Origin of the sequence: Exiguobacterium sp. s122 (assembly GCF_018618475.1) — a bacterium.
GTDB classification, from domain to species: Bacteria; Bacillota; Bacilli; order Exiguobacteriales; family Exiguobacteriaceae; genus Exiguobacterium; species Exiguobacterium himgiriensis.
The window spans coordinates 1-82226 of sequence record NZ_JACSMD010000005.1 but is presented as its reverse complement, the minus strand read 5'-3'; the positions used below and the strand labels follow the sequence as shown (position 1 = coordinate 82226).

At 48.7% G+C, this 82226-nt stretch carries 107 protein-coding genes, 2 tRNA genes, 2 rRNA genes and 1 pseudogene; 37 read left to right on the top strand and 75 right to left on the bottom strand.

Translation table 11 applies throughout. The features are described from left to right. Positions 1 to 590: pseudogene (locus tag KNP92_RS14640) on the bottom strand (glutamine--fructose-6-phosphate transaminase (isomerizing)); the annotation flags it as partial. 411 nt (positions 591 to 1001) lie between these two features. Here KNP92_RS14640 and KNP92_RS14635 point away from each other — a divergent pair. Then, the gene (locus KNP92_RS14635; protein WP_214841786.1) at positions 1002 to 1337 is read left to right on the top strand and encodes a hypothetical protein; all 336 of its coding nucleotides are present in this window, start codon (positions 1002 to 1004) and stop codon (positions 1335 to 1337) included. A 13-nt stretch (positions 1338 to 1350) separates the two neighbouring features. On the opposite strand, the gene KNP92_RS14630 is transcribed toward KNP92_RS14635, so the two are convergent. Genes KNP92_RS14630 through KNP92_RS14620 form a run of 3 tightly spaced genes read right to left on the bottom strand, consistent with a single transcriptional unit; the run spans position 1351 to position 2737 of the window. After that, positions 1351 to 1803, bottom strand: a complete 453-nt coding sequence (locus KNP92_RS14630) for a hypothetical protein (RefSeq protein ID WP_214841784.1) — start codon at positions 1801 to 1803, stop codon at positions 1351 to 1353. A gap of 10 nt (positions 1804 to 1813) precedes the next feature. Next, positions 1814 to 2308, bottom strand: coding sequence for a hypothetical protein (locus tag KNP92_RS14625; RefSeq protein ID WP_214841782.1), 495 nt, complete (start codon positions 2306 to 2308; stop codon positions 1814 to 1816). Continuing rightward, positions 2309 to 2737, bottom strand: coding sequence for a hypothetical protein (locus tag KNP92_RS14620; protein ID WP_214841780.1), 429 nt, complete (start codon positions 2735 to 2737; stop codon positions 2309 to 2311). On the opposite strand from KNP92_RS14620, the gene KNP92_RS14615 reads away from it, so the two are divergent. Together KNP92_RS14615 and KNP92_RS14610 are read left to right on the top strand one after the other, a co-directional pair. Then, entirely contained in the window at positions 2723 to 3328 is a 606-nt protein-coding gene (locus KNP92_RS14615; protein ID WP_251136625.1) for a PTS transporter subunit EIIC, read from the top strand. The genes KNP92_RS14620 and KNP92_RS14615 overlap by 15 nt on opposite strands. 76 nt (positions 3329 to 3404) lie before the next feature. Further along, a complete protein-coding gene (locus KNP92_RS14610) occupies positions 3405 to 3587 on the top strand; it encodes a hypothetical protein (protein WP_214841778.1) in 183 nt (60 codons plus the stop codon). A 29-nt stretch (positions 3588 to 3616) separates the two neighbouring features. Here the strand turns inward: KNP92_RS14610 and KNP92_RS14605 are convergent, their stop codons facing one another. The 9 genes from KNP92_RS14605 to KNP92_RS14565 form a co-directional block, all read right to left on the bottom strand. After that, the gene (locus KNP92_RS14605; RefSeq protein WP_214841771.1) at positions 3617 to 4069 is read right to left on the bottom strand and encodes a WapI family immunity protein; all 453 of its coding nucleotides are present in this window, start codon (positions 4067 to 4069) and stop codon (positions 3617 to 3619) included. 2 nt (positions 4070 to 4071) lie between these two features. Next, positions 4072 to 4314 (bottom strand): hypothetical protein, encoded by a 243-nt coding sequence (locus KNP92_RS14600; RefSeq protein ID WP_214841769.1) that lies wholly within the window; start codon positions 4312 to 4314, stop codon positions 4072 to 4074. 107 nt (positions 4315 to 4421) lie between these two features. Next, on the bottom strand, positions 4422 to 5774 hold the full coding sequence (locus KNP92_RS14595; RefSeq protein WP_214841767.1) for a GH1 family beta-glucosidase: 1353 nt from the start codon (positions 5772 to 5774) through the stop codon (positions 4422 to 4424). 21 nt (positions 5775 to 5795) lie between these two features. After that, a complete protein-coding gene (locus KNP92_RS14590) occupies positions 5796 to 6722 on the bottom strand; it encodes a carbohydrate ABC transporter permease (RefSeq protein WP_214841765.1) in 927 nt (308 codons plus the stop codon). A 3-nt stretch (positions 6723 to 6725) separates the two neighbouring features. Further along, positions 6726 to 7625, bottom strand: a complete 900-nt coding sequence (locus tag KNP92_RS14585; RefSeq protein WP_214841763.1) for a carbohydrate ABC transporter permease — start codon at positions 7623 to 7625, stop codon at positions 6726 to 6728. Between the two features lie 61 nt (positions 7626 to 7686). Beyond that, positions 7687 to 8994 (bottom strand): ABC transporter substrate-binding protein, encoded by a 1308-nt coding sequence (locus tag KNP92_RS14580; protein WP_214841761.1) that lies wholly within the window; start codon positions 8992 to 8994, stop codon positions 7687 to 7689. Between the two features lie 193 nt (positions 8995 to 9187). Next, complete coding sequence (locus KNP92_RS14575; RefSeq protein ID WP_214841759.1) at positions 9188 to 10207, bottom strand: LacI family DNA-binding transcriptional regulator; 1020 nt, start codon at positions 10205 to 10207, stop codon at positions 9188 to 9190. A gap of 191 nt (positions 10208 to 10398) precedes the next feature. Beyond that, entirely contained in the window at positions 10399 to 11505 is a 1107-nt protein-coding gene (locus KNP92_RS14570; protein ID WP_214841757.1) for a hypothetical protein, read from the bottom strand. Between the two features lie 154 nt (positions 11506 to 11659). Next, positions 11660 to 12532 carry a TetR/AcrR family transcriptional regulator gene (locus KNP92_RS14565; RefSeq protein WP_034805420.1) on the bottom strand — a complete coding sequence of 291 codons (873 nt, stop codon included), beginning with the start codon at positions 12530 to 12532 and terminating at the stop codon, positions 11660 to 11662. A gap of 154 nt (positions 12533 to 12686) precedes the next feature. On the opposite strand from KNP92_RS14565, the gene KNP92_RS14560 reads away from it, so the two are divergent. Beyond that, entirely contained in the window at positions 12687 to 14180 is a 1494-nt protein-coding gene (locus KNP92_RS14560; RefSeq protein ID WP_214841755.1) for a DHA2 family efflux MFS transporter permease subunit, read from the top strand. 229 nt (positions 14181 to 14409) lie between these two features. Then, complete coding sequence (locus KNP92_RS14555) at positions 14410 to 15030, top strand: glucosaminidase domain-containing protein (protein ID WP_251136624.1); 621 nt, start codon at positions 14410 to 14412, stop codon at positions 15028 to 15030. 130 nt (positions 15031 to 15160) lie between these two features. Here the strand turns inward: KNP92_RS14555 and KNP92_RS14550 are convergent, their stop codons facing one another. Genes KNP92_RS14550 through KNP92_RS14540 form a run of 3 tightly spaced genes read right to left on the bottom strand, consistent with a single transcriptional unit; the run spans position 15161 to position 17489 of the window. Then, a complete protein-coding gene (locus tag KNP92_RS14550; RefSeq protein WP_214841753.1) occupies positions 15161 to 16234 on the bottom strand; it encodes a HAMP domain-containing sensor histidine kinase in 1074 nt (357 codons plus the stop codon). Further along, positions 16231 to 16923: a response regulator transcription factor gene (locus tag KNP92_RS14545; protein ID WP_214841751.1), complete on the bottom strand. Its 693-nt coding sequence runs from the start codon at positions 16921 to 16923 to the stop codon at positions 16231 to 16233. The genes KNP92_RS14550 and KNP92_RS14545 overlap by 4 nt, the downstream gene beginning before the upstream one ends. Before the next feature lie 11 nt (positions 16924 to 16934). Then, entirely contained in the window at positions 16935 to 17489 is a 555-nt protein-coding gene (locus tag KNP92_RS14540; protein WP_214841749.1) for a class I SAM-dependent methyltransferase, read from the bottom strand. A 149-nt stretch (positions 17490 to 17638) separates the two neighbouring features. Here KNP92_RS14540 and KNP92_RS14535 point away from each other — a divergent pair, with 149 nt between their 5' ends. Then, on the top strand, positions 17639 to 18103 hold the full coding sequence (locus KNP92_RS14535) for a DedA family protein (protein ID WP_214841747.1): 465 nt from the start codon (positions 17639 to 17641) through the stop codon (positions 18101 to 18103). A gap of 1 nt (position 18104) precedes the next feature. Here the strand turns inward: KNP92_RS14535 and KNP92_RS14530 are convergent, their stop codons facing one another. Together KNP92_RS14530 and KNP92_RS14525 are read right to left on the bottom strand one after the other, a co-directional pair. Beyond that, a complete protein-coding gene (locus KNP92_RS14530; RefSeq protein ID WP_214841745.1) occupies positions 18105 to 19118 on the bottom strand; it encodes an ABC transporter permease in 1014 nt (337 codons plus the stop codon). Next, complete coding sequence (locus tag KNP92_RS14525) at positions 19111 to 19839, bottom strand: ABC transporter ATP-binding protein (protein WP_214841743.1); 729 nt, start codon at positions 19837 to 19839, stop codon at positions 19111 to 19113. The genes KNP92_RS14530 and KNP92_RS14525 overlap by 8 nt, the downstream gene beginning before the upstream one ends. A 271-nt stretch (positions 19840 to 20110) precedes the next feature. On the opposite strand from KNP92_RS14525, the gene KNP92_RS14520 reads away from it, so the two are divergent. The 4 genes from KNP92_RS14520 (at position 20111) to KNP92_RS14505 (ending at position 23841) form a co-directional block, all read left to right on the top strand. Further along, entirely contained in the window at positions 20111 to 21613 is a 1503-nt protein-coding gene (locus KNP92_RS14520) for a phytoene desaturase family protein (RefSeq protein ID WP_214841741.1), read from the top strand. 154 nt (positions 21614 to 21767) lie between these two features. After that, positions 21768 to 22466, top strand: a complete 699-nt coding sequence (locus KNP92_RS14515; RefSeq protein ID WP_214841735.1) for a hypothetical protein — start codon at positions 21768 to 21770, stop codon at positions 22464 to 22466. A gap of 9 nt (positions 22467 to 22475) precedes the next feature. Beyond that, positions 22476 to 23204 carry an ATP-binding cassette domain-containing protein gene (locus KNP92_RS14510; protein ID WP_214841733.1) on the top strand — a complete coding sequence of 243 codons (729 nt, stop codon included), beginning with the start codon at positions 22476 to 22478 and terminating at the stop codon, positions 23202 to 23204. Positions 23205 to 23322: 118 nt separating this feature from the next. Next, positions 23323 to 23841: a hypothetical protein gene (locus KNP92_RS14505; RefSeq protein WP_251136622.1), complete on the top strand. Its 519-nt coding sequence runs from the start codon at positions 23323 to 23325 to the stop codon at positions 23839 to 23841. A 217-nt stretch (positions 23842 to 24058) separates the two neighbouring features. On the opposite strand, the gene KNP92_RS14500 is transcribed toward KNP92_RS14505, so the two are convergent. The 3 genes from KNP92_RS14500 to KNP92_RS14490 are packed head-to-tail and all read right to left on the bottom strand — an operon-like array spanning position 24059 to position 25509. Further along, complete coding sequence (locus KNP92_RS14500; protein ID WP_214841731.1) at positions 24059 to 24451, bottom strand: hypothetical protein; 393 nt, start codon at positions 24449 to 24451, stop codon at positions 24059 to 24061. A gap of 24 nt (positions 24452 to 24475) precedes the next feature. Then, positions 24476 to 24961 carry a hypothetical protein gene (locus tag KNP92_RS14495; RefSeq protein ID WP_214841729.1) on the bottom strand — a complete coding sequence of 162 codons (486 nt, stop codon included), beginning with the start codon at positions 24959 to 24961 and terminating at the stop codon, positions 24476 to 24478. Between the two features lie 59 nt (positions 24962 to 25020). After that, positions 25021 to 25509 (bottom strand): hypothetical protein, encoded by a 489-nt coding sequence (locus tag KNP92_RS14490; protein ID WP_214841727.1) that lies wholly within the window; start codon positions 25507 to 25509, stop codon positions 25021 to 25023. Between the two features lie 79 nt (positions 25510 to 25588). On the opposite strand from KNP92_RS14490, the gene KNP92_RS14485 reads away from it, so the two are divergent. Next, a complete protein-coding gene (locus KNP92_RS14485) occupies positions 25589 to 25792 on the top strand; it encodes a hypothetical protein (protein ID WP_214841725.1) in 204 nt (67 codons plus the stop codon). A 2-nt stretch (positions 25793 to 25794) separates the two neighbouring features. Here the strand turns inward: KNP92_RS14485 and KNP92_RS14480 are convergent, their stop codons facing one another. From KNP92_RS14480 to KNP92_RS14435, 10 genes are all read right to left on the bottom strand, one after another. Further along, positions 25795 to 26268, bottom strand: a complete 474-nt coding sequence (locus KNP92_RS14480) for a DMT family transporter (RefSeq protein WP_214841723.1) — start codon at positions 26266 to 26268, stop codon at positions 25795 to 25797. A 12-nt stretch (positions 26269 to 26280) separates the two neighbouring features. Then, positions 26281 to 26940, bottom strand: coding sequence for a Crp/Fnr family transcriptional regulator (locus tag KNP92_RS14475; RefSeq protein WP_214841720.1), 660 nt, complete (start codon positions 26938 to 26940; stop codon positions 26281 to 26283). A 10-nt stretch (positions 26941 to 26950) separates the two neighbouring features. Continuing rightward, positions 26951 to 27376 carry a DMT family transporter gene (locus KNP92_RS14470; protein ID WP_214841718.1) on the bottom strand — a complete coding sequence of 142 codons (426 nt, stop codon included), beginning with the start codon at positions 27374 to 27376 and terminating at the stop codon, positions 26951 to 26953. 13 nt (positions 27377 to 27389) lie between these two features. After that, positions 27390 to 28325, bottom strand: coding sequence for a DMT family transporter (locus KNP92_RS14465; RefSeq protein WP_214841716.1), 936 nt, complete (start codon positions 28323 to 28325; stop codon positions 27390 to 27392). A gap of 102 nt (positions 28326 to 28427) precedes the next feature. Beyond that, complete coding sequence (locus KNP92_RS14460) at positions 28428 to 28910, bottom strand: hypothetical protein (protein WP_214841714.1); 483 nt, start codon at positions 28908 to 28910, stop codon at positions 28428 to 28430. Next, complete coding sequence (locus KNP92_RS14455; RefSeq protein ID WP_214841712.1) at positions 28885 to 29373, bottom strand: hypothetical protein; 489 nt, start codon at positions 29371 to 29373, stop codon at positions 28885 to 28887. The genes KNP92_RS14460 and KNP92_RS14455 overlap by 26 nt, the downstream gene beginning before the upstream one ends. Before the next feature lie 15 nt (positions 29374 to 29388). Then, entirely contained in the window at positions 29389 to 29871 is a 483-nt protein-coding gene (locus tag KNP92_RS14450) for a hypothetical protein (RefSeq protein ID WP_214841711.1), read from the bottom strand. An 11-nt stretch (positions 29872 to 29882) separates the two neighbouring features. Next, positions 29883 to 30344, bottom strand: coding sequence for a hypothetical protein (locus KNP92_RS14445; RefSeq protein ID WP_214841709.1), 462 nt, complete (start codon positions 30342 to 30344; stop codon positions 29883 to 29885). A gap of 9 nt (positions 30345 to 30353) precedes the next feature. Continuing rightward, positions 30354 to 30803 (bottom strand): hypothetical protein, encoded by a 450-nt coding sequence (locus tag KNP92_RS14440; RefSeq protein WP_214841707.1) that lies wholly within the window; start codon positions 30801 to 30803, stop codon positions 30354 to 30356. 39 nt (positions 30804 to 30842) lie between these two features. After that, positions 30843 to 31310 carry a hypothetical protein gene (locus KNP92_RS14435; RefSeq protein WP_214841705.1) on the bottom strand — a complete coding sequence of 156 codons (468 nt, stop codon included), beginning with the start codon at positions 31308 to 31310 and terminating at the stop codon, positions 30843 to 30845. 154 nt (positions 31311 to 31464) lie between these two features. Here KNP92_RS14435 and KNP92_RS14430 point away from each other — a divergent pair, with 154 nt between their 5' ends. Both KNP92_RS14430 and KNP92_RS14425 read left to right on the top strand, forming a co-directional pair. Continuing rightward, positions 31465 to 32670 (top strand): MFS transporter, encoded by a 1206-nt coding sequence (locus KNP92_RS14430; protein WP_214841703.1) that lies wholly within the window; start codon positions 31465 to 31467, stop codon positions 32668 to 32670. A 14-nt stretch (positions 32671 to 32684) separates the two neighbouring features. Then, positions 32685 to 33116 (top strand): MarR family winged helix-turn-helix transcriptional regulator, encoded by a 432-nt coding sequence (locus tag KNP92_RS14425; RefSeq protein WP_251136621.1) that lies wholly within the window; start codon positions 32685 to 32687, stop codon positions 33114 to 33116. A gap of 76 nt (positions 33117 to 33192) precedes the next feature. Here KNP92_RS14425 and KNP92_RS14420 read toward each other — a convergent pair whose 3' ends face one another. Continuing rightward, positions 33193 to 33342: a hypothetical protein gene (locus KNP92_RS14420; RefSeq protein ID WP_214841699.1), complete on the bottom strand. Its 150-nt coding sequence runs from the start codon at positions 33340 to 33342 to the stop codon at positions 33193 to 33195. Between the two features lie 167 nt (positions 33343 to 33509). Between KNP92_RS14420 and KNP92_RS14415 the strand changes: the two genes are divergently transcribed. Further along, a complete protein-coding gene (locus KNP92_RS14415; protein ID WP_214841697.1) occupies positions 33510 to 33707 on the top strand; it encodes a hypothetical protein in 198 nt (65 codons plus the stop codon). A gap of 723 nt (positions 33708 to 34430) precedes the next feature. Here KNP92_RS14415 and KNP92_RS14410 read toward each other — a convergent pair. After that, positions 34431 to 34964 carry a DUF3841 domain-containing protein gene (locus KNP92_RS14410; protein WP_214841695.1) on the bottom strand — a complete coding sequence of 178 codons (534 nt, stop codon included), beginning with the start codon at positions 34962 to 34964 and terminating at the stop codon, positions 34431 to 34433. A 132-nt stretch (positions 34965 to 35096) separates the two neighbouring features. Between KNP92_RS14410 and KNP92_RS14405 the strand changes: the two genes are divergently transcribed. Genes KNP92_RS14405 through KNP92_RS14395 form a run of 3 tightly spaced genes read left to right on the top strand, consistent with a single transcriptional unit; the run spans position 35097 to position 35836 of the window. Beyond that, on the top strand, positions 35097 to 35324 hold the full coding sequence (locus KNP92_RS14405) for a hypothetical protein (protein WP_214841693.1): 228 nt from the start codon (positions 35097 to 35099) through the stop codon (positions 35322 to 35324). Next, entirely contained in the window at positions 35324 to 35539 is a 216-nt protein-coding gene (locus KNP92_RS14400; protein ID WP_024372051.1) for a hypothetical protein, read from the top strand. The genes KNP92_RS14405 and KNP92_RS14400 overlap by 1 nt, the downstream gene beginning before the upstream one ends. 18 nt (positions 35540 to 35557) lie before the next feature. Then, on the top strand, positions 35558 to 35836 hold the full coding sequence (locus tag KNP92_RS14395; RefSeq protein ID WP_214841796.1) for a hypothetical protein: 279 nt from the start codon (positions 35558 to 35560) through the stop codon (positions 35834 to 35836). A gap of 36 nt (positions 35837 to 35872) precedes the next feature. Here KNP92_RS14395 and KNP92_RS14390 read toward each other — a convergent pair whose 3' ends face one another. Continuing rightward, on the bottom strand, positions 35873 to 36343 hold the full coding sequence (locus KNP92_RS14390) for a hypothetical protein (RefSeq protein ID WP_214841691.1): 471 nt from the start codon (positions 36341 to 36343) through the stop codon (positions 35873 to 35875). 72 nt (positions 36344 to 36415) lie between these two features. Between KNP92_RS14390 and KNP92_RS14385 the strand changes: the two genes are divergently transcribed. Continuing rightward, positions 36416 to 36856: a DUF4279 domain-containing protein gene (locus tag KNP92_RS14385; RefSeq protein WP_214841689.1), complete on the top strand. Its 441-nt coding sequence runs from the start codon at positions 36416 to 36418 to the stop codon at positions 36854 to 36856. A 29-nt stretch (positions 36857 to 36885) separates the two neighbouring features. Here the strand turns inward: KNP92_RS14385 and KNP92_RS14380 are convergent, their stop codons facing one another. Continuing rightward, positions 36886 to 37308 carry an Lrp/AsnC family transcriptional regulator gene (locus KNP92_RS14380; protein WP_214841687.1) on the bottom strand — a complete coding sequence of 141 codons (423 nt, stop codon included), beginning with the start codon at positions 37306 to 37308 and terminating at the stop codon, positions 36886 to 36888. A 147-nt stretch (positions 37309 to 37455) separates the two neighbouring features. Between KNP92_RS14380 and KNP92_RS14375 the strand changes: the two genes are divergently transcribed. Continuing rightward, positions 37456 to 38037, top strand: coding sequence for a cysteine hydrolase family protein (locus tag KNP92_RS14375; RefSeq protein WP_214841685.1), 582 nt, complete (start codon positions 37456 to 37458; stop codon positions 38035 to 38037). Positions 38038 to 38097: 60 nt separating this feature from the next. Here the strand turns inward: KNP92_RS14375 and KNP92_RS14370 are convergent, their stop codons facing one another. From KNP92_RS14370 to KNP92_RS14355, 4 genes are read right to left on the bottom strand one after another with little or no spacing between them, the layout of a single operon-like run. Continuing rightward, positions 38098 to 38286, bottom strand: a complete 189-nt coding sequence (locus tag KNP92_RS14370; RefSeq protein ID WP_214841683.1) for a hypothetical protein — start codon at positions 38284 to 38286, stop codon at positions 38098 to 38100. Positions 38287 to 38316: 30 nt separating this feature from the next. After that, positions 38317 to 38523, bottom strand: a complete 207-nt coding sequence (locus tag KNP92_RS14365; RefSeq protein ID WP_214841681.1) for a hypothetical protein — start codon at positions 38521 to 38523, stop codon at positions 38317 to 38319. Continuing rightward, a complete protein-coding gene (locus tag KNP92_RS14360) occupies positions 38520 to 38828 on the bottom strand; it encodes a nucleotide pyrophosphohydrolase (RefSeq protein ID WP_214841679.1) in 309 nt (102 codons plus the stop codon). The genes KNP92_RS14365 and KNP92_RS14360 overlap by 4 nt, the downstream gene beginning before the upstream one ends. Before the next feature lie 2 nt (positions 38829 to 38830). Continuing rightward, positions 38831 to 40474: a DUF2075 domain-containing protein gene (locus KNP92_RS14355; RefSeq protein ID WP_214841790.1), complete on the bottom strand. Its 1644-nt coding sequence runs from the start codon at positions 40472 to 40474 to the stop codon at positions 38831 to 38833. Positions 40475 to 40596: 122 nt separating this feature from the next. Here KNP92_RS14355 and KNP92_RS15900 point away from each other — a divergent pair, with 122 nt between their 5' ends. From KNP92_RS15900 to KNP92_RS14340, 3 genes are all read left to right on the top strand, one after another. Continuing rightward, on the top strand, positions 40597 to 41583 hold the full coding sequence (locus KNP92_RS15900; RefSeq protein ID WP_214841677.1) for a LytTR family transcriptional regulator DNA-binding domain-containing protein: 987 nt from the start codon (positions 40597 to 40599) through the stop codon (positions 41581 to 41583). Between the two features lie 130 nt (positions 41584 to 41713). Beyond that, positions 41714 to 42562, top strand: a complete 849-nt coding sequence (locus KNP92_RS14345; RefSeq protein WP_214841675.1) for an ABC transporter ATP-binding protein — start codon at positions 41714 to 41716, stop codon at positions 42560 to 42562. Beyond that, positions 42559 to 43266, top strand: coding sequence for an ABC transporter permease (locus KNP92_RS14340; protein ID WP_214841673.1), 708 nt, complete (start codon positions 42559 to 42561; stop codon positions 43264 to 43266). The genes KNP92_RS14345 and KNP92_RS14340 overlap by 4 nt, the downstream gene beginning before the upstream one ends. Before the next feature lie 43 nt (positions 43267 to 43309). Here KNP92_RS14340 and KNP92_RS14335 read toward each other — a convergent pair whose 3' ends face one another. After that, a complete protein-coding gene (locus tag KNP92_RS14335; RefSeq protein ID WP_214841671.1) occupies positions 43310 to 43876 on the bottom strand; it encodes a YdeI/OmpD-associated family protein in 567 nt (188 codons plus the stop codon). Between the two features lie 125 nt (positions 43877 to 44001). Next, positions 44002 to 45414 (bottom strand): VanZ family protein, encoded by a 1413-nt coding sequence (locus KNP92_RS14330; protein ID WP_214841669.1) that lies wholly within the window; start codon positions 45412 to 45414, stop codon positions 44002 to 44004. Between the two features lie 133 nt (positions 45415 to 45547). Between KNP92_RS14330 and KNP92_RS14325 the strand changes: the two genes are divergently transcribed. Next, entirely contained in the window at positions 45548 to 45838 is a 291-nt protein-coding gene (locus KNP92_RS14325) for a hypothetical protein (protein WP_214841662.1), read from the top strand. A 50-nt stretch (positions 45839 to 45888) separates the two neighbouring features. Here KNP92_RS14325 and KNP92_RS14320 read toward each other — a convergent pair whose 3' ends face one another. From KNP92_RS14320 to groES, 5 genes are all read right to left on the bottom strand, one after another. Then, positions 45889 to 47100: a hypothetical protein gene (locus KNP92_RS14320; RefSeq protein ID WP_214841660.1), complete on the bottom strand. Its 1212-nt coding sequence runs from the start codon at positions 47098 to 47100 to the stop codon at positions 45889 to 45891. 9 nt (positions 47101 to 47109) lie between these two features. Next, positions 47110 to 47931, bottom strand: coding sequence for a serine/threonine-protein kinase (locus KNP92_RS14315; RefSeq protein ID WP_214841658.1), 822 nt, complete (start codon positions 47929 to 47931; stop codon positions 47110 to 47112). Continuing rightward, positions 47928 to 48581, bottom strand: coding sequence for a hypothetical protein (locus KNP92_RS14310; protein ID WP_214841656.1), 654 nt, complete (start codon positions 48579 to 48581; stop codon positions 47928 to 47930). The genes KNP92_RS14315 and KNP92_RS14310 overlap by 4 nt, the downstream gene beginning before the upstream one ends. A 215-nt stretch (positions 48582 to 48796) precedes the next feature. After that, positions 48797 to 50437, bottom strand: a complete 1641-nt coding sequence (groL, locus tag KNP92_RS14305) for a chaperonin GroEL (protein WP_214841654.1) — start codon at positions 50435 to 50437, stop codon at positions 48797 to 48799. Between the two features lie 39 nt (positions 50438 to 50476). Continuing rightward, entirely contained in the window at positions 50477 to 50761 is a 285-nt protein-coding gene (groES, locus tag KNP92_RS14300) for a co-chaperone GroES (protein ID WP_021065365.1), read from the bottom strand. A gap of 260 nt (positions 50762 to 51021) precedes the next feature. Between groES and KNP92_RS14295 the strand changes: the two genes are divergently transcribed. Further along, positions 51022 to 51672, top strand: a complete 651-nt coding sequence (locus KNP92_RS14295) for a CPBP family intramembrane glutamic endopeptidase (RefSeq protein WP_214841652.1) — start codon at positions 51022 to 51024, stop codon at positions 51670 to 51672. Between the two features lie 16 nt (positions 51673 to 51688). After that, on the top strand, positions 51689 to 51898 hold the full coding sequence (locus KNP92_RS14290; protein WP_214841650.1) for a YdiK family protein: 210 nt from the start codon (positions 51689 to 51691) through the stop codon (positions 51896 to 51898). Positions 51899 to 51929: 31 nt separating this feature from the next. On the opposite strand, the gene KNP92_RS14285 is transcribed toward KNP92_RS14290, so the two are convergent. Both KNP92_RS14285 and KNP92_RS14280 read right to left on the bottom strand, forming a co-directional pair. Then, positions 51930 to 52319 (bottom strand): hypothetical protein, encoded by a 390-nt coding sequence (locus KNP92_RS14285; RefSeq protein WP_214841648.1) that lies wholly within the window; start codon positions 52317 to 52319, stop codon positions 51930 to 51932. A gap of 15 nt (positions 52320 to 52334) precedes the next feature. Continuing rightward, a complete protein-coding gene (locus KNP92_RS14280) occupies positions 52335 to 53960 on the bottom strand; it encodes an ABC transporter substrate-binding protein (protein WP_214841646.1) in 1626 nt (541 codons plus the stop codon). A gap of 103 nt (positions 53961 to 54063) precedes the next feature. Between KNP92_RS14280 and KNP92_RS14275 the strand changes: the two genes are divergently transcribed. Then, complete coding sequence (locus KNP92_RS14275) at positions 54064 to 55299, top strand: MDR family MFS transporter (RefSeq protein ID WP_214841644.1); 1236 nt, start codon at positions 54064 to 54066, stop codon at positions 55297 to 55299. Between the two features lie 51 nt (positions 55300 to 55350). Here KNP92_RS14275 and KNP92_RS14270 read toward each other — a convergent pair whose 3' ends face one another. From KNP92_RS14270 to KNP92_RS14255, 4 genes are all read right to left on the bottom strand, one after another. Next, a complete protein-coding gene (locus KNP92_RS14270; protein WP_214841642.1) occupies positions 55351 to 55707 on the bottom strand; it encodes a hypothetical protein in 357 nt (118 codons plus the stop codon). After that, positions 55700 to 56065, bottom strand: coding sequence for a hypothetical protein (locus tag KNP92_RS14265; protein WP_214841640.1), 366 nt, complete (start codon positions 56063 to 56065; stop codon positions 55700 to 55702). Before KNP92_RS14265 ends, KNP92_RS14270 begins: the two co-directional genes overlap by 8 nt. A 136-nt stretch (positions 56066 to 56201) precedes the next feature. Continuing rightward, entirely contained in the window at positions 56202 to 57176 is a 975-nt protein-coding gene (gene bsh, locus KNP92_RS14260) for a choloylglycine hydrolase (protein WP_214841638.1), read from the bottom strand. A gap of 186 nt (positions 57177 to 57362) precedes the next feature. Further along, the gene (locus KNP92_RS14255) at positions 57363 to 57521 is read right to left on the bottom strand and encodes a hypothetical protein (protein WP_214841636.1); all 159 of its coding nucleotides are present in this window, start codon (positions 57519 to 57521) and stop codon (positions 57363 to 57365) included. A gap of 133 nt (positions 57522 to 57654) precedes the next feature. Here KNP92_RS14255 and KNP92_RS14250 point away from each other — a divergent pair, with 133 nt between their 5' ends. Then, on the top strand, positions 57655 to 57975 hold the full coding sequence (locus tag KNP92_RS14250; protein WP_251136620.1) for a TM2 domain-containing protein: 321 nt from the start codon (positions 57655 to 57657) through the stop codon (positions 57973 to 57975). A gap of 135 nt (positions 57976 to 58110) precedes the next feature. On the opposite strand, the gene KNP92_RS14245 is transcribed toward KNP92_RS14250, so the two are convergent. From KNP92_RS14245 to KNP92_RS14225, 6 genes are all read right to left on the bottom strand, one after another. After that, the gene (locus KNP92_RS14245) at positions 58111 to 58695 is read right to left on the bottom strand and encodes an NADPH-dependent F420 reductase (RefSeq protein WP_214841632.1); all 585 of its coding nucleotides are present in this window, start codon (positions 58693 to 58695) and stop codon (positions 58111 to 58113) included. Positions 58696 to 58708: 13 nt separating this feature from the next. Further along, positions 58709 to 58957 (bottom strand): hypothetical protein, encoded by a 249-nt coding sequence (locus KNP92_RS15815; protein ID WP_251136619.1) that lies wholly within the window; start codon positions 58955 to 58957, stop codon positions 58709 to 58711. A gap of 6 nt (positions 58958 to 58963) precedes the next feature. Beyond that, positions 58964 to 59182: a hypothetical protein gene (locus KNP92_RS15810; protein ID WP_251136618.1), complete on the bottom strand. Its 219-nt coding sequence runs from the start codon at positions 59180 to 59182 to the stop codon at positions 58964 to 58966. 87 nt (positions 59183 to 59269) lie between these two features. Further along, on the bottom strand, positions 59270 to 60082 hold the full coding sequence (locus KNP92_RS14235) for an ABC transporter ATP-binding protein (RefSeq protein WP_214841630.1): 813 nt from the start codon (positions 60080 to 60082) through the stop codon (positions 59270 to 59272). Further along, positions 60079 to 61125 carry a FecCD family ABC transporter permease gene (locus KNP92_RS14230; protein WP_214841628.1) on the bottom strand — a complete coding sequence of 349 codons (1047 nt, stop codon included), beginning with the start codon at positions 61123 to 61125 and terminating at the stop codon, positions 60079 to 60081. The genes KNP92_RS14235 and KNP92_RS14230 overlap by 4 nt, the downstream gene beginning before the upstream one ends. After that, entirely contained in the window at positions 61122 to 62099 is a 978-nt protein-coding gene (locus tag KNP92_RS14225; protein ID WP_251136617.1) for a FecCD family ABC transporter permease, read from the bottom strand. The genes KNP92_RS14230 and KNP92_RS14225 overlap by 4 nt, the downstream gene beginning before the upstream one ends. A 128-nt stretch (positions 62100 to 62227) precedes the next feature. On the opposite strand from KNP92_RS14225, the gene KNP92_RS14220 reads away from it, so the two are divergent. Next, entirely contained in the window at positions 62228 to 63163 is a 936-nt protein-coding gene (locus KNP92_RS14220) for an ABC transporter substrate-binding protein (protein WP_214841626.1), read from the top strand. Positions 63164 to 63221: 58 nt separating this feature from the next. On the opposite strand, the gene KNP92_RS14215 is transcribed toward KNP92_RS14220, so the two are convergent. Then, the gene (locus tag KNP92_RS14215; RefSeq protein ID WP_214841624.1) at positions 63222 to 64427 is read right to left on the bottom strand and encodes a cation:proton antiporter; all 1206 of its coding nucleotides are present in this window, start codon (positions 64425 to 64427) and stop codon (positions 63222 to 63224) included. Positions 64428 to 64552: 125 nt separating this feature from the next. Between KNP92_RS14215 and KNP92_RS14210 the strand changes: the two genes are divergently transcribed. Continuing rightward, positions 64553 to 64735 (top strand): PspC domain-containing protein, encoded by a 183-nt coding sequence (locus tag KNP92_RS14210; protein WP_214841622.1) that lies wholly within the window; start codon positions 64553 to 64555, stop codon positions 64733 to 64735. Positions 64736 to 64765: 30 nt separating this feature from the next. Here KNP92_RS14210 and KNP92_RS14205 read toward each other — a convergent pair whose 3' ends face one another. Both KNP92_RS14205 and KNP92_RS14200 read right to left on the bottom strand, forming a co-directional pair. After that, positions 64766 to 66112: an FAD-dependent oxidoreductase gene (locus KNP92_RS14205; protein ID WP_214841620.1), complete on the bottom strand. Its 1347-nt coding sequence runs from the start codon at positions 66110 to 66112 to the stop codon at positions 64766 to 64768. A 186-nt stretch (positions 66113 to 66298) separates the two neighbouring features. Further along, on the bottom strand, positions 66299 to 66589 hold the full coding sequence (locus KNP92_RS14200; protein WP_214841618.1) for a YesK family protein: 291 nt from the start codon (positions 66587 to 66589) through the stop codon (positions 66299 to 66301). A 440-nt stretch (positions 66590 to 67029) separates the two neighbouring features. Here KNP92_RS14200 and KNP92_RS14195 point away from each other — a divergent pair, with 440 nt between their 5' ends. The 4 genes from KNP92_RS14195 to KNP92_RS14180 are packed head-to-tail and all read left to right on the top strand — an operon-like array spanning position 67030 to position 71009. Then, positions 67030 to 67869, top strand: a complete 840-nt coding sequence (locus KNP92_RS14195) for an SAM hydrolase/SAM-dependent halogenase family protein (protein WP_214841616.1) — start codon at positions 67030 to 67032, stop codon at positions 67867 to 67869. A gap of 14 nt (positions 67870 to 67883) precedes the next feature. After that, a complete protein-coding gene (locus tag KNP92_RS14190; RefSeq protein WP_214841614.1) occupies positions 67884 to 68435 on the top strand; it encodes an ECF-type riboflavin transporter substrate-binding protein in 552 nt (183 codons plus the stop codon). Positions 68436 to 68493: 58 nt separating this feature from the next. After that, the gene (locus tag KNP92_RS14185) at positions 68494 to 70191 is read left to right on the top strand and encodes an ABC transporter ATP-binding protein (protein ID WP_214841612.1); all 1698 of its coding nucleotides are present in this window, start codon (positions 68494 to 68496) and stop codon (positions 70189 to 70191) included. Continuing rightward, the gene (locus KNP92_RS14180) at positions 70182 to 71009 is read left to right on the top strand and encodes an energy-coupling factor transporter transmembrane component T family protein (RefSeq protein ID WP_214841610.1); all 828 of its coding nucleotides are present in this window, start codon (positions 70182 to 70184) and stop codon (positions 71007 to 71009) included. Before KNP92_RS14185 ends, KNP92_RS14180 begins: the two co-directional genes overlap by 10 nt. A 43-nt stretch (positions 71010 to 71052) precedes the next feature. On the opposite strand, the gene tatC is transcribed toward KNP92_RS14180, so the two are convergent. Genes tatC through KNP92_RS14165 form a run of 3 tightly spaced genes read right to left on the bottom strand, consistent with a single transcriptional unit; the run spans position 71053 to position 72718 of the window. Continuing rightward, complete coding sequence (tatC, locus tag KNP92_RS14175) at positions 71053 to 71841, bottom strand: twin-arginine translocase subunit TatC (protein ID WP_214841608.1); 789 nt, start codon at positions 71839 to 71841, stop codon at positions 71053 to 71055. 2 nt (positions 71842 to 71843) lie between these two features. Further along, on the bottom strand, positions 71844 to 72062 hold the full coding sequence (gene tatA, locus KNP92_RS14170; protein WP_251136616.1) for a twin-arginine translocase TatA/TatE family subunit: 219 nt from the start codon (positions 72060 to 72062) through the stop codon (positions 71844 to 71846). Beyond that, positions 72062 to 72718: a redox-sensing transcriptional repressor Rex gene (locus tag KNP92_RS14165; RefSeq protein ID WP_029596207.1), complete on the bottom strand. Its 657-nt coding sequence runs from the start codon at positions 72716 to 72718 to the stop codon at positions 72062 to 72064. The genes tatA and KNP92_RS14165 overlap by 1 nt, the downstream gene beginning before the upstream one ends. 149 nt (positions 72719 to 72867) lie before the next feature. Here KNP92_RS14165 and KNP92_RS14160 point away from each other — a divergent pair, with 149 nt between their 5' ends. Both KNP92_RS14160 and KNP92_RS14155 read left to right on the top strand, forming a co-directional pair. Further along, positions 72868 to 74769: an ABC-F family ATP-binding cassette domain-containing protein gene (locus KNP92_RS14160; protein WP_214841607.1), complete on the top strand. Its 1902-nt coding sequence runs from the start codon at positions 72868 to 72870 to the stop codon at positions 74767 to 74769. Further along, complete coding sequence (locus KNP92_RS14155; RefSeq protein ID WP_214841605.1) at positions 74766 to 75173, top strand: hypothetical protein; 408 nt, start codon at positions 74766 to 74768, stop codon at positions 75171 to 75173. The genes KNP92_RS14160 and KNP92_RS14155 overlap by 4 nt, the downstream gene beginning before the upstream one ends. A gap of 45 nt (positions 75174 to 75218) precedes the next feature. Here the strand turns inward: KNP92_RS14155 and KNP92_RS14150 are convergent, their stop codons facing one another. The 7 genes from KNP92_RS14150 to KNP92_RS14120 all read right to left on the bottom strand — a co-directional run bounded on the left by KNP92_RS14150 (position 75219) and on the right by KNP92_RS14120 (position 78659). Continuing rightward, complete coding sequence (locus KNP92_RS14150; protein ID WP_214841603.1) at positions 75219 to 75785, bottom strand: hypothetical protein; 567 nt, start codon at positions 75783 to 75785, stop codon at positions 75219 to 75221. A 14-nt stretch (positions 75786 to 75799) separates the two neighbouring features. Beyond that, positions 75800 to 76822: a tRNA (adenosine(37)-N6)-threonylcarbamoyltransferase complex transferase subunit TsaD gene (gene tsaD / locus KNP92_RS14145; RefSeq protein ID WP_214841601.1), complete on the bottom strand. Its 1023-nt coding sequence runs from the start codon at positions 76820 to 76822 to the stop codon at positions 75800 to 75802. Further along, on the bottom strand, positions 76819 to 77280 hold the full coding sequence (gene rimI / locus KNP92_RS14140) for a ribosomal protein S18-alanine N-acetyltransferase (RefSeq protein ID WP_211780043.1): 462 nt from the start codon (positions 77278 to 77280) through the stop codon (positions 76819 to 76821). Before rimI ends, tsaD begins: the two co-directional genes overlap by 4 nt. Then, on the bottom strand, positions 77273 to 77929 hold the full coding sequence (tsaB, locus tag KNP92_RS14135; protein ID WP_214841599.1) for a tRNA (adenosine(37)-N6)-threonylcarbamoyltransferase complex dimerization subunit type 1 TsaB: 657 nt from the start codon (positions 77927 to 77929) through the stop codon (positions 77273 to 77275). Before tsaB ends, rimI begins: the two co-directional genes overlap by 8 nt. Continuing rightward, positions 77926 to 78375, bottom strand: coding sequence for a tRNA (adenosine(37)-N6)-threonylcarbamoyltransferase complex ATPase subunit type 1 TsaE (gene tsaE / locus KNP92_RS14130; RefSeq protein WP_214841597.1), 450 nt, complete (start codon positions 78373 to 78375; stop codon positions 77926 to 77928). Before tsaE ends, tsaB begins: the two co-directional genes overlap by 4 nt. Before the next feature lie 105 nt (positions 78376 to 78480). Further along, positions 78481 to 78557, bottom strand: a tRNA-Met gene (locus KNP92_RS14125). Between the two features lie 25 nt (positions 78558 to 78582). Next, a tRNA-Met gene (locus tag KNP92_RS14120) sits at positions 78583 to 78659 on the bottom strand. A gap of 139 nt (positions 78660 to 78798) precedes the next feature. Between KNP92_RS14120 and KNP92_RS14115 the strand changes: the two genes are divergently transcribed. After that, on the top strand, positions 78799 to 79578 hold the full coding sequence (locus tag KNP92_RS14115) for a sporulation protein (RefSeq protein ID WP_214841584.1): 780 nt from the start codon (positions 78799 to 78801) through the stop codon (positions 79576 to 79578). A 215-nt stretch (positions 79579 to 79793) separates the two neighbouring features. Here the strand turns inward: KNP92_RS14115 and KNP92_RS14110 are convergent, their stop codons facing one another. After that, entirely contained in the window at positions 79794 to 80414 is a 621-nt protein-coding gene (locus tag KNP92_RS14110; RefSeq protein ID WP_214841582.1) for a uridine kinase family protein, read from the bottom strand. A gap of 51 nt (positions 80415 to 80465) precedes the next feature. On the opposite strand from KNP92_RS14110, the gene KNP92_RS14105 reads away from it, so the two are divergent. Then, entirely contained in the window at positions 80466 to 80843 is a 378-nt protein-coding gene (locus KNP92_RS14105) for an HIT family protein (RefSeq protein ID WP_214841580.1), read from the top strand. 10 nt (positions 80844 to 80853) lie between these two features. On the opposite strand, the gene KNP92_RS14100 is transcribed toward KNP92_RS14105, so the two are convergent. The 3 genes from KNP92_RS14100 to rrf (KNP92_RS14090) all read right to left on the bottom strand — a co-directional run. Beyond that, positions 80854 to 81792 carry a coiled-coil domain-containing protein gene (locus KNP92_RS14100; RefSeq protein WP_214841578.1) on the bottom strand — a complete coding sequence of 313 codons (939 nt, stop codon included), beginning with the start codon at positions 81790 to 81792 and terminating at the stop codon, positions 80854 to 80856. Positions 81793 to 81926: 134 nt separating this feature from the next. Continuing rightward, a 5S ribosomal RNA gene (gene rrf, locus KNP92_RS14095) occupies positions 81927 to 82042 on the bottom strand. 97 nt (positions 82043 to 82139) lie between these two features. After that, positions 82140 to 82226 (bottom strand): 5S ribosomal RNA (gene rrf, locus KNP92_RS14090); the annotation flags it as partial.

The following is an 82226-nucleotide window of genomic DNA, read 5'->3' as shown; positions in this document are numbered from 1 at the left end:
ACCTGGAGCATCGCCATCGCGTCAGACGCCACGACGTTGAACGTGCCGTCGCCGAGCCCGACGAGGAGCGGCGACTTGTTCTTGCCGATATAGAGGCGCTCACGGTCCTCCGAGTCGATCATCGCGATCGCGTACGAGCCGTGGAGCTCCGACAACGTCTTGCGGAACGCCGCCTCGACGTCGCCGAGTTCGACGAAGTTCTTCTCCATGAGCTGGACGATGACCTCCGTGTCCGTCTCCGACTTGAACGGGGCGTCGAGCGTCGCCTTGAGCTGCTCGTCGTTCTCGATGACGCCGTTATGGACGAGCGTGAAGCGGGCTGTCGTGCTCTGGTGCGGGTGGGCGTTCGGGACGCTCGGCACCCCGTGTGTCGCCCAACGTGTGTGGCCGATTCCAACCGTCCCTTCCGCTTCGAACGGGACGATATCACGTAGCGCGGCAATACGACCGACTTCTTTGAACACGCTCACGTTTTCTCCGACGAGTGCGATTCCAGCTGAATCATAGCCTCGATACTCGAGTTTTTCGAGCCCTTTCAACAAAATCTCTTTCGTATCGACTTGACCAATCATTCCTACAATTCCACACATAAACAGTTCTCCTCTATATTCGATTTCTCGAAAAAGGAAACGGGCTTTTTCAAAGAGCTGTCAATGTGCCCCACTTTGTCCGTCCGGTCACCCGAACGCTTTACTGGAACACTCTTAGTCGTGACAGGCGACTAGAAGGCATCCGCCGAAATCTCGATCACCTTCGTCCTCGTCAACTCCGCAGAGTTCTGGCGCTTCTCGATCATATCTAGCCGTTTCTCCAGATACCCTTTCATGCTAACGGTTCTATGAAAAGTCGGATAGGATTTTTATCACATTGCATTCATCTACTTTTTCGGCGTTCATGCAATCGTCACCACTCTTATAAAAAAGCCTTTTGTTTCATGACTTGTTCCATCCGTTCGGTTCCGTCATGATAGAAGAAACTCGTGAGGAAACGGAGGAACGGCTATGAACATCGGCTTTCTCGTCATCGGCATTATCTTATCGACGCTCTCGAAATGGTTGCAAGTTCAAGGGAACGATGGGCTCGGGGATTTACTCGTGTTCCCCGCCGCCTTTTTCCTCGGTTTGGCACTTGTGACGAGCTTCCCATTTTTTAAGGACTGGTGGCGCGAACCGTCAAGTCGCCCGAGGGCACTTCGCTTCGCAAGTCTCGTTGCCGCCGGAATTTTATCGTTCCAACTATTCGCATGGCTCGTCTTTGGTCAAGGCGAGTGGCTTGGCGCCTTGTTCTTGCTACCGTTTCTCGCCTGTTTGTTTTTCATTATTCGAACGTTCAAATAAAATGGGGTAGCGCTCAAGCGCTCCCCCATTTTCGTTCTTCATTCAATTCCGCTTCGGAGACGTAGTTGTCATCGAGACGAATCATGTGGCGTTCATACCACTTGTCTACTAGGATTGTAACGGCAAAAGACAAGACGCCAATCAAGAAGAATGTCTGCATAGAAATCAAATCGGTCAAAACAGCGTAGACCCAAAGTAACACGAAGGGATACGTCAGTAATCCGCTCATCGAACCGAAGTGGATGAGACGCTTGGCCTCGCGAGAGACTAAGTACTTCTTTTTAATCGTTTCACGTCGCCATGATTTATAGAAATCTGGTAGGCTTGCTACCGCACCAATCAAGAAGACTGAAATTGCAGAGAGCCATTCATATTCGACTAAGAAAAACAAAATCATGAACCCGATAAAAGCTAAGAGAACGACGGACGTTTTTTTCGCCCCGTCGAATGCCATGAGTTCACGCATTTGGCTCCGCTTATTCATTATATTCACGCGCTTCCCGAATCAACTTCAAGTCCTTGTCCGTCAAATAACGATCGTCATGCGTTTGGATGATACGATCAAGCCATTTGCCGATGAACGAGGCGCCCCAGAAAAAGGCTTGCGATAACAGGAACGCTTGGAACGATTGCGGTTGCGGCGTCTGATTGAAGACGACGTACCCGAAGTAACCGATAGCGGCATATCCGATGAACATCGCCGTATAGCGTAGCGATAATAACATGCGGGCTTTTTTGTTCTTCACAAACTTTAGCCATAAGTTAAACTTGGCAACCTCGATGCCTATTAACAAAAAATAAAAGCCAAAAATTGTTGCCATGATTGCACGATCCGAAAGGTCTGCATAAGAAGCGATAGTAAATATAGCGACGATGGCCGTCACCAGGATGATGCCGACCGTCCAACTAGTAAACGTCTGAAAGCGTAACAGAGTATCGATTTGTCGTTTTGAATGCGTGGATAATTCCATTTAACTCATCCTTTCAATCAGTTGGTCAAAGGTTGGTAAATTTGGTTCTACTGCTTTCAATTTATTCGTAATGAACCGAGAACGAATCGAGTTCGTTGATTGTATTACAGCAAATATCATCCCAGTTATAAATCCGATCGTGTAGTCAAATACGAGTGTCGTCATAACAATCGACAATAACAATGCCTCTAACCATGTCGTCACATACTGGATGCGAAGCCACTTGATTGCACGAGCATGTACCGTAAGGCGACGCATGATGCGATATTCTTTATTCCCCATGACGAGGAGAAGGAACGTGAGAAGCAAGGTTAACGGAATAAGCAACATTCGTTCGAAGAAAAGCGCCAATAGAAAGAAGGTTAAATAAACAATCAATATAGTGAAACCGTATTTTCGAAGTGTAATCATTTGTTGAATGTCATTCATCTTTGGCACCTCCTCCTTCCTTCCATTTCTACTTTAGTATACGAAAACCAATTCGCTTTCGTTTCAAATTTACTAAATATTCCCTCAACAATCGTTCGACGTTTTTCAACAAAAGGCGAAGGATTATCCGACAGCATCATCCCGAAAGTATGGACAGGCGGACAAGGTGTCCTCGCTGCCATCGTCGTCGGATTCATCTACTCGCAGTTCATCAAACGCGGCATTCGCATCAAAATGCCTGACGGTGTACCACCAGATGTCTCGAACTCATTCTCGGCGTTGATTCCAGGTCTCGCCATCGTCTCACTTGCGGTCGCGACATTCACTGTCGTCCCAGCGATTGCCTCGTTCATGGTGTACTTCTCAATCCTTTGGGGCTGGGTCGATCCGTTCAACGCACTTCAAGTCCCGTGGACGACACCACCCGTCATTTCTGGTTTCTTGGTCGGCGGATGGCGTGCAGCGCTCTTACAGATTGCAACGATTGCCATGGCCGTCGCCGTCTACCTCCCGTTCGTCCGCATGCAAGATCGCGTGTCGTACGGTGAAGAAGTGAAAGCACAAGAAGACGCAGATAAAGCGTCAGCCTAAGCAAAAAACGACAGCCCTTCTCATCACAGAGAAGGGCTGTTATATTTAGGAAAATGAGTAAGAGAGTTGGGACAATATGAAAAACTACACACCCGCCTTTATGATTTTGTCGAGCGCGGCTCTCATGTTCGGGCTTGGTTTCAAATCTATGTTTCCGCATGCGATGTTGATCGGCATCGGGTTACACATGATTTTCTTACTATGTGCTGCCTACTCGTTAGGAAAGTATCGGGCGCATATCTCTAAGCTAAACACATAACGCCATGACGGTTTTCGTCATGGCGTTTGTCATTCAACCTCTCGAACGGGGAACTCGCGTGCAATCTCCCGTAACCCTTGCAAGAACTGCTCCACTTCCGCAACCGATGTTTCGAATGCAAAGTCGAGCTCTTCGGTCTCCTCCCCGAGTGGGTGTTCAAGATGACCTCGGACATCTACTTCATCCCCAGCGCCACCTCGTCGCGTCAACGTCAAACAGACGTACGGCTCCGTCGGCTCGAATTCGATTCGTTGCACGTTACCCACCAGAAACGATTCGAACACCGGTATGTAGTGCGCGACGAGCAGACTGTCGAGCATGATGTCATCGAACGTAATGCGGTGCTCCGGCGCATGGAAGCCGACCCAGTTTCGATGCCACGCTAAGTCATGGATGTTTTGAGCTTCTTCATACGCGTAGGAATAACTTTCAATCGAGATATCCGTCGCTCCGTCACGTGACGCTAATTTCGCGAGCGCCATCGTCAATCGTCCTTCCGAAGCGAATAGCCGTCAATCTCTAACAGGCGCATGCGTTTCTGATCGATGGCCGCATGGACAATGACCGTCACCCCGGGATTGAGTTGCATCATTTTCTTGATTTTCGTCAAGTCGTCCCCTTTAATCTCGACCGGTAAGACGAACTCGCCTTCTTTTAAATGGACGAACTTGATTTTGCCTTTGTCGTCGTAGCCCGTCACTTCATACGTCGCATACTCGCGTTTCATCCGTTCCTCCCCTTTCGTAGCTTGTCCTCTACTATACGTTCCCCTTACGAAGAAGTTCCACACAAAAACCCATCCCCGTAGCGGCAGGGATGGGTTCGTCATATGTCTTAGGCTTCGACGATATCGCCGTATTTCGCTTTATGGTCGGCGATGACGCCAGCGTACCATTTTGCGCTATCTTTCCACACACGATCTTGCGTTTCGAAGTCGATGTAGAGAATGCCGAAGCGCTTCTCGTAACCGAAGCTCCATTCGAAGTTGTCCATGAGCGACCAGAGGTAGTATCCGGCGATGTTCATGCCTTCATCGTTCAAATCAGACACGGCGGTGAGGTGCTTTTGGACGTAGTCGATGCGTTTCACGTCATGGACTTCGCCGTTCTCGAGCACGTCGTCATACGCCGCGCCGTTCTCTGTAATGATGATCGGTAAGTCTGTGTACTCGTTACGTAAGCGACGGATCAGGTCTTTGAATTCGTTCGGGGCGATATCCCAGCCCATGCCCGTCTTGTCGTAATCGGAGTACGCAGCCACTGTCATGAAGTCGTTCGCCGCACTGAACTCGACGAGTCCGCGGCTATAGAAGTTGATGCCAAAGAAATCACATTCCGTCGAAATCGTCTCCATGTCACCCGGTTTGATGAAGTCGTACGAATGCACGTACTTCGCGAACAAGTTCATCATATCGACCGGATACTGACCTTTGAATACTGGGTCGAGGAACCAGCGATTCGAGTACCCGTCCGAGTTGTTCTGTGCGAGGCGGTCGTTCACCGAGTCTGTTTTCGCATAGACCGGCGACAAGTTGAGCGTGATCCCAATCGGTGTCGTCGACTTCAAGTCTTGTTTCAACAATTCGACCGCTTTCCCATGCGAGAGAAGCATATGGTGTACGGCACGGACCGCTTCGTTCAAGTCACGATGACCCGGCGCGTGGACGCCGAGATGGTAACCGAGAAAGCCGGCACACCATGGTTCGTTATGCGTGATCCATGAGTCGACAACATCATCAAACTCATCGAAGCATACTTTCGCATAGTCGAGGAACCAATCGACCGAGTCGCGGTTCACCCAGCCCCCCTCTTCATGAGCCCACATTGGGAGATCCCAATGATAGAGCGTGACGGCCGGTTTGATGCCTTCCTCACGGAGACGTGTCGCGAGCGTCTTATAGAACGCCATCCCAGCCGGGTTGAACTCACCTTTCACCGGGAAGATGCGCGGCCAAGCGATCGAGAAGCGGTACGTGTCGACCCCTAGCTGTTTGATGTGCTGAATGTCTTCCTCGAAACGATGGTAATGGTCGCAAGCGACGTCCCCGTTATGTTTCTCGAACACGCGGCCATCGATGTCACAAAACATGTCCCAAATCGACGGCGTCCGCCCGTCTTCGTTATGCGCCCCTTCGATCTGATATGACGAAGTCGCCGTTCCGAAGACGAAGTCTTTGTTAAATTGCATCGTGTTTTCCTCTTTTCTCTATTATTCTTTGACCGCACCAGCCGAGATGCTGCTGACGATGTATTTTGACATGAACAAGAAGGCGATCATGATCGGCACGACCGAGATAGCAATCCCGAGATACAAGGCCCCGAGATTCTCGGCAACTTGTGAGCCTTTCAAGAAGCCCATGAGGACCGGAAGCGTATACTTCTCCGGTGAGAACAAGAGCACGAGCGGCATCAAATAGTTGTTCCATGAACCGATAAATGTGAAAATCGACATCGTCGCGACAGCCGGCATCATCATCGGGAGTGCGATCGTATGGAAGATGCGGAGCTCGCTCGCGCCGTCAATCCTAGCCGCTTCAATCATACTGACGTGAAGCGTCGCCTGCGTGTATTGGCGGATGAAGAAGACGACGAACGGACTCGCAATCGATGGGATGATGAGCGGGATGAACGAGTCGAGAATCCCGAGCGTCTTCGAAATCTCGTAGAAGCCGATCAACCCGAGCTGCCCTGGGACCATCATCATAACGAGCATGAAGATGAACATCGCGTTTTTGCCTTTGAAGTCATAGAATGCGAAGCCGAACGCGGTCATCGCCGAGAAGTAACCGGAGAGCAACGTGACGAGCACCGCGATAATCAAGCTGTTCTTAAAGCCGGTCCAAATGTTAATGTAGTCGCTCAAGATCGCGTAGTTATCGAGGAGCGCGGTTCCCGGAAGAAGCGAGAAACCAGACATGATCTCCCCGTTCGTGCGCGTCGCATTGACGAGCATCATGAGGAACGGGATGAAACAGATGATGGTCAAGACGATCAGTCCGGTGTAAATGACGCCGCGGCTAAAGATTTTTTTCTTTTGTTTTGGTTTTGGCGGCTCGAGACGAAGCGGTTTCTCTTCGCGCAGTGGCTGCACTTCGCTGTCGGCGAGCATACGCCGTGTTTCTGCATTTTGTTCCATTGCTTATGCTCCCTTCTGCGTAGCACGCTCTTTACGGAACATGCCTTTGAAGACGACCGCCGAGAAGACGAGCGTGATCAAGAACAAACCGTAAGCGACCGCTGCCGCATAGCCGTAGTTGTTATACTTGAACGCTTGATTGTACAAGTAGAGGACCATCGTATTCAGCGAGCCGTCCGGTGCACCGATTCCGTCCGTCAAGAGGAGCGGAAGGTCGAACAATTGCAGGCCGCCGATGAGCGACGTGATCATGATGTACAAGAGAATCGGTTTAAGTAAAGGTAACGTGACATACGTGAACATTTGCCAACGGTTCGCGCCATCGATATGGGCGGCTTCGAAAAAGTCTTTTGAGATACCCGATACGCCGGCCATGACGATGATAAACGAGTGACCGAACCACATCCATGTCAAGATGAGTGAGACGGACAGTTGTGCCGTCACCGGTTGCGATAGCCAGTTGATTGGGTCTGAGATGATTCCAATTTTGAGCAGAATCATGTTGAGTGAACCGTGCTGCCAGTCAAGCAAGATGCCGAACAAGAGCGCGACGGAACTGATCGTAATCAAGTTCGGTAAATAAAAGAACGAACGGAAGAACGCGAGCCCTTTTAGCTTCAAACGAAGATCGGAGAACAACAAGGCGAGAAGCAAGGCAAGACCGATCTGTAAGGCGAAGTTTACTCCCCAAATCTTAATCGTATTGACGAACGCCTCGATGAAGTACGTGTCTGTCAACAAGCGCGCATAGTTCGCGAAGCCGACGATTTCTTCTCCTGGGCTGCCGGTATAGTTGGTGAAACTGTAGTACAAGGTCAAGAAGACCGGATAGATACTAAATGTCAAAAAGACGACCCAAAACGGGGCAATAAAGGCATAGCCATAACGGTCTAGTTTTTTCACGTCGTGTTACTCCTTCCCTCGCAACCCTTAAGGGGGAAATCCCCCCAAGGATTCGCTGGCTTCAGTCAACTTGGATATCTGGGTAAGCGTTTTTCGCTTGTTTCTTGAATTCGGCAATCGCTTCATCTTTCGTCTTCTTGCCTTCCACGTATTGGAGGACCGAAGCGCCGTAAAGCGTGTCGAGTTGTTGGTCGTACTTCGTGACGATACCTGGTGTGATTTCGTCCGCTTGGTCGAGGAAGAACTCATAGTTGTTCTGCCCGCCGAGGAACTCATCACTGAAGTCGTCTTTGATTTTGTCTGTGACCGGTTTAAACGCAAGGACGTCGCCTGTCTCTTCAGCCCAGTCCGTCAAGAATTCTTCGTCTTGTGTCATGAGTTTGACGAAGTCGTAAGCGGCTTCTTTGTTTTTCGATCCTTCGTACACGCCAAGCCACGTGCCGCCCCAGAAGTACGGGCTTGGTCCGTTCGTGACGGCCCAGTCGCCGGCTGTGTCTTTCGCGCTGTCTTTCAAGACGCTGTGAAGGCCCCATGTCGGAAGGACGTATGAGAAGATTTGCGTTTCTGTCTCTGTGCCGCCTTCTTTCACTTTGATCGGTTTTGACATACCCTCGAACCACGATGGTGACCATTCCGGAGCGAGTGCCGTGTATTGCTTGTCACGAAGCTCTTTCGCGTAGTCCATGTAGTTGATCTTGTCTTCTGTCAACACGAGTTCGTTGTTTCCGTTTACCCATGCTTCTGGGTTTGCACCTTGTGAGAACCAACGGATCGCGCCTTCGTCCGGGAACATCTTGTAACCTTTCTCTTTCATCTTCTCCGCGACTTCAAAGACGCCGTCCATCGAGCTCATCATGTTTCCGATTTCAGTCGGGTCATCCGTACCGAGTACTTCTTTCGCTAAGCTACGCTTGTAGTAGACGCCACCTGGTGTCGTTTGCCACGAGAGGGCGCGCACGTTGCCGTCCTTGTCTTTCCCAAGGTCGAAGACGTATGGGATGTAATCGTCCGCGATGTCGTTGACGTTGTATGGCTCGTCCGAGAGGTTTTCCCAGTAGCCGGCATCGACCCATTGTTTGAGGAAGGCGATTTCTCCTGTGAATACGTCCGGTGCACCGACGCCGCTCTCGAGTGCCGGTTTAAGTTTTGTTGGGTAGTCGGCAATTGGGACGATCGTCAATTCGACTTTGACGCCGTTACGCTCTTCGTATGTTTTGATTGGTTCTTTCAACTCATCAGTGAACGACCAAACTTTGAGGACGTCCTTTGAACCTGAATTCGATCCTGACGCGCCGTCGCTATTTGAGCAACCGCTCAAGACACCGACAGAAAGTGCACCGACAGAAAGTAAACTGACTAATTTACGCATGTGTAAGTCCCATCCTTTTTTAAGGTTTTTAGAAAGCGTTTGCAAGAAGAGGAAAAAGAGATTCGAAAGCGCTTTCGATTTTGTTTAAATAAATAACCGAAAGCGGTTTCGATTTTTAAGGGAATGATGCTTCGAAATCGCTCTCTTCTCTCCATCCCATTGAAGAGAACAGAGCGACTTCGAAAGATCATCGTCAATTCTTCGTTTGTAATGGCGCGCATGACGCCCGTTCGATCAAGTGGACCGGGATGACGCGACGCTCGGTCCGGCGTTCCTTGGCGGTCATTTGCTCAATCAACAGTTCCGCTGCCGCTTCACCGATTTCATCCGTGTCTTGGCGAATCGTTGTCAGCTTCGGCGTAATGTATTGTGCCATTTCGATATCGTCGTATCCGATAACGGAAATGTCTTCCGGTACGCGTAATCCTCGTTCATGGATCGCTTCAATCGCACCAATCGCCATCTGGTCGCCGGCGACAAATACCGCGGTCGGACGTGATTCGAGGTCGAGTAACTTTTCCATCGCCTGTTTGCCTTCTCTAACCGAGAAGAAACCGGCGTTGACCAAGTATCCGGGTTCAATCGAAAGACCGATCGCTTCCATCGCGAGTTCATAGCCTTTCACACGAGCGGCTCCCGCATCAATCGTCTGATCACCAGCGATATGTGCAATCCGGGCGTGGCCGAGATCGTGCAAGTAATTCACCGCGAGGCGAGCCCCTTCGATGTTGTCGGAATAGACGACGCTACAGTTCGCACTGTCCATATCGACGACGACGATTGGGATATCGCTTTGCATAAGCTCTTGGACTTGTTCGTCCATCCGGTCCGAACAGATGACGACGATGCCATCGACGGCCCGATGTTTGAAATGCTCCAAGTAACTCATGTCACGGTTGCGCAGGTTTCGCGAGGCGAAGATTAAATCGTAGCCTTGCTCTTCTGTCGCGTGACGAAAACTTTCGATAATGCCGTTGAAGAACGGGTGTTTCATCCCGACTTCGTTCGCTTCTGAGAACATGACACCGATGGCCCACGACTTCTTCGTCGATAACGACTGTGCGTGTGCGTTCGGTAAGTAGTCCATCTCAGCCGCAGCCTGTAAAATCTTGGCCCTCGTCTTCTCACTCACGTCTTTATAGTTATTTAACGCTTTAGAGACGGTCGTGATCGAGAAGCCTGTTTTTTTCGCTAAATCATAAATCGTACCCATGTCAGTCTCCTCTTCCCGAAAGCGCTTTCGGTAATTTGATTGTAGCGCATGAATTTGTAGGAATCAATTCTTTTTCGTGGAATATTTTGCGATAAATTTTCATACCGTCTTTCTTCTATATTACTGCAAGTCATGATTTTTTGTCGCTAGTGTTCCTCTCATAAACACTGAAACCTTCGACTTCTATTACTTTATTCTTTAACAGTAATCGTCCAATCTCCATCTGCTTTTACAACAAAAACATATACACTAGTATCTTCAAAAGAATATCGCTGAGAACCTTCATAATTTCCAATTTCATTTACTAATAAATCTATTGCATTTACTGTTACGGCAAAATTCGAATCTCCATTATGCGTAAATGCTATTTGATAGCTTCCTTGATTAATTTCAAAAAAGATTACGTCGTCCCCATTCCCCTCTAAAATACCAGGTAAAGTTTCAATCTCTAAAGGACGGTATTGCATAATTTTAATATCCCAATTACCTTGATTACCGTTTATATTCAAATAATAATCTTCAGTTTCTTTAATCCATATGAAACTTTTTCCCTTGTAACTTCCGATTTCATTAACGAGTAAATCTAACATATTTCCCTGCGCATCTTGAAGTACTACTGCAAAGTTACCTGAACCATCATACGTACTCTCCACTACAGCAAAACCTTCTTTAAGTGAAATCGCGTCTGTGCCTGCGTCAGTTGAGCCACTAATTGTAGTCGTTAGCTCATCTTGATATTTTTTAATTTGTTCGTCTTTAAGTTGATTTATATTTTTTTCAGTTTCTACTTCGATGATTAAATTGTTATTATATACAATTACTATATTTCTATTCTCAATTGTAACTTCATCAATTTTTCTATTGTAAACATTGTATCCTCGAGACGTTTTTAATCCATGTTCCTCCATGTAGTCTTTATAACTTGATGTTGGATCCCCAACCTTTACCTCCTGCATAAACTCTTCAATAGAAGCTTTTGTAGCATCGGCTTCTTCCTTTTCATTAACTGATTCATTCTCGATTTCGTCTACTTCAGTATCTTCTTGCTCAGATGCTTCATTTGGCACAGTGATAGCACTTCCTTGATTTGAATCTGTTACAAGTTCTTGATTATTTCTTTCAATAATTCCTAAAAGAAAAACTAACCAAACTCCTACTAGAATAAATGAGCCTCCAAGGATAATGGGAAACGGGGTAACGTCTTTTTTAATGAAATAACGATAAATGGAAATGAAACAGAACAATGCCCCACCTATCATCAAACCGAAACCGCCAAATGACAGTACGATTTCTATCATCGCTAATGCCCCCTCTCTAAAATTTAAATCCGGGTGATTCGTTATAGATATTTACCCATATTTCCCAGACAACTCTTCATTTTTCTAAATTTGATTAACGAAAATAAACCCACTTAAATAGTTTTAAGTAGGTTCAGATCTATACAATTTTAGCCTAGTGCGTCCGCGTATATAACCAGACGAGGTTCGTAAATTTTTGGACTTCTGTCTCGCCCGTCACACCTTTAAAGAGACGTTGGAACGGCTTCAACAGTTGCTCAAGAACGATTTTCCGGAGACGCGGTTGATGCAGCTCGTAAGTAATCGCTTCAAACAAGTCCTCCTGTTCCTCCGTCATATTCACGTGAGCGCCGATTCGTTCGGCCATCTCAATCAATTCTTCTTTCGTGACAAGATTTTTATCCGTCGTCCCGCGCATCTGATCGACGGTTACCGGATTCAATATGTGTTCGTTCGTCTCAATCATACGGGCTGCCATTAACTCCACATAGGTGTATAAGTTTCGGACGAGCTTTTGAATCGAATAGGCCGTGTTCGTAATCCGGAGGGTGAATAAGATGTGCTGCAACATCCCGTTAAAAAGTACCGTCAATTCGACAGAGTACGGCCGAATCTCTTCCCCGATGATTTCGGTCAAGCGCATTGCGAGCCATTCAATCTCATACACACGATGCTGTAAGACGAGTTTCTTTAACTCCGGTTCATTTGCGGACATGATTGACTCGAACAAGGCATGAAGATTACGTTCTTCATTTAATTGGATGAGGATCGAGATTTGTTCGATAAAGACATCCTTGTCACGTTTATCTCGGCCCATCTGCATTTCAATCCGGCGTTGCCCCGCGTCATAGCGCAAGTTTTCAAGGATGTTTGCGACACAGTCTGTCTTCGAGGCGAAATAATTATAAAACGTTCCTTTTGAGATATTGGCTCGTTCAATAATTTCCTGCACTGAAGTCTGTTGGACGCCATTCTCAATGAAGAGATTCATCGCAATATCTGCTACTTTTCGTTTCTTATCTTTCATATCCTACTAGCTCCGTTCTGCTTAGTTTGTAGCTTAAGTATACCATTTTGAACTAACGGTTCAAAATGGTTGATTTATTTGTACAACGGGTATAAAATCATCACATCGACACTTACTAGTATATAACTATTCAGAACATAAAGGAGCAACTCGTATGAAACCAGAATTCCAAAAGAAACCGCCATATCTTATGCTCGCGGTTCTGTTCGCAGGGGCGTTCATCGCCTTCTTGAACAACTCATTACTTAACGTCGCGCTCCCGTCCATCATGGTCGACTTAGAGATCGCTGACTATTCGACCGTGCAATGGCTCGCGACCGGCTTTATGCTCGTGACGGGAGTCCTCGTTCCGGCGTCTGCTTATCTGATCACACGTTTCTCGAACCGGATGCTCTTTATCACCTCGATGGCCATCTTCGCAGCCGGTACAGCCATCGCTGCATTCTCGCCGACGTTCGGCTGGTTGCTCGCAGGACGAATGATTCAAGCGGTCGGCGCCTCGACGATGGGGCCGCTCCTCATGAACGTCATGCTCGTCAGTTTCCCGCGTGAAAAACGTGGGACGGCGATGGGCGTCTTCGGGCTTGTCATGATTTCAGCGCCAGCGATTGGTCCGACACTCTCGGGTTACATCGTCGAGTATTATGATTGGCGCGTCTTGTTCGAAATGATTCTCCCACTCGCCATCATCGGTCTCGCCCTCGCGATTTGGAAAGCAGAGAACGTCATGGTGCAAAACAAAGAACAATCGCTCGACTATTTGTCACTCGTCTTATCCACAATCGGTTTTGGTGGCGTCTTGTATGGTGTCAGTTCGGCAAGTTCTGACGGTTGGGACAACCCAATCGTCTTGACGACCATCATTGTCGGATTGGCAGCTTTAATCGCGTTCGTTATCCGTCAGCTCAACATGGAAAAACCACTCCTTGACCTACGGGCGTATAAATACCCGATGTTCGCACTCGCATCGATTATTGCGATTGTCAACGCCGTCGCCATGTTCTCCGGAATGATTTTGACACCGGCCTACGTCCAAAGCGTCCGTGGCATCTCGCCGCTCGACTCCGGACTCATGCTCCTCCCAGGGGCCATCATCATGGGTATCATGTCGCCAATCACCGGGAAACTGTTCGATAAGTTCGGACCGAAGTTGCTGTCGATTATCGGTCTCACGATTACAGCCGTTTCGACGTATATGCTCGCTCACGTCCAACTCGATTCGACGTACACATATATCGTCATGACATATACGCTCCGCATGTTCGGGATGTCGATGGTCATGATGCCGATCATGACTAATGGTCTCAACCAATTGCCGACGCATCTCAACCCACACGGAACGGCCATCAACAACACGGCCCAACAAGTGTCCGGTGCAATCGGAACAGCGGTTTTGGTGACAATCATGAACTCAGTGACACGAACCGAAGCCGAATCGCTCATGAGCGGCGTCGACCCAGCGACACTCACAGAGAGTGCGATGGGTGCGTTGACACAGCAAGCCCTCCTGTCAGGGATTCAAGTCTCGTTCTATGTCGCTCTCGGAATGAACATCATCGCGCTCGTTCTCGCATTCTTCGTGAAGCGCGTGGATGTGAAAAAACTCGACTTCAAAGAAGAAAATCAAGAACTCAAAAAAGCAAATTGATGCACACAGAAGCCGCCCTCGTCGCACGGGGCGGTTTTTTTTGTTCAGCTCTATCTACGAAGCAACCGTTTATGGGCTTATGCAAACAGAACTCGCTAGCGAACGCAAATAAAACATAACCTTGTACAAATTTGGGTTATTTTCCCTCTTAATCAAAATGAAATAATTCCATCATTTAATTTATGGTATTATTTTCATAGTTTGTTCAATCGTTTAGGAGGAATCAAGGATGATGAAAAAATGGCTCGTCACTTGTTTGACCGTCGCGTTACTCATGCTCTCGTCTTTCCTGTCGCTGCCGTCTGCTGAAGCTTCGTCAAATAAAGAGAATCGTGCTATCATGGGTTCATCCACCGTCACGCCTCAACAAATGGCCGACTTCGTGAAACAAAAGAATCCACACAACGTCCGCCTCCAAGGTGTGACGGTTGAGGAACTTGCGAAACTGTTCATCATCATTGGGGCGAAAGAAGGCGTTCGTGGGGATGTCGCTTTCGCACAAGCGTTGAAAGAGACTGGCTACTTCAGCTACAAAGGTGATGTGCTACCGAAACAACATAACTATTCGGGCATCGGCACAGTTGGGAAAGGAAGAAAAGGTCACTTTTTCCGTTCTCCACACCAAGGTGTAACAGCACAGATTCAACATCTGAAAGCGTACGCCTCAAAAGACGACTTAAACATGACTCGCGTCGACCCACGCTTCCATTACGTGAAACGGGGATCCGCGACGACGTGGCCAGCGCTCCATCGCAAATGGGCGATGCAGCCTAAAGGCAACTATGGCACCGAAATCTTATCTATCTATCGGGAGATGGGCAAGACGCAACTCCGGGTTGCTAAAAAGTGAACGAACGATCATGACGGACAGAGGTGAAAGATAGTGACTTGCAATCAAGTACGGTTGTTTAGCGGACTCGCGCTTCTCGTAGCGGGTGTCGCTCTACTACTCAAAGACAAATAAGCATCCGAGCATTCGCTCAGATGCTTTTTTTGTCGGTCGATGAAAAGTGTGCCGTAAAACAGATTCGGCTCTCGTCTGCCGCACTCACTGTCAACGTCCCTTCGTGAAGAAGCATGATTTGACGCGCAATCGACAAACCGAGGCCGTCCCCTGGCGTCTCTCCTCGTGAAGCGTCTACCCGGTACGTTCGCTCGAATAGATGGTCCATCGCCATAAGCGTCGGTTCGGTCGTCTCGTTACACAACTTCCATAAAACCGAGCCTTCGTCTTGCGTGAGCGTCAACGTGATTGGTCCTTCATGCGTGGCGTATTTTAACGCATTCGATAATAAGTTTTGAAACACGCGGATGAGCTGCTCTTGATCTGCCTCAATATAGACGTCAGGGAGCACATTCACCTCGAGGCGATGTCCCGCTTCTTCAAACAACGGTCCCATCTCATGTGCCAATTGGGTCGTCAACAAACTGAGGTTCATCCGTTGTCTCACTAGCGTCACTTGGGACGAATAGAGACGGTTCACGTCCATCAACTGATCGAGCAACTGTTCAAGTTGCGTCGTCTTCTCGTTTAAAATGTTAAAATGGCTCCGTTCGACGTCCGTCATGACCCGTTCCGCTTCGAGCAGTTGCAGATACCCTCGTATACTGGTGAGCGGCGTCCGTAAATCGTGAGACAAGTTCGAGAACAATTGATTCCGCTCTTCTTCATGCGCACGTTCTTTCTCAAATAACTCCTGCAATTGTCGCGACATGCGGTTCACACTCTCACTAAGCGATGCCAGTTCATCCCGCCCTTTCACCTCGACCGTACGTCCGAGGTCTCCGTTCGCAATCTGCTTAATCTCTTCTGACAGATCCGTAATTTTCCGTAGCGTCTTTCGCATCATAAATGAGAACCCGACAATGAAGATTAAAATCGTAATGAATGTCACGCTTAAGAATACGAGATTCGTTGTCAACGGATTAGGCGTGATCTCATTTTCGATGTAATACAAACTAAACGAATAGCCCATGATTAAAAATGCGATTGTCGCAATCAAGGCATTGATGAGAATGATTCCAATCAATTTGACGAGGAGGCGGTCCTTCATAAGCGATACCCCACGCCCCAGACAGTTTGAATATAGGCAGGCTTTCGCGGGGTGTCTTCTAGTTTCTCGCGAATTTTTGTAATGTGGACCATCACCGTGTTATCGACTTCAAACGCGTCCTCGCCCCACACCGCCTCGTAAATTTGTTCGACCGTGAGCACTTGATTCGGGTGTCGCATGAAGTAGGCCAAAATATCAAACTCTTTTGGCGTCAGCCGAATCGACGTCTCGCCTTTTAAACATTGTCTCGTCTGCATATCGAGCATCAAATCTTTCCACATCAATTTTCCGGATTGCATCGATTGGTCCGCCCCGTAATCCCGATATCGTCGCAGTAGCGATTTCACCCGTAGCGTCACTTCGAGCGGATTGAACGGCTTTTTCATATAGTCGTCCGCCCCGACAGAGATGCCTTGCATCAAGTCCAAATCGCTCGTCTTCGCCGTCAACATGAGGATCGGCATGAACTGCGTCTTTCGTATCTCCATACATGTCGCAATCCCATCCATGACCGGCATCATCCAATCGAGAATGAGCAAATCAATCGGTTCTTTTGCCACAATCTCAATGACGTCCTGTCCCGTCTTAGCAAAACGTAACGTGTAGCCTTCATTTTTTAAATAGATGGCGAGTAACTCGCGAATCGCCTCATCGTCATCCGCAATCAAAATCGTTGGTTGTGTCCGCACGGAATCCCTCCTCACGTTGTGCAATGAAACAAATAAGCAGGTGGCAGATTTCGAAACTCTCGTTCAAATCTCACCCGTTGAAACACATGTTGAAAGTGCCTGTGACGCATTTTCGTATATTGGAACGTTAAAAACAGTTCGCTTGGAGATAAGACCGCCTTTACCTCCTGTAAAATCTGTGCTGTTTGTGCCTCGCCAAGGCTTGTGAACGGAAGCCCAGAGATGATGAGATTAACTTTATCGATGTGTAAACGACGAAGTGTCTCCTTTAACTCGGTAGCACTCGCCTCGACGATGACGATGCGTCTGTCTCCACCATAGCGCTCTCGCAATTCATGGAGAAATGCGCGGTTCGTCTCGATTAAAACTAGCGTAGTATCTTTTTGCATTTTCCGTACAATCTCACTTGTAAAACTACCTGTTCCCGGCCCGAGCTCGATGATCACATCGGCACGGTTCAGTTCGTCTGTCGGCGTCATGCGCTCCGATAAGTAACGGGAACTCGGGACGAGGGATCCGACTTCCCGGGGTCTCTTGAAAAATTGTTTCATAAACGATAACGGCATCTCCATCCATCCTTTTCCTGTATGGTTACTTTGAGTATAGCGAGCGCCTCGCAACACTCTCTGTCGAAGTTCTTAAGAATTCTTAAGGTGACGCTAAAAACTCCTTACGTTTGTCTAGACATACTAGACAACAGAAGGAGTGAATCAGGATGGACTTATTCATGCAATACGTGATGCTCGCCGTCGGCATCATGTTTACCCCACTATCCGATGACGTCTTAATCATGACGCATTTAACGGTAGCCAACCCGGGTTGGTTTCTCTTTTTCTCGACATGGGTCGTCTTTACGCTCGCTTTCAGCTGGTTTTATCTCGTCGGTCGCGGTCTCCACCGGGTGATCCCGTCTTCTACGCGTGACTCTCGATACTTAACCCGTGCGAAGACATTATATGAAACATACGGGGCACGGATTGTCCTCGTCTCCTATTTCATCCCGGGACTCCGTCATCCGCTCCATTACGTCGCCGGTTTTACGTCCCTGACGTTTCGCACGTACTTTCTCTATAACGCGATTTCTGCGTTTCTTTATACAGGTGCCTGGTCCGTCGTGATTCGTCTAGCTGGTCATATCCCAGTGTTTCAACAGTTCCAACATTGGGTGATGTCGCTTTGACTCAATGCCCGCGATACTTCCCGAGCGCGCGCATGTTTAAAAAGTAGAGGACACTCGCATAAATGACGAGTCCTAGAAAATACGGCCAGACCCCCGTGAACCCATTCCCGTATACCATGACTTCTTTGATTGCCGTGGCCCCGTAAAAGATTGGCATGATGTAACTCAAATTGCCGAGACCATACGGGATGAGATCGAGCGGGATGAGTCCTGAGAAGAACACTTGCGGCACGATCGTGAACGGAATCATTTGGACGACCTGCAGTTCGGAACGGGCGAACACGGAAATCGTCGCCCCGAACAGGACGGCTGTCCCAGCCATGAGGAGCATCGTCAGCATGACCCATCCTATATTACCGAGCGAGGACAAACCGAGAACGTACACAGTATAGAGAACAATTAGAATCGATTGCACGACAGCGAAAACGCCGTACCCGAGCGTATAGCCCAAGATGATTTGGCCGCGTTTGATTGGCGTCATCAAAAGACGCTCGAGCGTGCCGCCACTACGCTCTTTGACGAGTGCCATCGCCGACAAGATAAAGACAAAGAAAAAGGAGAATAAGGATAAGAATACGTAACCGAATGAGTCGAACGTCGACTGTCCTTCTTCCCCGAATACATAATTCATCTCGACATCGGGCGTCGGATTCAATATCGACAACGCCGCTTGAATCTCGCGTACCGCCTTTGAGGACTTCGTCGATGGTTCACGGAGCGTGATTGTTGTCCCTGCTTGTGTCACTTCGAACACTGCGTCAACGTCTTTGTGGTCTGCCAAGTAGTCAAACGGATTGGCGACCGCGTCTAACCGAACGTCGAGCGTCTCGGCCTCGAACGCTTCAAGGAGTTGTGACGGAACGTTCTCATCGACCGCGACGACCGGTACGTAATCCGAGTCCCCGAGTAAAAAGTAGACGAGCGTCAAAATGAGGAGCGGGGCAATCAAGATCAAAGCGACGCTCCGCTTGTCATTGAGCGTCTGAAAGATGACGCGCGTTGCTAAGTTACGCATGACTCGTCCCTCCTGCTCGCCCGGCGATGAGGAACAATTCCTCGACGCGGCCGTTGTCTGTCTGACCTAACAGATGCGGGATCGTGTCATAGGCGATCAAACGTCCGTTATAAATGAGTGCGGCCCGGTCGCATTCTTGCACTTCATCCATGACATGAGTCGAGACGATGATCGTTGTTCCGGTCGCTCGAATTGCTTGAAACTGACCCCAAATTTGGCGACGCAACAGTGGGTCGATGCCGACGGTCGGTTCGTCTAGAAACAAGAAGTCGGGCTGATGCAAAATGGCAATTGCGAGTGAGAGCCGTTTTTTCATCCCACCCGAGAAGTGTCGGACGAGCTTTTTCCGGTCGTCCGTCAACTCGACGAGTGCGAGAACGTCTGTGATGCGTGCTTGAAGTTTCGTCTTGCCGAGCTTATAGATGGAACCGAAAAACTCAAGGTTTGCCTCGGCCGACAAGTCGTCGTACAATCCGTCATTTTGTGGCATGAAGCCAATCGTCTGTAGCATCTTCATGTTTGGCATGAACGTCTCGCCAAGTTGAACCGTACCCTCGTCTGCTTTCAACGCACCAATCATGAGCCGGATGAGTGTCGTCTTCCCTGAACCAGACGGACCAAGCAGACAACAAATTTCCCCGGAATGGATCGTGAAACTGACACGGTCGATGGCAATCTGTTTGCCAAATGATTTCGTGACGTCGTGTATATGGATATCCATGGGCCTACTCCTTTTTCACGTCATCCTATATTCCATAGACATTGTGTTGAGTTAGCTTTAGTATAGTCCCCCGATTCAGACACAACAATCGCCATTTTTTTTACGATTATTGTACTTGAACCGTTCGATCAAAAGATGAGGCAACGTATTTTGAAGGCGACAATGTGCTGAAATTGAATGTTCGGAAGTGTGCGTGCAGGGAATAGAGGCAATAGTGGCAAATGAATCAGTACGTGTTTGATAAATCATGTCGGAAAGAGGCGGTACGTGTATGCAGAACGTGAATAAGTCAGTGATTGTCATCGGTGGGGGATTGGGTGGGATTTCGGCTGCCATCTCGCTAAAACAAAAAGGGTATGACGTAGCTTTATATGAAAAGAACGACCACATCGGGGGGAAAGTGAACCGGCTCGAACAGGACGGCTTCGGCTTTGACCTCGGCCCATCGATTTTGACGATGCCCCAAATTTTCGAGAAGTTGTTCACCGGAAGCGGCAAACGGATGGAAGATTATGTGCCCATCAAGCGGCTCGACTTGGAGTGGCGTTCGTTCTTCCCGGACGGCACGGTGCTCGACTTGTATCACGACCTCGAAGTGATGGCGAGCGCGAATCCATCACTGTCGAAAAAAGACATGAATGAGTATCGCAAGCTGTTGAACTATGCTGAACGCATCTACAAGACGACGGAACGCAGTTACTTAAAAGAAGGATTCGAATCGCCGTTCGAGGCGGTCACACAAATCGGTCCCATCGCCACACTGACCGGTTTCGACTTGGCATCGACGATGTACAGTGCCATCTCAAAACGAATTAGCAACCCACACCTGCGCACGATGTTATCGTATTACGTCAAATACGTCGGATCGTCGCCGTATAGCGCCCCAGCCGTCCTCAACATGATGATTTACATGCAGCATGCGCAAGGATGTTGGTACGTCGAGGGTGGGACACATAAGCTCGCCGAAGGCTTGACGACGCTCGCTGAAGAGATTGGCGTCAAGCTACACACCGGGCAAGGCGTCGTTCGGGCGCATACGCTGAACGGGAACATCTCGGCGATCGAGCTCGAGGATGGACGACTCCGTTCCGCCGATTACTACGTCTCGAACATGGAAGTCATCCCGTTCTATCAAAAGATGGTCGATGTCGAAGAGGCGTTCGTCGACAAGCTCGTCGACAAATTCGAACCGGCCAGCTCCGGCTTCGTGCTCCATCTCGGCGTCAAGAAAGAATACCCGGCACTCGCGCACCACAATTTCTTCTTCTCGGAAAACTTACAGGAGCAGATGGAGAAAATCTTCGAGAAACACGAGCTTCCGGACGACCCAACGATTTATTTGGTGAACGTCAATAAGACGGACGCGACCCAAGCACCAGCGGGACATGAGAACATCAAAATTTTGCCGCACATCCCGTATATTCAAGAAAACCCGTTCACCGAAGCCGACTACGCGGCGTTTGAAGAACGGGTGCTCGATAAGCTCGAACGGATGGGCATGGATGGTCTTCGGGACAACATCGTGACGCGGAACGTTTGGACGCCACATGACATCGAGCGTATGTATGGTTCGGACCGCGGTGCGATTTATGGCACCGTCTCAGACAAGAACCAAAACGGCGGGTTCAAACATAAAAAACAAAGTGAGCTGTACGAGAATCTCTACTTCGTCGGTGGCACGGTCAACCCGGGTAGCGGGATGCCGATGGTCACGCTCAGCGGCCAACAAGTAAGCGATAAGATCGCGAAGCGCGATGGTATGGCAACGACATGAAGAGGAACTCCTTTTAAGACGAGATGCACTCGTTCTAAAAGGAGTTCTTTTTTATTAAATAAGAAACTTTTTACATTTAGCATACGTATAGTATGTTAAGATTTGGATAAAAATGAAGGAGTGTCCTATGCATCATATTTCAAGTTACTTTTTTATGTATATCAAAATTGTGCTGACAGATAAAATTCCATTCGTGTTGACGATGGGCATCCCGCTCGGTATCGCCCTCCTCTATAGCCCGCCGGATGTTCGAACGATGGCCGCAGCGGATTATGCCATGTACTTGTCTTATTTTTGGGTGTATATCATCCTCGCGACATATTTAAACGGGATTGCCCTCGAACTCGCTCGAATGCGAGAGTATGGTCTCATGAAGACATACGTGATGATTTCAGGTAACAAGTATACCTATATCCTCGCTATCTTATTGGCCCAGCTCGTGTTCGACGCCGTGAGCCTATCGATTTTCACAACCGTCGTCACCTTGGTCCATGGTCAGTTCACGCTTAGCTACCTGATTGCTCCCCTCCTACTCTTACTTGGGAGTGTCCCGTTTGCGCTCGGTAGTGTCGCGTTTACGCTTCTCCCGATCAAAGTGTCGAGCTTGATGCGTGTCGCGAATCTACTCGCCTTTCCGTTGTTCTATTTAGCGATCAAACAGCCCGACGTCTGGTTCGGCTATGTGAACCCGTTTTATGCCTTACTCCAACTTTCATTTGCCATCGTCCATACTGTCGCTCAGGTTGATGTATCGTTCAATCTCATGCTGACGCTGTTTGCGCTCATCGGCCACGTCTTTGTCGGGCTGTTCGCCATCAATCGGTTCAATCTTGTCTCATCAGCCACACGCTAGGAGGAAATGATGCATATTCAAGAGTTACGCTACACGTATCCAAAAGCAACACGTCCCGTGCTCGACGGCGTCTCGTTCACGCTACACCCAACTAAACTGAACGTCTTGATTGGACTGAACGGAGCCGGGAAGACGACGCTCTTTGACTGCATGACCCGAACGCTCCCAGTCGAGGCGGACTCACTTCAGCTCGTCCCGTCGACAGACATGCTCTATTTGACCCAACACATGATGTATCATAACGAGCTGACAGGGAAAGATTTGACGTACTTCATCGGTCGACTTACGAAACGACCAGATTTCAAACGGATGGAGACTTACATAAATGGGCTCTCGAGCGCTCGTGAACAGGAGCTGTTCGAACACTTGTGGAAGATGAAGCTCGGAAAGATGTCGGTCGGTGAACGCAAATGGCTATTCGTCACGCTCTTGTCGTCGGTGAAGCGTGCGCTGTACCTATTTGACGAACCGACGAGTGGGGTCGATCCGGCGTCTCGTATTCATATCATGCGCCGGATTCAACGGCTCGTCCAAGACGGTCGGACATGTCTCATCTCTACCCATCAGTTGCATGACCTCGCCCAGCTCGATGCCCACGTCATCTTCTTACATAAAGGACGGGTTCTGTATGAAGGCGGGTACGACGACTGGCTCAAGGCGTCAGGGACGACCGATCCGGACGAGGCGTTCCTCCAAATGGTCGAGGGCGGTCATCTCGAAGCTGCAGTGACGCAATGAACGAATCGCTTTGGGAGCGACACCGCTTCACGTTCTACACAGCCGGCATGGTGATCTGTGGGTGCTTGATTGCGATGTTTTCGTAAGACAGCCGCAAATGACTAAAGGAGACAAATCTATGAGTATACCCATCTATATCATTGCAACATGTATTGTTGTATTCATCTTTGTGTTAACTGTCGTACTCTATTTTCAAGTCTACAAGCGGCAAATCAATCGAGAGCTCGACGGAAATACAAGAACACGTTTTCCAATCGCTCCACCTCATAAAGTCACAGTTATCCTGTTGTTCGTTTTGTTATCTATCAGTATCGTCATCAGTTATTTCGCGGGATATGCGAACGCGTACAAGGCCTATGAAACCGACGCTTGGGTCCTCGCTCCGTCTGATGTTCAAACCTTTTATGCCGAGATTGAAAGCATTGACGGCAATCGATTGACGGTTACCCCGCAGTCGTTCAACGGTGAAACGAATCAAAAGATGATGACGTACGATATTTATGACGAACAAGTATCCATCTATAAGCAAGATACCGTCCTTTCCCTCTCAGACTTATCAGCGGGCGATTTGATTTTAATCACCTTCTTGACCAACCGTTCCGGTACCGACGTGTTCAAAATTCAGGTAGAAGAATAGCTCTAGTCTCGTTTTTTCGGTCAGTCCCGAATCTGCGCAAACGAAAAACAGCCATGACAATCGAATGTCATGGCTGTTTTATTCGCTTCAGTTCGCTTTGCGCATTTTTAAACTCATCCGCTGTAGTACAAATAAAAAACCCGCAACGATGACCGCAATATGTCCAATCGACCATAACATGTCCAACGCTTGCAACCCCATCGTACCCTCCACTCATTTAGAAAGTATTCATGTTTAGGATGTTGTTTATGTCTTCGGTGTACATCGAATCAATTTGAAACACCTCAGTTCCTTCCATCCCACGAGTGAAAAGCATCTGTTCGTTTTCTAAAACCCAAACATTCACCATCGCTTCCATTGTCGACTCAGACCGATTGTTCACCGTGATCACATAGTCGGGCAAGCCGGTAACTTGGGCTTCAGATAGGGTGCTCGTCTCAATCAACTCAAGGAATCGTGTAATTTCCAACTCGTTTGTGAGCGTATCACCTGAGTAGACGATGGTACTCTCGTCTGTATAAGTCCCGACGACAAGTTCACGACCACTTTCATTACATGCATGCAAAAACAGCAATCCAACAATTAGAAAAAAGACTAACTTTCGACTCATGAGTCTTTACGCCCCTTTGGCTGTTTAGTTGAAGCGATTTGTCGCCGCTTCCCGATGTGCCATCCGGAGCTCGTGATTCGTAACATGATTCGAATCAATTAGCTCCAGCTTCCGGTTCACCCATACCGATAAGAAGATGAACGGGATGAACAGGGCGAGGAGCATGACCGCAAACACGATAAGTGACCCTTCAATCGACCAGGCGATGGCGATAAAGACACCGAGCAAGATGACGTTCGCGAGCACGATCCCGAACTCGAGACGAACAAACTTTTGATAGCGCGCCTCATCATTGAATGTAATCAGTAACTTCATTCGGTGCCAGGCCCGATACAAGCTCGGCAACTGGGTCGCCATAATGATCACGGCGAACGTCACGACCGAGATTTCTTGCGTAAAGATGAAGTAAAAGGCGATTCCTAGAATCATGAACGTGAGCAAGAGCGCTGTTTTGTTCACGTGGCGGTCGTTCTCGACCATTTGTTTTAGCCGTTCGTTCTTTTCAATCATATCTTTCCTCCTAGCTAAATCTCATTTCCTTCTTTTACGAATCAATCGTGCAAAAAGTTTCACTCTTCTTCCCAATGCCGTTTCATTCGCTCCCGCTTCGTCAATCCGAGCAGGCTGTCGACGACGTGCTCATCATCGATTTGAAGCAAGCGGCGATCAATCACCATCTCGATGAACAAATAACCGATGGCCAAACTCACGACCGTCCCCGTGAACAGCGACAATGGGACGAATCCTGATGCAAAGAGCGACATCATCCCCATCATGCCGAACAGTAGGACGAGATTTAGTAACCCTTTGAAGCGAATCCAGCGGCGATAACGCTGATCCTCATTGAACGTCAACAGCGTCCGCGTCTTCCGCCAAGCGACGAAGCTAAGTGGCAACGTGACGACGAAAAAGAAGACGAATGCAGCAATCTGTCCATAGGTTCCCCCAGTAAAAAACCATAGTCCACCAGTAAGTCCAATCATAAATGTACTAATCAACATTACGAGCCCGGTTCGATTTCGTACGTATAATTGCTCGACTCGTTCCTCACGTGTCATCTCTTCATTCCCCCTTGAAACCTAATCCGTATGCGTTGCGTATATAGGATTAGCATACCAATAATTAGGAGGTTTTCATATGGATATCGTGATTCTTATCATTTTACTCGCTGTCGTTGTCTTTATCCTTTTCAACTGGAAACCGCATTACCGCTCCCCGTTCGAGCATCGTTCGACGTTTTATCCGCAAGAGTCACAAACGACAACATGCCCGCATTGCCAAACCTCTGTCAGAAGGCAGGAACACGGGCAGACTTGTCATAGTTGCGGGAAATCATTTTAACGTCAGCCGACGCGGCGGACACGCTCGTTCACTACTTTTTCATTCCCGCTCAATTGAAACAGCAATACCCCACCGACAATGAAGACGATGCCGACGCCGGTCTTCCATGTGAACGGAATCGCCTCGAGCCCGAACCAACCGAGTGTGTCCCAAAGGAGTGCGAACAGGATTTGCGACACCATGACGATGGAGATGGCATAACTCGGGCCGAGCCGCTCGACGCTTTGCGTCACGCTGAAAACAACACCGACGCCGATGATCCCGCTGAACCAATACCACGTCTCCATCCCAGTTACGGCAAACAAAGCCGGTCCGTTACTCATCAACCCCGCGATAAGCGAGGCGAGAAACCCGAGCCCAAGAACGAGCGTCGTCGTGGACCACGCGCCGACCTTTTGTTTCACGTTCGCATTGAACGTATTTTGAACGCAGACGAGCATCCCGCCGAACACGGCTAACAGCATTCCAATCGCCATCGGTCATCCTCCTCACTCATAGATACTTTCTCCTGCCACCTCAATCAAACGATTACGATTGATGACCGTGATCGAACGTCTGTCCCGCTCAATGAGTCCTTGTTCAACAAAGCGTTTGAGCGTCCGATTGACGTGCCGATAGCTCGTCCCAATCAAATCGGCGATGTCGGTCAACTCGTCGACCGTCGAACCGAGCGTCGTCGTCTCGGGTGTCATCGACAGCAAATAACTAGCGAGCCGGACCTCGACCGGATAAAACAAATTAAAGCTCATCGATTGCGACTTCATCTCGAACTTACGGGTAATTTCCGCCAATAGATAGTTGAGCCATGTGACGTCATCGGTGGCATGATGTGCTAACGCGTCGAACGAAATGACGAGCATCTCGACGGCTGTGACCGCCTCGACCGTATTCAAGTATGGCGTCCGTCGTACATATTCGATGTCACCAATCAAGTCGAGTGGCTGCTTGAACGACAAGACGAGCCGTTTCCCAGCAACCGACGTATGGGAGACGCGAAGCTTCCCACTGACGAGAAAATAAAGCGATTGAGCCGGATCGCCTTGGGAACAAATCGTTGACCCTGGCACGTAGCGAACGAGTCTCAAATCGTTCCGTGCCGCCAGAGGTAACACGTCATCGAGACCATACTGTTGAATGAACTGCTCCATGTCGTCCCTCCTACCATTTTAATAAAATGACGCCAGCCACCATCATCGCCACACCGAGAAGCTGGGTGACGTTTAAGCGTCGTCGCACCATGCCGAACCAGCCGCGGCCATCGATTACGAGGGCGAGCGCGAGCTGGGCGATTAAAAATAAGGAAATCGTGAGCGTCACGCCGAGCGTATGCACAGCCGTCATATTGCTAAACAAGATGAGCGCCGCGAAGGCGCCACCTGACAAATAGAGCGGCTTCACTTGCCGCATCTCACGATAAGTACGGTCCCGAATGACGAGCGTGACGAGGAGCGCCACGAGAAAACCGGTCATCTGGGTGAGCGTTGCGGCTTGCCACGTTCCGATATTCGAACTGATATTGGCATTGGCGACACTTTGTAGCGTTAAAAAGAAGCCCCCACTTATCGCAAACAATACACCTCGCATGTCTTTTCCCCCTTTACGCTAACCGAATGAGTAATATGCCGATGACCATGATTGCCAGACTGACGAGTTGGATGCCGGTCACCGGATGTTTCGCCGCGCCAAACCAACCGAACCGGTCAATCAGGAGACTTCCGCATAATAAGCCGATAATCACGATCACGACCGCAACACCCGTCCCGACCAGTGGCACGATGAAGACGTTCCCACCTATAAACAACGCCCCGATGATGCCGCCGAACCAAATCCAAGCCGGCTGTCCGGCGAGCCCACGCCATTGGACGGTCGGTCGCATAAGAATCACAATGAGTAGAAGGGCCATCGTCCCGACGACAAACGAAACGAATGCGCCTTTTAACGCGGATTCAAGCACCGCCCCTAAATGACCGTTGATGGCCGTTTGCGTCGCACTCATCATGCCCGTTCCAATCCCAAACAGCCGCCAGCCGTTCTTCGATGGATCAGTGCCTTGCATCGCGCTCAGTTTACCGCGTCGACGGTTCAACCAATCGGCGAACGCGACCGTTCCGACCACACCAATCAACACGAGGACCGCCCCGACGAGACGCGTCGATGTAAGTGCGTTGACCGTAGAATGAAACCAACCGAAATGATCGATGAGCAATCCCATGAGAATTTGACCAAATATCGGCATGATGACCGTCTGGACACTCCCAAGACGAGGGAACAAGAGGATGTTTCCCGTTAAAAAAACAACGCCGAGCAATCCGCCCGTCCAAATCCAAGCCGGCTGCGTTTGAAACAAACTACTATCGATTCGAACCGTCTGACCAGTTAGGAGTAAAACGATTGTTAAAAACGACGTTCCAATCGCAAACGATAACAGTGATGCGACGAACGGAGACCCGACAATCATACGGAGCCTCGCATTCATACTTGTCTGCATCGGCAATAAAATGCCAATCACTAATCCAATCCCAATCGCTAACATGTTGATTCCTCGATTCTATAAATTACGTGATTAGCTTACGTCCATTCGCCTTAACAATAAAGGACAGATGTCCTGAGACGCAAAAAAGCAGACCTTGTGAAGTCAAGAGTCTGCCCGATATGCTGCTAGTCGTGCCTCTTTTGCGGCCGACATCTCTTTTTCAGTGACGTGTGCCAGGTCAATCGTACAAAGTTTCGTCTGAAGCCAGCGGGAACTACCAAACGTGACGATGAACATGCCTAGGCAGACACTGATCAACAGTTGAATCGACGTGCTACCCGTGATGTATCTGATCACAAGATAGAGGTATACGACGAACTGAAGCCATTGCCCGATAAAGTTTAAATAGATGAGACGAATGTATCGAGCATCCTCATTGAATGTCAATAACAGTTTTGTCTTGCGCCATTCCAAACAGAGATGCGGAAAACAAAAGACGAGTGTACTAAATGGAATCCATCTCGGTGAGAGGCCGCTGACCACCATCGTCACGACAATCCCGACAAGCCAAACGCCCCAGCGCCAACGCCAATGGACGTCATCTTGCTCCAGTAACTGTTCAATCCGTGCTTCTTTCGTTAGCATATGTACTCCTCTCATAAGATCGATGATGCATGGTGATTTCATTTCGAGTCGGCTGATTCGGGTCAACTCGCTTGAGCTGTCGACGTGTCGTGTAATGGTGCCATGCTAGCATCGCCGAACAGACACTATAAAGCATCCACCCGATAGTCGGGACGCCCAAACGACTGAAAATCATCGCCGCCGTGACCCATACAATCCAAAGCGGATACATCTGATACAAGCGCCTCGTGAGCACCTCGCCTCGTCCGGTCGTAAACGTCATCGCAATCTTCCCCTCACGAAGCATAATACGCACTAGACCGATTGATACGAGTAGAGATCCGATCCCCCATACCCACCAAAAGTCCTCAAACCCTAACGTGAACGAGTTGAAGAAGATGAGTGCGATCGCCAGCCAAAGACTACTGCGTTGATGTTGTTCTCGATTCTTGCCTAACACTTGAATTCGTTCTTGTTTCGTCATAGTCATATCGTCCTTTTATTCTTGTATTTCATTAAGTTGATCCTTCGACTTCGCACGGCTCGCTTTCGCCAACATGCCAGACGTCACGTGCTCCGGATCGATTTCGAGCAACTTCCGGTCCAGCCAAAACGGCAGTAGGACAGACGGCGGGGCCCCGAGAATGATCGTCCACATGAGTGCATCCCGGTGGATATTGCCGGTTAAAAGCAAGGTGACTAGGCTAAACAGTAAGATAAAAGTAAAACAGAGAATTGCAAAATTCAGCTGAATGAGACGCCGATATGAACGGTCGCGATTGAACGTGAGGTAAGTGCGTGTCTGCCTCCACTCGACCCACATCATCGGGACGAGACTGAGGACCGCAAGTGCACCGGAATACACAAGGTCCATCATGAAGTAGAGCGATGCGCCCCAAATAAAGAGCGTGCTCGCAATGACGAAGCGATGAGATCGCTTCTTGATGTTCACGAGTTTAGATAGTCTGGCTTCTCGTTCCATCCGAACCCCTCCTAATCTTTCACATGATCGAGCCGAACCTCAAAAAGGTTCGGATGCTCCGGGTCGATAGCAGACAATCGCTCGTCTTGTCGTCGAATCCATCGGTACCCAACGTAGAGAACGCCACCGGTCACAATCAAAATCCACACATATGCCCACCCGAGCTTGAGCGTCAATGCGACTGCGAGAATAGACAGGACGAATACCCCGAATAGGAAGCCGTTTCGTCGTGTGATGATTCGCTGGGCACCTTCGTGCTCAGTCATATTCGTCTCGATTTGATTGGCTTTAAAGAAGGAAGCCCCAAACAACAACAAGCAGACAGCGATACCGAGCACGTACCATCCGTTCCATGAATCTGAACGAATTACTCCGACCGTAAAAAACATCATCGGAAACGTGATGAACCCTTGTAGGACTGCCATCTTCATATTTGATTTATAGATGGCATTGATGCGTTCTTGTTTTGTCATCTGCCTCACTCACCACCCTCTCACTTCACGACGTGTTGGTTGCTCAGGATCAATCAGCTTTACTTTCTCATCAAGGAGACGATCAACGAACAACATGGCTAGAGCCGTGAAGGAGAACATCAAAAACGGAATCCAACTGATTGTGCTTAGCCTCATGAGCAGCGGGAAAAAGAAGCAGATAAACACAACCATCACGTAGTCGAACAGATACTGTGCATGTATAATCCGTTTCGCCCGCACACGCTCGGTAAAACTGCTCATAAATCGACTTTCGCGAATCACCGTAAGTCCATATGCAAACAATCCCCTAATGATCAAACCACCATACAAGAGCGATTGTGTGCCCGATTGTAAAAAGAAGAAGAGTAAAATCCCAACCGGAATCGCAAAACCAAGTCGTACGAGAAGGGCTTTTCGATTGCCTATAACCATTTTCTTTAAGCGCTCATGTTTATTCATATAGAGCCCTCCTTTAGTCGATATCAATCCGAACATCGATTATGTTCTAAACCTAAACCGTGTCCGTTGTATCTCTTGAAAGGTCGGTTGTTCTGAGTCGATCCATCGTAATTGTCGGTCAAGTTGCCGTTGCGCATATCCAATCAAAACCAGTCCGCCTATAAATAAAATAAATGTACTGGCATGAATCAAATTCAATTTCAAGATGATTGGCAACACGACACCTACCATTATCAGAAGTGCATAACTAAACCTGTGCTGGAGATCGATGATTTGTTTCACGTCTTCGTTCGATGATAATTTTTTGATCATGCGACTGTCATAAAGAAATAAGTTTGCAGCCATCGCGATGCCTCCTATTAGTAATCCGCCATATAAGAGCTCAAACTGTTCACTTTGCATGAACAAATACCAGCACACCCCAATAGGGATTGCGAACACCAAGCGAAGCACCAACCACTTCTTCTGCATCATTTTTATCGTATGTAGTCGTTCTTTCTTCGTCATCTCATTCACCTCTTATGTAATTATACGTATAATCGTTCAATAAAGTTCCGTTATTTTACAATTTAACAATTGATGCTAGTTGATTGACTAAAGTCGAATCTCGCTTTAAAGTTTAGTTAACTTAACTTTATTAAAGAAAGCATGAGGGTTTATCATGAACTTGCTTCAAAATTCACGATTCGTTTTCACTTGGCTATCCGGGATGACATTGACGCTCGGCTTCTCCATTTTCTTTCTGAGCGTGTCGTGGCTCACAATCGATGTGTTACAACAACCGGCTTTGCTCGGGATCATTTTGACCGCCGTCTCGCTTCCACGTGTCGTGCTAATGGTGTTCGGCGGTGTCTTCGCCGACCGCTTCCAAAAGAGCCGACTCCTCTTTTTGACGAACCTCGGTCAGGCGGCACTCATGTTGGCTGTGTTGAGCCTCCATTTGCTCGACTTGTATTCGGTCGCGGCACTCATCGGGATTTCTGTCGTCTTCGGAATTTTGGACGGCATGTCGTACCCGGCCCTCTCGTCCCTCATCCCGTCCCTCGTCAAACAGCACGAGTTACAACGGGCCAACTCCTTGTTCCAAGGCTCGCTCGAGCTCATGTTTGTCATCGGTCCCTTCTTAGCAGGATTACTGTTGACATGGGGCGGGTTCGGACTCAGTTTCGGGACGGCGGCCGGACTCATCTTCCTCGCCGCTTTGTTAATCATGCCACGTCTGATTCAAGACCGAATCCCGGCGGCGCATGTCATGTCCTTGGCTCACGTCATCGTCGACTTAAAAGAAGGGATTCGCTACGTCTCGCATACCCCGATTTTACGGAGCGGGACGCTCTCCATCGCCATCGTCAACCTGTTCGTCATGGGACCGCTCATCATGAGTATCCCAATCCTCGTCGGCGAACGTGGCGGTACGGCGTTTGACTTGAGCGTCATCGAGGGCGGTCTTGCCGTCGGGACGTTCGTCGCGAGCTTCACCGTCTTGCTGATGCGTTCGGTCCATCGCGGTCGGTTCGTCTTCCGCGCCTTGTTGCTGACGATCGCCGCTTTTCTCCTCTATACGCAAGCACAATCGATTCCGATGCTCGCGTTGACGGCGGCATTGAGCGGCTTCATGTTGATGCTCGTCTACTTGCCGGCGGTCACACTCATGCAAGAACACAGTGACGAAGACAAGATTGGACGTGTCATGAGTATCATGGCGCTCGCTGCCTCCGGACTTGAACCGGTCGCCTTCGCCGTCTTGTCCGTACTCGTCGCGCTCGCCGTACCGATTCAAACACTGCTCATCACATTTGGTATAATCGGGTTAGTATTCAGTATCGTGTTATCCACACGGAGCCAAATATTCCGTCACACTCGATGAAAGGAGAACGACCATTGAACGAGAGACGCAAACAACAAGTCGTCGAGATGTATCGCCAAATCGACGAGATCAACTTGTTGTTCACCAAATACTTTACCGATTTGAACGAGTTCCAACTCAGCTATCAGCAAGAACAGATGTTGCTCCTCTTCAAACGACAAGAAACATGGACGACGACGGAGATTGCGACGAAGATGAATATCTCGAAAAGTGCCGTCAGCCAAGTGCTCAAAGTGCTTGAGCAGCGTGAGTTCGTCCAGAAAGAGAAGAACCCGGACAACTTGCGTGAAAGCTTCATCCGCCTCGGACCGATGGGCCATGCATACTCGAAGCAAATCGACGCCATCGAGGAACGCCTTGCCGAAGAGATGTTCTCTGTCCTTGAGGACGAGGAGATGAAGATGATCAACCGCTCGCTCGCGTTGATGATTCAGAAGTTTAAATAAAAAATAGGGATTCCTAGAGGAGTCCCTGTTTCTTTGTTTATTTTTGCAGAAATGATAGGTTAAAGGATTCGTTTCATCAATCACAACGCACCGTCAATCTGTCCACCTCACTCTTAACCGATGAGATGAATCCGGTCATGTAACCCAATTTGGCCATCCCGAATGCCAGCCGTGTTGCCGTATATAGACTGCTGATTCCGGCTCCGATGATTGCAATGGATTTCATGACATTTCTCCTTCGTTGGATGTCTCTCCTCGATTATACTGAGAAGGATAAGTTTACCTGTTCCAGAAAGAAGGTATCACGTAAAAACTATATTCTATTATGTATTCTTTCCCCATATCGCATTGATGCGCATACTCTACCGCTTCATTAAGAACGAAATGCGCATGATGATCACTTTGAGTCTCATCTCGCAAGCGTTATTGTTACCGTTTCGAGTCAATCTGATTCAATGGCCAATTCCAATCGAGATTGCCATCTATCTTTATTTTTCAATCGCGATGTCCCTGCCTATATTTTATTTTGAAACGGATGTAAAGCGGAGACGATTGAACGGATATATTCCGATTGAAGAGCGGCATCATTAAGGTGTGCAGGTCATGTCTATGAATGAGACGAAAACAGCGTCAAGACTTACATATACGCAAGGGGGATAGTATCTCTCAACATTTCAAATTGTACTGGAAATAGGACTTCAGCCAATTGCTTAAGAAAGGGCGTGACGAGATAAAACAGTTCTTTTATTATTTTTTATTCCCATACATCTTGTTCATGCGAGGGTTATCTCGAGTTATTAAAACGGAAGCTGCCATGTCCAATATCTTTTTACTGTGTTTTGTCCCTGTCCATATTCTTATCATTGGATATGGCATTTCAGAATCACTCTTCCTAGAGGTTGTCAGTGCACTTTATCTATTTGCAGGATTGTTTGCCCCGATGCTTTATTTCGATTCGGATGTCCGGCGAGCGCACGCAAAACCAGACGATATCCCACACAAGGCACGATAACGTGTTTAGAAAGGATTAACCAACATGCTCAATACAGTGAAGACGCTACTTTATCCGTTTCTTTTTGGTGTTCGTCTGTTTTCCACATTTCGAAGAGGTAAGATTTTCATGTACTGCCTCGCCTATCTGTTTATGTTCTCGTTTGAGGGATTGCTGTTCTTTGAGGTTCTGTCCGTACCAGGATTGCTTCGTACGTTGATCATCTTGTATGTCATATTCGGAATGCTTTATATCGAATTTTATATCGAGGATGAGATAGCCCGAACGAGAACCCCTTGATTGCAATGAATGGTTTCCCTGCTTCAACCTATAGCCTCAGTAAACGTCACCACGTCGAGCACGTGCCCGACATCAATCCGGTCGACGAGATAGTGATACTTCGTGTTCGTCCCCGGATACGCCTCGACAATCGACTCGCACCAGTCTCGGTCGAACATCTTCTCCCAAGATTTCGTTAATTCTTCCTCGCTCTCAGGCTTTCTATCCTCAAACGTCAGAAACCAACGATTCATTGCAAAGTTCCAATAACCTGCCTCGAGTTCGAGTACGTGTGAATCGAGCAACTCAACCGTCAACACAACACCCGGCTCTTCAGGTTCCAAGTAACCACCTCGGGCGACGTCAGGACGTGTGTCACTCAACCAGACGGGATCATTCCCATGAAGGGAGATCCCAGTTCGCTGTTCATATTGACCCGTGAGCCAGTCGTAGGCGGGCCGATGATATGCGTAGTCCTCGTCTTGAAAGATGCCAAAGTTCGGGTCGCCGAATAAATAGCCTATTTCGTTCGCTGCTTCCCAAGCGCCTGCATGTTGATAGGTGTAGTAGATTGCCATAAGTAAGCCTCTTTTCTTATAGATATAATAAGCATAACGAAATTATAAGCGTCGCATCCACTATTGCCCTTCCTTTTTGTATGATTTTGGAAGTATACTGGTTTAGGAAGACTTCTACTAGGAGGGAAACAAATGGATGTATTGTTCGTCTCATTATTTAGTTTGATCGCGATGGTTTTACCTATCGTGTTAATTATCGCGGTTATTGTTTTAATCGTTCGTTTCATTGGTCGCTACGAGAAGCGGGCCGACGCGCGACTCGAACTAGAGCGTCAAATCGCGGCGCATCAGCAACAACAATTCGATGTCTTGGTAGAACGCCTCAATCGCATCGAAGAAAAGATGGAGGTACGTCCTTAATGTCGCAACCACTCACGATTTGGACGAAACGTCTCGTCCTCACAACGATCCTCGGCGGTGTGCTACTCGTCGCGACGTTCGCCACGCAACGCGCCTTCCACATGTCTGAGATCAATCTACTCGTCGACAAGGCCGATGAACAACAGCTCAGCTATGAGTTAATCATCCACAACCCGCTCACAAACGCATATAGCTTTACCATTGTTCGAAACTAGAGTAAAAGGAGGTTTTTTATGGATTGGAGCGTCATTCTCTTAATTGTCTCTCTGCTTCTGAATGGTTTTTTACTTAATATTGTCATCGAACAAGCAAAGGTTATAAGTACACTTCGCCGAAACCTAATCCGTACCGAACCAATAGTTCCGGACGATGCTTTAACCGCGTCCATAAAAGAAAAAATAGATACGGATGGAGTCATAACGGCTATCAAATTTTTACGGGAGACTCAAGACATGTCTCTCGTTGAAGCGAAACGACTAGTCGACCGCATTACTGGTCGATCTAGTTTATAAAAGGGAGTAGCCCCTGCTACTCCCTTTTGATTGACTTTACTTTGGAAAAAAGCCAACTTTTCCGCGCTCATACACTTGACTCGTGACATGTTCCGGGTCAATCTTCGCAAGCTGTTGATCAAGTCTCGAAGACGCGATCCAGGCAAACAGATTGAGCGCCACCACGAGCATCAAAACATTCGCTTGTCCCGGACGGAGCAGCAACGATACAATCAACAGACAAAAGATTACGATGACCGCCATCCCACTCCAATACTCATACCAGACAAGCCGCCGATAGTCAGACGCATCATTGAACGTGAGCAACGTCTTCGTCCGTGCCCATAGCTTGACGAACCCGATGGCTGGGATGAAGAGGACGAACCAAACCAGTTCGGCGAGTCGGCGCTCGCCCGAGAACCAAAAGATGGCGCCGAGTAGGATGATAAATGCTCCAAGAAGAAGGGCTTGGCGGGTGGAACGTTTCCCCGCCTCGTATAAGTGATCAAATCGTTTGCGTTGGGTCATATCAGTCTTCCTTTCCTTGAATCGTATCGTTTGTTTTCAAACAAATTGCCATATAAAGAAATGAGGGTGTACATGAATCCAGCACAAACCGAAGTCTTAGTCTACTTCCAACTGCTAGCCGACGATTTTTTAATCGAAGACGTGACGCACCGTCTCGGACTCATGCCTACCGAAACGTACAAACGCGGGGACAAAAGTAGCTACTCGTCCCGTCCCCGTGAATATACATCGTGGTCACTTAGTACAGGCTATCAGCCTTCATTTGATGTGAATGATCAGCTGCAACCCATCATTTCGCAACTTCGCGGTAAAGAAACGATTTTAGATGACATCTATGACATATATGACGACATGCAAGCGCGGTTCGTCATCGTGATTGTGATGGAAGGCGGTCAAACACCATCGCTTCTGTTTGATTTGAAGACGATTCAATTCGCCAATCGAATCCGTGCCGAGTTTGACATCGATTTATATGCGAATCCGTATGAAGAGGACGCCGACTTTAACGATTGAATACATGATCGAATTCTATCCACATGCTCTTACTCCACTGCCTTAAACGGAACCGGCGACGACAAGTTGATGAGCGACGACGGCTGGCCGTATGCCATTGACTCATCGATGAACGTCTCGAGCGTGCGCACGTTTTCCGTCACCACTTTAACCAAATAGCTGTACTGGCCGGCGAGACGATGACATTCCATCACGCTCGGTTGTTGTCGGCAAAACTCACGGAACGCCTCACACCGTGTCGTGTCATACAAAATGAAGGCCGTCACATGCTTCCCTAACATTTCCGGATTGATCACGGCACGATATCCTGTGATGACGCTACGTTCTTCGAGTCGCTTCAACCGTTCATTCGCAGCCGGTGTCGATAAACCAATCCGCTTTCCAAGCTCCGTGACAGAAATCCGAGCGTTCTCCTGCATCAAGCTGACGATATGTCGATCAATTTCGTCCATTCGAGTCCCCACTTTCAAATTGTAAGTTGAATCTCCAAACTTCCGTTCATTTTAAGGAATTACATCCACAACTCCGTTTATATCTTATGTAATCAAACCGTACTCCCCGCTTACACTTAAGATAACGTTGAAGAGGGGGAAACAATCATGAAGCAAAATACAGTTGTACCATTATTGATTATCGACGTCCAACAAGCGTTCCACGACCCAAGTTGGGGCAACCGGAATAATCCGATGTGTGAAGACAACATCGCTCGACTCATCACGACTTGGGAGACAGCCGATCAGCCGATTATCTACGTCCAACACGTCTCACAAGTGCCTGAATCGTTATTTTACTTCAAGAAGGACGGTCATTTGTTCCAAGACTTCATTCGTCCACGCGAACAAGACACAATCCTCACCAAGCAAGTCAACAGCGCCTTCATCGGCACGAATCTGCAAGAGCTTTTAGAGGCGTATCAAGCTCAATCTATCATCGTCACGGGACTAATCACGAACCACTGTGTCGAGACAACCGCCCGCATGGCCGGGAATCTCGGATTCGGACCGATCATTGTGTCCGATGCGACGGCGACGTTCGACCGTCGCTCATTGAGCGGTTCGTTGATTCCGGCGGATGTCATCCATGACGTGTCCCTCGCCAATTTGAACGAGGAGTTCGCGACCATCCAAACGACGGATGAAGTCATCGCAATGATTCAGATGAAAGCAGTACAGGCCCAGTAACGGGCTGTACTTTTTTTTCTTGGTGTTAATACCGCTCTTATCAAACTAGTTCCTGTAACGTCATTCAGCAATCTCTTCTTTGTAGCCACTAATTAAAAATGGAATCTTTAAGTTCGCAAGTTTCATTAAGAAATCTGGTTCAAACTCTAGTTTTACATCAAGATGATAGACGACACCTAAATCGATATAGATATCATCGGCCCCACAAGAACGAAGGGTATCGATATGTATTTTAAGGGTGTCTACCATCCAGAAGAGTCCGATATACGGATTATCCATTTATTGAAATTCAAGTGGTGGTTCAAATGACGCATGGCCGTACGTAGCAATCCGTTTTCCTACGCGCTCAATCTCCCCGACTTCCGTTTGTTTATAAAATTGAATGCCTGTTTTTTCTGATGCAACGCGAGGTGAGAAATTCTTTCCGCTTAAATGGCAAGGAATCATAAATTGATCTGGAGGATACCTTTCGAGCGTTTCACTCATGATTGCGGACTCGGATACTTCACCGCATTTTTCTCAAGCTTCTCTTCAATCGCTTGCGACACATCGATCCCTGCCGCATGGGCGAACGTGAGCGCGTAGATGAGGACATCCGCGAGTTCTTCTTTCATCTCGACGCGTTTCGTCTCGAGCGCTTCTTCGCTCGACACCCATTGGAACAACTCCAACAATTCGCTCGCCTCGAGCGATAACGATAACGCCAAGTCTTTCGGGTTATGGTGGAACGCCCAATCGCGCTCATCACGGAATTCAATCACTTTGTCCATCAATCGTTGTACTTCGTTCATATCTATACCTTCTCTCTTTGAATGTGTAATAACTTATCTCGTAACGCTTGATTGCTCGCATACAAATAAAGTCCTCGGACGCCTCGCTTCATCAACACATTAATCGAGTTCAAGACAATCTGTTCTTTCGCCAGCTCGACATCCTTAACACCGTCAATCCCAGCATAAGCTCCTGTATCTTTATAAAGATCCGTGTCAATCACCAAGCAACCCTTTGTCTCATCGTACGTTACCGAAGGACCGAGCACGACGCCGACGTAGTTCAAATCAAAACCTTGGATCGTATAGATCGACCCGGCCTCAGCAATCGTCTCTGACTTCTCGGCCCACGTCGTCTTGCCGCCCGTCGTATTCCACGGCATCTTATACTCCCCGTTCGACTCATAGACGTAATACGTTTCTCCATCCTTTTTATGAAGATAATCAAACGTCGACACGACTCGGCTCAGCCCATGTTTCTTGTCTTGTTCGATAATCATTAGATGCATCTCTTCCAACGTTTCAAAAATGCGTAGATCATAGTCTGGAGACTCCGGAAAAGCTTGTATACGCTTAGCTTTAAAGGCGTTGATCCAATCGATGACATCCTCATCCGCCTGCATCCGAAACTGATTCGTCAGTTTATATGTTTTCAAACATTTCGCTTTTTCTTTAAACTCATCCAACTTGCTTTGGTCCCATCGACTCTTCAGCTTTAACACTTGGTCTTGATCGAATATGACAATGACAACCTTGGCGATCTTCATCAATTCTTCGAGATGATTATCTGCCCGAAAGTTGTTGTATGCATCTGACTTCGTCAATAGAAGGTGCGCCTCGTCGACCAAAATGATATCGACCTTCTTATCTTTTAACTTGTTAAGAAGCGGCGTCGGTTTGACGAAATTTACAGCCTTCAAGTGTTTGACTTGTTTGGCAATCCCTTTATACGTCTTCAGCATCTCCTCGTGATTGACGACCAGATAGTTCTCCGTCTGATGCAGATTCGAACCCGCCTCGTTCGTCCGCGCTTGAATGGTATTGAAGATAGAACTGAGCACGACACTCTTGCCGACACCGGCCTCACCTTCAATGACATACAAGTCTCCATACGTGTCTTCGGGCTTGGCCTTCGCAATCCGTGTCTCACAAAATTCAAGCACACGCTCTTTTAAATCCATCTGTTCCACAGATAGCTCTTTGAACGGCGACAATTTGAAGATGTCTTTGTTCTCGATAGCGTGCAGGTCGTTTTCGACGAGCCCATTCTTATGTAGCACACCCCATAACTCAGGAAACAACTCATTGTCGTAGAACGATTTATTGTAATAATTGTGTGTGAAGTCGCTTGCAGTCTTGCTTTTGTTTTGTAAGGTGTACTTCTCATCGCCCAAGAAGTAGTTAATCAACTTCGTCTCCAGATGGAACGTCGCCGACCGATTGAACGTCTCATGCTTCACGAGATTAATTTGGTCCACATTCTTCCGGTCTGCTTGTTTCAATTTCAAATGCTGTTTCATCCGTTTTTGGAAATGGACGGTCTCCCCGATATACGCTTCCTTCTGTCCGTTCAAAATATAAATCACCGGATAGTTCAAGTAATCAGCTGTCCGATCAATCTCATCTATACTCGTTTTATCAAAATCTAAAGGAATGACCTCAATCATCTTCACAGACACACCCTCATCTAATTTCAAATTATCTCCAGTTTAGCATAGTCTGATTCCAATTCATTACTCAAGTCTTTCTTCAATCAATGGTATACTCCAACTAAAAAGGGAGGGATTCGGTGCTTACTTTCGACAACGTCTCTGTTCGCCAACAGGACACGCTCATCCTTGAAAATATCTCGTTCACCATCCAACCGGGTGAAATCGCAGCCATCCACTGTGGCGTCACTTCCCGGGAAATATTGTTCGCCTTATTGACTGACGCACACGCAAACTACTCCGGAAACATCGATACAGCGAATCGCACGCTCTCAGTCTTCTCCATCCGTGATGGATTGTATGACCGGCTGACGGTCGAGGAATATTTGCGTTTCACGCACACGCTCTACGAATCGACGGAATCGCTGGATGCCATCTTGCAAACCGTTCAACTCACCACATACCGGAACAAACGATTAAACCGGCTCAACTTGTCGCTCGTCCGACGCGTGCAATACGCGGCGCTGCTTCTACATAATCGAGACATCTACGTTCTTGAAGAACCCGATCAAAACGTCGACCAAGAGACACGGCACTTGTTCGCGACCGTCTTGATGCAACTGAAACAGCAACAAAAAGCCATCCTGCTTCTCACGAGTAATATGGAGAGTGCCCTCTACGTCACATCGACCGTCTACCGCATCGACCACCGGCACTTACGTTTACTCGACGTGGAACCAGATGAACCGAATGCGGACGAAGATGTCACCCCTGACGTGATGCACGTTCGCTTCGAGAAGATTCCAACGAAAGTAAACGAGAAAATCGTCTTGCTCGACCCTCCGGAAATCGACTACATCGAGAGTCAGGACGGACAATCCGTATTGCACAGTCAGTCCGAGCAGTTCCCGAGCGTCTTCACGATGAACGAGCTCGAGACGCGTCTGACTCCGTACGGCTTCTTCCGTTGCCATCGGTCGTACATCGTCAACCTTCAACGCGTGCGGGAAGTCATCACGTATACGAAGAACAGTTTCAGTCTTGTGCTCGATGATTCGGCGAAGACGACCATCCCGCTCTCGAAGACGAAAATGGCCGAATTGAAGACGATGATCGGGTTGAAATAGGCTCCATTCACCGTTGTATTTGCTCCACTCGCTCCTCGAAAAGCGCCATTTATGGCCATTTTAATGCGACCGCCTCTTCCTCTCGATATGATGTAAGCAAGCAAGACGACATCAACAAGGAGGAACGAGAATGGACTCAATCATTCAAGTGAACGGATTAAAAAAGCTATTCGGCAATGAAGAGGCGTTACGCGACGTGACGTTTTCTGTCGGCAAGGGAGAAGTGTTCGGCTTCCTTGGACCGAGTGGATCTGGGAAGACGACGACCATCAAAATCTTGACGTCGCAACTCGCCCAGACGTCAGGTAACGCGACCGTATTTGGCGTCCCAGTCTCAGAATTGAAACAAGAACAGTATCGGAAGCGGATTGGTGTATTGACCGATAACAGCGGACTGTACACCCGTCTCTCGATTGAAGAGAACTTACAACTCTATTGCGACCTATACGATGAACCACGCACCCGAATCGATGATGTGCTGCAAACGGTGAACTTGGCCGGGGAACGCAAAAAACGCATCTCCGCTTTATCACGCGGGATGCTGCAACGGGTGACACTGGCCCGGGCGTTGTTACATGAACCGGAGCTATTGTTTTTAGATGAGCCGACGTCCGCACTCGATCCGGTCAATTCGCGCCACATCTATAAAGGCATCGAACGGTTGAAGGCAAAAGGAACGACCATCTTCTTGACGACGCATGATATGAATGAAGCTGAGGAACTGTGCGACCGTGTCGCCTTCTTACATCAAGGGGAAATTCAATTGCTCGACGCCCCGAAAAAATTGCGCCGGAAATATGCGAACGGCTCGATGCGCGTCGAACTGCATGACGGGAAGTCCGTGGAGGTGAATCAAGGAAAAGAAGGAGCCGATTGGCTCCACGAACAAATGCGCGACCAGAATATCGCGGCGATTCATTCGAACGAGCCGACGCTCGGGGACATCTTTATCGAAGTGACGGGGAGGAAACTATCATGACATTTTCAATGAAACGGGCGCTCGCCATTTTCCAAAAAGACTACAAAGACTTGTCGCGGAACTTATTCGTCTCCTCGACATTGATCATGCCGCTGTTCTTCGCCGTCTTTTATGCACAGCTCGGTGGCGGAGGCATCGACGTGACGTACTTCGTCATCAACATCACGTTCAGTCTCGTTGCGACATTCGTGCAGTGTGCCTTGATTGCCGAAGAAAAAGAGAAGAATACACTCCGCGGATTGATGTTGTCACCGGCGAGCACGCTCGATATCTTGCTCGGGAAAAGTGCGCTCACGTTCGTGACGACGCTCATCCTCATAGCGGCATGTGCCTTAATCATGGGCTACAACCCTGCGAACCTGCTCGTCATCGCACTCGCCTTGATCGTCTCGACGTTCTTTTATATCGGGATTGGGACGATTCTCGGGTTGATGACGAAGACGGTCATGGAAGCCTCGCTCATCGTCATGCCGGCATTCTTCTTCTTCTCGTTCTCGCCAATGTTGTTGGCGTACGAGGACCGTTTTTCCATCATCGGTTTGCTCGAGTACTTGCCGAACATCGTCTTAATCGATCTTGCGCATCAAATCGAGACGGGAGCTGGACTGGGCTCTACTTGGATGGAACTCGGGATTCTATCCGCTTGGGCGCTTGGTGTGTTCGTCGGAAGTATTGTGATGTATAACCGGAAACAGACGGATTAATTGAAACTAGGTGTCGCGTTGACTTGAATGGCGGCACCTTTTTTTATTCTATCAAACGACCCCCATCATTCCATTGCCCATACATCTCGTTCGCTTTCGTTTTTTCAATGAATTTATTCAACCGTTTCGTATACAGATCTCGGTCTTGACGGACACTTTGGATGGTATCGATCCGAATGCGGCGATATAACTCAGGAAAGTTACTGAAGTTTTGATAGAGTTCTCGGTCTCCTTGCAAACGCATTATGATTTCTTCATCAATCCGGAACGACTCGTTTCGCATATCAGGAAGAACCCGTTCACCGTTCTCTGTTATCAAACCAAGTCGCTGTAATCGACGGACACGTTCTTTGTTCAGTTCGGTCCAGTTACTGTTTTTACGTCTCGGTGAAAAACGCTGTGCGAGTTCGCCTTCTGTCGTCTTTTTTGTAATGCCATCAATCCATCCGAAACAAAGCGCCTCCTCTACAGCATCTAAGTAAAGTAATCCTTTTCCTTCACGCTTTCGGCTTAGAATGACCCAACAAAAAGACTGTTCAGTTGCGTTTTCTTCAAGCCACTTCCGAAAATCTTGTCGCCCCTCAAATCGTAGCAAATTCTCGATTTCCATCTGATCGCTCCTCCCTTAAACGTTTTCTTCATTGTCTTATAGACGAGACATGATGGTAAACAAAAAACAGTGCTCGTTTGAACACTGTTGACCGGTTCTTTCCGTGAACCCATACTTCAAATGCATCATTTCATGGCCGTCACACGTAATGACCACTCTTCTCCATTTAGTGTTCCAGAGAAGGAATAGATGGGCTGATAGAAACCTTTCGAGTCATACATGTAGTCTAATTGACAGTCCGTCACGACTAACTGGTCGCCTTTTTGAAGTGGGTTGTATTGATCGAAATCGCCATTCTCAATTTTCGCATACGCTTCTTTTGGAGACAGAATCTCAACATCACGAATGAATTCGTTGATCGTATTGCTATAAAACAGCGAACCGACACTCCCATCTTTTTTGAGATCCATCATGATGACGCCATCCTCAATTTCTGAACTTGAATAAGTAGACGGTTGAATCATCCAATGAAACGTCCCGGTCTCGGAAATCGTCAAGTCAGCCTGCTTCGGAAGTAAATCTAAACGAGCAAGCATCTCTGTCGCATATGCCTTCATTTCTTCACTGTTTTCATACGTCACGTCTTCTTGCAGAAACTCGTGATCCATCAATGACCATGCCCCATCACGCATATAATAACTCATTTGATAATTGGTTCCCTGTTTTTTTTCGAACGTGAACATCCGGTTGTCGCCTTCTCGTCCTTCTTCAGCGAGCTTTGGCAAACGTAACGTCTTTTGAAGCTTCTCTACAACGTCTCGTCCATGTTCTTCGTCATTGCTGTATTTGTTTTTGTAAACGGGTGCATAAGCTTTTTCTGAATTTAACTCCATCGTAGTACTTAATGTCACCTTCTCCATGTCGGTTCCGTAGGTTGGATTAATGCTCATGTTCCCAAATTCTTTGAAATGATAAAAAGAGAACCAACCTGCAACTGCAAAAAGTAAAACCACGGGAAGCGCAAGTCGTTTCGTGAGCTGTTTCAATGAAATGCTTTTGTTTCGAACGATTTCATGGGTGAGCATGAAGAGTTGATATCCTAAGACACCACCCAACGTATTATGGAAAATGTCATCTAATTCAAAGATCCCTCTCCCCGTCACGACTTGAAAAATTTCAATGACTAACGTGGCAAGGAGCGTTGCAGCGAACGTCCATTTAAATTGCATAAATCGACGACCATATAACGGCAAGAGGATACCGAGTGGCACAAACATCAAGACGTTAAAAACAATCAATTGAAAGGCGATTAGTGAAAATGAGTTCCATGCATCAATGTATCCACTAAATATATTTAGGTTCACTTGCCCAGAGAAAGATTCGCCTCGGCTTAAATTCGTAATTCCAATCACAATAAAATAATATGCTACAAGAAGTGAGCCGATTATCGCCTTTTTCTTGCCACCACTTGAGGGATTCATGCCTCTTTTTTTCCTCATTTTAATCACAATAAAAGATAATACTAAAACGCCAATCGCAAGAATAGCGGCAGGTACAAAAAATGCACTTAACCGAATGACAATTTCCTTAATATCCATAATACGCCTCCGTTTGTTTAGTTATTCGTAGAGGTCATCCTCTTCCATAACTAGCGTAACAAGGCAAAGTGACTGCCAAATGACTTTAAAGTGATGATTTAGTCACTTAAGCGATAATGGATGCTGCCTCTGCATGTTGCGTATTTGCATTGATTCATCCACGGTTATGGAAACTTCGCTCATCGTCATGCCCGCATTCTTTTTCTTCTCGTTCTCACCGATGTTGTTGGCGTACCAGGACCGGTTCTCTATCATCGGTCTTCTCGATTATTTGCCGAACGTCGTCTTGATCGACCTCGCCCACCAAATCGAGGCGGGTGCTGGACTGGGCTCTACTTGGATGGAACTTATGATTCTATCCGCGTGGGCGCTTGTCGTGTTCGTTGGAAGTATTGGGATGTATAACCGGAAACATACAGACTAATAGAAAAATGGTGTCGCTCCGACTTGAAAAGCGACACCACTTGATAAATTTTATAAGTCTTTAAGATCTTCTATATCATCTTGACGATCATGCTTTATCGCATCTAACGCACTAATAGTTGACTCAAAAATCTCTATATCAAAACCTTTATTACCTAATCTGAATCGTTTTTCTACCAGTTCTTCATTAATAGATTTTGAACTCTCTAATATAGAAATTACAGAGTCTATTCTTTGACTCGGTTGTGAGCTTTTAAGTATCTTCCATTTCTCATTCATAACATGTAAATAATGATTAAAAGCTAATTTTTCCGTCCATGGTATATTGGCTGGATCAGGACTTTCAAGTAAAGAACGACTATATTCAGTAACAGGACCGAAAAAGTCTTTTAAATTTCTTTTAAATGCCAAGCTTAATTGTTGTTGATTGTATTCTCCTAAAGTATTTCCATCAAAATACCATGTTCCCTTTCTTTTAAATTCATCTTCATCACTTTCAAAGAAAATACTAGGATCAAAAGATCTAACATTTCTATAATTCCCCGTTGCAATGCCCGATACTCCAACTCCACCAAAAATTAAACTTTGTTGATTGGAATATCCCATAATAACTTTTTTTCCTGCGATATTTAAGCTTATCAAGGCGTCGAGGAGACTGTATAAATAACTTTCGTTTTTTATCAAATAGCTATCAGGACTTTTCAAAACTATATAATAACCATCAACCGGATATTGTACACATCTATTAATTAATTCACTGAATTGTTTTTCATTTTTTACTACATCGGGACCTATTGCTAAGGTTTGATATGTAACTTTTTTTTCAGGGTATGTCATACCACCCTTCATCATATTTTCGTGAGCATCAAACCACTCTTCAGTAATACTATTTGTATACATCCCAGGAATAATATATTCATCTACACTAAGATATTCATGTTGATATTTAATAACATTCTCACCAAAAATCTGAGCTGTTTGTTTATCAAATTCAAGAGTAGAGTAATTTAGGCCATCAAAATAGGGAAACTTTAAGATTTTATCCATATTAGTTTTTGGTTCATAAAATTGTGGATCAAATAATATTTTTTTATCTTTTCGCTGTAATTTAGAACCATGTTGTGCAATTTTAACTATCGATGACTGTCTTTGAAGTGACCTCGGAGACAAAATAAAAGCTACATCATCGGGCTTGTCTGCAAATTCTTCATTTAATTTCATCATCCCATATCCTTGTTGTAGATAAAACGTCATTTCACTCATCCTCTCTATTTAATTCAGTTTTTCAATTATTTTGGTGACACTTATTGGTCTACGATGTAATTCTTTACTCATGCTTCTAAAAACTAAATTATTAAATGCCTCATTTGAAGTTTCTAATTTAGGAACTTTCAATTTCAAAGTATTTTCAATGACTTCCATATTGGACATACCATCTTTTCGAAACGGATGAGTACCTGTACTTAACTCGTACATTAACACTCCCCAAGAAAAAACATCGGTTCTGTCACAAATTATTTTTTTTTGATTCAATATTTGTTCTGGCGCAGCATATCCTATTGTCATTGGCCCCCAAAAAGCAACGTCTGCGGTGAGAGACTCTTTAGTTAAATCCCTAGCAATACCAAAATCTAGTAAAGTGATTTTATTATTATGTATAATTATATTCTCAGGCTTAATATCACGATGAACCAATTTTTTAGAATGAACTAATTCAAGTGCTTTCAATAGATTGATGCCTATATTTAAAACATCTTTAAACTCATAATCCTGTTTTAATATGTAATTTCTTAAGCTTTCTCCTTCAACAAATTCTTCAATTACATATAAGTAACTATCTGTCCCAATCTCAATTTCACCATGATCATATACTTCAGGAAAGTAAGAAGATTTTAGAGTCTCTGCTATATCTAACTCTCTATTGGCTCGAAGTAAGGAATTAGCTTCATTAATTTTTATTAACTTCATAACATGAAAAAAATTTCCGTTTTCAAATTTAAAAACTATTTTTTGACCCCCTTCTCCTATTTTTTCCAAAAGTTTTATTCCTTCAAACTCAGATAAGATTTTCTGTCGCAATATTGCCTCATTCATTTTTCTAACTCCTTTATAAGTCGTTCGTTAATTTCCCATAACAGAGGGGTGTTAATTAGTTTTTTGTTATTAGTGTATACTTTTGTAGTTATTTCCTTGTTACCAGAAACAATCAAATTTACCCCCGTTTTTTTACATAACTCTTCACATTTAAACAAAATATCTTCAGATAATATAGGAAGTAATACTAATGATTCATTGGTAAACCATAGATGTCTTTCCGCTTGTTCAATAACATACTTCCAGTTCGTTAACTTTGCTTCGACGCACTTAATACTCTTTACAGCTAAAATATCTTCATTCTTTTTTATCTTAATTAAATGACTTCTTTTTTCAATTAATCCTCTACTTTCTAAATTAATTACAATTTTAGATATTTGATTATCATTAACATTCAAAAAATCTCTAAGTTTTTCCGTTCGTATCCATCTCTTATTATACAAAAAAGTTAAAGCGTAACTATGAATTCTTGAAAATGGACTATCATATTTTTTTTCAATTCGTTTTTCTATTATATGTGGATGATATTTAACTACTACAATATCTGGACGTCCATAATTTGTTTCTAATTCTACAAAAATCTTAGTATTCTTCTTTTTACTTTCATGCAACACAAAACTATCTACTAATTCTTTCTCAGTATTAAACATGTGCTTACTCCCTTTGAATTACTAAAAAAATAAATGTATTAAAAAATTTGTTCTATTCATTTTACTTAATTCAAATACTGATAACTAGGAAAGCCTTTATCAGAAATTTTACCATATTTTTGATAAAGGCATTTCTGATATTCCTCCATCTATAGTTAATTTGCTCCAAAAAAAACGCTGAACCCATTTTCACAGGTTCAACGTCAATTATAAACTTACATCATGCCGCCCATTCCACCCATGCCGCCCATGTCAGGCATGCCGCCGCCAGCGCCTGCTGGTTCTGGCTTGTCTGCGATGACTGCTTCTGTCGTGAGGAACATGGCTGATACGGACGCTGCGTTTTGAAGCGCTGAGCGCGTCACTTTCGCCGGGTCGACGATACCTTGCGCGATCATGTCGACGTACTCGCCCGTCGCGGCGTTGTAGCCGATGCCGACCGATTCGTTCTTGAGCTTCTCGACGATGACCGAACCTTCTTCACCCGCGTTTTCCGCGATTTGACGGACCGGTGCTTCGAGGGCACGGAGGACGAGTTTCACACCTGTCGCTTCATCCGCTGTTACTTCTCCGAGCAACGCACGAACGGCTGGGATGACGTTGATGAACGCCGTACCACCACCTGCGACGATGCCTTCTTCGACGGCTGCACGTGTCGCGTTGAGTGCGTCTTCGATGCGGAGCTTGCGTTCTTTGAGCTCTGTCTCTGTCGCTGCACCAACTTTGACGACGGCTACGCCACCTGCGAGTTTCGCGAGACGCTCTTGGAGTTTTTCACGGTCGAAGTCAGACGATGTCTCTTCGATTTGGTTACGAATCGTTTGAACGCGTCCTTTGATGGCCGCTTCGTCTCCAGCACCTTCGACGACTGTCGTTGTGTCTTTTGTGACGACGACTTTTGAAGCGCGTCCGAGCTGTTGAAGTGATGCTGACTTGAGCTCGAGGCCGAGGTCTTCTGTAATGACTTGGCCGCCCGTGAGCGTTGCGAGGTCTTCGAGCATCGCTTTACGACGATCGCCGAAGCCTGGTGCCTTGACCGCGACTGCGTTGAACGTACCACGGAGCTTGTTCAAGACGAGTGTTGCGAGCGCATCGCCTTCAATGTCTTCTGCGACAATCAAGATTGGTTTCCCTTGTTGGACGACTTGCTCGAGCACTGGGATGATTTCTTGGATGTTCGAGATTTTCTTATCTGTGATCAAGATGTACGGGTTGTCGAGTACCGCTTCCATCTTGTCTGAGTCTGAGATCATGTATGGTGACAAGTATCCACGATCGAACTGCATCCCTTCGACGACGTCAAGTTCTGTCGTGAAGCCGCGTGACTCTTCGATTGTGATGACGCCGTCGTTGCCGACGCGTTCCATCGCTTCTGCGATCAATTCGCCGACTTCTTCGTCTGCAGCTGAAATCGCTGCAACTTGCGCGATGGCTTCTTTCGACTCGATCGGTTTCGAGATTTCTTTCAACTCTTCGAGCGCACGACGGACCGCTTTGTCGATCCCTTTACGGAGAATCATCGGGTTCGCGCCCGCTGTCACGTTTTTGAGACCTTCACGAATCATCGCTTGAGCGAGGACTGTCGCCGTTGTCGTACCGTCCCCTGCGACTTCGTTCGTCTTCGATGCGACTTCGGCCACGAGCTTCGCGCCCATGTTTTCGAAGTGGTCTTCGAGTTCGATTTCTTTCGCGATCGTCACGCCGTCATTCGTGATGAGCGGTGAGCCGAATTTCTTCTCAAGGACGACGTTACGTCCTTTCGGTCCGATTGTGACTTTTACCGCGTCAGCGAGTGCATCGACACCGCGAAGCATCGCGTGACGTGCGTCTTCTGAGAATTTGATTTCTTTTGCCATTGTTCATTTCCCCCTAAACAAGTTTTTGAAGAATGGTGCTTAGCCTACGATTGCTAGAATGTCGCTCTCGCGAACGATTAAGTATTCTTTACCTTCATGCTTCACTTCGGTACCCGCATATTTCGAGTAGATGACCAAATCATTTTCTTTGACGTCGAGCGCGATTCGCTCCCCTTGGTCCGTCACGCGGCCAGTACCGACTGCAAGGACGCGTCCTTGTTGCGGCTTCTCTTTCGCCGTGTCAGGAAGTACGATGCCTCCGATCGTCTTTTCTTCTTTCTCCACGACTTCGATGATGACGCGATCGCCTAGTGGTTTTAACATTGAAAAAACCTCCTCCGAATATGAATGATGTATCGTTGAATCGTAAGTTATTAGCACTCAGTAAAAAGGAGTGCTAACACTGACTAGTGTAGTATGAGACGCCTAAAATTGCAAGAGGGGAACATTGAAAAATTGCTCTTACTCGCGGTCAAGAGACCTTGTTTGGTACAATGGTCAAAAGGAACGCTTACTCTTGTGATTAAGGACGTGTTGAATTGGCCACACTAAACTCAAACCAATCGATAAATACCCGTTTTTCGATGGCGCCTAACATTCGAATTCGGCACATCATCCCGATTCTCTTATACGCCTTCGTGCAGTTTTTCCCTGTGCTTATTAGTGAAGTCCGCCCAGAATGGATTACGACGACGGCGACAGGGCTCTGGTTCGCCATCGGCTTCAGCTTGACGATTGTCGTTTCGTTCTTCCTGCTTTGGCCTGACTTGAAGCTTTATAAACAGCAAGGCATCCAGTCGAACTTGAACGATACGGTCAAATGGATTGGGCTCGGGATTCTCATGCAGTATGGGCTCGTCATCGTCGCCAACTTGATTGAGACGGCGATTACAGGTGAAATGGTCGCCTCGCAGAATACAGAACAAATCGCAGAAATTGTCCGACTCATTCCTGTCATGACGTTATCGGTCGTCTTGCTCGGACCAATTATTGAAGAGATTCTCTTCCGTCATATCTTGTTCGGCAACTTGAGCGCCCGGTTCGGCTTCTGGATTGCCTTTGGTGTCAGCTCTGTCTTGTTCGCGCTCATCCATGGCGACAATCGTTTCCTCGTGTACGTCGCGATGAGCTTTGCCTTCACGGTCGCCTATGCGAAGACACGTCGCTTAATCGTTCCGATTGCGATTCATGCCTTCAACAACGCGCTCGTCATGGTCGCCCTATTATTGATGTAGAAATGAGGTGGCACGTATGCCGCGACACTTAAAAATTATGTTGCTCTTCAGCTTATCTTTCGGGATTTTGTTCACAGTCCTCGCCTACTACTCGGTACAAGAGTACGGTTTCAGCTTCTGGACGTACTTTATCATCGCCGTAGCCGCGTATGACTTCTTCAAGGTGTATCAAATCTTGACGCTCGCCCGAAAAGCGAAAAAAGAAAAGACCGATAAATCGGCATAAAAACATCCCAAGCGTTGTCGCTTGGGATTTTCTATAGTCGTATTGTCTTGGATGAATCCACCGTTACCTCTTCATAAGCGCTTCGAATCAATAAGCCTCGAAGCGCCAAAAGTGCCCCAAGTACAAGATGGATCGTATCGAGTAGTGGCACTTGCGGCTGATCGAAGAAGAAGACCCCGAAGCTGAACGCGAGTATGAGCGCACCAAAGACGAACATCATCACTTTCGAGTTTGCCGCGTCACGAATGCTTGCGGCGTGTTGTTTGTCTAATCGTTCTAGTTGTTGTTCATAATACACCGTGATCGTCAGCCCGAACCCGGTGACCGCGCTCATCGCATATTCGCCGTCCCATACACCTAGCCCGAACGAGATTGGCCAAATCAGTAACAAAAAGATGAACCACTTTTTCGTGAGTTTCATTTTTCCCCTCTTTTCTTATGATGGAATCCATAGTTTCGCAAAATCAAAATAGCCAAAGATGTCGATACAAACGTCCTTCAACTCAACCGGGAACGGAATCGTCCGCTCCTCGTTATAAAGTGGAATGAAATAAGACCCTTCTTTCAACTCGCGCTCAATCTGTTGGTGAAGTGGCAACCAGTCTTCAAACGCGAGCTCATCGTATTGGCGCACCCGCTCCGTCATCCCGTCGATATGACGCAACAGTTCTCGCGGAGGCGAATAATCACTCGTCAAAAACTGCTCAAAGCCAAGCGAGATGTTGCGCTCATAAATCTCGCCATGGACGAGTAAATCGACCTCCTTAAAATACGACGTATCATGAATCGTATCCTTGAAACTGACCGGTACCCATTCATACTGAATCCCGTGTCGTGTCAACATATCGGCAATCCAAATCGACACCGTCGACGTGAAGTCCGTCTGCTTAATGCGAATCGGACGGTCAAACGTCACCGCCGGTCCGTCTGGAATCCGATACGGCTCACTCATTTCGCCGAGGAAGCCTCGGTCGTTCGGAATCTTCCGATCATCGAGTGACCCGACATGCGGTCGAATCTCCGCAATCAGACGATGGATGTAATGCCTCGCCGCATCTTGTTCGAATACACTACCGGGCCGACTATTTAAAAAGACGAGGGTGAATCCTGACGGGGTCGAAATCGTTCCCGTCTCTTCTGAATGTTTTGATGAGATTCGATACGTCGGATCATAGCCGTCCGGTACTTGTAAAAATTCGACCCGGTCAAGTAGCGCCCGGACACCAAAATAATTCTCAAACGCCGCGAGCACCGTCTTCTCCGTATCGTGTCGCTCCAATAAAAACGGACCCGTCCCAACCGTCCCTTTATTAATACTCGTATGAATCATCGAGAGCCGTGGCACGAACGAAATTCTTCGCCGGTCGAGTGTGACATCGACCCGATACGGGCCGTTCGACGCGACGTGTCGCACATGTCGATACGTATGACGATATGCCGGGGACTGGAAGAGCGCACGCAAGCTTTTCGTCACGTCTTTACTCGTCATAAGCGAGCCGTCGTGAAATCGGACGCTCTTCCGAAGAAATAAGGCGAGCGTGTCCCCATGCCACTCATAGTGATGGGCCAACTCACCCGTCACTTGCCCGGCAGCGTCGATTGTGAACAGGCGGTTGAACACGTTTTGGACGAGGTGGGCACTATGGATGTCGGCCGCCTCGAGCGGGTGTGTCGTCAAAAAGTTACGCCGTCGTGGAATGATAAGCGCATCGCTGGACGTCTGCACATAACCGAACTTCTTCTCAAGTTGGCGCATGAAGCGTCCTGCTTGGGCTGGAGACCAGTCCCATTCGAGTTGGGTCGTGACCGCCTCGATTGACGTCGTCTCCATCCGAGCGAGCAATTGCTCGGCCAATTCATGTTCGACATGTCGCAACCAGATAAGCTGGCTAATATTCCCCCGACCGAGTCCGCTCGTGTACGTGAGCCATCCCTCTTCTTGCCAGCGCAACAAATGACGTCTCGTCTGTTTCGGACTTAAATGAATCGCATCCGCCATCTCTTTAATCGTGTACTGCCCGTCCCGACACTGTTTCCATAAATTGAATAAATACGCATCCATCTGAACTCTCCCCCGTTAAAAGTGGACATCCGCCCGTTACGTCGTCCATTTTCATCTTCTGTTGTCTTGTTTATCATACAGGTACAGAATGGAAGGTGACAATATGAAATGGAAAGATATACCTAAACCGATTAAAGTTCGTCTCGTCACGTCGTTTTTCAACCGCTCGGTTTCGTTTGCGATCATGCCGTTCATGGCGCTCTTATTCGTCCGCGCGTTCAATGAATGGGTGGCCGGCGTCTTCTTGATTACGCTCGTCTGTCTCGGATATGGAATCGGGTTAATCGGAGGCTACTTGGCCGACCGCTTCTCTCGGAAACGATTGCTCGTCCTCACTTCGAGTCTCACGGCAAGCATGTTCCTCGTCATGACCGTCAGTCTCATGATGGACCAGATGATTGTCTTCATGATTGCGTATACGATTTTCACGGTGACGAACAATCTCGGGCGTCCCGCCATGAGCGCCATCATCATCGATGCGACGACACCAGAGAATCGAAAAGCCGTTTACGCGCTCGATTATTGGCTCATCAACTTATCGATTGCCATCGGGACGGCGCTCGGGGGATGGCTCTACGTCAGCAACCAGCTTTTACTGTTTTGGATTTTGACCGCGACGTCGTCGACGCTCCCGGTTGCCTATGCGATATTCCTTGAAGATAAGAAACGAACGTGGACGTCACAACGTCTCAAACTCGTTTTCGTCGACATCTTCAATAGTTACCAAATCGCCTGGCGTGACCGTCCCTTCGTCAAAGTCGTCTTCGGCACGATGTGTATCCTGGCCGCTGAGTTTTCGATGGGAAGTTACGTCGCCGTCCGGCTCGCCGAGGAGTTTGAGCCGATGTCAATCAATGCGTGGACGATTAACGGGGTGCGAATGCTTAGCCTCATCCAAATTGAAAACACGCTCATCGTCGTCGCGTTGACGTTTCTCATCCAACGACTCGCTTCCCGCTTCACAAACAAACAAGCGTTACTCGGGGGCTTGTTGCTATATATGACTGGGTACACGGTCATCACGAGTTCGAATTCGATGACGCTTCTGCTTGGATTCATGATTCTCGCGACGTTCGGGGAATTGTTGTACTCCCCCGTCTTGAATACAGAGAAAGCGAATATGATGCCCGAAGACAAGCGCGGGGCCTATTCGGCCTTCGCCGGCACATCGTTCGCCGGAGCCGACTTCATGTCACGCTCCACAATTCTCATCGGCTCGCTACTCACCCCGTTCATGATGAGTGTCTACATCGGTCTCGTCGTCAGTCTCGGTTGCTTCCTCGTCTACACCGGCATCTATATGAAAGAAGCCTTGACGCTCAAACAAGAAGCTTCCTAAAAAAATAGACGGAGTCTCGTATGCGAGATTCCGTCTATTTGCTGTCTATGTTTACGCAGTGGCTCGCGGGATGAAATGACGAATCGTCAAGCCTCGATACATTAACAAACCACCGAGTGCGACGAACACGGTTTCAGCAGTCGGAAGGGTTCGAAGGTTGAACCAAAATCCAACGATGACGACGAGAAGGAAAGACAAGACGAGGAACGACACGGTCTTCTTGTTCAGTTCGTTCATAATGCTCGTTTTCGATTCGTCTGAAAGTCGCTTCACGCGTTGACTGTAATAGGTATATACGGTGATCCCAAGCCCCGTGACCGCAACGAGTGCGTATTGTTCGAGCCAAAGGTCGAGGCCAATCAGCGCCAACCACATCACGAGTAACCCTTTGAATACGTTCTTATTCATCTTTCGCCTCCCGCTCGTACGCATGGATCTCATTCATCAAAAACAGCCCTTTTGTCGCAAACAAATAGGTCAGGGCGGTCAAGGCGAGGTCCTGAGTCGATATCGTCACCTGCGTCGCCCCAAAGCCGATCAAATACATTACCACGAATACGAGGAGGGCGACGAGCCACGTCTTCTCACTCGAACGCCAAAGTAGACGATTCTTGACCGAGGTCGTATATTCTCCTGTTTTTAAACGTTGCCGCCGATAAAACAGCACACTCGCGATGAGAAACAACAGATACGAGGACACACCGAAAACAGTGCCCGCCGTCACTAACCCGATTCCAATGATAAATACAAGCTTCCGTCCGTTCATTTGCTCGACCTCCTCTCAATCTCTATACGAAGAAGTCGTCGACAAGTTTCATTCGCTTTGAAAACCGAACTCGCTGCATATTATGGGTAAAAGATAAGCTATCAAAAAAGAGAGTGACGATGAAGAAGGCGGTATCTTAATTCTCAAAATGAATCTGTTGCCCGTTTCGTAGGCGATACGTAATCAATTGCTCGCTATCTAACTGTTCCTTGAACAGTGATACGGCCGTGATTTGGTTATTGTTATACGTCCGGTAATAATACATCCCGTTGTCGACATTGCAGCACGAAGAATAGATGGTATACTCGTATGTCCCATCCCCCGCCTCGTTCAATCCACGCACTTGGAGCACCGTATCCAACAGCTTGAAAAACTGTCCGACTGCGGACGATTCGGTCGGTTCACAGACCGAGTTGAATGTGGCGAACGTCGCCCGGACGAAGCGTGACGTCGATGAGAGGTCACCCGGTAAGCCATTTCCACCTAATCCTAGACAATAGGCATCGAGATTCAATGGGGGTGCGAACGTATTGGCCGGTAGTTTTGTCGAGACATGCCGATAATCGTTCAGATTGAACAGCTGATACTCGAACGACGGATTGTTTGTCAAGACGCCGACTGGATTGTCGTGCACGCGTAGCCCGTCCCCCATCGGCTCAACGACAATTGATTTGTCCCGATCGGCAATCATCCAATGTAGTGGCTGAAGGGGAAGTGCATCGCTGAAGTTGAGGTTGACCAACTGGATTGTCGTAAGGCGTTTTTTCGCTTCCTCGACGGTCGCGCACTGCCCAAGAATCCATGGAATGAACTCGAACGGCGAGACGTTGTCGCGCCCATCGACTTCAGGCTTGAATACGGCATTCCCTGGGAAGTTCAGACCCGCCATGCTCAGTCCTCTCTCATTCGTCGCTTCATAATAGAGCGGGTAGCCTTTTACGACGGTCGCCATTCCAATCATTGCGTAATGTTCCGTGTTTTCACCCATTCGTCTAAAGTTGAACGGATAGTGTCGGGGCGTGATTGTTACTTGTTCGTGATAAGATACGTTCAGGTCTAAGTTTCTGCCAAAGTAGTGGGCATGTGGAGTATACGTGATTGCTGTACACATCTTAAAACTCCTTCCGTTCCAATGCAGACTATAGCGACACTCTTTGTCCTATTCACGTTTTCAACTGACATAAACCGTACGAAAAGACCGATTTAGCCTCCGCTATATCGGTCTTTCTGTTCATTCAGCTCGGCCTTGACGCTCTAAAAGTACGAGCGCCCTACACAATGAAGGGGCTAATGCTTTTTATAACACGATGAAACCGACCGTCAACAGTCCATACATGAAACCGAGCACGATGACACTGATGGCAATCGTTTTATATTGCGGGTACTTATGTAAGACGACCGCTCCCGCGATGACGTGGATGAACGCGACGACGAACGTCAAAATGGCAAACCCCATAGCTGTCTCCTTCTCTGACCCATGATTTTCTAGAAAATCATGGAAATCAATACCGTTTCAATTTATAATGAATCACGAACTCATTTTATCAAACTTCACGCGAAAGAAGGGACTCACCTTGAATTATTCTCGGATGGATTTGACCACCCAAGAGATGCAACTCGTCAACAGCGAGGTCGAGAAACGAAAGCGCAACCTCGTTGTCGCTTATCTACTTTGGTTCTTCCTCGGGGCGTTCGGTGCACATCGTTTCTATTTTGGAAAAATCGGATCAGGTGTCGCCATGCTCCTTATCGTCGTCTTAACGCTTGGATTCGGCGCGTTCATCTCAGGCATCTGGGCACTCGTCGATGCGTTCCTCATGCCCGGTTGGCAGCGGACTGAGGTCGACCGCATCGAACGGGAGACGATTGAACTGTTGCAAACGCGAAACGACCGCTATACGGGCTTTTAAATAATGACACGGATACGCGAATTTTCAGGGATTTTGTCGATTCTAATCCTCGTCCTCTCCCTATCTTATGCATGGTCTCATTGAAGCTCAAAAAAGGGCCACCGCGAGCGATTCCGCTCCGGTGGCCTATTTGCGTTAAAAACTATTCTCTTTCAAGTAAAACGCAAAATTCCGATGCTTCCGCTCTTTTGTCGCGTAATGAATCCATAACCAAGCGAGCGATTCGAGTTCACGGGCTAATTTCAAATGATGCAACGTATGGGCGTCAAATCCAATTTTCGCCGCGAGATCTTGAACGGCTCGAACCGACTCTTGTTCGTCACCGGCGATAAACATCATCGACATGTTCGGGTTCTCAAGGTTCTCCACGCCCGTCTGATTAAACGCCTTGACGATCCGCACGTGTGGGGCGAGCTCTTGAAGATGCTCTGCTCCTGACTTCCCTTCTGGTCGCTCGACCGCATTGAATTCTTTAGCGATTGGATTCGTTACATCGATGACAATCTTATCATCCAAGTCTTGGAGCGATTGAATCAACTCGACGGCAGCCGCAAACGGTGTCGTTAACAATAAGATTTGCGCATTCGATGCCACATCTTGGAGCGACATCGTCCCGTCACGTTCCGAACGTGTGCCATACAACACTTCATAGCCGACATCCTCGAACTTGCGTCCAAGCGTCCGCCCGACCTTCCCAGCCCCTAATATTCCTATTTTCATACACAACTCCCCTTTACAGTTCTTCGTCAGTCCGTGTCACCGTCCCGCCGAGTTCAGCGGCGAGCCCATCAAGCACCGAGTGATCGAACTCTTCCCCAATCCCCATCACTCCAGTTTGACCAGGTTCAATGTTGCCGACAGTCCGCTTGAACGTCTCTTGAATGCTTTGCACATGTTTCAAATCTTTCGTTCCCCCAATTAGTCCACCAGTGAGTGTCCCAAATAAAATGCCGAACGGTCCGCCGAGAATTCCGACAGCCATCCCGATTTAAGCACCTTTCGTCGACTTGTTCGTCGGGGTCAGTTGGACAGCGTCTTCGAACGAGAACGCTCCGTTGTCTTCACGTTTGATGACAACGAGCTGTTCAAACCCGACGAGTCCTTCGGCGTGATACTTCTTCAATTTGCTAAACGCTTGATACGAAAGGGATTCTTCAGGAAACGTGAACGTGACAATATGGTACGGTTGTTTTTCCTTTTTGGCCATGTCGGCCCCTCCTTTTGCGTGACACGGTACAACGGTTGTCTCTTATTTCATCCCCAGCTTCAAGCGAAAAAAAACCTAGTCTAAGGACTAGGTCGTGGGTGGTCGTTTCTCATTCAGCTCATAATGCGAATACGGAATGCAGAGTGGTGTTCCATAGAGCGGATCTTCTGTCACGACGACTTTCAATCCGAAGACGTCCTGCATGAACGCCTCGTCGACGACATCGTTCGGGCTCCCTTCCCGATAGACGTTCCCGTCGGCGAGTGCGATGACATGGTCGGCGTAACGACAGGCGAGATGCAAGTCGTGGAGCACCATGACGATCGTCTTGCCCTCTAACCGGTTCAGACGATACATTAAGTCGAGAATCTCAATTTGATGCGACATATCGAGGTACGTCGTCGGCTCGTCGAGTAAAATTGTCTCTGATTCTTGCGCCAAGGCGAGTGCGATCCAGACACGTTGCTTCTGTCCACCCGATAAATTGCTCACGAGCGTGTCCCGAAGCGCGACCGTATCTGTGAAGGCGAGCGCCCGCTCGACGGCACGTTCGTCGTCTTCTGAGTAACGTTTGAAGAACGTCTGATACGGATAGCGACCGAATCGGACGAGCTGTTCGACAGTCAGTCCGTCAGGCGCGACGTTCACTTGCGGCATAAACGCCATGAGTCGAGCCGCTTCTTTCGCCCGATACGTATAGAGCGGCTTGTCACGGAATGAAATCGTCCCGCCTAAGGCATCTCGTTGTCGTGCGAGCGTCGAGAGGAGCGTCGACTTGCCACACCCGTTCGCACCGAGCAATACCGTAATTTTTCCGTGTGGAATCGAGAACGTCAACCCGTCGAGCACCGTCTTCTGTTCATAGCCGATGGCAACTTGCTGTAAATCAAATGTATTCATCTCATGCTTCCTTTCATCATACGGCGAAGTAAATAAAAGAAGTACGGCGCGCCAATGACGGCCGTCATGACCCCGGTCCGAAGCTCATACGGATAGAAGAGGGTCCGGGCGATCACATCGGCCAAGACGACGATGATGGCACCAACGAGAAGCGTCGCCCAAATGTAAGGCAACTTCAAACCTTGACGGGCGATGTGCGGAGCCATCAGACCGACGAAGCCGATGGCCCCGACGAAAGCGACCCCAACTCCGGCAAGGAGACACGATAACACTAACGTGCCACGCTGTGTGCCCCGAACCGGCACGCCGATACTCGTCGCGACTGCCTCGCTAATGTGGAGCGGTCGGACATGTCGTTCAATTAAGAAAGCGGCCAGTAAAAACAAGACAGCAAGAGGAACCATGATTTTCAGTTGATTCCACGTCGCCGCATAGACAGTACCGGTGAGCCATTGCTGGATATCGTTCTTCCGATACACGTTCGAGGCGAGCATCATGAACTGAACGATGCCTTGCGAGAAGATACTAATGCCGATTCCGATGAGCGCGAGCCGGATAGGTGGGACCCCCCGCTTCAATAAATAAAAAAGAAAAGCGCCAATCGTCAAGGCACCTGCGAACGAGGCGAACGGGATATAGGCGAGCGGGACGGACAGTTGGTTCGTTCGCTCATCAGTGAACACGGTGAAGAACGTTGCCGTTGCCACCCCGACCCCGCCGACGATACCGAAAATCTCTGGTGACGCGAGCTCGTTTTTTATCGTGAGCTGTAACAAGTGACCACTGACCGCGAGACATGCACCGGCCGTGATGGCCATAAGGACACGCGGCATCCGAAACTCGAATACGACCAATTCGGCGAACGCGTCACCAGAACCAAAGAAGACCGCCAAGAGCGACCATGGGGTCAAGGTCGTGTCCCCGATGGCGACCCCTAAATAGAACGCGACCAATAAGCCGGCAAGAAGTGCGACCGCGAGCACGATTTCCCGCTTCCGGAGCGTGAACGAGAACGGACCTTTTCGAAAACTATATGATTTCATGACTTAAAGACTCCTTGTCTAGCGCTGACGAGATAGATGAAGAATGCGCCTCCGATGACGGCAAGGACGACGCCGACCGTCACTTCACGCGGGAATAAAATGACGCGCCCGAGAATATCTGCACTAAGTAACAACACACTACCGATGATGGCACTCCCGGCCAGTCGTGCGAAGAACGCCGTACCGAATAAATAGCGCGCGAGGTGCGGCGCAAGTAAACCGACAAACGCGATTGGCCCTGCGAGCGCGACTCCAAACGCCGATAAAACGACGGCGAGCGTGACAGCGACGAACTTGATGACGCCAACGTTTTGACCGAGCGACCGGGCGACCTGATCACCGAGCGATAGCGTCTCGAGCTCTTTACTGATGAGTAACACACTCAGGCTCGCCACAATCATCCACGGCAACAACGTCATGACGAGTTCAAGTGAACGACCTGCCACGGAACCGGTCAACCAGAACAATACCTCATCGAGCGCTCCTTCCTCGTAGGCGATAATCGATTGCGTGAACGAACTAAATAGTGCCGCGAGCGATGCGCCAGCGAGTGTCATATACATGACGTTGCCACCGTTCGCGCTGAGGAGATAAACGATGACGCCGGCAAGGAAGGCTCCGATTAACGCGGCCGCCGTGAATGAGGCGATGCTACTGAAGCCCAACAGTGTCACGAGGACGATAGCAAGACTCGCACCGGCGTTGACAGCTAAGATGTCGGGTGACGCGAGCGGATTTCGCGTCACGAGCTGGAAAATCAGTCCGGCGAGTCCAAGGACACTCCCTACGAGCAGCGCCACGATGGTACGCGGAATGCGGTTATCCTCGAGCGCAATTCGAGCTTGTGAGGATGTGTCACTCCCGAGTGCGACGACATCCTGATGACTGACTGAAATGACGCCCACACGTAAGCTGATGTAACCCAAGATAGGTAATAGCACGATCAAGATAAATAGTTTGATCCATGGTCTCATAATTTTCTCACTTCTTTCCTTTACTACCATAACAAAATCTCGTTGTCAGAAAAAGGGGTTGACATTGAGAATCATTATCACTTATAGTCGGAGAGGAAATCTTACTAGACAGAGGAGACATTATACATATGAAGAAATTTGTTGTAGCACTACTTACGCTCTGCATGATCGTCGTCCTCGCTGCTTGCGGCGGGACCGAAGAGACGAGCAACGCGAACGAGTCAGAAGAAAAGGAGACGCGCACGGTCGAGCATGCCATGGGCACGGCTGAAGTACCGGTCGAACCAAAACGTGTCGTCGTCTTGACGAACGAAGGAACCGAAGCGCTCATCGCCCTCGATTTGAAACCCGTCGGTGCCGTCAAATCATGGAACGGTGACCCTTGGTACCCGCATATCGAATCAGAGATGACAGATGTGACGGAGGTTGGGACGGAAAGTGAGGTCAACCTCGAGGCAATCGCAAAACTTGACCCGGATCTCATTATCGGGACGAAACTTCGTCAAGAGAACATCTATGATAAGTTAAATGCCATCGCGCCTACTGTCATGTCGGAGACGCTAAAAGGCGACTGGCAGGAAAACTTCGCGCTTTATGCGAACGCCTTAAACCTTGAAGACAAAGGGAATGACATTTTAGCTGACTACGCACAACACGTTGAAGACACGAAAGCTGAACTCGGCGACGCTGTAAATAAAGAACTCTCGGTCGTGCGCTTCCTTCCTGGCGAGTCACGCATCTACTTCAACGACAGCTTCTCAGGGGTCATCTTGGGTGATGTCGGTATCAAGCGCCCTGCTTCCCAAGACCGTCCTGAGTTTGCTGAAACCATTACAATGGAACGAATCCCCGAGATGGAAGGTGACCACATCGTCTACTTTACCTACGGTGGAACAGATGGCTCAAAGACAACCGAAGAGTGGCAATCAAACCAGCTTTGGAAAGACCTTGATGCCGTCAAGGCCGGCGAAGTGACAGAAGTGAGTGACGACACTTGGAACACGTCAGGTGGCGTCTTGTCTGCCAATGAAGTACTCGACGAACTCGTTGACATCCTCAAATAAAGATAAAAAGTCATGGTTCAGAAAAACTGAGCCATGACTTTTTGATGTATGAACATTCTTAGTGCTGTTTCTTTTTCTCCAAATACTTCGTTAACGGATAGACACCGATACTTTGTAAGATGAGCGAAATCAATATGACCGCAAACGATAACGACACGAGCAGCTCGTCTTGACTCGATACATCTTCTTCGAGCCAAAGAAGAAGCGCCACCGACATCGACCCTTTAATGCCCGCCCAGGTGATGAGCGAGATTGTTAAGAGATCAGGCTGAAAGCGATGTCTCCATATCGGAACCGAATAGACGGATGCGCACAGCATGATGAAGCGCATGAGAATCGAAAGTACGAAAATGGCCACGGCTAACCACCACTGAGAGAAAAACAAATAACCTGCAGCTTGAATCCCGATGAGTAAGAATAAAATCGATAGCATCGTCGGCGTCACAATGTTCCAAAATCCATCCAACGATTGCTTCATCCCGTGTTCTCCGCTCGTCTTATCGATTTCATAAGACAGCATGATTCCTGTCACGACAGTCGCAAGTACACCTGAAACACCGATGGCATCAGCGAGATAAAATCCTCCGTAGGCCGTTACAATACTGAGCATCACTTGATATTCTTTATGATGCGTGAAGTGAATGATTTTACTTAACGTCCATCCTAAGCCGAAACCGATGATTACTCCCCCGAGTGAAACGAGTAAAAATTCGCCAACGAATGTCCCGAAAGAAAAGCCGTCTCCGGTGTTGAACATCGATAGGAAGATCGTAAACAGCACAATGCTCGTCCCGTCATTCACCATCGACTCCCCTTCAACGACGTCAGCGATTTGTTCCGCCCCTGTACTTTCTTTCATGATTGACGTGACCGACACCGGATCTGTCGGGATTAATACAGCGGCGAGTAGCATCGACGCGGTTAGCGAAAGCGATACGAAAAGATTACTGACCCAGTAGATTGAGAGACCGAGAAGGAGAGCCGTCACGATTAAACCAATCGTACTCAACATAGTGATGATGCCCCAGTTGTCTTTCAATTGTTTTAACGGGAACTGATACGCTGCTGTAAACAGAAGAGCCGGCAAAAAGACGTCGAACACGATTTCTTTTGAGAGATGGATTGTCGAAAAATAAGGAACGAACGATAACACCAATCCAATCACGACGAGTATGACGGGCACGGGGAAAAAGTTCTTCTTCAAGTCAATCGTGTAAATGATGTAGCCAATCAATAGTAAGAGTAAAACTTGATGCGTCAACATCGAACCACCTCGCGTCACATACTCATTTCGAACGTAATCCTTTATTCCTTTTCGTTCAATTTCTAAACCAGTCACCAAATTCATGGTAAAATTTTCATATCATACATGAGATTGGAGTTTGATCTATGCAACGCACGCTTCGAAAATCTGCAACGAATCGCTCACTATCGGGCGTCTGCGGCGGAATTGCCGAGTATTTCGATTTGTCTCCGCTCGGCGTCCGTTTACTGTTTCTCCTCCTCCCGGGGAACGTGCTCATCTATATGATTCTGGCCAACTCGATGAAGGACGCCCCACGCTATTTATAAAAACTCGGGAGCCGCGGCTCCCGAGTTTTTTTAGGCGTTCACTTTGTCTGTCATCGCCGCGAGCGCTCCACTATTGATGAAGTGCCACGGTTTGTTGTAGTGCGGTTGGAAGAAGAAGTCGACGTAAGCGAGCTCTTCGACCGTCATCTCATTTTGAATTGCGAGTGAGAGTGTGTTCACCGCTTGTGTCATGTCCGCTTTCGAGAGTACTTGTCCACCGACGACGCGGTGCGTGCCGACTTCATAGACGAGCTTGAACTGAACGTTTTCTGCTGTCGGCATGAACTCAGGACGATACGCGTCCTCGACGACGACACTCTCGACGTCAAGACCGAATAGACCGGCCGCTTCTTCCGTGAGACCTGACGAGGCGATATTCCAATCGTAAAGACGAAGACCCGACGTCCCTTGTGTCCCTTGATAGCGGACGCGTGGCGTGACGAGGTTTTCTGCGACGAGTGTCCCCATGCGGACGGCGTTCGTGGCGAGTGGGATATAGGCATGTGTGCGTGCTGGGTTGTAATAGACGGCACAGCTGTCCCCTGCTGCGAAGACGTCCGGGTTGCTCGTCCGCATATACTCGTCGACGATGATCGCGCCATTGCCGAGCATGTCGACTTGGCCTTCGAGGAGTCCCGTGTTCGGACGGAAACCGACACATAGGATGACAAGGTCGGCCTCGAACTCACCTTTGTCGGTCACGACGTGTGTCACGTTTCCTTCCGCTCCGCGGAACGCTTCGACCGTTTGACCGAGCTCAAGGTCGATGCCGCGCGATGTCATGTCCGCTTCAAGTTGATCCGTGAACGACTTATCAAGATACTTGTTCAAGATGCGGTCGGCACTGTCGATGAACGTGACGTGTTTCCCGTACACTTCAAACGCCTCGACGAGCTCGACACCGATATACCCGGCTCCGATGACGGCAATCTTCTTCGCATCCGTCGCTCGTTCAATGATGCGCTGGGCATGCGCATAGTTTTTACAGAGCTCGATCCCGTCCATCTCGATGCCTGGGAGCGTCGGGACGATCGGCCATGAACCAGTCGTCACAATCAAACGATCGAACGTGTCATAGACGTCGTTGCCCGTGTCGAGGTTTTTCGCATGAATCGTCTTCGCTTCAGTGTCGATGTTCAATACGTCATGCTTCATGCGCATGTTCGCACCGAGTTCTTCGAGTTCACGTGGTGACGAATAGAACAATTCTTCGGCCCGTTGGACGACGCCACCGACGTGAAGCGCAATCCCACACGAGAGAAAGCTGACGTTGTCGTTCCGTTCATACACAGTAATCTCAAGATTGTCATGCTTGGCGAGTAATCCTTTAACTGCTGCTGTTCCTGCGTGTGTACATCCGATGACTGCGATTTTCATATGAGAGTCTCTCCTTTGAGTGGTTGGCAAGTTTAGGTATGTGATAAACATCACATTTGATTTCTAAACTTAGTGTACTATTTCACAAGGAGGTTTGACAATATCTTTGCTCACTTCTTCACGTAATTATGTCGAAAGTTTGAACACCAGCCGTGACACAAAAAACCACCCTATTCATGAGGATGGTCAAGTAGAAAGACGACGTCGTTTGAGCCAGAGATAGACGGCGACACCCATATATAAGATAAGCCCGAAGGCGTATAGACTGAATCCCACCAAGCTCCACCCCATGCCGTCCCAGCCGCGGATGAAGACGAGACCGATCAAGAACAACGTGTAGCCGATGCCTCCGAGGAGGAGCGGAAGCGTCAGTTTTCGTTTACGTGACGACCGCAAAAAGTGAAGTGCGCAGATGAGAAGAACCGTCGTTAAGACGCCAACCGCGATGAGCGCATCCCCGTAATATTCCCAAACCATCGCTTTCCCTCCTTTTGGTGATTCCAACTCGATTATTTATAGTTTAGCACGTCTCTTTACATCAAATAAAAAAAACTTGCATCATGCATCGTCTGGATGTAAGATTAATTTAAATTTTCAGACTAATTGCATAGTATGTGTGGATAGGAAGAGAAGGTGACCGAGATTTCATAGAGAGCTTCTGATGCTGGAAAGGAAGCAAATCTCCCACTTGAAGATGGTCCTGGAGCAGTCGACAGAACACGAGCTACCGCTCGTTAGTAGAATCGACCGGTATGGCGGATACCGTTATCATTCCATGGAGTCTTGCACTCCTTGAGGTGGTTTGATGCGAATCAGACCATGAACGAAGGTGGTACCACGTGATCAGACATCACGTCCTGAGCAATTAGGGCGTGGTGTCTTTTTTGTGGGCATAAGCCCGGAAGGAGGAGATAGAGATGACAGAAGCATTGGTACTGCAATCAGATTTTGGTGTGAGTGACGGAGCGGTCAGCGCGATGTACGGGGTAGCCCATAGCATTAATCCTAGCATTCGTATTTTTGATTTGACGCATGACATCCCACCGTTTCATATTTGGGAAGCCTCGTATCGACTCGTCCAGACCGTACCGTATTGGACGGAACAGACCGTGTTCGTGTCGGTCGTCGATCCTGGCGTCGGATCGAACCGAAAGAGCGTCGTCGCGCGCACGTATGCGAACCAGTACGTCATCACCCCGGACAACGGAACGTTGACACACCTTTGCCAAGCGGGTTTGATTGCCGAAGTGCGTCAATTGGATGATCAAAAACATCGCTTGCCACATATGGGTGAATCTTACACGTTCCACGGTCGTGATATCTTCGCGTTCACCGGTGCGCGTCTCTCAAGCCACGCGATTACGTTCGAGGATGTCGGCCCACTTGTCTCAATCGAGGACATCGTTTTTCTTGATCGGACACCGGCGCGTAGAGAAGGCGTTCAGACGACCGGTATTGTCGAGATTCTCGATATCCGGTTCGGTAATGTGTGGACGAATATCCCGGTCGCGCTTGTCCGAGAGGCGGGAATCGATATCGGTAGCCGTGTGGTCGTCACGGTTGATTACCGCGGTCGTGTCATCTATGAACAGTCCTTGCTGTTCGGTCGGTCGTTCGCCGATGTCCCTGTTGGCTCGGGCGTCGTCTACATCAACTCGCTCGATCAGGTCGCTATTGCCCTTAACCAAGGTTCATTCGCGCATGCATACGAAATCGGCATCGGAAACGACTGGCGAATTAGTCTGAAAACACATTAAGGAGGAATTTATTCATGAACACGTTTACAACGAAACAAATCGTGGCGACCGGTATCGGCGCCGCCGTCTTCATCATTCTAAGCCGGTTCGCAGCCATCCCGACCGGCGTACCGAACACATCGATTGAAACGTCTTACGCCTTTTTAGCATTTATGGCCATCTTATTCGGACCAATCACAGCCGGTTTGATCGGCTTGATCGGACACGCGCTAAAAGATGCAATCCTTTATGGTTCTCCTTGGTGGAGCTGGGTCATCGTCTCTGGCTTCGTCGGTTTTGGGATTGGGCTCGTCTCACGTCGCATCAACATTGAAGCAGGTGGTCTCACAACGAAAGGTATTTTGCTCTTTAACGCGACGCAAGCAATCGTTCAGGCCATCGGCTGGATTTTGATTGCACCGGTCCTTGATATTTTAATTTACGCCGAGCCCGCGAATAAAGTATTCGTCCAAGGCGCGGTTGCGGCCACATCGAATATTTTGACGGTCGGGGTCATCGGTACACTACTCCTCGTCGCCTATGCCAACACACGTAGTAAAGCAGGAAGTCTGAAACGAGAAGTATGATGAAACGAGCTGGCCAAATGTACGTTAAGGTCAGCTTATTTTACTTGGAGGGCACGACATGACGATTCAGTTCGACCATTTTTCATTTACGTATCGCAGTCAATCCGAACCGACGCTGCGAAATATCAATTTGACGATTGAAGACGGAGAACGTGTCTTAATCGTCGGCCCATCGGGGTCTGGCAAAAGCACGCTCGCCCAATGCATTAACGGACTCGTCCCGTTTTCGTATCCCGGCACGTGGGAAGGAGACGTGCGCATCAACGGAGTCGACGCGCGGACACTCTCGCTCTTTGACCGTTCTGCCCTCATCGGCACCGTCCTTCAAGACCCAGACACGCAATTCATCGGCTTGTCTGTCGGTGAAGATATCGCCTTCGCCTTGGAGAATAAACGGGTAGCTCGTCCCGAAATGCACGAAACCGTCGAACGGGTTGCCCGACTGACGGATGTTGCCCATCTACTCAATCATCGGCTGAACGATCTATCTGGCGGGCAACGACAACGAGCCGCCCTAGGAGGCGTCCTCGTCGAAGATGCCAATATTTTATTATTTGACGAGCCGCTCGCTAACCTTGACCCGCTCGCCGGTAGCGAGGCGATGGCACTCCTCGATCGTTTGCAACGTGAGACCAAACGTACACTACTCGTCGTTGAACATCGAATCGAAGACGTCTTGTCCATTCCGTTCGATCGAATGATTGTGGTCGTCGACGGCGAGATTGTCGCCGATGGACATCCTGACGTCATATTGAGCGACGGTAGCCTCGTTCGCGCGTTTTTGCGAGAACCGCTCTATTTGAGTGCGGCACGTTGGGCAGACATCTCGATTCGACCAGAAGATAAGCCGAGTCAACCGGACGCATTTCTCAACCTGTTCGAGCGGCAACCTATCGTGTCGCGACTCAGCGAGCAGATGCCTGAAGCTCCTCCCGAAGTCTCTCCCTCACTCGAACTCGACCGTGTCCGTTTTCATTATCGATCTGAAGAAAATGTGTTAGAAGAGATTACATTGCGTTGCGCAAAAGGCACATTGACGACAATCGTCGGACAAAACGGTGCCGGTAAGTCAACTCTTGCCAAAGTGTTGAGTGGTTATCAACGAGCAACCGCTGGACAGATTCGCTTGAACGGAGAAGACGTAACCAAACAATCGATTGCGGACCGGGCCTCGCGAATCGGATTCGTCCTGCAAAACCCGAATCACATGATTTCGAAACATACCGTACGGGAAGAAGTTCGATACGGTATGCAGGCGCTCACGCTCAGTGCAGACGAAGAAGAACGTCGACTCGAGGAGACACTTCGACGTTGCGGATTGTACCCGTTTCGCAATTGGCCGATTCAGGCGCTCAGTTTTGGTCAAAAAAAGCGCGTCACCATCGCTTCGATTCTCGTGCGCAAGCCGGACGTATTGATTCTTGACGAGCCGACAGCGGGACAAGATTATCGACACTACTCAGACATGATGGATTTTTTAGAACGTTTGAAGCGAGACGGCATGACACTCCTCATCATCACACATGATATGCATCTTGTTCTCGAGTATAGCGACCAAGTATGTTTGCTTCAGGCCGGTCGAATCCGGTTCGCGGGCGAACCGCTCACCCTCTTCGCTCAAGAATCCTTGTTGCGTCATGCCCATCTTAAACAAACGTCGCTCTTCAACGTGGCACGTCATCTCGACGTCGAAGTGCAACCGTTTATTCACGCTGTGATTCAAGCGGAACGAAAGGAGCGCGCCCAATGGCTGTAGAGATGCTCGGTTATATCGAGAAACCTTCACCTGTTCACCGTTTAACGGGCACGACCAAATTAATCGGATTTCTTTTGTGGACGACTGCGACGATGTTTACGTACGACACACGTGTCCTTCTCATCTTAGGCTTTGCGAGCATCGGGCTGTTCCTCGTCTCTCGTATTCGGTTCCGTGAGGTCCGGTTCGTCCTCGTGTTCACCGCCTTGTTCGTCCTGATCAATGCCCTCGCCGTCTATTTGTTTGAACCCGAGCAAGGGGTCGCTATTTACGGGACACGTCATGTCCTTTTCGAAGGCATCGGCCGTTTTACATTGACGGCGGAACAGTTGTTTTATTTATTCAATCTCATCTTGAAGTATAGTGTCATCGTGCCGGTCGCCGTCTTGTTCCTCGTGACGACCCACCCGACCGAATTCGCTTCATCATTGAATCGAATTGGTGTTCCTTATAAAGTCGCCTTCGCTGTTTCGCTTGCGTTGCGCTATATTCCGGACGTCCAACAAGACTTTCGGACGATTGCAGATGCCCAAGAAGCGCGTGGCGTCGCTGTGACTCATGGTCCGCTATTGAAGCGTGCGAAGCATAGCTTGAATATTTTGCTCCCGCTCTTGTTCACGAGTCTGGAGCGCATCGAGACAGTCAGCAATGCGATGGATTTACGAGGCTTCGGTGCCGAGCGAAAACGGACATGGTACAATCAACGACCGATGACACGTGCCGATTACTTGGCCATCGGTCTCGTCTTCATGCTGACGATTTTCTCGTTTGTCGTCACATTTTATGATGGTAGTCGGTTCTATAACCCATTTTCTTAAACAATCCACCTATACAAAAACACCACGCCAAATGACGTGGTGTTTATTTTTCGTTCATCTGTTTCATCAAATCCATCTGCTCTTTCACTTGCGCTTCCTTTTCTCGTCTGAGCACACCACGATACGTGACGCGTGAGATGGACAAACTAATCTCGTACAAGAAGAACAGCGGTAGCGACACCATGAGGTGCGACGTCAAGTCGGGCGGTGTGATGAACGCCGCGATGACGAACAAAGCGAAGTACGCATACTTCCGAATTTTTGATAAGAAAGACGGCGTCACGACCCCGATACGCGTCAAGAACATCGTCACGACCGGCAATTGGAACAACAGACCGAACGGAATCGTGAGTTGCAACAAGAACGTGAAGTAGTTCGAGGCTCCGATGATTTGCGTCAGGCCGAGGTCTTGCCCGAGGTTTGTCGAGATATCGAGAACGAGCGGGAACAACCAGTAGTAGGCGAACGCGAGACCAATCAAAAACAAGATGAAGATGATTGGAATATAGGCGAGCGTCCCTCTCCGCTCGTTCGGATGCAGACCAGGTGCGACAAACGCCCACAGTTGATACAGTAGAAACGGACTGGCCGCGACGAGACCGATGACGAGCGCCAAATTCAAATAAATCATGAGCGGGTCCGCGACCCCAAAGGCGTTCAGCTCAAGTCCTCGTTCAACGAGGTCCGCCTGTAGATAAGCGAGCACATATTTGACACTCGGCAAAGCGGCCAAAAAGAAGGCAAAGACGACAAATGCCGACAGCATCAGTCGTCTCCGCAGCTCTGTCAAGTGGTCGGACAGCGCCCGCTCTTGATCAGGTTGATGGTTCATGATTACTGCTCTTTCTTCTCAGAATCTTTCTTGTCTTTTTCATCATGTTCATTCATCATGCCGTTTGTGGCATTTTTGAATTCGCGAAGCGTCTGCCCGGCCGCACGGCCGAACTCAGGCAACTTCTTCGGTCCGAAGATGATGAGCGCGATAATCGCGATGATAAAGAGACTTGCTCCTCCCGGAATCCCGAAGACGAGTGATGATGCTAGTAATTCCATTATTGATGGACCCCCTCAGCAGATGGATAGTGTTGCATGAAGTAAATGAGCGACTGGAGTTCGATCGACAAGTCGATATGATGGACACGGACTGTGTCCGGCACTGTAAGTCGTGCCGGTGTGAAGTTCAAAATCCCTTTGATGCCAAAGCGGACCAAGTCATCGGCGACCGGTTGCGCATAGGCAGACGGAACCGTGAGGATGGCGACATCGATTTTGTTTTGCTTCATGATTTGTTCCATCTCATCGACGTGATGAATCGGGACACCGGACATCGTCGTGCCGACTTTTGTCTCGTCTGCATCGAACCCGACGACGATATGTGTGTTATTGTTTTTAAGGAAGTTATAGTTGACGAAAGCTGTCCCGAGATGACCGACCCCGACCAAGGCGACGTTCGTGATCTCGTCCTGGTTCAACGTCTTTCGGAAAAAGTCTAACAGATACTGTACGTTATAGCCATATCCCTTTTTCCCGAGGGCACCGAAGTACGAGAAGTCGCGGCGAATCGTTGCCGAATCGACCTTGACCGCCTCACTCAGTTCGGCAGAAGAGACACGTTGTTTGCCCGACGAATGCAGGCTTTGGATAAATCGATAGTATAGTGGCAACCGTTTGGCTGTCGCTTGTGGAATCTTTGGTTCGTTTTGACTCAACGGAAAGAGCCTCCTTTTTACGACACGTTACACACGAATCTGATTTCATACACCTTGATTGTAAACGAATTCACATGACCACTCAATGAATATACCTGAAAACACTAAAAAATACAGTATACTAAATACAGAGAAAGGGGTTTTTTCACTTGATCCTATTGCAAGTCAACAACTTATCGAAATCATTCGGTGTCGAGCCGATTTTAGAGAACGTCAAACTCGAGATCCAAGAAGGAGAACGTGTCGCCCTTGTCGGCCGAAACGGCGCGGGCAAGTCGACCCTTCTTAAAGTAATCGCCGGGGAATATACCTACGACTCAGGTGACATCATGAAGCCAAAAGACGTGACGATCGGCTACCTCGCCCAAGACTCCGGGCTGGAGTCGAACGAGACGATTTGGAACGAGATGCTCACCGTCTTCACGGATTTGATTGAGCAAGAACAGACGCTCCGACGGATGGAGCAAGACATGGGCAGTGAACGCATTTTGAACGATGCGGACGCCTATGAACGTCTTCTTGCGGCATACGACGAGGAACAACATACGTTCAAGGATCGCGGCGGTTATCAGTATGAAGCGACGATTCGCTCCGTGCTCCACGGGATGCGGTTTTATCCGGACGACTTCAATCGTCAAATCGATACGCTCTCAGGTGGGCAGCGAACACGCCTCGCCTTGGCAAAGATGCTCCTCCAGAGCCCGGATCTCCTCATCTTGGACGAGCCGACGAACCACTTGGACATCGAGACGCTCGCGTGGCTCGAGAAGTACTTGAGCGGCTATAAAGGCGCCGTCCTCATCGTCTCCCACGACCGCTACTTCCTCGACCGCGTCGTCTCGGTCGTCTATGAGCTGTCACGCCACCGGAGCCGTCGCTTCGTTGGGAACTATACGAAGTACCTCGAACAGAAAGCCGCTCTCTATGAACAAGAGAAGAAGCAGTTCGAGTCTCAGCAAGAAGAAATCGCGAAGATGCAAGACTTCATCCAACGGAACATCGCCCGAGCGACGACGACGAAACGTGCCCAAAGTGTCCGGAAACGGCTTGAGAAAGTCGACCGGCTCGATGCCCCAGATGGTGACGAGCGTAGCGCTGTTCTCTCGTTCACGATTAAGCGCCAAAGTGGGAACGACGTGTTGAGCGGAAACGACCTCGCGATTGGCTACGAGGAACCGATCGCTCAAAACCTGCGCTTCCAGCTACAGCGCGGCGAGTCGGTCGCCCTCGTCGGTCCGAACGGGGTCGGCAAGTCGACGCTCCTAAAAGTATTGACGAAACAACAGCCGGCACTCACCGGTGACATCCGCTACGGAACCGGCGTCGAGATCGGCTACTACGACCAGGAGCAACAGAATCTGTCCGATAAGAATCGCGTCATTGACGAGATTTGGAACGACTGGCCGCTCATGCGCGAGCAAGACGTACGAAGCTTGCTTGGTCAGTTCCTTTTTAGCGGCGACGACGTCATGAAACGTGTCCACGAACTGTCAGGCGGCGAACGAGCCCGCTTGACGCTCGCGAAGCTGAAGCTCGAACAGCCGAACTTGCTCATCTTAGATGAGCCGACGAACCACTTGGACCTCGACTCGAAGATGATTCTCGAGAACGCGCTCCTCGACTATCCTGGCACAATCCTGTTCGTCTCGCACGACCGGTACTTCATCGACCGGCTCGCCACGCGGGTCCTCGAGATCACGCCGAACGGGATCGACGAGTACCTCGGTGACTACTCGTATTACGTCGAGAAGAAAGAAGAGCTCGAAGAACTCGCCCGCCTCGCACGCGAAGAGACGAAACAAGTCGTCGTCAAAAAGCAACGGGCCGACAAGGAACAACAGCGTGAGGAACGTCGAATGAAACAGCGCATTGAAGAAATCGAGCTTACAATCGAGCAGCACGAGGCGCGCCTCGAAGAGATTGAACAGCTTCTTTGTGAGCCGGACGTCTTCAACGACTTTGCGCGGGCGCAGGAACTGTCGACCGAGTCGGATGCGACGAAAGCATCGATCACGGCGCTCTATGCAGAATGGGAGGAACTCCATTCATGATGCGTTCCCGTGCGCTGCGGATTGACTGGTTGCATGCGTTTTTGACCGGTCTCGCCTTCATCGTGCCGACCGGGACCGAATTCGTGTCCGAGCTCATCCGTGGAGAATCAACCATCGTCCCGACGCTCGTGTTTTATTTCTTGCCCATCGTCATCGGTTTCATCATCCAGACGTGGAGCGGCATCTTCATCAGTCTTTTGAGTGGTTTACTCATGAGCACGCTCTTCATCCGCCTCGTCGTCTGGCCGGTCGATGTGACAGTGCATAGCTTTTATGCACCGGGATCCGTCTGGTTCCACTTTTATCAAACGACGCTGTTCATGTGGGTGCTCGCGCTCCTCGTCTTTGTCGTGAGCCGCGTGAACATGTGGTATAAACAGAAAAAACATCGTCCGGATGCATAAAAAAGGGAAGCGTTCTCCTCGAATGGAGTTCGCTTCCCTTTTGATTTAGAAATAACGCAGTGGCAAGAAGCCACGTGTGTGGAAGTCGAGTTTCGTCCCGTCTTCGGTGATAAAGAAGACGTACTCGTTCGTGTCGACGTCACGGACGAACACTTTATAAAACGTCATCTCTTCTTCCCGGTTCGTCACGTAGCGTGCCTCGTGGGTCGAAATGACTTGGGCGAACAGCTGTTGTTCGTCAAGCTCGGCGATGAGCGATTCGAACTGTGCCGCCTCTTCCTCGGTCGCCTCACGTCCTGGGAAGATTTCATAGTAAGCGTCGCTCGCTTTCGGCTGAATCCCTAAGTTGCGATCGACGACGAGGACGCTCTCGATGTCTTGGTCGTCCATACTCTTATACCCGTACAGCGCCTCGACGAGCGTGTTCTCGCCCGTGACTCGGCTAATCCCTTCAAGTGACTCGGCCCCGGTGAGTGAGCGTACACGCGTCGCTTCCGGCACGATCTCTTCTTGATAGGCGATATTGTAGGCGCGGATAATCTCTCGTACTTGCAAAAACGTCGCGACGACGAGCAGTACGACGAGCCCGCCAATGATGATGCGTTTCGTCATGTCTCTATTTCCCCCTAGACTGTCATGCTCTCTTCTAAGGATAACCCAGGAACCGCATTCATCGCTAGTGTATCGCGTCTCCCGCGCACATACGCGTGATGCCCGGCAACTCCGATCATGCCAGCATTGTCCCCGCAAAGTGCGAGTGGCGGGATGACGAGGCGGATGCCTTCTCGTTCAGCCGCTGCCTGTAGCGCGGCCCGCAGGCCACGGTTGGCCGCGACACCGCCGGCAACGAGGAGTTGTTTCGCACCTTTCTCGTTCACAGCGCGAATCGCTTTCTCGACGAGCACTTCGACGACACTCGCCTGGAAGCTTGCCGCCAAGTTTTCTGGAATAATCGTCTCGCCTCGCTGCTCGGCGTTATGCACGGCATTGATGACGGATGACTTCAGCCCGCTAAAACTAAAATCGAAGCTGCCCGGCTCGAGTCGGACGCGCGGGAACTTGTACGTATCTTCCCCGTTCGCCGCGAGCCGATCGATGGCCGGTCCGCCCGGATAAGGTAGGCTCAGCGTTCGCGCAACTTTATCGTACGCCTCACCGGCCGCATCGTCACGCGTCTCACCGATAACTTCGAAGACACCATGTTCTGGCATATAGACGAGTTCAGTATGACCGCCTGAGACGACGAGACAGACGAGCGGGAAATCCATTTCTTCGACGAGGTCGTTCGCGTAAATATGCCCGGCGATATGATGCACCCCGATGAGCGGTTTGTTGTGGGCGAACGCGAGCGCTTTAGCGGCACTGATGCCGACGAGGAGCGCTCCGACGAGTCCAGGACCTTGCGTGACCGCGACGGCGTCGACGTCTTGCATCGTCACACCGGCTTCACTGAGGGCATCGTCGATGACGTACGTGATTCGCTCGACGTGATGGCGCGAGGCAACCTCGGGCACGACGCCGCCGAACCGTTTATGGCTTTCAATCTGTGACGAGACGACGTTTGATAAGAGCGTCTTGCCGTCCTTCACGAGGGCGACCGACGTCTCATCACAACTCGACTCGATCGCCAAGATGAGTGATGTGTTCATTCGGTTTCACTTCCTAACTTCGCCCAGTAAATCAAGGCGTCTTCATTGTTGTCTTGATAGTAGCGTTTGCGACGACCGGCGCACTCGAAGCCGAACTGCTCGTACAGCTTCTGAGCGCCGACGTTCGAGACACGCACCTCGAGCGTGAGCGCGGCGAGCGATTGCGCACGGGCGTACGTGACGAGCGCGTGAAGTAGCTGGTTTCCGACACCCTGTCCCCGATATTCCGGTAAGACGGCGATGTTCGTGATGTGTCCCTCGTCAACGATTTTCCATACCCCGGCAAAGCCGATGACACGACGATCATGAACGGCGACGAAATAGATGGCTTGCTCGTTTCGAAGCATCTCATTCATGAACGCTTCTTTCGTCCACGGAATCGCGAACGAGGCTTCTTCAACGGCCGTCACTTCTTCGACGTCAAGCCACGTCATGCGGCGGATGGTGATGTCAGCCATGATTTTGTCCCTCGAGCCATTTCGCCTCCGCCTCAGCGAGACGCAAATATTCCGGCTCAAACGCGTGGACGTCCGATGTCTCTTCTCCGAGTGCAACGAGATCGCTCGCGCGTCCATAGCAATGGGCGGCTGGCGCTTCTGTATAGGAATAGTTTGCTAAGACGTCTCGGAACGGTTCGACGTCACCGACGACGACGAACTCCCCTTTCATATGTGTCTCGAGCCATGTCTCGACGGACGCATGCGTATCTGGGGTGAGTGGTTCATTATGTTGATAATGCCCGATATAGGCGTTCCCGCGTCGTGCGTCGATGAGCGACACGACTGGGCGTTCTGTGTTCGGGGCTGCCGCCATGAGACGGAGGGCCGAGACGCCGACGAGCGGGATGTGGAGCGTATAGGCGAGCGTCTTTGCCGTCGTCACCCCGATGCGGATGCCCGTGTACGAGCCCGGTCCGGTCGTGACGATGACGCGCTCAAGTTCAGCTGGTGTCCATTTGACGGCTGCCATGAGCTGCTCAATCATCGGCATGAGCGTGACGGCGTGGTTCTTCGATACCATGACCGTTGCCTCGGCTTGAATCGTGCCATTTTCACTGAGCGCGACTGACAGTCGTGTCGTCGCCGTATCAATCATCAACTGTTTCATGCGAGCACCTCCTGGACGATTGTCTCGTACTTCTGTCCGACCGGTGCAAACGTCAGCCGTCGTTCTTCATCCCCAACACGCTCAATGGTGATGGCGAGCCGTTCAGTCGGAAGCGACGACTCGATCAAGTTCGACCATTCGACGATGGCGACACCGTCCCCGTTGATGTATTCTTCAAGACCGATGTCGTCCCCGGTGTCCTCGAGACGGTAGACGTCCATATGGTAGAGCGGTAAGCGCCCTTGGTATTGCTTCATGATCGTGAACGTCGGGCTGTTGACGTTCCGTTTCACGCCGAGCCCTTTACCGAACCCTTGTGTGAACGTCGTCTTGCCGGCACCAAGGTCCCCGTTCAATGTTATGACCGTTCCGGCCGTGACACGTGCGGCGAGTTTTTCCGCCACCGCTTGTGTCTCAGCCGCGGAATGGGTAATCAATGTATACATGAATGTTTCTCCTTTAGTGGTTGTCGCGATACGTACTCATTGTACACTCCATTTTAGACAAAAAAAAACACGAAACGTTATCGTTTCGCTATCTCATTTAAAAATTGGTTGCGGGGGCTGGATTTGAACCAACGACCTTCGGGTTATGAGCCCGACGAGCTACCAGACTGCTCCACCCCGCGACGACGTATGAAATTAAATAAAAATTGGTTGCGGGGGCCGGATTTGAACCGACGACCTTCGGGTTATGAGCCCGACGAGCTACCAGACTGCTCCACCCCGCGATGGTTTGAATTGTTTCGACATCCTCTATAATAAGTGAAGTAGTTATAAGATGCAACCTTTTTCTTCATGTTTTTTGTATTTTGGAATCGGGAACATTTATAAGAGCCGACTTTATAAGAGAAAAGGAGCGCGACCGACATGTCTAAATGGGGCAACCGCTTTAAACAATGGTTCTTTTCCGAGCTCGATGCGTCCGTCTATTTTCATACCGTTCCGTTCATCCCGAACGAGACCGTCCACGGGACTTTGCGTGTGATGAACACGACGACGCACGTCGTCCGGCTAAAAGAGTTGACACTCAATTTCTTGACGACGTTTAAAGATATCACGCTCGAAGGCAACGAGTTCAATCGTGAAGCCGACATTCAAGAAGTGCCGATTGCCTTGTCCACCGTCCTCGAACCGGGTGACGAAGAACATATCCCGTTCACGTTCGATTTGACGATGTACGCCCCTTCGACTGCCGGTGCACCCTACAGTGTCGAAGCGACCGTGTGGGACACGGACGGCAAACGGGTCTGGTTTGACGTCATTGAAAAAATCGAGGTCGAACCCCTCCCTGCCTTAAAACGGTTACTCGAGGCGACGGAACACGCCGGTCTCGAGCTCATGTTCACCCGTAACGTCATCGATCCGATTGGAGAAGAACGGCCGTATGCGTTCGTTGAGAAGTACGGCTTTAAACCGGTCGGCGACTGGGCTGACGAGTTCGAGGTCGTCAAATCGTTTTGGCGCATCGATGAGGAGGGTGTTGACGTCTACTATTGGCTCGATAATATCGAGAAACAGCGGACGCTCGATTCCATCGCTAACGATGTCACGATGCGTCATCGCTCGCTCACATGGGAACAGCTCGAGCGTGAGCAGGACCGACTCGGCCTCGGCATTCAAGAAACGCTACGCAGCCACCGTTCATGACGAATAATGGCTGCGTTTCTCATTTACCTGTTTTATTGAATATGAATTGATGTAAAACTGAGGCAACTATACCAGGAATTATACCTAAAATAACGGATGCGATGAAAATTGCGATGAATTCTTGAAACGTGATTGGAAATAACAGTTGGGTAGCCATGAATGTGAACACCAGAATTAAACTACTTATCACCCATATTATCGGTTTTCTCACAATGTCACATCCTTTCCCATTCGTCCCCACTCGTGTTCAAGATAATCTGGAACTTCTCTCGATACGGGTGCATGAACTGCTCATATTGGATTCGGCGTTCTTCATGAGACGCCTTCAAATAATCGAGCTCCATTCCCCGATGCGTGACGTCCCGTACCGCACGGCGATTGAACTCCGTCTCCCCGTCCGAATATAAGTAAATCGAGATGTCCTCTTTTTCTGGTTGCAAAAAGGCGACACTCATTCCTTCTACAATCGTGACCGATTTTTTAGGATCAATCCATGTCCGTTTAAGATAAGGCACATCGATTGTATAAAAGCCGATCCCTTCACGAATCATGCGGACATCTCGTTCGAGCGATAGCATATGATGTGCCGCTGGATGACAGGCTGTCATCTTATATCGATGCGTGACGCCATCGACCGTGTACTCAAGGATCGTGCTTTTTCGTAACGTTGAATCGGTAATATATGGATCAGTATTTAGATAATTCACTTCTTCAAAACGTTCCATCAAAGCGTGGGCGAGTGTCGTCTTTCCAGCACCGCCATGTCCAGCAATCAAGACAATGCACGTTTCTTTCTCCTGCACGCTCGCGACGATTCGTTCAATCCATTCGTTCATAGGCTCCTCCTTTTGATACACTTATATGTAGAAAGGAAGTGTATCAATCTGATGTCAACTTGTCCATTTTGTCATCCACACGATGACCCCTCGCAATCTATCGTCGCTGAAAACGAGACGTGCTACTTTTTGATGCACGAACGTGAACAAGACGTCCTTGTCGGCTCTGGTGTGATTGTCCCGAAACAGCATCGGACGACAACCTTTGACCTGACACCGGACGAATGGCGAGATACATATGACCTCTTGCACGAAGCGAAACGTTTTCTCGATGTAACACATCGCCCGGATGGGTATACGCTTGGCTGGAACGTCGGGGAAGCCTCGAATCAGACCGTTCCCCACGCCCATTTCCACGTCATCCCCCGTTATGAGGCGGGGCCGCATGCCGGAAAAGGGTTGCGTCATTGGTTAAAGCGACCCGAATAAAGGAACCAGCTCATCGTGTGACGATGAGCTGCTTTCGTTTCTCTTCCGTTTCCTCACGTCGCCGTTCTAAGCGTTCAACTTGTCGTGTCATTCGCTCCAGAAGTTTCGCGATTTCACGGTCGAGGCTATTCACTTTCTCGAGTGAATCCTTGATTCGTCCATGCATCGTCCATTCGGAGAAGATGTCATCAAGGAAATAGTCCGCGAACTCAATGAGGGACCCTCGTTCAATGTGTAAGCCATTGACGACTTCTTTTACGTCTGAAAGTTCTCGTGAGAAACGTTCGAGTGCGGATTGAAGTTCATGCATCGTCCGTTCGGAGGCGTCGATAGCGTCGTGTTTCATCGCTGTCGCAATTAGCCCACCGCCGAAGAACGTATCATACGTTGACCAACTCTTTGCACTGTCGAGATGTTTAAGCGTCTTCGCAATCGCCGCACGAGCCGATTTTCCTGCAACAATGGCTTCGTTGTATTCAATCAACGCCTCACTCGTATCTGCCTGTTCGTTCGTGAGACGATACAACGTTTCTCTAACGTCAGGATCTTGTTTCAGCCGAGCCTCTTTCGCTTCCAAAAATCGTGCCCATTCCGTATCGATCCCTGCATACCTTTCAAACGTTTCGCGAAGATCGCGGCGTTCGAGCTCCAACTCATCGATCATTTTCTCATGTTCCCGTAACTTCAATTCGGCTCGGGCTGCCTCTTCTAACTCGATTGTTTTTTGTTCATTGAACGTCCCCCGAAACTTACGCCATGTATTGACGAGCGAGAACGACTCTAAATCATACACATCACGCTGCTCTTTTGTGAACGAGTTGAGCAGTTGCTTACGCACCGTCTCATGTTCGGCAATTTGTTTATCGAGTGTTTTCAACTTACGAGCGAGTCGATCGCGTTCGGAGAGACGTTGTTGTAAGTCGAGTTGTTGTTTATGGAAATCGGTCATGTCTAGTTCTCCCTTCACTTGCTTTGAGGTCTTCGTTGTTGTTGTTGTCTCTTATTTATACGAAAGAACGCCTTAGAAGTTTCAGTGCAACCGACAAAAAAGACGACCAAGCATCCGCTTGATCGTCTCATATCGCCTAGCAACGTCCTATCCTCACAGGGGGAAACCCCCAACTACTTTCGGCGCTGAAGTACTTAACTTCCGTGTTCGGCATGGGAACGGGTGTGACCACTTCGCTATCGCCACTAGACAATTATTATATTAGCATATAGTTTACGTTACGTCAACTTCCTAAATAAAATCACATAAGAAAAACGATCGAGCGCTATGCTCGACCGTCTCATGTTGCCTGGCAACGTCCTATCCTCACAGGGGGAGACCCCCAACTACTTTCGGCGCTGAAGCGCTTAACTTCCGTGTTCGGCATGGGAACG

Coding starts and splice junctions, on each gene's coding strand:
- KNP92_RS14635 (WP_214841786.1), top strand. CDS start 1,002: ATGAACATCGGCTTTCTCGTCATCGGCATTATCTTATCGACGCTCTCG.
- KNP92_RS14630 (WP_214841784.1), bottom strand. CDS start 1,803: ATGCGTGAACTCATGGCATTCGACGGGGCGAAAAAAACGTCCGTCGTT.
- KNP92_RS14625 (WP_214841782.1), bottom strand. CDS start 2,308: ATGGAATTATCCACGCATTCAAAACGACAAATCGATACTCTGTTACGC.
- KNP92_RS14620 (WP_214841780.1), bottom strand. CDS start 2,737: ATGAATGACATTCAACAAATGATTACACTTCGAAAATACGGTTTCACT.
- KNP92_RS14610 (WP_214841778.1), top strand. CDS start 3,405: ATGAAAAACTACACACCCGCCTTTATGATTTTGTCGAGCGCGGCTCTC.
- KNP92_RS14605 (WP_214841771.1), bottom strand. CDS start 4,069: ATGGCGCTCGCGAAATTAGCGTCACGTGACGGAGCGACGGATATCTCG.
- KNP92_RS14600 (WP_214841769.1), bottom strand. CDS start 4,314: ATGAAACGCGAGTATGCGACGTATGAAGTGACGGGCTACGACGACAAA.
- KNP92_RS14595 (WP_214841767.1), bottom strand. CDS start 5,774: ATGCAATTTAACAAAGACTTCGTCTTCGGAACGGCGACTTCGTCATAT.
- KNP92_RS14590 (WP_214841765.1), bottom strand. CDS start 6,722: ATGGAACAAAATGCAGAAACACGGCGTATGCTCGCCGACAGCGAAGTG.
- KNP92_RS14580 (WP_214841761.1), bottom strand. CDS start 8,994: ATGCGTAAATTAGTCAGTTTACTTTCTGTCGGTGCACTTTCTGTCGGT.
- KNP92_RS14575 (WP_214841759.1), bottom strand. CDS start 10,207: ATGGGTACGATTTATGATTTAGCGAAAAAAACAGGCTTCTCGATCACG.
- KNP92_RS14570 (WP_214841757.1), bottom strand. CDS start 11,505: ATGATAGAAATCGTACTGTCATTTGGCGGTTTCGGTTTGATGATAGGT.
- KNP92_RS14565 (WP_034805420.1), bottom strand. CDS start 12,532: ATGAAAGATAAGAAACGAAAAGTAGCAGATATTGCGATGAATCTCTTC.
- KNP92_RS14560 (WP_214841755.1), top strand. CDS start 12,687: ATGAAACCAGAATTCCAAAAGAAACCGCCATATCTTATGCTCGCGGTT.
- KNP92_RS14555 (WP_251136624.1), top strand. CDS start 14,410: ATGATGAAAAAATGGCTCGTCACTTGTTTGACCGTCGCGTTACTCATG.
- KNP92_RS14550 (WP_214841753.1), bottom strand. CDS start 16,234: ATGAAGGACCGCCTCCTCGTCAAATTGATTGGAATCATTCTCATCAAT.
- KNP92_RS14540 (WP_214841749.1), bottom strand. CDS start 17,489: ATGCCGTTATCGTTTATGAAACAATTTTTCAAGAGACCCCGGGAAGTC.
- KNP92_RS14535 (WP_214841747.1), top strand. CDS start 17,639: ATGGACTTATTCATGCAATACGTGATGCTCGCCGTCGGCATCATGTTT.
- KNP92_RS14530 (WP_214841745.1), bottom strand. CDS start 19,118: ATGCGTAACTTAGCAACGCGCGTCATCTTTCAGACGCTCAATGACAAG.
- KNP92_RS14525 (WP_214841743.1), bottom strand. CDS start 19,839: ATGGATATCCATATACACGACGTCACGAAATCATTTGGCAAACAGATT.
- KNP92_RS14520 (WP_214841741.1), top strand. CDS start 20,111: ATGCAGAACGTGAATAAGTCAGTGATTGTCATCGGTGGGGGATTGGGT.
- KNP92_RS14515 (WP_214841735.1), top strand. CDS start 21,768: ATGTATATCAAAATTGTGCTGACAGATAAAATTCCATTCGTGTTGACG.
- KNP92_RS14510 (WP_214841733.1), top strand. CDS start 22,476: ATGCATATTCAAGAGTTACGCTACACGTATCCAAAAGCAACACGTCCC.
- KNP92_RS14505 (WP_251136622.1), top strand. CDS start 23,323: ATGAGTATACCCATCTATATCATTGCAACATGTATTGTTGTATTCATC.
- KNP92_RS14500 (WP_214841731.1), bottom strand. CDS start 24,451: ATGAGTCGAAAGTTAGTCTTTTTTCTAATTGTTGGATTGCTGTTTTTG.
- KNP92_RS14495 (WP_214841729.1), bottom strand. CDS start 24,961: ATGATTGAAAAGAACGAACGGCTAAAACAAATGGTCGAGAACGACCGC.
- KNP92_RS14490 (WP_214841727.1), bottom strand. CDS start 25,509: ATGACACGTGAGGAACGAGTCGAGCAATTATACGTACGAAATCGAACC.
- KNP92_RS14485 (WP_214841725.1), top strand. CDS start 25,589: ATGGATATCGTGATTCTTATCATTTTACTCGCTGTCGTTGTCTTTATC.
- KNP92_RS14480 (WP_214841723.1), bottom strand. CDS start 26,268: ATGGCGATTGGAATGCTGTTAGCCGTGTTCGGCGGGATGCTCGTCTGC.
- KNP92_RS14475 (WP_214841720.1), bottom strand. CDS start 26,940: ATGGAGCAGTTCATTCAACAGTATGGTCTCGATGACGTGTTACCTCTG.
- KNP92_RS14470 (WP_214841718.1), bottom strand. CDS start 27,376: ATGCGAGGTGTATTGTTTGCGATAAGTGGGGGCTTCTTTTTAACGCTA.
- KNP92_RS14465 (WP_214841716.1), bottom strand. CDS start 28,325: ATGTTAGCGATTGGGATTGGATTAGTGATTGGCATTTTATTGCCGATG.
- KNP92_RS14460 (WP_214841714.1), bottom strand. CDS start 28,910: ATGCTAACGAAAGAAGCACGGATTGAACAGTTACTGGAGCAAGATGAC.
- KNP92_RS14455 (WP_214841712.1), bottom strand. CDS start 29,373: ATGACGAAACAAGAACGAATTCAAGTGTTAGGCAAGAATCGAGAACAA.
- KNP92_RS14450 (WP_214841711.1), bottom strand. CDS start 29,871: ATGGAACGAGAAGCCAGACTATCTAAACTCGTGAACATCAAGAAGCGA.
- KNP92_RS14445 (WP_214841709.1), bottom strand. CDS start 30,344: ATGACAAAACAAGAACGCATCAATGCCATCTATAAATCAAATATGAAG.
- KNP92_RS14440 (WP_214841707.1), bottom strand. CDS start 30,803: ATGAATAAACATGAGCGCTTAAAGAAAATGGTTATAGGCAATCGAAAA.
- KNP92_RS14435 (WP_214841705.1), bottom strand. CDS start 31,310: ATGACGAAGAAAGAACGACTACATACGATAAAAATGATGCAGAAGAAG.
- KNP92_RS14430 (WP_214841703.1), top strand. CDS start 31,465: ATGAACTTGCTTCAAAATTCACGATTCGTTTTCACTTGGCTATCCGGG.
- KNP92_RS14420 (WP_214841699.1), bottom strand. CDS start 33,342: ATGAAATCCATTGCAATCATCGGAGCCGGAATCAGCAGTCTATATACG.
- KNP92_RS14415 (WP_214841697.1), top strand. CDS start 33,510: ATGATCACTTTGAGTCTCATCTCGCAAGCGTTATTGTTACCGTTTCGA.
- KNP92_RS14410 (WP_214841695.1), bottom strand. CDS start 34,964: ATGGCAATCTACTACACCTATCAACATGCAGGCGCTTGGGAAGCAGCG.
- KNP92_RS14405 (WP_214841693.1), top strand. CDS start 35,097: ATGGATGTATTGTTCGTCTCATTATTTAGTTTGATCGCGATGGTTTTA.
- KNP92_RS14400 (WP_024372051.1), top strand. CDS start 35,324: ATGTCGCAACCACTCACGATTTGGACGAAACGTCTCGTCCTCACAACG.
- KNP92_RS14395 (WP_214841796.1), top strand. CDS start 35,558: ATGGATTGGAGCGTCATTCTCTTAATTGTCTCTCTGCTTCTGAATGGT.
- KNP92_RS14390 (WP_214841691.1), bottom strand. CDS start 36,343: ATGACCCAACGCAAACGATTTGATCACTTATACGAGGCGGGGAAACGT.
- KNP92_RS14385 (WP_214841689.1), top strand. CDS start 36,416: ATGAATCCAGCACAAACCGAAGTCTTAGTCTACTTCCAACTGCTAGCC.
- KNP92_RS14380 (WP_214841687.1), bottom strand. CDS start 37,308: ATGGACGAAATTGATCGACATATCGTCAGCTTGATGCAGGAGAACGCT.
- KNP92_RS14375 (WP_214841685.1), top strand. CDS start 37,456: ATGAAGCAAAATACAGTTGTACCATTATTGATTATCGACGTCCAACAA.
- KNP92_RS14370 (WP_214841683.1), bottom strand. CDS start 38,286: ATGGTAGACACCCTTAAAATACATATCGATACCCTTCGTTCTTGTGGG.
- KNP92_RS14365 (WP_214841681.1), bottom strand. CDS start 38,523: ATGAGTGAAACGCTCGAAAGGTATCCTCCAGATCAATTTATGATTCCT.
- KNP92_RS14360 (WP_214841679.1), bottom strand. CDS start 38,828: ATGAACGAAGTACAACGATTGATGGACAAAGTGATTGAATTCCGTGAT.
- KNP92_RS14355 (WP_214841790.1), bottom strand. CDS start 40,474: ATGATTGAGGTCATTCCTTTAGATTTTGATAAAACGAGTATAGATGAG.
- KNP92_RS14345 (WP_214841675.1), top strand. CDS start 41,714: ATGGACTCAATCATTCAAGTGAACGGATTAAAAAAGCTATTCGGCAAT.
- KNP92_RS14340 (WP_214841673.1), top strand. CDS start 42,559: ATGACATTTTCAATGAAACGGGCGCTCGCCATTTTCCAAAAAGACTAC.
- KNP92_RS14335 (WP_214841671.1), bottom strand. CDS start 43,876: ATGGAAATCGAGAATTTGCTACGATTTGAGGGGCGACAAGATTTTCGG.
- KNP92_RS14330 (WP_214841669.1), bottom strand. CDS start 45,414: ATGGATATTAAGGAAATTGTCATTCGGTTAAGTGCATTTTTTGTACCT.
- KNP92_RS14325 (WP_214841662.1), top strand. CDS start 45,548: ATGTTGCGTATTTGCATTGATTCATCCACGGTTATGGAAACTTCGCTC.
- KNP92_RS14320 (WP_214841660.1), bottom strand. CDS start 47,100: ATGAGTGAAATGACGTTTTATCTACAACAAGGATATGGGATGATGAAA.
- KNP92_RS14315 (WP_214841658.1), bottom strand. CDS start 47,931: ATGAATGAGGCAATATTGCGACAGAAAATCTTATCTGAGTTTGAAGGA.
- KNP92_RS14310 (WP_214841656.1), bottom strand. CDS start 48,581: ATGTTTAATACTGAGAAAGAATTAGTAGATAGTTTTGTGTTGCATGAA.
- groL (WP_214841654.1), bottom strand. CDS start 50,437: ATGGCAAAAGAAATCAAATTCTCAGAAGACGCACGTCACGCGATGCTT.
- groES (WP_021065365.1), bottom strand. CDS start 50,761: ATGTTAAAACCACTAGGCGATCGCGTCATCATCGAAGTCGTGGAGAAA.
- KNP92_RS14295 (WP_214841652.1), top strand. CDS start 51,022: ATGGCGCCTAACATTCGAATTCGGCACATCATCCCGATTCTCTTATAC.
- KNP92_RS14290 (WP_214841650.1), top strand. CDS start 51,689: ATGCCGCGACACTTAAAAATTATGTTGCTCTTCAGCTTATCTTTCGGG.
- KNP92_RS14285 (WP_214841648.1), bottom strand. CDS start 52,319: ATGAAACTCACGAAAAAGTGGTTCATCTTTTTGTTACTGATTTGGCCA.
- KNP92_RS14280 (WP_214841646.1), bottom strand. CDS start 53,960: ATGGATGCGTATTTATTCAATTTATGGAAACAGTGTCGGGACGGGCAG.
- KNP92_RS14275 (WP_214841644.1), top strand. CDS start 54,064: ATGAAATGGAAAGATATACCTAAACCGATTAAAGTTCGTCTCGTCACG.
- KNP92_RS14270 (WP_214841642.1), bottom strand. CDS start 55,707: ATGAATAAGAACGTATTCAAAGGGTTACTCGTGATGTGGTTGGCGCTG.
- KNP92_RS14265 (WP_214841640.1), bottom strand. CDS start 56,065: ATGAACGGACGGAAGCTTGTATTTATCATTGGAATCGGGTTAGTGACG.
- bsh (WP_214841638.1), bottom strand. CDS start 57,176: ATGTGTACAGCAATCACGTATACTCCACATGCCCACTACTTTGGCAGA.
- KNP92_RS14255 (WP_214841636.1), bottom strand. CDS start 57,521: ATGGGGTTTGCCATTTTGACGTTCGTCGTCGCGTTCATCCACGTCATC.
- KNP92_RS14250 (WP_251136620.1), top strand. CDS start 57,655: ATGGATTTGACCACCCAAGAGATGCAACTCGTCAACAGCGAGGTCGAG.
- KNP92_RS14245 (WP_214841632.1), bottom strand. CDS start 58,695: ATGAAAATAGGAATATTAGGGGCTGGGAAGGTCGGGCGGACGCTTGGA.
- KNP92_RS15815 (WP_251136619.1), bottom strand. CDS start 58,957: ATGGCTGTCGGAATTCTCGGCGGACCGTTCGGCATTTTATTTGGGACA.
- KNP92_RS15810 (WP_251136618.1), bottom strand. CDS start 59,182: ATGGCCAAAAAGGAAAAACAACCGTACCATATTGTCACGTTCACGTTT.
- KNP92_RS14235 (WP_214841630.1), bottom strand. CDS start 60,082: ATGAATACATTTGATTTACAGCAAGTTGCCATCGGCTATGAACAGAAG.
- KNP92_RS14230 (WP_214841628.1), bottom strand. CDS start 61,125: ATGAAATCATATAGTTTTCGAAAAGGTCCGTTCTCGTTCACGCTCCGG.
- KNP92_RS14225 (WP_251136617.1), bottom strand. CDS start 62,099: ATGAGACCATGGATCAAACTATTTATCTTGATCGTGCTATTACCTATC.
- KNP92_RS14220 (WP_214841626.1), top strand. CDS start 62,228: ATGAAGAAATTTGTTGTAGCACTACTTACGCTCTGCATGATCGTCGTC.
- KNP92_RS14215 (WP_214841624.1), bottom strand. CDS start 64,427: ATGTTGACGCATCAAGTTTTACTCTTACTATTGATTGGCTACATCATT.
- KNP92_RS14210 (WP_214841622.1), top strand. CDS start 64,553: ATGCAACGCACGCTTCGAAAATCTGCAACGAATCGCTCACTATCGGGC.
- KNP92_RS14205 (WP_214841620.1), bottom strand. CDS start 66,112: ATGAAAATCGCAGTCATCGGATGTACACACGCAGGAACAGCAGCAGTT.
- KNP92_RS14200 (WP_214841618.1), bottom strand. CDS start 66,589: ATGGTTTGGGAATATTACGGGGATGCGCTCATCGCGGTTGGCGTCTTA.
- KNP92_RS14195 (WP_214841616.1), top strand. CDS start 67,030: ATGACAGAAGCATTGGTACTGCAATCAGATTTTGGTGTGAGTGACGGA.
- KNP92_RS14190 (WP_214841614.1), top strand. CDS start 67,884: ATGAACACGTTTACAACGAAACAAATCGTGGCGACCGGTATCGGCGCC.
- KNP92_RS14185 (WP_214841612.1), top strand. CDS start 68,494: ATGACGATTCAGTTCGACCATTTTTCATTTACGTATCGCAGTCAATCC.
- KNP92_RS14180 (WP_214841610.1), top strand. CDS start 70,182: ATGGCTGTAGAGATGCTCGGTTATATCGAGAAACCTTCACCTGTTCAC.
- tatC (WP_214841608.1), bottom strand. CDS start 71,841: ATGAACCATCAACCTGATCAAGAGCGGGCGCTGTCCGACCACTTGACA.
- tatA (WP_251136616.1), bottom strand. CDS start 72,062: ATGGAATTACTAGCATCATCACTCGTCTTCGGGATTCCGGGAGGAGCA.
- KNP92_RS14155 (WP_214841605.1), top strand. CDS start 74,766: ATGATGCGTTCCCGTGCGCTGCGGATTGACTGGTTGCATGCGTTTTTG.
- KNP92_RS14150 (WP_214841603.1), bottom strand. CDS start 75,785: ATGACGAAACGCATCATCATTGGCGGGCTCGTCGTACTGCTCGTCGTC.
- tsaD (WP_214841601.1), bottom strand. CDS start 76,822: ATGAACACATCACTCATCTTGGCGATCGAGTCGAGTTGTGATGAGACG.
- rimI (WP_211780043.1), bottom strand. CDS start 77,280: ATGGCTGACATCACCATCCGCCGCATGACGTGGCTTGACGTCGAAGAA.
- tsaB (WP_214841599.1), bottom strand. CDS start 77,929: ATGAAACAGTTGATGATTGATACGGCGACGACACGACTGTCAGTCGCG.
- tsaE (WP_214841597.1), bottom strand. CDS start 78,375: ATGTATACATTGATTACCCATTCCGCGGCTGAGACACAAGCGGTGGCG.
- KNP92_RS14115 (WP_214841584.1), top strand. CDS start 78,799: ATGTCTAAATGGGGCAACCGCTTTAAACAATGGTTCTTTTCCGAGCTC.
- KNP92_RS14110 (WP_214841582.1), bottom strand. CDS start 80,414: ATGAACGAATGGATTGAACGAATCGTCGCGAGCGTGCAGGAGAAAGAA.
- KNP92_RS14105 (WP_214841580.1), top strand. CDS start 80,466: ATGTCAACTTGTCCATTTTGTCATCCACACGATGACCCCTCGCAATCT.
- KNP92_RS14100 (WP_214841578.1), bottom strand. CDS start 81,792: ATGACCGATTTCCATAAACAACAACTCGACTTACAACAACGTCTCTCC.